94 protein-coding genes and 1 riboswitch are annotated in these 111,142 nt (G+C 68.1%); of the genes, 42 read left to right on the top strand and 52 right to left on the bottom strand.

The features are described from left to right. Window positions 1–47: 47 nt before the first annotated feature. Window positions 48–1,367 carry a D-amino acid dehydrogenase gene (locus tag AB7E83_RS06690; protein WP_428566839.1) on the bottom strand — a complete coding sequence of 440 codons (1,320 nt, stop codon included), beginning with the start codon at window positions 1,365–1,367 and terminating at the stop codon, window positions 48–50. A gap of 77 nt (window positions 1,368–1,444) precedes the next feature. Here AB7E83_RS06690 and AB7E83_RS06695 point away from each other — a divergent pair, with 77 nt between their 5' ends. Beyond that, window positions 1,445–2,353 (top strand): LysR family transcriptional regulator ArgP, encoded by a 909-nt coding sequence (locus AB7E83_RS06695; RefSeq protein ID WP_428566842.1) that lies wholly within the window; start codon window positions 1,445–1,447, stop codon window positions 2,351–2,353. Window positions 2,354–2,365: 12 nt separating this feature from the next. Here the strand turns inward: AB7E83_RS06695 and AB7E83_RS06700 are convergent, their stop codons facing one another. From AB7E83_RS06700 to AB7E83_RS06710, 3 genes are read right to left on the bottom strand one after another with little or no spacing between them, the layout of a single operon-like run. Beyond that, window positions 2,366–2,515 carry a hypothetical protein gene (locus tag AB7E83_RS06700; RefSeq protein WP_428566845.1) on the bottom strand — a complete coding sequence of 50 codons (150 nt, stop codon included), beginning with the start codon at window positions 2,513–2,515 and terminating at the stop codon, window positions 2,366–2,368. A 52-nt stretch (window positions 2,516–2,567) separates the two neighbouring features. Continuing rightward, window positions 2,568–3,401, bottom strand: coding sequence for a metallophosphoesterase (locus AB7E83_RS06705; protein ID WP_428566848.1), 834 nt, complete (start codon window positions 3,399–3,401; stop codon window positions 2,568–2,570). 21 nt (window positions 3,402–3,422) lie between these two features. Then, entirely contained in the window at window positions 3,423–4,379 is a 957-nt protein-coding gene (locus tag AB7E83_RS06710; protein ID WP_428566851.1) for a LysR family transcriptional regulator, read from the bottom strand. Window positions 4,380–4,488: 109 nt separating this feature from the next. On the opposite strand from AB7E83_RS06710, the gene AB7E83_RS06715 reads away from it, so the two are divergent. Continuing rightward, window positions 4,489–4,923 (top strand): hypothetical protein, encoded by a 435-nt coding sequence (locus tag AB7E83_RS06715; RefSeq protein ID WP_428566853.1) that lies wholly within the window; start codon window positions 4,489–4,491, stop codon window positions 4,921–4,923. 66 nt (window positions 4,924–4,989) lie between these two features. On the opposite strand, the gene AB7E83_RS06720 is transcribed toward AB7E83_RS06715, so the two are convergent. Beyond that, a complete protein-coding gene (locus AB7E83_RS06720) occupies window positions 4,990–6,840 on the bottom strand; it encodes a phosphoenolpyruvate carboxykinase (GTP) (protein WP_428566856.1) in 1,851 nt (616 codons plus the stop codon). A gap of 225 nt (window positions 6,841–7,065) precedes the next feature. Between AB7E83_RS06720 and AB7E83_RS06725 the strand changes: the two genes are divergently transcribed. Further along, complete coding sequence (locus AB7E83_RS06725; RefSeq protein ID WP_428566859.1) at window positions 7,066–8,016, top strand: IS1595 family transposase; 951 nt, start codon at window positions 7,066–7,068, stop codon at window positions 8,014–8,016. Between the two features lie 612 nt (window positions 8,017–8,628). On the opposite strand, the gene AB7E83_RS06730 is transcribed toward AB7E83_RS06725, so the two are convergent. From AB7E83_RS06730 to AB7E83_RS06740, 3 genes are read right to left on the bottom strand one after another with little or no spacing between them, the layout of a single operon-like run. Beyond that, entirely contained in the window at window positions 8,629–8,760 is a 132-nt protein-coding gene (locus tag AB7E83_RS06730) for a hypothetical protein (protein ID WP_428566861.1), read from the bottom strand. Then, window positions 8,757–9,194 carry a hypothetical protein gene (locus AB7E83_RS06735; RefSeq protein ID WP_428566864.1) on the bottom strand — a complete coding sequence of 146 codons (438 nt, stop codon included), beginning with the start codon at window positions 9,192–9,194 and terminating at the stop codon, window positions 8,757–8,759. The genes AB7E83_RS06730 and AB7E83_RS06735 overlap by 4 nt, the downstream gene beginning before the upstream one ends. Further along, complete coding sequence (locus tag AB7E83_RS06740) at window positions 9,185–9,889, bottom strand: DUF433 domain-containing protein (protein WP_428566867.1); 705 nt, start codon at window positions 9,887–9,889, stop codon at window positions 9,185–9,187. Before AB7E83_RS06740 ends, AB7E83_RS06735 begins: the two co-directional genes overlap by 10 nt. Before the next feature lie 291 nt (window positions 9,890–10,180). On the opposite strand from AB7E83_RS06740, the gene AB7E83_RS06745 reads away from it, so the two are divergent. Genes AB7E83_RS06745 through AB7E83_RS06770 form a run of 6 tightly spaced genes read left to right on the top strand, consistent with a single transcriptional unit; the run spans window position 10,181 to window position 15,783 of the window. Next, window positions 10,181–11,074: a branched-chain amino acid ABC transporter permease gene (locus AB7E83_RS06745; protein ID WP_428566870.1), complete on the top strand. Its 894-nt coding sequence runs from the start codon at window positions 10,181–10,183 to the stop codon at window positions 11,072–11,074. Next, entirely contained in the window at window positions 11,071–11,967 is an 897-nt protein-coding gene (locus tag AB7E83_RS06750; protein WP_428566873.1) for a branched-chain amino acid ABC transporter permease, read from the top strand. Before AB7E83_RS06745 ends, AB7E83_RS06750 begins: the two co-directional genes overlap by 4 nt. After that, window positions 11,964–12,701: an ABC transporter ATP-binding protein gene (locus AB7E83_RS06755; RefSeq protein ID WP_428566876.1), complete on the top strand. Its 738-nt coding sequence runs from the start codon at window positions 11,964–11,966 to the stop codon at window positions 12,699–12,701. The genes AB7E83_RS06750 and AB7E83_RS06755 overlap by 4 nt, the downstream gene beginning before the upstream one ends. Beyond that, on the top strand, window positions 12,685–13,413 hold the full coding sequence (locus AB7E83_RS06760) for an ABC transporter ATP-binding protein (protein WP_428566878.1): 729 nt from the start codon (window positions 12,685–12,687) through the stop codon (window positions 13,411–13,413). The genes AB7E83_RS06755 and AB7E83_RS06760 overlap by 17 nt, the downstream gene beginning before the upstream one ends. A 46-nt stretch (window positions 13,414–13,459) precedes the next feature. Further along, entirely contained in the window at window positions 13,460–14,584 is a 1,125-nt protein-coding gene (locus AB7E83_RS06765) for an ABC transporter substrate-binding protein (protein WP_428566881.1), read from the top strand. Between the two features lie 35 nt (window positions 14,585–14,619). Beyond that, window positions 14,620–15,783 (top strand): acyl-CoA dehydrogenase family protein, encoded by a 1,164-nt coding sequence (locus AB7E83_RS06770; protein WP_428566884.1) that lies wholly within the window; start codon window positions 14,620–14,622, stop codon window positions 15,781–15,783. Between the two features lie 41 nt (window positions 15,784–15,824). Here the strand turns inward: AB7E83_RS06770 and AB7E83_RS06775 are convergent, their stop codons facing one another. From AB7E83_RS06775 to AB7E83_RS06825, 11 genes are read right to left on the bottom strand one after another with little or no spacing between them, the layout of a single operon-like run. After that, window positions 15,825–17,399, bottom strand: coding sequence for a class I adenylate-forming enzyme family protein (locus AB7E83_RS06775; protein WP_428566887.1), 1,575 nt, complete (start codon window positions 17,397–17,399; stop codon window positions 15,825–15,827). Window positions 17,400–17,413: 14 nt separating this feature from the next. Next, the gene (locus tag AB7E83_RS06780) at window positions 17,414–18,166 is read right to left on the bottom strand and encodes an SDR family NAD(P)-dependent oxidoreductase (protein WP_428566890.1); all 753 of its coding nucleotides are present in this window, start codon (window positions 18,164–18,166) and stop codon (window positions 17,414–17,416) included. Window position 18,167: 1 nt separating this feature from the next. Next, window positions 18,168–18,974 (bottom strand): enoyl-CoA hydratase/isomerase family protein, encoded by an 807-nt coding sequence (locus AB7E83_RS06785; RefSeq protein ID WP_428566893.1) that lies wholly within the window; start codon window positions 18,972–18,974, stop codon window positions 18,168–18,170. Between the two features lie 11 nt (window positions 18,975–18,985). Next, on the bottom strand, window positions 18,986–19,966 hold the full coding sequence (locus tag AB7E83_RS06790; RefSeq protein ID WP_428566896.1) for a DUF7064 domain-containing protein: 981 nt from the start codon (window positions 19,964–19,966) through the stop codon (window positions 18,986–18,988). An 18-nt stretch (window positions 19,967–19,984) separates the two neighbouring features. Further along, a complete protein-coding gene (locus AB7E83_RS06795; RefSeq protein ID WP_428566899.1) occupies window positions 19,985–21,037 on the bottom strand; it encodes a phosphotransferase family protein in 1,053 nt (350 codons plus the stop codon). Then, the gene (locus AB7E83_RS06800; protein ID WP_428566902.1) at window positions 21,034–21,426 is read right to left on the bottom strand and encodes a hypothetical protein; all 393 of its coding nucleotides are present in this window, start codon (window positions 21,424–21,426) and stop codon (window positions 21,034–21,036) included. Before AB7E83_RS06800 ends, AB7E83_RS06795 begins: the two co-directional genes overlap by 4 nt. After that, entirely contained in the window at window positions 21,423–22,415 is a 993-nt protein-coding gene (locus AB7E83_RS06805) for an NADPH:quinone oxidoreductase family protein (RefSeq protein WP_428566905.1), read from the bottom strand. Before AB7E83_RS06805 ends, AB7E83_RS06800 begins: the two co-directional genes overlap by 4 nt. A gap of 4 nt (window positions 22,416–22,419) precedes the next feature. Then, window positions 22,420–23,205, bottom strand: coding sequence for an NAD(P)H-dependent oxidoreductase (locus AB7E83_RS06810; RefSeq protein ID WP_428566907.1), 786 nt, complete (start codon window positions 23,203–23,205; stop codon window positions 22,420–22,422). A gap of 22 nt (window positions 23,206–23,227) precedes the next feature. Further along, window positions 23,228–24,829, bottom strand: coding sequence for an acyl-CoA carboxylase subunit beta (locus AB7E83_RS06815; RefSeq protein ID WP_428566910.1), 1,602 nt, complete (start codon window positions 24,827–24,829; stop codon window positions 23,228–23,230). A 1-nt stretch (window position 24,830) separates the two neighbouring features. Next, the gene (locus AB7E83_RS06820) at window positions 24,831–25,331 is read right to left on the bottom strand and encodes a biotin/lipoyl-containing protein (RefSeq protein ID WP_428566913.1); all 501 of its coding nucleotides are present in this window, start codon (window positions 25,329–25,331) and stop codon (window positions 24,831–24,833) included. Window positions 25,332–25,333: 2 nt separating this feature from the next. Next, on the bottom strand, window positions 25,334–26,827 hold the full coding sequence (locus tag AB7E83_RS06825; RefSeq protein WP_428566916.1) for an acetyl-CoA carboxylase biotin carboxylase subunit: 1,494 nt from the start codon (window positions 26,825–26,827) through the stop codon (window positions 25,334–25,336). Window positions 26,828–26,950: 123 nt separating this feature from the next. Here AB7E83_RS06825 and AB7E83_RS06830 point away from each other — a divergent pair, with 123 nt between their 5' ends. From AB7E83_RS06830 to AB7E83_RS06845, 4 genes are read left to right on the top strand one after another with little or no spacing between them, the layout of a single operon-like run. Next, entirely contained in the window at window positions 26,951–27,733 is a 783-nt protein-coding gene (locus AB7E83_RS06830; RefSeq protein ID WP_428566919.1) for an enoyl-CoA hydratase/isomerase family protein, read from the top strand. A 17-nt stretch (window positions 27,734–27,750) separates the two neighbouring features. Next, entirely contained in the window at window positions 27,751–29,112 is a 1,362-nt protein-coding gene (locus AB7E83_RS06835) for an acyclic terpene utilization AtuA family protein (RefSeq protein WP_428566921.1), read from the top strand. A 17-nt stretch (window positions 29,113–29,129) separates the two neighbouring features. Beyond that, window positions 29,130–29,507: an AtuA-related protein gene (locus AB7E83_RS06840; RefSeq protein ID WP_428566924.1), complete on the top strand. Its 378-nt coding sequence runs from the start codon at window positions 29,130–29,132 to the stop codon at window positions 29,505–29,507. A gap of 5 nt (window positions 29,508–29,512) precedes the next feature. Continuing rightward, on the top strand, window positions 29,513–30,442 hold the full coding sequence (locus AB7E83_RS06845) for a phosphate acyltransferase (protein ID WP_428566927.1): 930 nt from the start codon (window positions 29,513–29,515) through the stop codon (window positions 30,440–30,442). Here the strand turns inward: AB7E83_RS06845 and AB7E83_RS06850 are convergent. The 9 genes from AB7E83_RS06850 to AB7E83_RS06890 form a co-directional block, all read right to left on the bottom strand. Further along, complete coding sequence (locus tag AB7E83_RS06850) at window positions 30,379–31,110, bottom strand: FadR/GntR family transcriptional regulator (protein WP_428566929.1); 732 nt, start codon at window positions 31,108–31,110, stop codon at window positions 30,379–30,381. The genes AB7E83_RS06845 and AB7E83_RS06850 overlap by 64 nt on opposite strands. An 87-nt stretch (window positions 31,111–31,197) precedes the next feature. Next, the gene (locus tag AB7E83_RS06855) at window positions 31,198–31,830 is read right to left on the bottom strand and encodes a TetR/AcrR family transcriptional regulator (RefSeq protein WP_428566932.1); all 633 of its coding nucleotides are present in this window, start codon (window positions 31,828–31,830) and stop codon (window positions 31,198–31,200) included. Window positions 31,831–31,833: 3 nt separating this feature from the next. After that, window positions 31,834–33,018 (bottom strand): dihydrolipoamide acetyltransferase family protein, encoded by a 1,185-nt coding sequence (locus tag AB7E83_RS06860; protein WP_428566934.1) that lies wholly within the window; start codon window positions 33,016–33,018, stop codon window positions 31,834–31,836. Window positions 33,019–33,021: 3 nt separating this feature from the next. Next, window positions 33,022–33,807 carry an enoyl-CoA hydratase/isomerase family protein gene (locus tag AB7E83_RS06865; protein WP_428566937.1) on the bottom strand — a complete coding sequence of 262 codons (786 nt, stop codon included), beginning with the start codon at window positions 33,805–33,807 and terminating at the stop codon, window positions 33,022–33,024. After that, entirely contained in the window at window positions 33,800–34,804 is a 1,005-nt protein-coding gene (locus AB7E83_RS06870; protein WP_428566940.1) for an alpha-ketoacid dehydrogenase subunit beta, read from the bottom strand. Before AB7E83_RS06870 ends, AB7E83_RS06865 begins: the two co-directional genes overlap by 8 nt. Beyond that, window positions 34,801–35,730: a thiamine pyrophosphate-dependent dehydrogenase E1 component subunit alpha gene (locus AB7E83_RS06875; RefSeq protein ID WP_428566943.1), complete on the bottom strand. Its 930-nt coding sequence runs from the start codon at window positions 35,728–35,730 to the stop codon at window positions 34,801–34,803. The genes AB7E83_RS06870 and AB7E83_RS06875 overlap by 4 nt, the downstream gene beginning before the upstream one ends. Window positions 35,731–35,832: 102 nt before the next feature. Further along, window positions 35,833–35,973, bottom strand: coding sequence for a hypothetical protein (locus AB7E83_RS06880; protein WP_428566945.1), 141 nt, complete (start codon window positions 35,971–35,973; stop codon window positions 35,833–35,835). 31 nt (window positions 35,974–36,004) lie between these two features. Continuing rightward, a complete protein-coding gene (locus tag AB7E83_RS06885; RefSeq protein ID WP_428566948.1) occupies window positions 36,005–36,409 on the bottom strand; it encodes a PaaI family thioesterase in 405 nt (134 codons plus the stop codon). Then, window positions 36,409–37,608: a threonine ammonia-lyase gene (locus AB7E83_RS06890; protein ID WP_428566950.1), complete on the bottom strand. Its 1,200-nt coding sequence runs from the start codon at window positions 37,606–37,608 to the stop codon at window positions 36,409–36,411. Before AB7E83_RS06890 ends, AB7E83_RS06885 begins: the two co-directional genes overlap by 1 nt. 92 nt (window positions 37,609–37,700) lie before the next feature. Here AB7E83_RS06890 and AB7E83_RS06895 point away from each other — a divergent pair, with 92 nt between their 5' ends. Next, window positions 37,701–39,998 (top strand): ATP-binding protein, encoded by a 2,298-nt coding sequence (locus AB7E83_RS06895; RefSeq protein ID WP_428566953.1) that lies wholly within the window; start codon window positions 37,701–37,703, stop codon window positions 39,996–39,998. Between the two features lie 36 nt (window positions 39,999–40,034). Here AB7E83_RS06895 and recQ read toward each other — a convergent pair whose 3' ends face one another. Next, window positions 40,035–41,882, bottom strand: coding sequence for a DNA helicase RecQ (gene recQ, locus AB7E83_RS06900; RefSeq protein WP_428566956.1), 1,848 nt, complete (start codon window positions 41,880–41,882; stop codon window positions 40,035–40,037). 70 nt (window positions 41,883–41,952) lie between these two features. On the opposite strand from recQ, the gene AB7E83_RS06905 reads away from it, so the two are divergent. From AB7E83_RS06905 to AB7E83_RS06915, 3 genes are all read left to right on the top strand, one after another. Then, window positions 41,953–42,999: a homocysteine S-methyltransferase family protein gene (locus tag AB7E83_RS06905; RefSeq protein WP_428566958.1), complete on the top strand. Its 1,047-nt coding sequence runs from the start codon at window positions 41,953–41,955 to the stop codon at window positions 42,997–42,999. 27 nt (window positions 43,000–43,026) lie between these two features. After that, a riboswitch (S-adenosyl-L-homocysteine riboswitch) is annotated at window positions 43,027–43,097 on the top strand. A 27-nt stretch (window positions 43,098–43,124) separates the two neighbouring features. After that, window positions 43,125–45,848, top strand: coding sequence for a methionine synthase (metH, locus tag AB7E83_RS06910; RefSeq protein WP_428566961.1), 2,724 nt, complete (start codon window positions 43,125–43,127; stop codon window positions 45,846–45,848). Window positions 45,849–45,993: 145 nt separating this feature from the next. Continuing rightward, window positions 45,994–46,896 carry a YihY/virulence factor BrkB family protein gene (locus AB7E83_RS06915; RefSeq protein WP_428566964.1) on the top strand — a complete coding sequence of 301 codons (903 nt, stop codon included), beginning with the start codon at window positions 45,994–45,996 and terminating at the stop codon, window positions 46,894–46,896. Here AB7E83_RS06915 and AB7E83_RS06920 read toward each other — a convergent pair. From AB7E83_RS06920 to AB7E83_RS06970, 11 genes are all read right to left on the bottom strand, one after another. Further along, entirely contained in the window at window positions 46,889–48,091 is a 1,203-nt protein-coding gene (locus tag AB7E83_RS06920) for an MFS transporter (RefSeq protein ID WP_428566967.1), read from the bottom strand. The two genes, AB7E83_RS06915 and AB7E83_RS06920, sit on opposite strands and share 8 nt — an antisense overlap. Then, entirely contained in the window at window positions 48,088–48,711 is a 624-nt protein-coding gene (locus tag AB7E83_RS06925; protein WP_428566969.1) for a YfiR family protein, read from the bottom strand. Before AB7E83_RS06925 ends, AB7E83_RS06920 begins: the two co-directional genes overlap by 4 nt. Window positions 48,712–48,715: 4 nt before the next feature. Beyond that, entirely contained in the window at window positions 48,716–50,596 is a 1,881-nt protein-coding gene (locus tag AB7E83_RS06930; protein ID WP_428566972.1) for a TonB-dependent receptor plug domain-containing protein, read from the bottom strand. A 118-nt stretch (window positions 50,597–50,714) separates the two neighbouring features. Further along, window positions 50,715–51,704 carry a Bug family tripartite tricarboxylate transporter substrate binding protein gene (locus AB7E83_RS06935; RefSeq protein WP_428566975.1) on the bottom strand — a complete coding sequence of 330 codons (990 nt, stop codon included), beginning with the start codon at window positions 51,702–51,704 and terminating at the stop codon, window positions 50,715–50,717. Window positions 51,705–51,822: 118 nt separating this feature from the next. After that, the gene (locus AB7E83_RS06940; protein WP_428566977.1) at window positions 51,823–53,577 is read right to left on the bottom strand and encodes a UGSC family (seleno)protein; all 1,755 of its coding nucleotides are present in this window, start codon (window positions 53,575–53,577) and stop codon (window positions 51,823–51,825) included. Between the two features lie 30 nt (window positions 53,578–53,607). Then, window positions 53,608–54,549 (bottom strand): tripartite tricarboxylate transporter substrate binding protein, encoded by a 942-nt coding sequence (locus AB7E83_RS06945; protein ID WP_428566980.1) that lies wholly within the window; start codon window positions 54,547–54,549, stop codon window positions 53,608–53,610. Window positions 54,550–54,665: 116 nt separating this feature from the next. Continuing rightward, on the bottom strand, window positions 54,666–55,541 hold the full coding sequence (locus tag AB7E83_RS06950; protein ID WP_428566983.1) for an alpha/beta fold hydrolase: 876 nt from the start codon (window positions 55,539–55,541) through the stop codon (window positions 54,666–54,668). Window positions 55,542–55,545: 4 nt separating this feature from the next. Beyond that, entirely contained in the window at window positions 55,546–56,343 is a 798-nt protein-coding gene (locus AB7E83_RS06955) for a citryl-CoA lyase (protein WP_428566985.1), read from the bottom strand. 73 nt (window positions 56,344–56,416) lie between these two features. Beyond that, window positions 56,417–58,576, bottom strand: a complete 2,160-nt coding sequence (locus AB7E83_RS06960) for an acetate--CoA ligase family protein (protein WP_428566988.1) — start codon at window positions 58,574–58,576, stop codon at window positions 56,417–56,419. Next, window positions 58,573–59,451 (bottom strand): IclR family transcriptional regulator, encoded by an 879-nt coding sequence (locus tag AB7E83_RS06965; protein WP_428566991.1) that lies wholly within the window; start codon window positions 59,449–59,451, stop codon window positions 58,573–58,575. Before AB7E83_RS06965 ends, AB7E83_RS06960 begins: the two co-directional genes overlap by 4 nt. A gap of 37 nt (window positions 59,452–59,488) precedes the next feature. Further along, window positions 59,489–60,463: a Bug family tripartite tricarboxylate transporter substrate binding protein gene (locus tag AB7E83_RS06970; protein WP_428566994.1), complete on the bottom strand. Its 975-nt coding sequence runs from the start codon at window positions 60,461–60,463 to the stop codon at window positions 59,489–59,491. A gap of 168 nt (window positions 60,464–60,631) precedes the next feature. On the opposite strand from AB7E83_RS06970, the gene AB7E83_RS06975 reads away from it, so the two are divergent. Next, complete coding sequence (locus AB7E83_RS06975) at window positions 60,632–61,561, top strand: NAD(P)/FAD-dependent oxidoreductase (RefSeq protein WP_428566996.1); 930 nt, start codon at window positions 60,632–60,634, stop codon at window positions 61,559–61,561. 42 nt (window positions 61,562–61,603) lie between these two features. Here the strand turns inward: AB7E83_RS06975 and AB7E83_RS06980 are convergent, their stop codons facing one another. Beyond that, a complete protein-coding gene (locus AB7E83_RS06980) occupies window positions 61,604–63,127 on the bottom strand; it encodes a YifB family Mg chelatase-like AAA ATPase (RefSeq protein WP_428566999.1) in 1,524 nt (507 codons plus the stop codon). Window positions 63,128–63,349: 222 nt separating this feature from the next. Here AB7E83_RS06980 and AB7E83_RS06985 point away from each other — a divergent pair, with 222 nt between their 5' ends. From AB7E83_RS06985 to AB7E83_RS07015, 7 genes are all read left to right on the top strand, one after another. Further along, window positions 63,350–64,081: a TorF family putative porin gene (locus AB7E83_RS06985; protein ID WP_428567001.1), complete on the top strand. Its 732-nt coding sequence runs from the start codon at window positions 63,350–63,352 to the stop codon at window positions 64,079–64,081. A gap of 28 nt (window positions 64,082–64,109) precedes the next feature. Then, window positions 64,110–64,448 (top strand): P-II family nitrogen regulator, encoded by a 339-nt coding sequence (gene glnK, locus AB7E83_RS06990; protein WP_428567004.1) that lies wholly within the window; start codon window positions 64,110–64,112, stop codon window positions 64,446–64,448. A 35-nt stretch (window positions 64,449–64,483) separates the two neighbouring features. Next, window positions 64,484–66,019, top strand: coding sequence for an ammonium transporter (locus tag AB7E83_RS06995; protein WP_428567006.1), 1,536 nt, complete (start codon window positions 64,484–64,486; stop codon window positions 66,017–66,019). Window positions 66,020–66,131: 112 nt separating this feature from the next. Then, entirely contained in the window at window positions 66,132–66,986 is an 855-nt protein-coding gene (locus AB7E83_RS07000) for an aldose 1-epimerase (RefSeq protein ID WP_428567008.1), read from the top strand. Beyond that, window positions 66,983–68,098: a glycolate oxidase subunit GlcE gene (gene glcE, locus AB7E83_RS07005; protein WP_428567011.1), complete on the top strand. Its 1,116-nt coding sequence runs from the start codon at window positions 66,983–66,985 to the stop codon at window positions 68,096–68,098. Before AB7E83_RS07000 ends, glcE begins: the two co-directional genes overlap by 4 nt. A gap of 11 nt (window positions 68,099–68,109) precedes the next feature. After that, window positions 68,110–69,333, top strand: a complete 1,224-nt coding sequence (gene glcF / locus AB7E83_RS07010; RefSeq protein ID WP_428567014.1) for a glycolate oxidase subunit GlcF — start codon at window positions 68,110–68,112, stop codon at window positions 69,331–69,333. 62 nt (window positions 69,334–69,395) lie between these two features. Beyond that, window positions 69,396–70,100, top strand: a complete 705-nt coding sequence (locus AB7E83_RS07015) for a helix-turn-helix transcriptional regulator (RefSeq protein WP_428567016.1) — start codon at window positions 69,396–69,398, stop codon at window positions 70,098–70,100. A 13-nt stretch (window positions 70,101–70,113) separates the two neighbouring features. Here the strand turns inward: AB7E83_RS07015 and AB7E83_RS07020 are convergent, their stop codons facing one another. Next, window positions 70,114–70,503: a hypothetical protein gene (locus AB7E83_RS07020; RefSeq protein WP_428567019.1), complete on the bottom strand. Its 390-nt coding sequence runs from the start codon at window positions 70,501–70,503 to the stop codon at window positions 70,114–70,116. Between the two features lie 256 nt (window positions 70,504–70,759). Here AB7E83_RS07020 and AB7E83_RS07025 point away from each other — a divergent pair, with 256 nt between their 5' ends. Then, window positions 70,760–70,927, top strand: a complete 168-nt coding sequence (locus AB7E83_RS07025; protein WP_428567021.1) for a hypothetical protein — start codon at window positions 70,760–70,762, stop codon at window positions 70,925–70,927. 75 nt (window positions 70,928–71,002) lie between these two features. Here the strand turns inward: AB7E83_RS07025 and AB7E83_RS07030 are convergent, their stop codons facing one another. The 5 genes from AB7E83_RS07030 to AB7E83_RS07050 form a co-directional block, all read right to left on the bottom strand. Continuing rightward, the gene (locus AB7E83_RS07030) at window positions 71,003–71,575 is read right to left on the bottom strand and encodes a hypothetical protein (RefSeq protein WP_428567024.1); all 573 of its coding nucleotides are present in this window, start codon (window positions 71,573–71,575) and stop codon (window positions 71,003–71,005) included. Next, entirely contained in the window at window positions 71,572–72,177 is a 606-nt protein-coding gene (locus AB7E83_RS07035) for a hypothetical protein (RefSeq protein WP_428567026.1), read from the bottom strand. The genes AB7E83_RS07030 and AB7E83_RS07035 overlap by 4 nt, the downstream gene beginning before the upstream one ends. Window positions 72,178–72,685: 508 nt before the next feature. Beyond that, window positions 72,686–73,942: a hypothetical protein gene (locus AB7E83_RS07040; protein WP_428567029.1), complete on the bottom strand. Its 1,257-nt coding sequence runs from the start codon at window positions 73,940–73,942 to the stop codon at window positions 72,686–72,688. A gap of 78 nt (window positions 73,943–74,020) precedes the next feature. Then, window positions 74,021–74,308, bottom strand: a complete 288-nt coding sequence (locus tag AB7E83_RS07045; protein ID WP_428567031.1) for a hypothetical protein — start codon at window positions 74,306–74,308, stop codon at window positions 74,021–74,023. Between the two features lie 51 nt (window positions 74,309–74,359). After that, entirely contained in the window at window positions 74,360–76,726 is a 2,367-nt protein-coding gene (locus tag AB7E83_RS07050; protein ID WP_428567033.1) for a LysM peptidoglycan-binding domain-containing protein, read from the bottom strand. Between the two features lie 299 nt (window positions 76,727–77,025). Between AB7E83_RS07050 and AB7E83_RS07055 the strand changes: the two genes are divergently transcribed. Continuing rightward, window positions 77,026–77,181, top strand: coding sequence for a hypothetical protein (locus tag AB7E83_RS07055; RefSeq protein ID WP_428567036.1), 156 nt, complete (start codon window positions 77,026–77,028; stop codon window positions 77,179–77,181). 17 nt (window positions 77,182–77,198) lie between these two features. Here AB7E83_RS07055 and AB7E83_RS07060 read toward each other — a convergent pair whose 3' ends face one another. From AB7E83_RS07060 to AB7E83_RS07080, 5 genes are all read right to left on the bottom strand, one after another. Beyond that, window positions 77,199–77,987 carry a hypothetical protein gene (locus AB7E83_RS07060; RefSeq protein ID WP_428567038.1) on the bottom strand — a complete coding sequence of 263 codons (789 nt, stop codon included), beginning with the start codon at window positions 77,985–77,987 and terminating at the stop codon, window positions 77,199–77,201. Window positions 77,988–78,005: 18 nt separating this feature from the next. Continuing rightward, window positions 78,006–78,554, bottom strand: a complete 549-nt coding sequence (locus AB7E83_RS07065; protein WP_428567041.1) for a hypothetical protein — start codon at window positions 78,552–78,554, stop codon at window positions 78,006–78,008. A gap of 265 nt (window positions 78,555–78,819) precedes the next feature. Then, window positions 78,820–79,218 carry a hypothetical protein gene (locus AB7E83_RS07070; protein WP_428567044.1) on the bottom strand — a complete coding sequence of 133 codons (399 nt, stop codon included), beginning with the start codon at window positions 79,216–79,218 and terminating at the stop codon, window positions 78,820–78,822. A gap of 4 nt (window positions 79,219–79,222) precedes the next feature. Further along, window positions 79,223–96,997, bottom strand: coding sequence for a LysM peptidoglycan-binding domain-containing protein (locus tag AB7E83_RS07075; RefSeq protein WP_428567047.1), 17,775 nt, complete (start codon window positions 96,995–96,997; stop codon window positions 79,223–79,225). Window positions 96,998–97,133: 136 nt separating this feature from the next. Beyond that, the gene (locus AB7E83_RS07080; protein WP_428567049.1) at window positions 97,134–97,622 is read right to left on the bottom strand and encodes a glutathione peroxidase; all 489 of its coding nucleotides are present in this window, start codon (window positions 97,620–97,622) and stop codon (window positions 97,134–97,136) included. 75 nt (window positions 97,623–97,697) lie between these two features. On the opposite strand from AB7E83_RS07080, the gene AB7E83_RS07085 reads away from it, so the two are divergent. The 15 genes from AB7E83_RS07085 to AB7E83_RS07155 all read left to right on the top strand — a co-directional run bounded on the left by AB7E83_RS07085 (window position 97,698) and on the right by AB7E83_RS07155 (window position 110,989). After that, window positions 97,698–98,888, top strand: a complete 1,191-nt coding sequence (locus AB7E83_RS07085; protein ID WP_428567051.1) for a tetratricopeptide repeat protein — start codon at window positions 97,698–97,700, stop codon at window positions 98,886–98,888. Window positions 98,889–99,094: 206 nt separating this feature from the next. Then, on the top strand, window positions 99,095–99,361 hold the full coding sequence (locus AB7E83_RS07090; RefSeq protein WP_428567054.1) for a flagellar biosynthetic protein FliQ: 267 nt from the start codon (window positions 99,095–99,097) through the stop codon (window positions 99,359–99,361). A 12-nt stretch (window positions 99,362–99,373) separates the two neighbouring features. Then, the gene (gene fliR, locus AB7E83_RS07095; RefSeq protein ID WP_428567057.1) at window positions 99,374–100,195 is read left to right on the top strand and encodes a flagellar biosynthetic protein FliR; all 822 of its coding nucleotides are present in this window, start codon (window positions 99,374–99,376) and stop codon (window positions 100,193–100,195) included. Then, window positions 100,192–101,277: an EscU/YscU/HrcU family type III secretion system export apparatus switch protein gene (locus AB7E83_RS07100; protein WP_428567060.1), complete on the top strand. Its 1,086-nt coding sequence runs from the start codon at window positions 100,192–100,194 to the stop codon at window positions 101,275–101,277. Before fliR ends, AB7E83_RS07100 begins: the two co-directional genes overlap by 4 nt. Further along, window positions 101,274–103,355 (top strand): flagellar biosynthesis protein FlhA, encoded by a 2,082-nt coding sequence (locus AB7E83_RS07105; protein WP_428567063.1) that lies wholly within the window; start codon window positions 101,274–101,276, stop codon window positions 103,353–103,355. Before AB7E83_RS07100 ends, AB7E83_RS07105 begins: the two co-directional genes overlap by 4 nt. 31 nt (window positions 103,356–103,386) lie before the next feature. Continuing rightward, on the top strand, window positions 103,387–104,115 hold the full coding sequence (locus AB7E83_RS07110) for a flagellar hook-basal body protein (RefSeq protein ID WP_428567065.1): 729 nt from the start codon (window positions 103,387–103,389) through the stop codon (window positions 104,113–104,115). 38 nt (window positions 104,116–104,153) lie between these two features. Further along, a complete protein-coding gene (locus tag AB7E83_RS07115) occupies window positions 104,154–104,945 on the top strand; it encodes a flagellar hook-basal body protein (RefSeq protein WP_428567067.1) in 792 nt (263 codons plus the stop codon). 3 nt (window positions 104,946–104,948) lie between these two features. Beyond that, window positions 104,949–105,929 (top strand): flagella basal body P-ring formation protein FlgA, encoded by a 981-nt coding sequence (locus tag AB7E83_RS07120; protein ID WP_428567070.1) that lies wholly within the window; start codon window positions 104,949–104,951, stop codon window positions 105,927–105,929. After that, window positions 105,926–106,507 (top strand): flagellar basal body L-ring protein FlgH, encoded by a 582-nt coding sequence (locus tag AB7E83_RS07125; protein ID WP_428567073.1) that lies wholly within the window; start codon window positions 105,926–105,928, stop codon window positions 106,505–106,507. Before AB7E83_RS07120 ends, AB7E83_RS07125 begins: the two co-directional genes overlap by 4 nt. Further along, window positions 106,507–107,619 carry a flagellar basal body P-ring protein FlgI gene (locus AB7E83_RS07130; protein ID WP_428567076.1) on the top strand — a complete coding sequence of 371 codons (1,113 nt, stop codon included), beginning with the start codon at window positions 106,507–106,509 and terminating at the stop codon, window positions 107,617–107,619. The genes AB7E83_RS07125 and AB7E83_RS07130 overlap by 1 nt, the downstream gene beginning before the upstream one ends. A 10-nt stretch (window positions 107,620–107,629) precedes the next feature. After that, window positions 107,630–108,013 carry a flagellar basal body rod protein FlgB gene (gene flgB / locus AB7E83_RS07135; protein WP_428567079.1) on the top strand — a complete coding sequence of 128 codons (384 nt, stop codon included), beginning with the start codon at window positions 107,630–107,632 and terminating at the stop codon, window positions 108,011–108,013. 13 nt (window positions 108,014–108,026) lie between these two features. Then, window positions 108,027–108,482: a flagellar basal body rod protein FlgC gene (gene flgC / locus AB7E83_RS07140; protein WP_428567082.1), complete on the top strand. Its 456-nt coding sequence runs from the start codon at window positions 108,027–108,029 to the stop codon at window positions 108,480–108,482. Then, on the top strand, window positions 108,479–108,832 hold the full coding sequence (gene fliE, locus AB7E83_RS07145; protein WP_428567085.1) for a flagellar hook-basal body complex protein FliE: 354 nt from the start codon (window positions 108,479–108,481) through the stop codon (window positions 108,830–108,832). The genes flgC and fliE overlap by 4 nt, the downstream gene beginning before the upstream one ends. A gap of 16 nt (window positions 108,833–108,848) precedes the next feature. Then, on the top strand, window positions 108,849–110,327 hold the full coding sequence (fliF, locus tag AB7E83_RS07150; RefSeq protein ID WP_428567088.1) for a flagellar basal-body MS-ring/collar protein FliF: 1,479 nt from the start codon (window positions 108,849–108,851) through the stop codon (window positions 110,325–110,327). Window positions 110,328–110,386: 59 nt separating this feature from the next. Further along, window positions 110,387–110,989, top strand: a complete 603-nt coding sequence (locus tag AB7E83_RS07155) for a hypothetical protein (protein ID WP_428567090.1) — start codon at window positions 110,387–110,389, stop codon at window positions 110,987–110,989. Window positions 110,990–111,142 lie beyond the last annotated feature (153 nt).

Here is a 111,142-nt window from a genome sequence, read left to right on the forward strand (position 1 = left end):
CAACGCCTTGAAAGTCTTGGTCCCCGCCTTCGCGGGATGATGGCTATTCACGCCGTCCGCAGTTCGAGCGAAGGCTGCGCGATGCCGTGGAACCTGAAATTCATCGCCGGCATCCGGCCTCCGATGAGTTCGGCCATTGCCTTGCCCGAGCCCGCGCCGTGCGTCCAGCCCAGCGTGCCGTGGCCCGCGTTCACCCAGAGCTTGCCGACTTTCGTGCGGCCGATGTAGGGCACGTTCGTCGGTGTCGACGGCCGCAGGCCGGTCCAGAAGCGCGGGTTGCCGCCTTCTTCGGGGAGGCGGGTGTCGCATACGCCGGGCAGCACCGCTTCGATGCGCTGGGCCAGCATGCGGCAACGCGCCTTCGCCAGGTCCGTGTCGAGCGAGAGGTTCCAGCCCGACAGCTCGATGGTGCCCGCGACGCGCAGCTCGTCGCCGAGCCGGCTCATCGCGATCTTCAGCTCGTCGTCGATGGTGCTCACGAAGGGCGCGAGCCCGGGCTTCTTCAGCTTGAAGGTCGCGCTGTAGCCCTTGCCGGGATAGATCGGCAGATCGACGCCGACGGTGCGCAGCAGCGGCGCGGAGAACGACCCGCAGGCCACGACCACTTCATCGGCCGATAAGCGCTGTACCGCGCCGGTTTCGCGCTCGCGGATATGCACGGCGGTGACTTCGCCGCCGGCCGTCTCGAGTCGCTCGATGTCGCGGCCGTAGAGGAACTGCACGCCGCGCGCCGCGCAGCGCGCCGCGAGTTCCTGCGTGAAGACGCGAGCGTCGCCGCTCTCGTCGCTCGGCGTGTACGTGCCGCCCACGATGCGGTGCGCGAACGAGCGGAACGCGGGCTCGATGCGAAAGAGTTCTTCCTTGTCCACCACGCGGCGGTTCACGCCGTGCCGCTGCATGATCCCCGCTGCTTCGCCGGCCGCGGCGAACGAAGCCTCGTCGGTGTAGTAGTGCGCGATGCCGCGCGTGAGCCGCTGGTATTCGATGCCGGTCGAGCGCACCACGTCCTTCAATGCCGCGTGGCTGTAGTTGCCGAGCGCCACGAGCTGCGCGACGTTGCGTTCGAACGCGGCGTCGTTGCACTGGGTCAGGAACTGGAGGCCCCAGCGCCATTGCTGCCAGTCGAGCTGCGGACGGAACAGCAGCGGCGCGTCGTTGCGGAACATCCACTTCGCGAGCTTGGCGGGCGCGTGCTTGTTGGCCCAGGGCTCGCAGTAGCTCACCGAGATCTGGGCCGCGTTGGCGAAACTCGTCTCCAGCGCCGCATCCTTCTGCCGGTCGACGACGACGACGTCGTGGCCGCGCTCGGCGAGGTGCCACGCGGTGCTGATGCCGATGATGCCGGCGCCGAGAACGAGTACTTTCATGGATGGAAAGTGTGGGGCCCGGCGGCGATTTCGAGAAGCGTCATTAAACTATCAGAGAAAAGATCAGGAACGCTAATATGAGCACCTATGACCCGGCAGCCCTCGAATGCCTCGCCGCGATCGTGGAGGAGGGCGGCTTCGAGCGCGCGGCGCAGCGCCTGTCGATCACCCAGTCCGCCGTGTCCCAGCGACTGCGAGCCCTGGAAGCGCAGGTGGGCACGGTGCTGATCGTGCGCAGCCGGCCGCTGCGCATCACGCCGGCCGGCCACCTGCTGCTGAAGCACGCGAAACAGCTGAGGCTGCTGCGCGCCGACCTCGAGCGGGACATGCGCGAGCTGGCGCCCGCGTCGAGCGGTGGCACGAGGGAAGAGGAGCGGATCTCGGTGGCCGTCAATGCCGACAGCATCGCCACCTGGGCGCTGCCCGCTCTCACCGACCTCGCGCGGCAGGGGCTGCCGCTGGAGATCATCGCCGACGACCAGGACTTCACGCACGAATGGCTGCGCGAAGGCCAGGTGCTGGGTTGCGTCACCACGGTCAAGCAGGCGCTGCGCGGCTGCAAGGTGTTGCCGCTGGGGGCGATGCGCTACGTCGCCATCGCGCATCCGGACTACGCGCGCATGCATTGTCCGGGCGGCCTCACCGCGCACAACTTCCGCGACATGCCCTTCGTCGCCTTCAACCGCAAGGACGACATGCAGTCCGAGTTCGTGGGCCGGGCGTTCGGACTCAAGCGCGTCGCGCTCAAGCATCTGCTCGTGCCGAGTTCGGAGGGCCAGGTGCGCGCCGTGCTTGCTTCATGGGGCGCGAGCGTGGTGCCGCGGCTGCTCGCGCACGGCTTGCTGGAGCAGGGGCAGCTTGTCGACATCGCGCCGGGCCACTCGGTCGACGTGCAGCTCTACTGGCACTGCTGGAACCTCGAGTCCGAGGTGCTGGACCAACTCACCGCCGCGCTGACGCGCGCGGCCGAAGCGGCCTTGGAATGAACCGTGCGCGCCTCAGCGCGGGCCGTTCAGGATGATCGAATCGTGCGTGAAGAAATTGTGCAGGCCCGAGGCGTCCGGCCCGAGCGCCGCGAACAGCACGGACACGGCGACGGCCACGATCCATGCCAGCATTTCGAACCGATGGTGCTTGTTGCGCCTCATGCGATGAGTGTGGCGACACGCCCGGAATTCTCAAGCGCCGGCTTGTAAAGACTCAGGCCGGTTGTAACGCGGACAGATCGAGGACGAAATCTTCGCGAAATCCTGCCTGTTCGCCCTTGACCGCATAGCCGAGCGTGTTGGCGACCACGCGACAGCGGCCGGCGGTGTAATCCTGCTGGCAGTGCAGGTGGCCGTGAATCCAGAAATCGGCCAGGGGCAGAAGGTCGTCGAGCGAATTGCAGAACCCGGCCGTGCCCGGGACGATGCCGTAGCGCGGGTCGGCGCTGCGAAGGCTCGGGGCGAAGTGGGTCACGGCCACCGTCGTCCCTTCGAAGGGCCGGGCGAGCGCGGCCCGCAGCCAGGGCTGGCACTCGAGCGCCAGTTCGCGCCATCCCTCGGCCAGGAGCGGGCGTCCACCGCGCATGGCGGACATCTTCTGGAGATAGTAGTTGGCCGCACGGAACGCTTTGTGCCGCTGTTCGAGTCGTTTCTCGTCCGTGAGCGGCGCCGCGCCCGGCGCGTCGGCGAGCGCGTCGAAGTCCGTCCAGAGCGTGGTGCCGACGAAGCGGACATCGCCGATGACGACGACTTCGCGTTCGAGCCAGCCGATGCCCAGCCGTTCGCAGGTTTCGCGCAGCCGCGCGTGCGTCTGGTCGAAGTCGAGCCCGTCGTATTCGTGATTGCCGGGCAGGAAGAGCACCGGAACGGGCCAGCCCCGCAGCGGCGAGAAACGAGCGAGCCCGAAGTCGTCCTCCGCCAGACGCGAGCCGCGCTGGTACGAGCCGATGTCCCCGGCGAGCACGAGCAGTTCGGCCTCCGGGGCGGGCAGTGGATGCAGGGCGGAATGCGACTCGAGGTGCAGGTCGGAAAACAGCTGGATCTTCACAGGCGTATTGTGCGGCCCGCGCTACGTGTCGAAGGCCTTGCGCGCGGCGGCGGCAACGGCGAGCCGCAACCATGCGTGATCGCTGCGTTGCGCCTGCCGGCGGTGCCAGAGCGCGTCGACGTGGACGGGCGACAGCTTGAACGGCAGCTCGCGCACGCGCAGCGCGCTCGCCATGCCGGTGACGCTGACGAAATGACGCGGCAAGACGGTGAGCAGGTCCGACGTCGCCACCACACGCCCTGCGGTGTAGAACTGGTTGACGGTGAGCACGACGCGGCGCTTCTGGCCGAGCGAGGCCAGGGCTTCGTCGACGAAGCCGAAGGGACGTCCCGAGAAGCTGACGAGCAGATGGTGGGCGTTGCAGTAGCGCTTGAGCGTCAGCGGGCCGCTCGACAGCGGATGGCCTTCGCGCATGACGCACACGTATTCGCCCTCGTAGAGCCGTAGATGGTCGAACGGCGCGATGCCGCCCGTCTGCGCCTGCGCGCTCAGGGCGGCCAGCACGGCCGGGAAGTAGCCGACGGCGAGGTCGATCGTGCCTTCGTCGAGCAGGCGCCGCGGGTCGCGCGTCGCGAGCGGCAGGGTCTTCATCGACACGCCCGGTGCGTCGCGTTCGATGATCTCCACGAGCCCGGGCATGATCTCGGCCGCGGTGGCATCGGCCATGGACAGGATGAACGAGGTGTTGGCCTCCGACGCGACGAATTCGCCCGGGCTCAGCGACGACTCGAGCTGGCGCAGCGCCTCGGCGACCGCCGGCCAGAGCCCGAGCGCCCGGGGCGTCGGCTCCACCCCATAGCCGCTGCGCACCACCAGCCGGTCGCCCAGCGAATCGCGCAGGCGGTTGAGTGCATTGCTCACGGCGGGCTGCGTCATGTTCAGGTTGCGCGCCGCGCGGGTCAGATTGCGCTCCGCCATGACCTGATCGAACACGCGCAGCAGGTTCAGATCCAGGGTCCGGAAGTTGGTGGACTTCATGCCGTGAATGATAGTCATCACTAATCTAAATTGGAAACATATCAGGGTTCACCCTAGTATTCGCCTACGCAATCGGCATTTCGCCGCAGCGCTAGGAGAGGGAAACACCATGAAATTCGTCCACGTCGATTACCCCACGCAACACGGCGCCGTCCTGCGCCTGGAGCGCACGGCGGACGTGATCCGCAACACCACCCGTCGATTCGACGGCGCCCGGGGCGCCGCGACGATGCTGCTCGCGGCCATCGCTTCCGCGTTGCTGGTGGTTGCGAACGAGCTCGTCCAGACCTGGACCGATGGCCACCTGATGGCCGCCTGGGTGGCCCTGTGGGCCATCGGCTTCGCCGGCCTGGCCTTGTTCGCGACGCCCGTGCGTGCCGCGACGATGCGCGTGCGCAACAGCCTGCGCGCCGCCGCGGTCGTTCGCAGGGAAGCCGCCGAAGACGCCAAGCTGTGGAAGGTCGCGCAGAACGATGCGCGCGTCATGGCGGATCTGAGCCGCGCCATGGAGCGCGCCGGCCGCGACCTGCGCAAGATGTACTGAGCGCGAGCGCAGGTGCAAGAAAGCCACCGCATGCGGTGGCTTTTTTCTTGGGCGGCGCGAACCCGATCAGGCTGCCAGGCGCTTCTCGATCCGAGCCTTGGTCTCCGTGAGTTCCTTGGGCAGGTGGTAAGCCAGCTGCTTGAAGAGTTCCGCGTGCAACTCGAGCTCCTTCACCCATGCGGCCTTCTCGAGGCTGATCACCTGGCCGAACTGCGCGCGGCTGAAATCCAGGCCGGTCCAGTTGATTTCCTCGTAGGTCGGGCTCACGCCGAAGACGTGCTTCTCGCCCTGCGCGCGGCCCTCGATGCGGTCGATCATCCACTTCAACACGCGCATGTTCTCGCCGTAGCCGGGCCAGACGAACTTGCCGTCCTCGCCCTTGCGGAACCAGTTGGTCGTGTAGATGCGCGGCATCTTCGCGCCGGCGGCCTTCAGCTTCTGGCCGAGCGACAGCCAGTGCTGGAAATAGTCGCTCATGTTGTAGCCGGTGAAGGGCAGCATGGCGAACGGATCGCGGCGCACGACACCCTGCGCACCGCCGGCCGCAGCCGTCGTTTCGGAACCCATGGTCGCGGCCATGTACACGCCTTCGACCCAGTCGTTCGCCTCGGTCACGAGCGGCACGGTCGTCGAGCGGCGGCCGCCGAAGATGAACGCGTCGATGGGCACGCCCTTCGGGTCGTCCCACGCCGCGTCGAGCGCGGGGTTGTTCACGGCGGGCACGGTGAAGCGCGCGTTCGGGTGCGCGGCCTTCGCGCCGGTTTCCTTCGCGATCTGGGGCGTCCAGTCCTTGCCCTGCCAGTCGATGCAGTGCGCGGGCGCTTCGCTCATGCCTTCCCACCACACGTCGCCGTCGTCGGTCAGCGCGACGTTCGTGAAGATCACGTCGCGTTCCAGGCTGGCCATGCAGTTCGGATTCGTCAGCGTGTTCGTGCCGGGCGCCACGCCGAAATAGCCCGCCTCGGGGTTGATCGCGTACAGGCGTCCATCGGCATTGGGCTTGACCCAGGCGATGTCGTCGCCGACGGTCGTGACCTTCCAGCCCTCGAAGCCGGCCGGCGGAATGAGCATCGCGAAATTGGTCTTGCCGCAGGCCGAGGGGAACGCGGCGGCCACATGGTGCTTCTTGCCTTCGGGGCTCGTCACGCCCAGGATCAGCATGTGCTCGGCGAGCCAGCCCTCGTCGCGTCCCATGGTGGAGGCGATTCGCAGCGCGAAGCACTTCTTGCCCAGCAGCGCGTTGCCGCCGTAGCCGGAGCCATACGACCAGATCTCGCGCGTCTCGGGGTAATGGACGATGTACTTGGTGGCGTTGCACGGCCAGGTCACGTCCTTCTGGCCGGGCTCCAGCGGCGCGCCGACGGTGTGGACGCAAGGGACGAACTCGCCGTCGACGCCGAGCACGTCGAACACGGCCTTGCCCATGCGGGTCATGATCTTCATGTTGACGGCCACGTAAGGGCTGTCGGAGAGCTCGATGCCGATGTGCGCGATGGGCGAGCCGAGCGGACCCATGGAGAACGGCACCACGTACATCGTGCGGCCGCGCATGCAGCCGTCGAACAGCGGCTGTAGCGTCGCGCGCATCTCCGCGGGCGCCATCCAGTTGTTGGTCGGGCCGGCGTCTTCCTCGTTCCGCGAGCAGATGTAGGTGCGGTCCTCGACGCGCGCGACGTCGCTCGGGTCGGACAGCGCAAGGTAGGAGTTGGGGCGCTTCTGCGCGTCGAGCCGGCGGAAGGTGCCGGCGTCGACCAGTTGCTGGCAGAGGCGGTCGTACTCTTCCTTGCTGCCGTCGCACCAGTAGACCTGGTCGGGCTTGCACAGCGCCACCATGTCGGCGACCCAGGCAATGAGCCGGGCATTCTTCACGTACGACGGCGTATCGAGGCGCAGTCCCTGCATCACGGGGGAATTCATCGAAGCTCCTAAGTTCAAAAACCGATTTCAGGAAGGGAGCTGCGACGGGGAGAGAACCAGCGGCGGCGCCTTTTTGAAATCGGGCTTCGGGGTCGATTTTAAGGAGCCCGTCCGCAAGGCCAACATGGAACGCACGCATTCCTATGCAAAAGATGCATGAGGTTATGCGCTGAGCCGTCGGAAGTATGTACTTGACAAACCCGCCTGAAGTTCTATAGTTCAGGCATGGCAAACGCAATCCAGAACCAGCCCCACTTCCAAGACGCGGACAAGGCCCGCGAATACTTGGAAGCTCTGCGCTGGCCGCATGGCCCCGTTTGCCCTCATTGCGGCGTTATCGGCACCGCCTACAAGCTCGAAGGCACGAAGCACCGTCCTGGCCTCTACAAGTGCAAGGACTGCCGCGATCAGTTCACCGTCACGGTCGGAACCTTGTTCGAGCGCTCCAAGATCGCCCTCAACGTCTGGCTTCAGGCCGTGCATCTCATGTGCGCGAGCAAGAAGGGCATTTCGGCCAAGCAGCTTGAGCGCATGCTCGGCGTCACCTACAAAACCGCTTGGTTCATGTCGCATCGCATCCGCGAAGCCATGACCACCAATCCGACCAATCTTCTCGGCGGTCCCGGCTCGTCCGGCATCGTTGAAGCCGACGAAACGTATTGGGGCACCGCCAAGGATTCCGAAGGCATCAAGTACCCCGCGAAGACTGGCGGCGGCTACTCGCCCAAGATGAAAATCTTCTCGCTGGTCGAGCGCCAAGGTGCCAAGCGCACGATCCACGTTCCCAACGTCACAGGCGCAACCCTTGGCCCGATCCTCAAGGGCAACGTCTCGAAGTCCGCTCGTCTCATGACGGACGAGGCCGGCCACTACAAGAAGATCGGCCGTCACTTCGCCAGTCACGAGGCAGTCAACCACTCGAAAGAGGAATACGTCCGTGGCGACGTTTCCAGCAACACCGCCGAATCGTCCTTCGCCATCCTCAAGCGCGGGCTGGTCGGCACGTTCCACAGCGTCTCGGAGCAGCACCTTCAACGCTACGCCAACGAATTCGACTTCCGCTGGAACAACCGCCAATCTCTCGGCGTCAATGACATCGAGCGCACCGACGCAGCCCTGAAGGGCATCACCGGCAAGCGCCTGACCTATCGGCGGCTTAACTTCCAAGCGCCGTGAGCCTGTCCCCTCTCCGCTCGCGAACAAGCTAGCGGAGATTGCGGACTCGATTCGCTTTCGATCCGGCTACAAGACGGTCAACGGCGCGGAGCATTGCCCTGCGTGCTGGGCGCGTCTTCGGAGTCGTTCGTCGCCTGCGATTCGACCCGCATCACAACGCAGACTTGTCCATGCTTGTCTGCGACCGCTGCGGCCTGTATCTTCCGAGTGTCTAGGTTTCGCTCCGTGGTGACGGGGCGAATGCGGCCTCACCAGCCGCTAAAGGTGCGGACACCTAGGAGCCAACCTACCCTGTACCGGCCGCTCCGGGGGCTTGAACTACTTCAAGCTAATCAGCGTAAGCGGGGCGCGAGGCCAACCAAAAGTGTCTAAGCCGATGCTCGAAGCCATCCTAGGTAGGTCGAGAGCTAGCGCCTTCTCGAAGGGCGCGAATAGAAATACGCCGACTCATAAACGTTGGCGAGGCCTCGCCAGTTTTGACAAGGTGAAAACCATGTTCAAGCTGACGCTGCAATGGGGTAAGTCGTTCAAGGTGTCGTTCTCAGCTCCCCTGATTACCACCGTGATTGCCATTACCCTTGCACTCCAGTATTGGCTGTAAGGCCGATACTCTCAAGCCCGCTTCGGCGGGCTTTTCTTTTCCGGCTTCTTCTCGTCCTTGTGCTGCTTCGGCGGGGATGAGAGCATGCGCTTCAGTACGTCATCGAACTGAGGCGGCTTTGGGGCGGGCTTCGATTCGCTCATGGGATCTTCACCTTCTTCAACCGACCGCTCCGCTGAACGTCGTAAATGAACGGGCGCGGCGTAGTCGCAATCGCCCTCAAAATTCGATCATAGGCGCGAAAGAAGCACTGCGCCTTTTCGTACTTCTTAGCGCTGCCGCCCCACAGATAGAAGCATCCAACATTGTGCTGCTTGATAGCGGAAAGCTCGGACTCGAAGCCGATCTTATGAAATTTGCGGTCGTGGCTAAAAACTACCCAGCCACGCGCACCGACGTCTGCAAGCCAAACGTCATCCGCTTCTTCGTCATGAAAGAGTTGGTCATTGCAACTCGGACCCGTAACCCCAAGCTTGGCCTGCTTCATCTGATGCCAAGCCACAGAGAGGTCAAGCTGCTCCAGCACCGCTGGCAGCTTGGTCCCTACGTTCTTGTCGAAGTAAAGCCTTAGTGCCACGCCCTGAGTTGAGACAAGTCGATGCCCTCAAACCTCAAGGCCTCGGTCACTTGATCCGACTGCAACAAAAAATCTTCAGCGATGTCTTTCAAGGACTCTCCCGCAGTCCAGCGGCCTTTGATTGCCCAAGTGGCAATGCCTCTGACCATAGGCGCCCCGAAGGACACACGGGGATCAATGACGACGGGAGAATGCGGCCCTGCAACATGCCAGCGGACCGCGAGGTCTTCCTCATACTCGAACTCGGTGAACTTGGTCTCAACAATCTCAGCCCATGCAATTTGGCCGCCTTTGTTGACCTTCACCAACTTAGACTTTGACTCGCCCGCAACCAAGTTGTCGAGCGACATCCAAATGTCCTTACCGTCCGTTTTGAAGCTCTTCTCAGCAAACGGATATTCAGACTGCAGTTGCAAGGCAACGTACTCGCGCGCGTTCTTGATTTCCTGCAACTTCACGCCAGCACGGCGCATTGCGGCGACAAAAGCCACCTCCACAAGCTGCAGGTAGTTGAGCGCGGTTCCGCTTTCACGCTCCGCGATGGCTGGGCGGTGGAAATCGGTGGATACCTGCCAGTTGCGGATGGTCTGACCAGATATGCCGGCATAACGCGCTGCGTCCGCTACCTTGTAAGCGGGCAAGAACAGGCGTCGCCTCCAAGGGGCGATCCCGCGCTCAGCAATCAAGGTTGTCACGTCCCATCCTTACGATACTAAAGCAACTGAGGGCGCTTTCCGCTAGGGAAAAGCGCCCTCAACAACTTTACACCGGCCTGTCAAGCAACACTGTAAGCATGTACATAGGTTTGTCAAGTACATACTTCCGTGAGCCGTGTCAGGCCCTCTCCTGACAAACCCTAGGAACGGGTTCTTTAAAAGGACAAACCATTTGACAAAAAAGAGCAGCCGCCTAGGATCGATGCCATGCCCACGCCCGCAGCGTCGTCTTCCCTTTTCCTGGCGTCGCCGGCCGTGCGGAGCTAGCCGATGTTCGCCAGCTTCCTCTTCGACGTCCTGGTCCTCGGCACGATCTACATGCTGTTCTCGCTGGGCCTCAGCCTGTCCTGGGGCGTGATGAACACGCTGAACATCGCGCATGCCGAAGTCTTCATGGCCGGCGCGCTGGGCTCCTGGCTGGCCGCGCAGCATCTCGGCCTGCCCTTCCTTCCGCTGCTGGGCGTCGCGATGGTCACCGGGATCGTACTGAACGTGGTCCTCGAAGTCGCGGTGTTCGCGCCCATCCGCAAACGCACGGCGGATCCGCACCAGGCCGAGCTTTCCATCGTCATCGCGAGCATCGGCGCGGGGACGGCGCTGGTCGTGCTCGCCATCAACATCACGCAGGGCCTGGCGGTGTCGATCCCGACGGCCGTCTTCGAGCGCACCCTCGTCCCGCTCGCGGGTCTCGACGCGACGAACATCGACATCATCATCATCGGCGTGGCGCTCGTCATCGGCGTCGGCCTGATGCTGTTCATGAAGTACAGCCGTCACGCGCCCGCCTTGCGCGCGCTCGCGCACGACCCGTACACCTGCGGCTTGCTCGGCATTTCGGCGTCGAAGCTCTCCATCGTCACCATGGCCGTCAGCGGCGCGCTGGCCGCGCTCGCCGGCCTGCTGCTGTGCCTTCGCATCGGCGCCATCGATCCGCACATGGGCGAGCCGCTCATCATCATGGCGTTCACGGCCATCATCCTCGGCGGCGTGGGCAGCGTGGGCGGCACGATCCTCGGCTCCTACCTTCTCGCCGCCATCGTCTCGGCCACGGTCAACTACGGCGACCCGAGCCTCGCGTACACGGTTCCGTTCGTGGTGGCGCTGGTCATCCTCATCCTGCGTCCCGGCGGCATCTTCGCGCAGGGCCAGTGGGAGCGTCCATGACGGACCTGTCCCTCTTCGCGCGCTACGAGTCGCTCGTCCAGGCGTGGCTCGTCATGGCGATGATCGGCTTCAGCTTCTACACGTCGCTGCGCTCCGGCGCGTTCTCCGTCGCGGGCGTGGGCACCTGGCTGATCAGCGCGTACGTCGCCGGCAAGATGTCGATCGCGGGCGTCTCCCCTGTCTTCTCGCTGCTGGCGGCAGCCGGCGTCAGCGCGGTGATCGGGCTGGGCCTCGCGCTGGTGCTCGCGCGCCTGCGCTCGCTCTACCTCGCGATGGCCACGCTCTCGTTCGTGCTGCTCGTGCAGGCGATCGCGAGAAGCTGGAAGACGGTCACGGGCGGCTCGACCGGCCTCTACGGGATTCCGCCGGTCATGTCGACCGCGTCGCTCTTCGCCGTGGCCGCGCTCGTCACCTTGCTGGTGTATCTCACGGAACGCGGCCGCGCGGGCCGGACGCTGGCCTACATGCGGACCGACGAGGTGCTTGCGCGCACGCTGGGCATCCACACCGGCCGCGCGCGTGCTTCCGCATTCGTGCTCAGCTCGGTGCTGGGCGGGCTCGCCGGCGCATGCAGCGCAATGCTGTTCAACCTCATCGCCCCCGACCAGGGGGGATTCAAGCTCGTCGTCGATGGCCTGACCGTCATCGTTCTCGGCGGCGTGGGCGGCTTCATGGGGCCGCTGCTCGGCGCGGCGCTGGTCACGGCCTTCCCGTACCTCCTGGGCTTCGTCAGCAACGACTGGCGGCTCATGGTGCAGGGGATCATCATCGTCGTGATGATCATCTACGTGCCGGGCGGACTCGTGGGCCTGTGGCACGACGCCCGCGCCTCGTGGTCGAGCCGTCGCGACGCCAAGGCGGACGAGCCCGTTCAGGCGAAGGTCGAAGCATGACGGTCGCAGCCCTCAGCGCCGAGGACATCTCGGTCCGCTTCGGCGGCGTCAAGGCCTTGAGCGGCGTTTCGCTCACGTTCGAGCCCGGCAAGGTTTACGGAATGATCGGGCCCAACGGGTCGGGCAAGACGACATTGCTCAACGTGCTGTCGGGCGTCGTGAAGCCGACCGAGGGGCGCATCCGGATCGCCGGCGAGCCGCCGCGCGCGACCACGCCGGAGGCCTTCTTCCACGGCGGCATCTCGCGCACGTTCCAGCTGATCCGGCTCGTCGAGACGCTGACGGTGTGGGAGAACGTGGCTGCGGGCGTCGACCACGCGGGAGCCGCGAAGGCGAAGTCGCACGCCGAACAGGTCGACGGCGCGATCGACCGCCTCGGCCTGCGCAAGTACGCGGCGACGAAAGTCGGCCTGCTGCCCTACGGCCTGCGTCGCCGCGTGGAGATCGCCCGCGCCATCGCACGCACCCCGCACGTGCTGCTGCTCGACGAGCCCATGGCCGGCATGAACAACGAAGAACGCCGGGACGTCGCGCAGTCCGTGCGTTCCGTCGTCAGCAAGGACATGGCGATGGTGATCGTCGAGCATGACGTGCCCCTGCTCGTGGGCCTGTGCGACGAACTGATCGTGCTGAATTTCGGCCAGGTCATCGCGCGCGGCGCGCCCGGCGAGACGGCGGCGCTCGACGTGGTCCGTACGGCTTACCTCGGAGAAGGCCATGGCAGCGCTGCTTGAGATCGAGAGCCTCGACGTGCGCTATGGCCACCACCTCGCCGTGGAAAACCTGAACCTGTCCGTCGACAGCGGGCAGGTCGCGGTGCTGTTCGGCCCCAACGGCGCGGGCAAGTCGTCGACGCTCAATGCGATCTGCGGCGCGGTTCGCCCCAAGCGTGGCCGGATCCGCTTCGCCGGGCAGGACATCACCGGCCTGCCGATGCACCGGATCGTGCAGCTCGGCCTCGTCCAGGTGCCCGAAGGCCGGCGCATCATCGGCCGGCTGACGGTGCGCGAGAACCTGCTGCTGGGCGCCTATTCGGAGCCGTCGCGTGCAAAGCGCATGTCGCTTCTGGGCATGGTCGAGGCGATGTTCCCGATCCTGGTGGAGCGCAGCGACGCGCCCGCGGGCGTGCTGAGCGGCGGCGAGCAGCAGATGCTCGCCTTCGGCCGCGCGCTGATGGCGTCGCCCAGGATGCTGCTGCTCGACGAACCGTCGATGGGGCTCGCGCCGATCATCACCGACCAGATCGTCGCGAAGGTCAAGGCCATCGCCGAGTCCGGCATTCCCATCCTCATGGTGGAGCAGAACGCGAAGGCCGTGGCCGCGCTCGCGACGCACACCTACTTCATCGAGCACGGCGTGATCGTCGGCGCCGAGACCCGAGCCAACGCCCGCTCCGCACTCGCGATGGAGTCGGTGCTGCTCGGGCTCCCGCAGGCGGCCGCGTAGAACGCGCGCGAGCGGCAAGCACTTCAACCCCAGCAAGGAGACATCCGTGAAACTGCAACTCAGACTTCGGCATGCGGCAACGCTGCTCGGCATGGCCGCGGCGGTGTTCGCCACCGGCGCGATCGCCCAGACGACGTTCCGCTTCCCGGTGATCGCCACCAATTCGCCCGGCCCGGCCAAGCCCTTCGGCGACGACATGCTCAAGGGCATCCAGCTTGCCGTCGACCAGGCGAACGCGGCGCGCGAGGTGCCCAACACGACGCTGGCGATCGACGTGTTCTCCACGCCCGCGACGGCCGACCCGCAAGCCGTGCAGGCCATGAACACCGTGGCGCAGAGCAACGCGCCGGTGGTGCTGTTCGGCACGTCGTCGGCCACGGCCCTCGCCGTCGCGCCCATCGCGCAGCGTGCGGGGCTCCCCTTCGTGGCCACGCAGTCCGGGGCCGACGGTCTCATGGGCCTGGGCGACCGCATCTTCCGCACGACCGCGCCGCAGTTCACCTACCAGGGCATGCTGAGCCAGTACTTCAAGTCCAAGGGCGTGAAGAAGCTCGCGATCATCTACAACGCGGACAACCCCACGCTGACGGCGGTGTCGACGCAGACCTTCCCCGCGGCCGCGAAGACCGACGGCTACGAGATCGTGCGCACCATCAGCTTCTCGGGCACCGAGACCAACTTCCAGCCGATCGTGCGCCAGGCGCTGGCGTCGAATCCGGACGCGATCCTGTACCTCTCGTTCGGCCCGCAGAACGCCTCGATGGTCAACGAGATCCGGCTCGCCAATTTCAAGGGCATCGTGGCCTCGCAGCCCGCCGGCGGCGTCGACATCCTCATCGGCCTGGGCGCCAAGGCGGACGGCATCGTCTACGCGGCCGATTTCAGCCCGGCCGCGCCCGCGTCGCAGGCCTTCGTGAACGCCTACCAGGCGAAATACAACGCCGTTCCCAACAGCTTCGCCGCCACGGGTTACGACGGTGCACGCCTCATCATCGAGGCGCTCAAGGTCGCCAAGACCCGCGACCGCGCCGGCATGACCGAGGCGCTGAACGCGACGGCGAACGCCGGCTACAACGGCGCCGGCTCGCCGATCAAGTTCGACAAGCGCGACGCGCGCGTCTCCGCCACCGTCGTCGAATGGCGCGGCGGCAAAGAGAACCTCGCGAAGTAAACGCGCATCCGCAACGCGCAGGAGGAAGAAGGCCCATGGAGTTTTCCCTGACCCCGGAGCAGCAGGCATTCTCCGCGGACCTTCGCCGCTGGGTGGACGCCGAGATCCCCAAGGACTACATGCGCGCCGTGGAGGCGCGCGAGGACGAGTACCCGTACGAGCTGTTCGACAAGCTCGGCGCCGCCGGCTTCCACGGCATGGCGGTGCCGAAGGAGTACGGCGGCCAGGGCGGCAACCTCGCCACGCAGCTGCTGCTGGCGCGCGGGCTCTCGCGGTCGATGGCCGGGATGATCTGGATCTGGGGCTCGACGTCCTTCGCCGGCGCGAACTCGGTGGGTCTCTACGGAACCAAGAAGCAGAAGGAAGACATCCTGCCGCGCATCGCGGCAGGCAAGCTGCGCGTGACCATCGGGTTCACCGAGCCGGACGGCGGCACCGACGTCCTCGGCGCGCTGAAGACGAAGGCGCGCAAGGTCGACGGCGGCTGGATCATCAACGGCAAGAAGGCGTGGTGCTCCTCGGTCCACGCGTCGCACTACGTGCTGCTGCTCGTGCGCACCGACGAGAACGCGGGCAAGAAGAGCAAGGGCGTGACGCTCTTCCTCATGCCGACCGATGCGACGGGCATCACGATCGAGCCGCTGGAGGCGCTGGGCATGCGCGGCCTCGGCACCTTCGACATGACGCTGAAGGACGTCTTCGTGCCCGACGACCTCGTGCTCGGCACCCCGGGCGATGCCTGGAAGATGCTGCTGCCCACGCTCGCCAACGAACGCACGATGCTCATGGGGACCTGCCTCGGCATCATGGACGGCGTGATGGAGGATGCGCTGGCGTACATGAAGGAACGCACCGCCTTCGGCAAGAAGATCGGCGAGTTCCAGGCGCTGCAGCACTACATCTCGGACATCGCGATGTCGCGCTACCAGACCGAGCTCGTCGCGCACCACTGCGCGTGGCTGGGCGACACCGGGCAGGACGTGTTCATGCCGGTGACGATGGGCAAGGTGATCGCCTCCGAACATGCGGTGCGCGCGGCCGACCTGGGCATCCAGATCCTGGGCGGCCAGGGCTACTCCGCGCGGCGCGACATGCAGCGCTACTGGCGCGACGCGCGTCTCATGCGCTTCAGCCCGATCTCCAACGAGATGGCGCGCAACCTGATCGCGGAGAACCACGGGCTGCCGCGCTCGTTCTGACGCGGCGCGTCATCCCCGCCCTCGCGGGGATGCGTGGCCAACTATGCCCCCAGCGTGGCGCGTGCCTGCTCGATGAGCGGCTGCTTCTGGATCTTCGCGCTGCCCGTCATCTGGAACTCGGGCACGAAGACCACGTGGCGCGGCACCTTGAAGCTCGCGAGTTTTTCCGCGCACCAGGCGATGAGGTCCTTCTCCGTCACCGACATCTCCGGGCGCAGTTGCACGAACGCCACGGGCACCTCCTTGAGCCGGGGATGCGCGAGCGGCACCAGGGCGCTGCGCAGCACGGCGGGATGCTTGTTGATCAGCGCTTCGACTTCCACCGCGGCGACGTTCTCGCCCCCGACCCGCAGCACGTCCTTGAGCCGTCCCTGGTAGATCAGCTCACCCGTCGCCGTGCGCCTGCCGTAGTCTCCGGTGTTGAACCATCCGCCCGGCAGCATCGCCTTCGCGGTCTGCTCGGGCTGGTTGAAATAGCCGCTCGTGACGCACCAGCCCTTCACGAGGATGAGGCCCGACGCGCCGGGCGCGAGGTCCTCGTGCGTCTCCGAATCCACGACGCGCACCTCGACGCCTTCGATCGCCTGGCCGCAGGTGTCGCGGCGCTTGTCGAACGGATCGCTCCAGTGCGAAATGCACACGACCGAGGAGCACTCGCTCATCGCGTACACGTTCATCATGCCGGGGAAGGCGGCGAACACCGCTTCGTTGTAGATCGTCCAGCCGGTGCGCAGCGCGCTCAGGTCGCGGCGCGCATACGACTCGTGCGCGAGCATGTCGACGAACATCGTGTCGACCCCGCACATGTGCGTGCACTTCTCGCGCTCCAGGATGTCGAGCGCGTCTTCCGCGCGGAAGTAGTCGATGAAGCACAGCGTCGCGCCGCACGCCAGCGCCGTGAGCAGCGACGCCACGCTGCCGCCGATGTGAAAAAAGGGCATCGGGCTGAAGAAGCGGCCCTCGCCGTCGAGCCCGAGCCGTGCGCTCATGGCCGTGCCGCTGCGCAGCATCTGGTCGTGGCGCAGCTCCACGCCCTTCGGGAAGGCCGTGGTGCCCGAGGTGTACTGGATCATCAGCAGGTCGTTCGGCTCCACCCTCGCGCGCGCCGCGTCGAGGTCCGCCTTCGCCACGCCCGACGCGGATTCGACGAACGCCTCCCACGCGATCTGCCTGGCCGCCGCGCCCAGCGCGGGCGTGCCGCCGAGCGTGACCACGAGCGGCGTCTTCGCCTCGGCCAGCGCTTCGCTCAGGATGGGCGCCTGGTCACGGCCGTCGTGCCGCACCGTGGCGAGCAGCATCGACGACCCGGATTGCGTGAGGACGTACGCAAGCTCCTGCGCCTTGTAGCGGAAGTTCACGGGCACGATCACCGCGCCGATCTTGCCGAGGCCGAGGAAGATCGCGGCCCACTCGACGCTGTTGACCATGAAGGTCGCGACGCGGTCGCCGCGCTTCACGCCGTTGGCGAGAAATGCGGCGGCAAGGCGCGAACTCCATTCGTCCAGCGCCGCCCAGGTGATGCGTTCTCCCTTGTAGACGAGCGCTTCGGCCGTCGGGCGCTCGGACACGTTGCGGGCGAGCGCCCGGTCGAGGGTGAGGGGTTGCCACTGCTGCATGCTTGTCTCCTGGTTCAGGCGGCCTGCCATCCGCCGTCGACGGCGAGTACATGGCCGGAAATATAGGACGAGGCGTCGGAGGCGAGAAATACCGCGCTGGCCGCGACGTCCTGCGGCTGTCCGAGGCGGCCGAGCGGCGCGCGCTGCACGATGCGCCTGACGAGTCGTTCGTCCGAGAGTTCGGCGGCCGTGAGTTCGGTCTTGACGAAGCCGGCGGCGATCGCATTCACGCGGATTCCGTTCGCGCCCCATTCGGCGGCAAGACCGCGCGTGAGGCCGGCAAGCCCCGCCTTGCTGGCGGAATAGGGCGCGAGCCACGGCATGCCGACCTGGCCGGTGACGGAAGAGAGGAAGACGATGCGCCCGGTCCTCCGGGTCACCATGTGCCGGGCGGCCGCTTGCGACCAGAAGAACGCGGCCTTGAGGTTGATGCCGACGACGTGGTCCCAGTCTTCGGGAGTGACTTCGAGTGCGGCGCGCGTGACGGAGACGCCCGCGCCGAACACGAGCGCGTCGAGCCTTCCGAAGTGCTTCAGCGAGGCGTTGACGGCCCCCGAGGCCGCGTCCGGTGCGGCAACGTCCGAAGCGAGTGCGAGCGCTTCGCTGCCCGCATCGCGAACGAGCGCGGCCGTCTCCTCCAGTTGCGACCGCGTCCGCGCGACGAGCACGAGCCTCGCACCCTCGGCTGCGAGCGCGACCGCGATGGACCGGCCGAGCCCGCGTCCCGCGCCCGTGACGATGACGACCTGGTCGGCGAGTTGCGGCATGTCAGGACGCACGCCGCGCGCGCTTCGCGAAGAAGCCCGCGATCTTTTCGGCGAAGACGGGATCGAGGAAGCGGTCGGCCTGGCAGGCCACTTCCTGCGCGACGGTCTCCGACAAGGAAGAATGACGCGCGTTTCGCAGCAGGCGCTTGCTGTGCGCCACGACGTCGGGCGGCACCGCGGCGATGACGCTCGCGCGCTTCGTCGCCGCGGCCAGCGCTTCCTCGCGCGTCGGCAGCACCTTCGTGAAAAGGCCGAGCCGCAGTCCTTCCGCCGCATCGATCGGCTCGCCCGCGAGCATCAGCTCGTACGCGCGACCGACACCGACCAGCGACGGGACGATGAAGTGGCTGCCCATGTCCGGCACCAGACCGATGTGCATGAAGTTGAAATGAACGACGGTGTTCTCGGCCGCGTAGCGCAGGTCGCAGATGAGCCCCTGCGGCACGCCGCCGCCCACGACCGGGCCGTGCATCACGGCGAGTGTCGGCATCGGCAGCGCGTCCCACGCGAGCGCCCACTGGTGAAAACGCGCGATGAAGGCGTGGACCGCGTGGCGCGGCTGGCCCAGCATCTCGCGGAACATCTCGAGGTCGCCGCCGCAGCAGTAGTTGTCGCCTTCGCCGCACACGACGACCGCGCGCCACCGGGCCGGATAGCCGGCCGCGAGTTCGTCGACGATGGCGAGCGCCTCGTCCATCATCAGCCGATTGAAGGCGTTCTTCACCTCGGGACGCGCGAAGGTGACGAGCGCGACGCCGTCGGCGACGGTCTCGAACTTCATGTGCCGCAAGGCGGATGGCGCAGACATGGTGCTCTTCCTCAGGACCTGGAGGCGACGCGTTCCCCGAACTCGATGTTGCCGTAGGCTACGTCGCCGTTGGGCAGCGTATATCGTACGAGCGCGCGGTCGTTCCAGCACGTCACCGCCACGCCGTCCTTCTTCTTGTCGAAGAGCACCGGCATGATCTGCATCACCTCGCCCTCGACGCGATAGGTGCGGCCGTTCGCGGTCGCGACTTCGAAGGTCACGGACCGCGGCACCGGCTTGCCCGGCGCGGGTTCGGTCCGAACCGCTTCCTTGTAGCCGACGACCTCCATCCACGCGTCGCCGTCCTTCACGTAGCCGTCGACCATCGTGAGGTCGGGGTCGGCCTCCGTGTACCAGAGCATGAGGTCGAAGCCCTCGCGCACGAGCGAGACGAAGCGCCACATGCGCGGATACGTCCAGTCCCGCGTGCCCCACGACCGGTCCCGGCCGCCCACGGCATCGATCTCGTAGGTGGCGTCGCCGATCGTCATGCTGCCGGTCGTGCGACCGATCTGGTCGAGGTGACCCGAGAACAGGGGCTTCCAGTGCGGAAGGTCCTTGTACGTGTAGGCCGGCGAAATGCTGGTGACCATCAGGTCGAACTTGACGCGGACGCGCTGCATCTCCGCCTGCCCCTCGGGCAGCATGCAGCGGATGTCGAGGCGGGGCTGCAGTTTCGTCGGGATGCCGAGCTCGCCGTCGAATGTGGTGCGCCAGCGCTTCAGAGGCTCCACGCACTCGTAGCGCAGGCCGCCGACCACGCATTCTTCGGTGTGCTCGGTGAAGTGATCGAGCCCGATGCCCGCCAGCGTGTGCAGGCCCCAGGCGCCGAGCGCGTAGCCCGAATGGCCCTTGAACGGGCGCTTGCCCGCCGAATGCCACATGCCGAGGCCGAGCTTCGGATCGTAGAAGTCGAAGTAGTAGCTCTCGCGCCAGCCAGGATTCGGCTCCGGCACGTGGATCAAGTCGTCGCTGACCTGGGACAGGGGCATGATTCGGTGTCTCCTCGTTCAGGCGCCCGCGTGGCGCGCGGCCGGCATCGTCAGAAGGTTCAGGATGTCTTCGTGCAGCACGGGCTCCGAGAAGCGCGCCCACGCATTGCGGGCGCTGGTCAGCGTTCCCGCCTCGAAGTCGGACACGCCCTTGGACACCACGAGCAGCAGGCTCAGGGTCGCGAGGACGCGCCAGAAGTGGAAGTCCGCCTCGCCGATGCGACGACCCGTGCGGCCCTGATATTCGGCGAGCAGCCGATCCTGCGGCAGCACGCCGGCCACGAGTTCGGCGCCCGGGGTGAAGAACTTGCCGCCGAGGTAGGGAATGCTCATGTAGGCGAGGTCGAAGAGCGGCTCGCTGATGCGCGTTACCTCCCAATCGACGATGCCGGTCACGCGCTCGCCGTCGATCAGCAGGTTGCGCATGTGGAAGTCGCCATGCACGAGCGCGAGCGTTCCCGACGCCGGCCGATGCCGCTCGAGCCAGTGAAAGGCAAGGGCGACCACGGGCTCATGCTCGACGCGGGCGAGCTGCGCGAGGCGGCGGCACCGATCGATTTCGTACTGCGCCGTCGCGCGGCCCAATTCCGCGGAAGGAAGGAAGGGGAGGTGTTCGACAGGTGTCGAATGCACTGCCGCCAGCGCATCGACGATCGCGGCGCCCAGGCCGGAGTCGCGCTGCGCATGACTTCGCAAGGTCTCGCGCTGCGCCGCGTCAGACATGTCGAAACTGCGACCCGGCAGGAGTTGCGCGACCATGAACGGGCCGCCGAGGATGCTGGCGTCGTCGCTCGCCCACAGGGGCCGGGCCACGGGCAAGCCCGCCGCGGACAGCACGCGCAGAACCTGCACGTCGCGGGCCATGCTGGAGTCGGCGATCACGCCGCCTGCCTTCTCGACCTGCACGACGACGCGCTGAAGCGCGGCATCGGGCGCACGGCGAATCGCCGCGAGGTAGGTCTGGCGCGACCAGCCGGCGACGAGTTCGCGAAACTCCGTCACCGCGAGATCGGCGCGTTCGTCCTGCCGTGCCAGGAACGCTTCGAGCTTTCGGGCGAGGTCGTCGGTCATGGGGCCTTGCGCGACGCCTGCATCCCGCGCCGGTACATGTCGAGCTCCGACCGATTGCATGTCCGAAGGTAATCGACGAGTGCGCTGAAGACCGCATCCGCCTTGTCGGACGCGATGTCGGGCGACTCGATTGCCCTCAGGATCGCGGGAACGTCCGTGGGGAGGTCCAGGCCAAAGCCCTTCAGCTCCGCCTGCAGCACGCCGGCGGCTTCCGTGCACACCCTTGCATGCTCGGCGCCGAACTCGAGTTCGGCCGAGAGATGGCGCAGCGTGCTCGCGATGCTGAGCATCTCGTTGCGGACGGCCGAGGGCGCCTCCGGCAGCTCGGCCAGGGTCGCGCGGACCTGCCGCGCCATCGCGCGCGCGAGCTGCGGAGGTGGCACTCTCATGTCGATGACCTTCCCGCGGGAATCAGCACGGTCTTGCCCTTGCCTTGGCGCGCCACGAGATGCGCGAGCGCGCGACCTGCCTGCTCGAGCGGCAGTCGCGCCTCGATGTGCGGCGTGAGCTTGCGCTCGCGAAACCACGTCATCAGTTCTTCCACCAGGGCCGCGCCACGCGCGGGTTCCTTCTGCAGAAACGCGCCCCACGATACGCCGATGATGCTGAAGCCCTTGAGCAAAGGAAGATTCAGCGCGGCTTTCGTGATGTCGCCCGAGGCGAAACCGATCACCAGGAATCGGCCGTTCCACGCCATGCCGCGCATCGCGCGCTCGGCGAGCTCGCCGCCGACGGGGTCGAAGATCACGTCGACGCCACGTCCGTCGGTCAGGTCGGACATGCGTGCGCGCAAGTCGTCGTCGACGTAGTTGATAACCGCATCCGCGCCGTGCGCGATGCACAGGTCGAGCTTCTCGCGCGTCGATGCGGCGGCGATGACGCGCGCGCCCATCAGTTTTCCGAGCGCGATGGCCGCGAGTCCGCTGCCGCCCGCCGCGCCGAGCACGAGCAGCGTCTCGGCTTCGGCGAGGCGCGCGCGCTCGCGCAGTGCGTAGTGCGCCGTGCCGAAGGAGATCGCGAAGGCCGCGCCCTGCGCGAAGTCGATGCCATCGGGCAGCTTCAGCAAGCGGTCCTGCGGCACGAGCAGCTCTTCCGCATAGCCGCCGTAGAGCGGAAGCGCGATCACGCGCTCGCCGACGCGGAAGCGGTCCACGCGCGGCCCGGCCGCCGTGACGACACCGGCGACTTCCCCACCCGGCGAGAACGGCAGCGGCGGCTTCAACTGGTATTTGCCGGCGATCACGAGCGCGTCAGGCAGGTTGACGCCGCATGCATGCACGGCCACGACCACGTCCGAATCGCCCGGCACAGGCGAGGCGACATCTTCGACCGCCAGGGTGTCGGGCGACCCGAATGCCTTGCACAGCACCGCTTTCATCGGGTCATCCCTCGCCCGTGCGCACCAGATGCGCGGCGAAGCCGGTTTCGCCTTCGGCCACGCCCTCGCGTAGTTGGCCGGCCTCGTCGTAGTCGCCGCCGTTCTCGAAGCGATAGGGAATCGGCGCTTCGTCGCCCGCCGCGAGCAGGCGGGCGACGTAACGGTCGCGCAGCTGCACGAATTCCTGCGGCGTCGTGCGCACCGTGCGAAAGGCGACGAAGGGTGAGAGCGGCTGGATGCCCGTGTAGTGGAAGATGCCGTGGTTGATGGGAAACAGGATCTCGTCGATGGCCCCGTTGATCCCGCGCGGCGAGAACTGCGCTTCGCGGCCCCCGGTGGTGACGGCGACGATGCCCCGCCGTCCGGCGAGCGTGCCTTCGCCGTAACGCAACCACTGGCGCGTTCCCTCCTTCGGCACGCCGATGGCGAAGCCGTTGACGAGCACGCGGTCGAACCAGCCCTTCAGGATCGCGGGCGGCCCGAACCACCACAGCGGAAACTGGAGCACCACCACCTCGGACCACAGCAGGTTCTCGATCTCGCGCGCCACCTCGGGCTGCAACTGCCCGGCCTTGTACGCCTGCTCGCTCTCGCGGTGATACACGAGGCGCGATCCGGCGTCCCGCATCGGAAAGTCCCAGGCGTCGGCGACGGCCTTGAATGCCATCGCGTAAAGGTCGGACACGCGGACTTCATGCCCCGCCTGCTCCAGCGCCTGCACGGCCGCATCCTTCAGCGAACCGTTCAGCGACCGCGGCTCGGGGTGGGCGTAGACGATGAAGTAGCGCATGCGGCAGGTTCGCGACGCGTCGTCAGATCCGCAGGATGCCGCCCGGCGCACGCACGATCGGCGCGTTCAGGGACGCGGACAGGGCCATGCCCAGCGCATTGCGCGTGTCGAGCATGTCGATGAGCCCATCGTCGCGCAGTTCCGAGGTGAGGTGATACGGGCCGGACGTGCGTTCGAAGTATTCGCCGACGTTCGCGACGATCTCCTTGATTTCTTCCGGCGTCGGATCGCGGCCGCGCTCGCGCCGAATGCTCGCCACGCGCACTTCGGTGAGCGTCGTCACGGCCTGCTCGGGACCCATGATCGCCGAGCGCGAGTTGGGCCAGGTGAACAGGAAGCGCGGGCGCCACGCCCGCCCCGTCATCGCATAGTTGCCCGCGCCCTGCGATGCGTTCACGAACACCGAGAACTTCGGCACCGTCACGTTGGCCTGGACCATCAGCATCCGCGCGCCGGCCTTGGTGATGCCGCCGCGCTCGTACTCGATGCCGACCATGAAGCCGGTGACGTTGTGCAGGAACACGAGCGGAATGCCGTCGCGATCGCACAGTTGCATGAACTGCGTGGCCTTGTTCGCAGCTTCGGTGAACAGCACGCCGTTGTTGCCCAGGATGCCGACCTTCATGCCGAGGATGAACGCCCAGCCCGTGACCAGCGTCTCGCCGTAGCTCGGCTTGAACTCGGTGAAGCGGCTGCCGTCGACGATGCGCGCGATGACCTCGCGCATGTCGAACTGCCGTTTGGTGTCGCGCGGGACGATGCCGTAGAGCTCCTGCGGGTCGTAGTACGGCGCCTCGGGCGTGCGACGGTCGGTGTCCGTCTTGGGCGTGCGGCTCCAGGTGCCGACGAGTTCGCGCACGAGCGCGAGGCCTTCGGGTTCGTTCTCCACGGCGTAGTCGGCGACGCCCGACACGGCCGTCTGCATCTGCGCGCCGCCGAGCTCTTCGGCCGACACGTCCTGCCCCGTGGCGGCCTTCACCAGCGGCGGCCCCGCGAGGAAGATGAACCCGGTGTTGCGCACGATGATCGAGATGTCGCACAGCGTGGGCAGGTAGGCGCCGCCCGCCGTGCAGGGACCGAGCACCAGGGCGATCTGCTGGATGCCCAGCGCGCTCATGCGGCACTGGTAGTAGTAGACCGAGCCGCCCAGCGCATAGATCTCGTCCTGCAGCGGCAGGTAGGCGCCGCCGGAGTCGATGAGGTGGACCATCGGCAGATTGTTCTCGATGGCGATCTCGAAGGCGCGAATGAGCTTCTTGATCGTGAGCGGGTACCAGGAGCCGCCCTTGATCGTGCTGTCGCCGGCGGTGACGACGACCTCGCGGCCGTTGATGACGCCGATGCCGGTGACGATCACCGCGCCCGGCGTCGTGCCGTCGTAGGCCTCGCAGGCGGCGAGCGGCGAGAGTTCGAGGAAGGGCGTGCCCGGGTCGAGCAGCAGCTCGAGGCGCGCGCGCACGGTGAGCTTCTTGCGCTCGGCCAGCAGGTCGAAGGCGCGCTGCGGGCGCTTGAAACGCGCCTCGTTCAGGCGCTCGCGCAGCTGCGCGGCGAGCGTCTGGTTGTGCGCGCGGTTTTCGCGGAAGGCATCCGAAGTGGTGATGACGTGCGAGTGAAGGCGTTGCATGTCATTCCTCCGTGGCAAGGGGAACGAGGGTCACGAGCGGCGCCTTCTGCGCGAAGGTCTCGCCGACGCGCACGTTGACCTGGTCGACGATGCCGGCGCGGGTCGCGCAAATCTCCGTCTGCATCTTCATACTTTCGATGATGACCAGCGGCTGGCCGTCGGCGACCGAATCGCCGGGCTTGACCATCACGGCGATCGCAGAGCCCGGCATCGGCGCACGGGCCACGTCGGACTGTTCGCCCGCGCCGAGCGCCCGCTCGACGGGATCGACCACCTCCAGCCGCCAAGTGCGCCCGAAGGCGTGGATGAGCACTTCTTCCCTGCGCGTGACGAGCGTGATCCTGGCCGAGAGGCCGTCGACTTCCACGGTGGCGCCATCGCCCGAGGGCGTGAGCGAGGCGGCATGCGCCTTCGCGTCGCGCCAGACGCGCGACAAGCTCGCGCCGCGCGTCACGTTGACCTTCGCGGCCGTGCCGCCGTTGATCGAGACGTTTCTGTGCATGCTCAGTTGCTCCAGGCGCCCAGGCCGTCGAGCGGCACGGGCGTGGCGAAGTGGAAATCGAAATCGGGATGGGCGAGCGCGGCGGCGATCATGAGCAGCTTCTCCTGGTCGGGCGTCGGCGGCAGCGGTGCGAGCGACTCCTTGTGCAGCGCGAGGAAGCCCGTGTGGATGCGGCCCGCGCCGAACTCCGGATGGCCCACCACGCGGCGCAGGAAATCGATGTTGGTGATCGGCCCGAGGATCACCGTCTCTTCGAGGGCGCGGCACATGCGCGCGACGGCCTCGTCGCGCGTCGCGCCATGGGCGACGAGCTTGGCGATCATCGGATCGAAGGCGGCGCCGATCTCCAGCCCCTCGCGCACGCCGTGGTCGACGCGGATGCCGTCGCCGTGCGGAAAGCGGACCTTCAGAAGCCTGCCGGTGGCGGGAATGAAGCCGGCATCCGCATCCTCGGCGTAGATGCGCACTTCGATCGCGTGGCCTTTGAAAGCGACGTCCTTCTGCGTGAACGGCAGCTTGCCGCCGGCCGCCACGGCGAGCTGCTGCTCGACGATGTCGATGCCCGTGGTCATCTCCGTCACCGGGTGCTCGACCTGCAGCCGCGTGTTCATTTCCAGGAAGTAGAAGTTGCGGTGCCTGTCGACGACCATCTCGACCGTGCCTGCCGAGGTGTAGCCCACCGCACGCGCAAGCGCGCAGGCCTGCTCGCCCATCACGGCGCGCGTCTCCGCGTCGATGAACGGGGAGGGCGCTTCCTCGACCACCTTCTGGTAGCGGCGCTGGATCGAACATTCGCGCTCGCCGAGATGCACGACATTGCCGAAGCCGTCGGCGAGCACCTGCACTTCGATGTGACGGGGCTCCTCCACGTATTTCTCGACGAAGACGCGGCCGTCGCCGAAGGCGGCCTTCGCCTCGGCGCTCGCGCGGGCGAGCCCGTCGCGGCACTCCTGCGCGTTGTGCGCGATGCGCATGCCCTTGCCGCCGCCGCCCGCGCTCGCCTTCAGCAGCACGGGGTAGCCGATCCTGTCGGCGATGGCCACGGCCTCATCGCCGGATTCGAGCGCGTCCGCGGAACCGGGCACGGTGGGCACGCCGGCCTTCACGGCCAGCACCTTGGATTCGATCTTGTCGCCCATGGCGCGGATGGCCGACGGAGGCGGACCCACGAACACCAGGCCTGCTTCGATCACGGCTTCGGCGAAGTGCGCCTTCTCGGAGAGGAAACCGAAGCCGGGGTGGACCGCCTGCGCTCCGGTCTTCCTGGCGGCCTCGACGATCTGCGCCGCGTCGAGGTAGGCGGCCACCGGCGGCTCGCCGTGGATCTGCACCGCTTCGTCCGCATCGCGCACGGCGGGCGTGTCCCGGTCCGCCTCATGGAAGACGACGACGCTGGCGATGCCCAGCCGCCGCAGGGTCCGGACGATGCGCGACGCGATCTCTCCGCGGTTGGCGATCAGGACCTTCGAGAAGTGCTTCGCGGGTGGACTCGACATGGGGTCTCCAGGACTGTGGACGAATGGTACGTTCAAAATCGAATTCGTCAAATGGTTTGACGTTTAATTTCGCTTGGCCTAGACTGCGCCGCAACGAAACACCGAGTCGGGAAGAGGCAGACGATGAATGAAAGCGTGATCTACGAAGTCGCCGACGGCGTGGCGCACATCCGGCTGAACCAGGCCGAGAAGCGCAATCCGCTCGACGAAACCGCGACCCGCGAGCTCACGCAGTGCCTGCTGAAGGCGCAGGCCGATCCGAAGGTCCACGTGATGCTGCTCACGGCCGCCGGCAGTGCCTTCAGCGCGGGCGGCGACCTGCGCGAGTTCCAGCAGAAGCTGACCCAGCCGTCGCTGCAGGTGTACGACGAAGGCAAGTCGTCGGCCGAGCTCTTCAAGGTGCTGGGCGTTCTCAACAAGCCGCTGATCGGCGCGGTGAATGGCGCGGCCTTCGGCGGCGGCTGCGGCCTTGCCTGCGCCTGCCACATCGTCGTCGCGTCGGACAAGGCGAAGTTCGGCTGCACCGAGGTGAAGCTGGGCCTGTTCCCGATGGTCATCCTCCCCATGGTGCGCCGCGTGGTCGGCGACCGCATGGCGATGCACATGAGCGTGACGGCGACCGTGCTGTCGGCCGAGGAGGCGCAGCGCGCGGGCATCGTGAGCCGCATGGTCGCGCACGACCGCCTGGAAGACGAGGCGAAAGCGCTCGCGAAGCAGATCGCTTCGTACAGCCCGGTGGCGCTGCGCGTCGGGCTCGAGGGCTTCGCGCAGACGACCGACATGGAATACGGCAAGGCGGTGGATTACCTCAACACCCTGCGCGTCGTCGCATTCCAGACGGAAGACCTGCAGGAGGGCGCAAGCGCGTTTCTCGCGCGGCGCGAGCCGGCCTGGAAGGGCCGCTGAACACGGAAGGAACACACATGAAATCGATCCGGATCGGCGCCGCGCAGGCGTTCTACGGCGACAAGCTCAAACCCGCCGTCGACATGGCCCGCAACGGCAAGGTCGACTACCTCTGCTTCGACTGCCTCGCGGAACTCACGCTCGCGATCCTGCAGAAGGACCGGCAGAAGAACCCCGCGCTGGGGTACACCCGCGACGTCATCCCGGTGATGAAGGCGCTGCTGCCCATCTGCCTGCCGCAGGGCATCAAGATGATCACCAACGCGGGCGGCATCCATCCCGAAGCGGCGGCCGAGGCCATCGCGAAGGTGGCGCAGGAGCTCGGGCTGAAGCTGAAGATCGCGACGGTGGTCGGCGACGACGTGTTGCCGAGGATCGATGCGTTCAAGACGCAGGGTCACGTGACGACGATGGATGGTTCGGCCGGCGATCCGCTCGCCGGCCTGCCGGCGATGACCTTCGCCAATGTGTATCTCGGCGCGCGTCCGATCTTCGAGGCGCTGCAGCAGGGCGCGGACCTCGTGCTGACCGGCCGCACGACGGACACGGCGCAGTACCTCGCCGCGGCGGCGCACGGCCTCGGCTGGAGCCTCGACGATCTCGACAAGGCGGCGCAGGGCGTGATCGCGGGGCACCTGCTCGAATGCACCGCGCAGGCCACCGGCGGCAACTTCAGCGGCGCGTGGTGGGACGTCGAGGGGCTGGAGAACCTCGGCTATCCCGTCGCGGACGTGTACGAGGACGGCAGCTTCGTCGTCGGCAAGACGCCGGGGTCCGGCGGGCTGGTGTCGGTGGACACGCTCAAGGAGCAGCTCCTCTACGAGATCCACGATCCGTCGAACTTCATTTCCCCCGACGTCATCATCGACATGACCAGCATTCGCCTCGAAGCGGCGGGGCCGAACCAGGTCAGGGTGACCGGCGCGAAAGGTCGCGCGGGTCCGCCGACGCTGAAGGTCGTGGGCGGCTACCCTGCCGGCTTCGTCGGCGAAGGGCGCGTGGTCTACACCTGGCCCGACGCCTTGCCGAAGGCGAAGAAGGCCGAGACGCTGCTGCGCAAGGCGCTCGAGGACGACGGTATCAAGATTCAGGAATTCCGCGCCGAATACTTCGGGGTGAACGCGATCCACGAAGGCAATGCGAAGACCGCCAGCGGCGAGTTGCCCGAGGTCGTGCTGCGCGTCGCGGTGCGTACGGCGACGGAGCGCGAGGCGCAGCGCGTGGGGCGCGTGTTTCCGCCGCTCGGCATCGCGGGGCCGCCGCACCTGACGGGGCTCTCGGGCATCACCGGCGCGCGCGAGCTGATGGGCGTCGCGTCCTTCCTCGTGCCGCGCGAGCAGATCGAGCCGCATGTGCAGGTGCGCATGCAGGCGCTTTGAATTCGGGGGACACAGCGATGCCTACACAAACCGTGCAACTCCGCCGCTTCTGCATGGCCCGCTCGGGCGACAAGGGCGACGCCGTCGACATCAGCCTCTTCGCGCCCGACGAGGCGACCTTTCGCGTGCTGCGCGAGGCGGTGACCGCGGAGCGCGTCAACGCCTTCTTCGCCGACATGGCGAAGGGACCGACCCGGCGCTACGAACTGCCCAACCTGAACGCGCTGAAGTTCGTCGTCCAGGGCGCGCTGGGCGGTGGCGCCGCCGGGTCGCTGCGCAGCGACAACCTCGGCAAGGCCTATGGCGCGAACCTGCTGCACATGACGGTGGAGATGCCGGAGGAATTGCTCGCGCAGTGCCCCGACATGCGCCATCCCGACTCGCGCGGAGCCTGAAGGCCGTGGGTTCGATCCGGTCGCTGCCGGATTTGCTGGCGGCGATCGAACCCTCGGGGCCGCCGGTGAATGTCGCCTGCGCGGCTGCCGACGACGAGAACCTGCTGCTGAGCCTGCGCGAAGCGATGGCGCGCGGACTCGTCCATCCGGTGCTGATCGGTCCGCGCGAGCGCGTGCGCGAGATGGCGGTCGCGGCGGGCCTCGACATCGAGCGCGTGGACTTCGTCGATGCCGACGGCGAGTCGCCGGCCTGCGAGCAGGCCATCGCGCTGTGTCGCGACGGCGCGGCGCAGGCGATCATGAAGGGCGCGGTACCCACGTCGACGCTGCTCAAGGCCGCGTTGCGCGCGGACTCCGGCATGCGGGGCGATCGGTCGTTCACGCACGTGACCGCTTTCCGCCCCAAGGGAATGCGACGCCTCCTGCTCCTCGCGGATGCGGGCGTGCAGATCGCACCGGGCGCGGACGACCTCGAGCAGATCGTGCGCCACACCGTGCGCGTGGCCGGCCTGTTGGGCCATCGGCGCCCGCGTGTCGCGCTCCTGTCGGCCGCGGAGTTCGTCAACCCGAAGATGCCGTCGAGCGTGATGGCGGACGTGCTGGTGAAGCGGTTCGCGAACGATCCTTGCGCCATCGTCGGCGGGCCCTACGCGCTCGACGTCGCCGTCTCGCCCGAGTCGGCGCGCCGCAAGCGCGTGGGAGACGAGGTCGCCGGGCGTGCCGATATTCTCATCACGCCCGGCATCGACGCGGGCAACGTGCTCTACAAATCGCTGACCTGTTTCGGGGGCCTGGATCTCGCCTCCATCATCGTCGGTGCATCGGTGCCCCTGATCATTCCGTCGCGAGGCGACTCCGAGCGCACCAAGCTCTATTCGATCGCGCTGGCCTTGCTCGCGGCGCGGGCCGAGGCGGCCTCCACCGACGTGCGATAGGCCTCGACGAGCCGCGCCATGCGGCGTCGCGCAGCCTCGGTGTCGCCTTCGACGATCGCGAGTTCGATGCGCTCGACGGCATGCACGACCGAGGCGCGGATCTCCGGGGAAATGAAGCCGGCGATGCGCGGGTTCAACAGCTCGGGGCCGAACGAGTCATGGATGGCGATCAGCAGGGGGTTGTGGCTTGCCTTCGCCATCTCGCTGTGCCACTTGACGTTGGCATTGACGAAGCGCCCGGGGGTGCTCGTTTCGCGCAGCTTCTTGCTGGCGGCGCGCAGCCGTTCGATGTCGGCGTCGTCGCGGTTCTTGGCGGCGAGCTGCGCGAGGTTGGGCTCCAGCACTTCGACCGTCTCCATCATCACGGCGAGCGAAATGCGCTGGCCGCGAATGAAGAAGTCGATGGAGCGGCGAAACGTCTCGTCGGCCGCGGGCGAGGCCACGCGGCCGCCGTTGCGCCCGAGCTTGGTGGAAACGAGCCCTTGGGCTTCGAGTACGCGCAGCGCTTCGCGCACCGAACCCCGGCTCAGGCCCGACACCTCCCCGAGATCGCGTTCGTTGGGCAGGAGTTCGCCCGCCTTGATCTTGCCGGTCAGGATCTGCTCGGCCAATGCCTCGGCGAGCGACTCGAAGCCCTTTTGAATACGGATGGGGCCGAGCTGGGCCAATTGGAAGACTCCTGGAAAAATCGATTTCCGTGAGCTTATTCTAGTGCGCGCCGGCCCGTGGAATGGACAAATGGTTTGACGGCAAACTCAGCCGCGGAAGACTCCCTCGGAAAGGAGTTGCCGGTAGAGGCGCACGGCCTTTTCGACCTCCACCGGTCGTGGCGGATTCGCGTCGAGGTACAGCTGCGAGACGTAGTTGCGGATGCCGGTCAGGAAGTGCGCGGCCAGCTGGAGGTCGTCGTCCTCCAGCTTCAGGTGACCCTTGCGGCGATGCGCGCGCAACGACGCCTCGAAGTCGCGAAGCGTCGCGTCGAAGTTGCGCGCATAGGCCGACGGCGCGTACACCCGGGCTTCCGAGAACACGCGATAGAACTCGGGATTGCGCGAAAGGTATTCGAGGTAGGCGCGAAAGCTCGCCACTTCGCGCTCGAGGCCCCACGGCAGATGTTCGATGCAGCTCACCACGTAGGCCACCATCTGCTCGCCGAGGGTTGGCAGCAGCTCGTCGAGCAGCGCGCGGCGATTGTCGAAGTGGTAGTAGAGGCCGCCCGCGGCGATGCCCGCTTCGTCGGCGATGCGCGACGACGAAGCCTTCTCGTAGCCAACCCGGCCGACGACCTTCGCGGCCGCGAGGATCAGGCGCTCGCGCGTGACCTCGGACTTCCTGCGCGGCGCGCCTTCTTCGACAGACGGCGACTTTCTTCCCGCTGCACGAGGCATGGCCTACCCGCCTGCCCGCACGAGCGACGCCGGCTGCTGCAGGACCGCTTTCAGCGCGTTCAGGAAGCGAAGCGCCGACACGCCGGTATGCACGCGATGATCGGCCGACAGCATGATGCTGAACTCGCGTCGCAATTCGGGGCGGCCCTGTGCGTCCGGGCGGAAGCACGACTGCATGCTGCCCACGCCGAGGATGGCGCTCTGGCCCGGCACGATGATCGAGATCATGTGGCGGACGTCGTGCATGCCGGCGTTGGACAGGGCGATCGCTGCGCCTCCATGATCCGAGGGGCGAAGCGCTGCGTCCTGCGCGCGCGCGATCGCGGCGTCGACCGTTTCCGCAATCGCGGCGAGGGACTTCGCGCCGAGATCGCGGACCACCGGACTCACGAGGCCGTGCGGCGTGTCGATGGCGAGGCCCACGTCGAGCGTCGGCAACCGGACCAGCGCATCGTCGAGCCACACGCGATTCATCGACGGTTCGCGGCGCAGCGCCTCGGCGACTGCAGCCATGAGCAGATGGGTCACCGAAATGCGTGCCTGGCCGGGCCGTTCGTTGAGCGACCGGCGCAGCGTCGTCAGCGCACCGGCATCGACGTCGATGCCGAGATAGAAGTGCGGGATCTCGCGCTTGGAGGCGCTGACGCGGCTCGCCATCGTGCGGTGGCTGATCGTGGGAGTCTCGCGCGTCCCCGTCGAGGAATCCGCCAGCGAGGCGCCCATCCCGGCCTGCGCGGTCGATGCGTCGCGCGCCTTCACGGCCGCCTCCACGTCCGCGGCGACGACGCGGCCGCGCGGACCCGTTGCCGTCACTTCCGCGAGCGCGATGCCCTTGGCATTCGCATGCCGGCGCGCCAGCGGGGTGGCGACGATTCGACCCGCATCGGGCGCGGGCGCGTCGGCCTCCTGCTCCCTGCGCTCCGCATCGCTCACCGCGACGTGGCCTTCGAGCGTCCACTTCCCGATTTCCGTCCCGACCGGAACGACCTCGTCCAGCGGCACCAGGACCTCGTGCAGCACGCCGTCGGCCGGCGCCTCGATCTCCACGGCGGTCTTCTCGCTTTCGACGACGAACAGGGTCTGCCCCGCCGCGAAGCGCGCACCGGGCGCCACGCTCCATTCGACGACGGCTCCCTCGGTCATGGTGAGACCGAGCTTCGGCATGACGAGCCTGCGTTCGCTGGACATCGCTCAGCGGCCCTTGAACTGCGCGGGGCGCTTCTCGAGAAACGCCCGGCATCCCTCGTGCATGTCCTCGCTCTCGAACACGAGGCCGATCAGGCTGTGCTCGTAGGCCAGCCCGGCGCTCAGCGACATGTCGCCGCCGTTCAGCACCGCGCGCTTCATCAGCTTCAACGCGAGCGGCGACTTGGTCGCCATCTTCTCGGCGAAGGCCAGCGCCTCGTCCATGACGCTTGCCTTGGGGACCACGCGGTTTGCGATGCCGAGCGTCACGGCTTCCTGCGCGTTGATCCATTCGCCGGTGAACATCAGCTCCTTCGCCTTGCACAGCGGGATCTGTCGCAAGAGCCGTTGCGTGCCGCCCGCGCCCGGCATCATGCCGAGATTGATCTCCGGCAAGCCCAGGCGCACATGGTCTCCGAGGATGCGGATGTCCATGCACAGCATGATCTCCACGCCGCCGCCGAGCGCGAGTCCGTTGACCGCGGCGATGGTCACCTTGTCGTAGGTCTCGAACCGGCGGAACACGCGCTGGATGATCTCCGCCATGTCGTTGTAGTGGTCGATGCCGCGTCTGGACTCCAGGTCGCCGATGTCGCCGCCTGCGATGAACGCTTTTTCGCCCGCGCCGGTCAGGATCACGGCGCGGACTTCGGGATCGACCGCGAATTCGTCGAGTGCCTTCTCGACGCGCAGCAACTGCTCGCGCCCCCACGCGTTGTGGACGTCGGGCCGGTTGATGGTGATGACGCCGGCGGCGCCTCGGCGCTCGACGAGCACCCATTCGTCATTCATTGGTGGCTTCTCCTTGTCCCATGAGTTCGCGAACGGCGCGGACCACGTCCTTCGCACCGGGCATGAATGCGCCCTCCAGCCCGGTGCCGAAAGGCGAGGGCATGAAAGGCGCGCCGACGCGCAGCACGGGCGCATCGAGTTCGTCGAAGCCTTCGTGCGCGATGGTCGCGGCGATTTCCGCGCCGATGCCGAAAGACATCACGGCCTCGTGCGCGATCGCCACGCGATGCGTGCGCGCGACCGACGCGAGCACCGTCTGCTTGTCCCACGGCTGCAGGCTGCGGAGGTCCACGACTTCGATGTCGATGCCTTGGGCGGCCAGCGTCTGCGCGGCTTCCATCGCGCGATGCACCATGGCGCCATAGGTGATGACACTCGCATCGCGGCCTTCGCGCGCGATCCTCGCCTTGCCGATCGGCACGGGCGCGATGGGCGCGGCGAACGGTCCCTTCACCGCATAGAGCGCCTTGTTCTCGACGACGACCACCGGATTCGGATCGTCGATGGCCGCGCGCAGCAAGCCGTAGGCGTCGGCCGGGGTCGCGGGGCACACCACCTTCAGGCCGGGGACGTGCGCGAGCCATGCTTCGAGACATTGCGAATGCTGCGGCCCCGCACTTTGTCCGCCGCCGTGCGGCGTGCGCAGCACCATCGGCACCCGCGCCTGCCCGCCGAACATGAAGTGCGCCTTCGCCGCCTGGTTCACGAGCTGGTCCATGGCCAGCGTGACGAAGTCCATGAACATGATTTCGACGACCGGCTTGAGCCCGCTCAGCGCGGCGCCGACGGCGGCGCCCGTGATGGCCGCCTCCGAGATCGGCGTGTCGATCACGCGCTCGCCGAAGCGCTCCTGCAGGCCGCGCGTCACGTTGAAGGGCCCGCCCGCGAGGCCGATGTCCTCGCCCATGAGGACCACCGTGGGATCGGCCTCCATCGCGTCGGCCAGTGCCTGGTTCAACGCGCGCACCATGCGCAATTCCGTGGGGTTCCCGCTCATGCGTAGACCCCCTTCACGGCTTCGTCGAACGCCGGTGCGGTGCCGGCTTCGGCGGCCGCGGCCGCTGCGTCGACCTGCGCTTTCACGCGCGCCTCCACGCTCGCGATGTCGACGTCCATCGCATGCAGCCGCGTTCGCGCCGCCACGAGCGGATCGATCGCGCCTTCGCGGTCCGCGACGCCCTTGCGGTAGGCCTGCGGATCACCCTCGTAATGCCCCTTCACGCGCAGCGTCACGCATTCGAGCGCGGCGGGTCCCTGCCCCCCACGCAGCCGGTCGACCAGATCGACCGCCGCGGCATGAACCGCCTCGACATCGTTTCCATCGACCCGGCGGAATTCGATGCCGAAGGTCGCGGCAAGCTTCTCGAACGTCCCGACGTACTGCGAACTCGTGGGCGAGAACTCGGACCAGCCGTTGTTCTCGCAGACGAACAGCACGGGGAGGCGCTTCAGGGCCGCGAGGTTCAGCGATTCATGCAGCACGCCTTCGGCAAGCGCGCCGTCGCCGAAGAAGACGCCTGCCACGTTGCCATTGCCCAGCCTCGCATGCGCCAGCGCGCTGCCGACCGCGATGGGGATGCCGCCGCCCACGATGCCGTTGGCCCCCAGCATGCCCACCGAGAAATCAGCGACGTGCAGCGAGCCGCCGCGTCCCCGACACGGCCCTTCGACATTCCCGCCGATTTCGTGGAACAGCCCCTCCGGCGTCATCCCCTTGGCGATGCCGTGCCCGTGCCCGCGATGGGTCGAGGCGATGGTGTCCGTCGGGCGCAACGCGGCCGCGACGCCCACGGCGACCGCCTCCTGCCCGATGCTCAGGTGGATGAAGCCGGGAATTTTCCCGTCATTGAACCGCTGCGCGAGACGCATCTCGCATTCGCGGACCCGGAGCATGCGCTCGTACAAGTCGATCAGGGGGACCATGACCGGGAATGTAGGCCGTCCTGATTTTTGAGTCAAGATTCAAATTTGGACGACAAAAAAAGCCACGCGTCATCGGCGTGGCCTTTCCCGGCGGAACGAAGTTCAGGCCATGTAGATCGCAATGAACGCCAGCAAGAACATCAGCACGCCGCCCGCCACGGGCAGGACGATGGGGACCGCGTGGATGATCGACTCCATCGGGTCTTGCGGGTGTTCGGTGGGGGAAGGGTGCTGCTCGGCCATGATGTCCTCGTATCCTGCGACTCCCGCCATTCTATAAGAGCGCGTAGGTGGTGCTCGCCCGGCAACAGCTCTTGCCGTCGTCGGCGCCCCGGATGTCGATCTCGCCGAAGGCCAGCGACTTGCCTGCGCGCAGCACGCGCGCCTCGACCAGCGCGTCCTGATTCGACAGGGGCTTGAGGAAGCTCGTGTTCATCTGCACCGTCGTGCAGGGACGAAACTCCCCGAACTGGCTCATCAATGCGAGGACCATCGCGGTATCGGCCGCCGCCATCATCGCCTGGCCGCACAGCATGCCGCCCGCGCGCGAGAGCTGGTCGCTCTGCGGCAGGCGCAGGACGACCATGCCCTCGCCGAAACTCTCCACCTGCAAATCGAGCGCCTGCACCCACGGCGCGAAATACGCCGCGAACGCACCCTGCAACACCGTCTTGTCCATCATTGCTCCTGTGCTTCGAAGCCGCCCGCATGCAAGGCATCGACGACGGCCCGGATATGGTCGCGGCCGCGCGTCTGCACGACCAGCTCGATCTCGACGTTCTGCGCCGCCAGCAGCGTGAACGCCCGCTGGTGATGCACCTCGTCGATGTTTGCGCCCGCTTCGCTCACGATGGCCGTGATCCGTGCCAACGAGCCCGGCACGTCGCGCGCGCTCACGCGCAGGCGCGCGAGCCGCCCGGCGCGCACCATGCCGCGGTGGATGATGGAGGCGAGCAGCATCGGGTCGATGTTGCCGCCGCCCAGCACCAGGCCGACCTTGCGCCCGGCAAAGCGCGGCCCGTGCTTGAGCAGCGCGGCGAGGCCGGCCGCTCCCGCGCCTTCCACCAGCGTCTTCTCGATCTCCAGCAGCATCACGATCGCCTGCTCGATGTCGCCCTCGTCGACCAGCAGCAGGTCGTCGACGTACTTCTCGATCAGCGCCTGCGTGATCTTCCCCGGCGTGGGAACGGCGATCCCCTCGGCGATGGTCGAGCTGCCGCGCGGCAGGGCCTCATGCTTCACCGCGTTGTACATCGACGGAAAACGCATCGTCTGCACGCCCACGACCTCGATGCCGGGCTTCAAGGCCTTCGCCGCCGTCGCGATTCCCGCGATCAGGCCGCCGCCGCCCACGGCCACGACCAGCGTGTCCAGCTCCGGAAGCGCCTCCAGCATCTCGATGCCCACGGTGCCCTGCCCGGCGACGATGGCCTCGTCGTCGTAAGGGTGGACGAACGTCAAGCCTTCACGCCGTGACAATTCGAGGGCATGCTCGCGCGATTCGTCCAGCGTGTCGCCGTGCAGCACCACCTCGGCGCCGAAGCCGCGCGTGCGCTCCACTTTCACGCCCGGCGTGAAGCGCGGCATGACGATCACCGCGCGCAGCCCGAGCCGGCTCGCGTGGTAGGCCACGCCCTGCGCGTGGTTGCCGGCGCTCATCGCCACCACGCCGCGCGCGCGTTCCTGCTCGCTCAATTGCGCGAGCTTGTTGCAGGCGCCGCGCTCCTTGAACGACGCCGTGAACTGCAGGTTCTCGAACTTGAGGAATACCTGACAGCCGGCGACCTCCGACAGCGTGCGGGATTCCACGCAGGGCGTCGCGAGCACCTGGCCCCGGAGGCGAATCGCCGCCTCGCGGATATCCGAAAGGGTGAGCATCCCGGGATTGTGCGCGAGGCGCCCCAAACGGCAATGTCTTCCATGTAGCATCGAGTCGCGTTATCGTAGGGCGACGGCTTCAAGGAGGTTGCTTGGCCAGACGTGGTCTCGATCTGCAGGTGCTGCCTTCACCGGGTCTCAAGGACGCGCCGGTGCTGGACCTGATGTGCTCGCATTTCGTCCTCACCCTCGCGGCCAAGCAGGGTGCGAAGTTCAACGTCCGCCGCGACCTGAACGGACTGCTTTCGCTCGCAGGCCGCCACCTGGTCTGGCCGGTGCCCGCGCTCGAACGCCTGCGCGAATTCCTCGGGCGTCGCTGCAAGGACAACGAATTCTGGCGCGGCCACGAAGCGCTGGCCACGCGCGAATTCCTCGACCGGCATGGCGTCTGGCGCGGCCCCTACGAAGAGGGCACGCTCTTCTTCTATCTGGACGAGTACGCGAAGGACCAGCCGAAGGACCTGCTGTCGGTCCTCGCCGTCACGGGCGACTGGCTCACGCACGCGCTCAAGAAGCATTCGACCCTCGTCGAGAAGAACATCGACGCCCTCGCCAGCTTGCTGCAGCTCAACAAGGCGGAGCGCGCGCTGCTCCTGTACGGCACGCTCGCGCGCTACCAGCGCGACCTGCGCAGCCTGCTCGTCGAGTTCAAGGTGAACAACGCGCCCGAGGCCTACGCGGCCATCGCGGAAGTGGCGGGCGTGAACGCCACCGAGGTGGGCGAGGCGCTGCGTGCGGGCTCGCGGCTCGAACGCATCGGCCTGGTCGAGAACCTCATTTCCGAGCACAACATCACCGACCTCGCGGACCTCATGAAGGTGAGCGAGAAGCTGCCGCCGGTGCTGATGCGCGAGTACCGCGACCAGAGCGAGCTGATGGCGGTGTTCACGCGGCCTTCGGCCAAGACCGCCCTCGCGCTCGCCGACTTCCAGTTCGTGAGCGAAGACGCGGGCGTGCTGTGCAACCTGCTGCGCAACGCGGTGACGCGCAAGGAGGCCGGCGTCAACGTGCTCCTGTACGGCCCGCCCGGCACCGGCAAGACCGAGCTGGCGAAGGTGGTCGCGCAGGCCGCGGGGCTCGAGCTTTTCGAAGTCGAGTACGCCGACCGCGACGGCAATTCGCTCTCCGGCCGCGACCGTTACCGCTCGCTGCAGATCGCGCAGGTGTTCCTGAAGGGCAGCGCGCAGGCCGCCTTGCTGTTCGACGAGGTCGAGGACGTCTTCCCGCCGATCTCGAGCGAAGCCGCACAGATGATGGCGCGTGCCGAGCAGATCGTCGCGCCTTCGAGCGGCAGCGTCAGCGGCAAGGCCTGGGTCAACCAGATCCTCGAGTCGAACGCCGTGCCGACGATCTGGGTGACCAACCGCATCGAGCAGATCGATCCCGCGTTCCGGCGCCGCTTCGCCTATCACCTCGAACTGAAGTCGCCGCCGCCGGGTGCGCGCGAACAGATCGTGCGCAAGACGCTCGAAGGCGTGCAAGTCAGCGACGCTTTCGTGGCCAAGCTCACGGAGCGCAAGGGGCTCACCCCGGCGCAGATCCGCACGGCGGTGCGCTTCGCCGATCTCGCGCAGGGCGAGGGCATCGCGATGGAGTCGCTGATCGAGCGGCAGTTGCGCAATGCCGACCAGGCGCTGGGCACGCGCGCTTACGAAGCCGGCGCGCGCCGTAGCGTGACGACCTACGACCTTGGCATGCTGAACGTCGAGACACGGTTCGAAGTGCCGCGCATCGTGGCCGCGCTGAAGGCGCGCGGGCACGGCACGCTGTGCTTCTACGGTGCGCCGGGCACGGGCAAGACGGCGCTGGCAGAACACATCGCGCGCGAGCTCGACAAGCCCTTGCTGGTGAAGCAGGCGAGCGATCTCATGAGCAAGTACGTCGGCGAGACCGAGCAGAACATGGCGGCGATGTTCCAGGAAGCGGAGGCCGAGAAGGCCGTGCTCCTGCTCGACGAGGCCGACAGTTTCCTGCAGGACCGCCGCGGCGCCCAGCGCACCTACGAGGTCACCGAAGTCAACGAGATGCTGCAGGGCATGGAGCGTTACGCGGGCATCTTCGTCTGCACGACGAACCTCATGGACCGTGTAGACCAGGCGGCGCTGCGCCGCTTCACCTTCAAGATCCGCTTCATGCCGCTCACGGCGGCGCAGCGCGAGACGATGTTCGTGAACGAGGCGCTGGGCGGCGACGCATCGAAGCTGACCGCCGACGTGGCCGCGCGGCTCGCGAAGCTCGACCAGCTGTGCCCCGGCGATTTCGCGGCGGTGAAGCGGCAGGTGGACATCCTGGCGACGGCGTTCGAGGCCGAGGAGTTCCTGGATCAGCTCGAAGCCGAGCACCGCATCAAGCCGGAAGTGCGCGAGTCGCGCAGCATCGGCTTCACCTGACCCACCGTCGTTCCCGCGAAGGCGGGAATGACGAAATCAACCGTTCACGACCCGCAGCACGTCCGCGCCATAAGCGTCGAGCTTCTTCGCGCCGATGCCGCTCACGCCTTCGAGGTCGCCGAGCGACTGCGGTGCGAGGGCGGCGATCGCGGCCAGCGTCGCGTCGTGGAAGATCACGTAGGCCGGCAGGTTGTGCGCCTTCGCGACCTCGGCACGCCACGTCTTGAGCGCGGCGAATCGCTGCTGCGCTTCCGCGTTCAGGCCCGCGGCGACCACGGGTACGCCCCGCTCCGCCTTCGACTTGCGCCGCGAGCCGCCGCCGGACTGCGACACCGACTCGCGCAGCATCACCCGCCGCTCGCCCTTGAGCACCTCGCGCGAGCCCTCGGTGAGCTGCAAGGTGTTGAACGCGCTCGCATCGACCGCGAGCGCGCCCGTGGCGATCAACTGCCGCAGCACGCCGCGCAACTGCGCTTCGCTGAACTCCGCGCCGATGCCGAAGGTCGACAGGCGCTCGTGGCCGAACTGCGCCATCTTGTCCGTGGCCTTGCCGCGCAGGATGTCCATGATGTGGCCGGCGCCGAAGCTGATGCCGCTTTGCTGCTGCACGCGGTAGATGGTGGACAGCAGCTTGCGGGCCGCATCCGTCCCATCCCACACATCGGGTGGCTGCAGGCAGTTGTCGCAGTTGCCGCAAGGCGTCGACGACTCGCCGAAATATTCGAGCAATCGCACCCGTCGGCAGTCGGTTGCTTCCGCCAGCGCCAGCAAGGCATCGAGCTTGCCGCGCAGCACCTGCTTGAAGGCTTCGGCCGCCGGGCTCTCGTCGATCATGCGGCGCTGGTTCACGACGTCCTGCAGCCCGTAGGCCATCCAGGCATCGGTGGGCAAGCCATCGCGGCCGCCGCGCCCCGTCTCCTGGTAATAGCCTTCGATGTTCTTCGGCAGGTCGAGGTGCGCCACGAAGCGCACGTCGGGCTTGTCGATGCCCATGCCGAAGGCGATGGTGGCAACCATCACCACGCCTTCGTCGCGCAGGAAGCGGTCCTGGTGGCGCTGGCGCATGCCGGCGTCGAGCCCCGCGTGATACGGCAGCGCGTCGACGCCCTCCTGGCACAGCGTCTGCGCGACTTCTTCCACGCGCTTGCGCGACTGGCAGTACACGATGCCGGCGTCGCCGTCGTGCTCGCGCTGGATGAAGCGCAGCAACTGCGAGGTCGCGTCCTTCTTCTCGACGATGGCGTAGCGGATGTTCGGCCGGTCGAAGCTGCTGACGAATTGCCGCGCCTCCTGCAGTTGCAGGTGTTCGACGATGTCCGCGCGCGTCAGGTCGTCGGCCGTCGCGGTCAGCGCGATGCGGGGCACGCCGGCATAGCGCTCGTGCAGCACGGCGAGCGCGCGGTATTCGGGCCGGAAGTCGTGGCCCCACTGGCTCACGCAATGCGCCTCGTCGATGGCGAACAGGCTCAGCTTCCCGCGCTCGTGCAAGGCGTCCAGCTGCGCGAGGAAACGCGGGGTCGTGATGCGCTCCGGCGCGGCATAGAGCAGCGTGATCTCGCCGCGCACCAGCCGCTTCTCGACCGCGTTGGCCTCCTCGCCGGACAAGGTGGAGTTGAGGAAGGCGGCATCGACGCCGGCCTCGTGCAGCGCACCGACCTGATCGTGCATCAGCGCGATCAGCGGCGACACGACGATGGCGACGCCCTTGCCCGCGCGGTGCCGCGCGATGGCGGGGATCTGGTAGCACAGCGATTTGCCGCCGCCCGTGGGCATGAGCACGAGCGCGTCGCCGCCGCCGACCACGTGGTCGACGATCTCGGCCTGCGGGCCGCGGAAGCTTTCGTAGCCGAAGACTTCGGAGAGGATGGATTGGGGCGGGAGCATGCGGAGAGCCAGAGGCCCGATTGTCCCTGACGCAGCCCGTTCAACGCTTTGTTCCTAAAATGCGATGACCATGAAGCCCATCGCCTACACCCGCGGCCAGGCCCTGCCGGCCCTCCTCGAGAAACGCATCGCCATCCTCGACGGCGCCATGGGCACCATGATCCAGCGCTTCAAGCTCACCGAGGCCGATTACCGCGGCGAGCGCTTCAAGGACCATCACAAGGACCTCAAGAACAACGGCGATCTGCTGGTGCTCACGCGCCCCGACGTGATCCGCGACATCCACGAAGGCTATCTCGCCGCCGGCGCCGACATCCTCGAGACCAACACCTTCGGCGCGACCGCCATCGCGCAGGGCGACTACGACCTCGCGCCGCTCGCGCGCGAGATGAACGTGGCCGCGGCGAAGCTCGCGCGCGAGGCCGCCGACAAGTTCTCCACGCCCGACCGGCCGCGCTTCGTGGCCGGCGCCCTCGGCCCGACGCCGCGCACCGCGAGCATCAGCCCCGACGTCAACGACCCCGGCGCGCGCAATGTCGACTTCGAGGAACTGCGCGCCTCGTACTACGAACAGGTCGAGGGCCTGGTCGAGGGCGGCAGCGACCTGCTGCTGGTCGAGACGATCTTCGACACGCTCAACGCCAAGGCCGCGCTCTTCGCCATCGACGAATTCTTCGAGAAGAGCGGCGAGCGCCTGCCCCTCATCATCAGCGGCACGGTGACCGACGCCTCGGGCCGCATCCTGAGCGGCCAGACCGTCACCGCGTTCTGGTACAGCGTGCGCCATGCGCGGCCGCTGGCCGTCGGCCTCAACTGCGCGCTCGGCGCGGCGCTGATGCGGCCGTACATCCAGGAGCTGCATCGCGCGGCGCCCGAGACCTTCATCAGCTGCTATCCCAATGCGGGCCTGCCCAACCCGATGAGCGACACCGGCTTCGACGAGACGCCCGACGTGACGTCACGCCTGCTGCGCGAGTTCGCCGAAGAGGGGCTGGTGAACATCGTGGGGGGATGCTGCGGCACGACGCCCGATCACATCGGCGCCATCGCGCAGGCTGTCGCGCCGCTCGCGGCGCGCTCGACGCAGAGGCAGTTCTTCTACAAGGAAGCCGCCTGACGCCGGCGCAGGCACTGTAAAATCGGCCCGTTCAAGGAGCGCTGCAGCGACCGTCCCCGCGTCGTCAGGCTTGAGTTTTCCAACCGCGCTCACCCTGGTTCAAATCCACAGGTGAGATCGAGCGAATGCAGCCCCGAAACGACGTCCCCCCCATGAAGCTCTCCGGCCTGCAGCCGGTGGAGATCGGCCCCGGCAGCTTGTTCGTGAACGTCGGCGAACGCACCAACGTCACCGGCTCCAAGGCCTTCGCGCGGCTCATTCTTGCCGGCCACTACGAACAGGCGCTCGCCGTCGCGCGGCAGCAGGTCGAGAACGGCGCGCAGGTCATCGACATCAACATGGACGAAGCCATGCTCGACAGCAAGGCGGCCATGGTGAAGTTCCTCAACCTCATCGCGAGCGAGCCCGACATCGCGCGAGTGCCGATCATGATCGACTCGTCGAAGTGGGAGGTGATCGAGGCGGGGCTGCGCTGCATCCAGGGCAAGGGCATCGTCAACTCGATCTCGCTGAAGGAAGGCGAGGCCGAGTTCCGCCGGCAGGCGAACCTCGTGCGCCGCTACGGCGCCGCCGCCGTGGTCATGGCGTTCGACGAAAAGGGACAGGCGGACACCTACGAACGCAAGACCGAGATCTGCGAGCGCGCCTATCGCCTGCTGGTCGACGAGCTCGACTTCCCGCCGGAAGACATCATCTTCGACCCCAACATCTTCGCCATCGCCACCGGCATCGAGGAGCACAACAATTACGCGGTCGACTTCCTGAACGCGACGCGCTGGATCAAGCAGAACCTGCCCGGCGCCAAGGTGTCGGGCGGCGTGTCGAACGTGAGCTTCTCCTTCCGCGGCAACGACCCGGTGCGCGAGGCGATCCACACCGTCTTCCTCTATCACGCGATCCAGGCGGGCATGGACATGGGGATCGTCAACGCCGGCATGGTGGGCGTGTACGACGACCTCGACCCCGCCCTGCGCGAGCGCGTCGAGGACGTCGTGCTCAACCGGCGCCCGGACGCGGGCGAGCGCCTCGTCGACGTCGCGGAAACCGCCAAGGGCGCGGCGCGCGACGACTCGAAGAAGAACGAATGGCGGCAGCTGCCCGTGCGCGAGCGGCTTTCGCACGCGCTCGTCCACGGCATCACCGACCACATCGTCGAGGACACCGAAGAGGTCTACCGGCTGCTGCTGAAGGACGGCGGGCGGCCGCTGCACGTGATCGAGGGGCCGCTCATGGACGGCATGAACGTCGTGGGCGACCTGTTCGGCGCGGGCAAGATGTTCCTGCCGCAGGTGGTGAAGTCGGCGCGCGTCATGAAGCAGGCCGTGGCCCACCTCATCCCCTACATCGAGGAAGAGAAGCGCCAGCAGGAGGCCGCGGGCCAGGACGTGCGCGCCAAGGGCAAGATCGTCATCGCCACGGTCAAGGGCGACGTCCACGACATCGGCAAGAACATCGTCACCGTCGTCCTCCAGTGCAACAACTTCGAGGTGGTGAACATGGGCGTGATGGTGCCGTGCCACGAGATCCTCGCGAAGGCGAAGGTCGAGGGCGCGGACATCGTGGGCCTGTCGGGCCTCATCACGCCCTCGCTCGAGGAAATGCAGTACGTCGCGCGCGAGATGCAGAAGGACGAGCATTTCCGCCTGAAGAAGATTCCGCTCTTGATCGGCGGCGCGACGACGAGCCGCGTCCACACCGCCGTGAAGATCGCGCCTCATTACGAAGGGCCGGTGGTGTACGTGCCCGACGCTTCGCGCAGCGTGAGCGTGGCCTCGGGACTGCTGTCGGAGCAGGCGGCGAAATACATCGCCGAGGTGGAGGCCGACTACGTGAAGGTGCGCGAGCTGCATGCCAGCCGCAAGCAGGTGCCGATCTGGCCCCTGGCGAAGGCGCGCGCGAACAAGACGCCCATCGACTGGTCGAACTACGTGCCGCCCGCGCCGAAGTTCATCGGCCGCCGCGTGTTCCGCAATTTCGACCTGAGCGAGCTCGCGACCTACATCGACTGGGGCCCGTTCTTCCAGACCTGGGATCTCGCGGGCGCCTTCCCCGGCATCCTCAAGGACGAGGTCGTGGGCGCCGAGGCGGTGCGCGTGCTCTCGGACGGCCAGCGCATGCTCAAGCGCATGATCGAGGGTCGCTGGATCACGGCCAACGGGGTCATGGGCCTGTGGCCGGCCAACAGCGTGAACGACGACGACATCCAGCTCTATGCCGACGAGTCGCGCACGCAGCCCGTGCTCACCTGGTACGGCCTGCGCCAGCAGACCGAGAAGCACGCGATCGACGGCGTGATGCGTCCGAGCCGCTGCCTCGCGGACTTCGTCGCGCCGCGCGGCGTGCGCGCCGATTACGTCGGCGCGTTCGCGGTCACCGCCGGCATCGGCGTCGACAAGAAGGAACAGTATTTCCTGGCCGACCACGACGACTATTCGTCGATCATGCTGAAGGCACTGGCCGACCGCCTGGCCGAGGCTTTCGCCGAATGCCTGCACGAGCGCGTGCGCAAGGACTTCTGGGGCTATGCGGCCGACGAGCAACTCGACCATGACGCCCTCGTGGCCGAAAAGTACCGCGGCATCCGCCCGGCGCCCGGCTACCCGGCGTGCCCGGACCACAGCGTCAAGCGCGACATGTTCGCCTTGCTGCAACCCGAGGAGATCGGAATGCAGCTCACCGACAGCATGGCGATGTGGCCGGCCGCGAGCGTGAGCGGCTTCTATCTGAGCCACCCCGACAGCACCTACTTCAATGTGGGCAGGATCGGCGACGACCAGCTGCGCGACCAGGCCGCGCGGCGCGGCGCGGACGTCGAGGAACTGCAGCGGGTTCTCGCGCCCAACTTGTAGCCCGCCGACTTCGGCACGCCGCTCGCGTGGCGATGAGCTTCGCTCCTACGCGCCGAACGGCGGCGGGATGCTACCGTTGCGGTCCATGACCCGCACGTATCGCTTCCATGACTTCGCCGCCTCGAGGCGGCATTGCGGAGGCTGAATGACGCTGCGCCGTACCGTCGCGCCCATCACGCGGGCGGTCAAGTTGTGGAGCGAGGCCGACGGACTGCGCATGAGCGCGGCGATGTCGTTCTACGGGATCCTGAGCCTTGCGCCCCTGCTGCTCGTGCTCGTGGCCGTCCTGGGCTGGTGGCTCGACCGGGAGATGCTCGAGACCGGCCTCGTCTCGCAGATCGGCGCCGTCGTCGGCGAACAGGGTGGCAAGCTGATCGAGGAGGCGCTGAAGAGCGCGAAGGAGCCGGTCGAGAGCATCACCGCCACGATCGTCGGCCTCGTCGTCCTGGCGTTCGGCGCCACCGGCGTGTTCGGCGAACTGCAAGACTCTTTCCAGGCCGTCTGGTCGCATGGCCGCGAGACGCCAGCCAGGCGCTCCTGGTGGCGCACCGCCACGCTGCGCCTGCGCGGCGTCGCCTACATCCTCGTGTTCGGCTTCCTGCTGCTCGTGTCGCTCGCGCTTTCCACGCTGCTCACGATGTTCTCGGGCTGGGCCAGCCAGGGCTTCGCGATGGAAGTGTTGCTGCGGGCCATCAACGAGGGCATCGGCTTCGCATTCGGCGGTGCACTGTTCTACGGGCTGATGCGCCTGTCGGGCGGACCCAAGCCGCGACACCGCTATCTGCTCGTGGGCGCCTTCGTCGCGGCGATCCTTTTCACCATCGGTCGGCAGGTGCTCACGATCTATCTGTCGTCGGCGGCGGTGGTGTCGGCCTATGGGGCGGCGGGCTCGCTCATCGTGCTGCTGATGTGGATCTACTTCTCCTCGGCGGTGCTGCTTTTCGGCGCGGGTTGCGCGCGGGCGCTGGAGGATGCGCGCAACGATGCGCCCGCATCGGAACCGGCACCCGACGCGAAGCCCGCCGGCGCGAAGGCCGGCCTCACGTGAGCGCCTTTCGCTGCGCCTGCCACAGCGCGACCGTCGCCACGATGCCGGCCACGAACAGCACCGCGACACCCCAGCGGTAACCCGCGTCGCGCGTCCACAGGAGGCCGAGCAGCAGCGGCGCGATGCCGCGCGCGATCGCGATCGGCAAGCCCAGCGCGCCGTTGAGCGACGCGACGTGCTCGCGACTCACGTACTGCGCGATGGCCGTGCCCTTCACGATCGTCAGCATGCCGTTGCCCAGGCCGTAGAGCAGCACGAAGACGATGGCCGCCGCGGGATGCGATGCGCCGACGAGCAGCGCGAACAGGCCGAGCGGGATGAGGACGGGGATCACGCGGTTGGCCAGATGCACGTCGAAGCGATGTTCGAAGAAGAACATCAGCACGCGGCCGAGGACCTGCACGAGACCGATGGAGGCCGGGATGGCGATGGCCCAGGCTTCGCCGAGCCCCGCCTCACGCAACAGGCTCACCATGTGCGGCGGCAGCGCCGCGGTGAGGCCCATCATGCCGACCGCGAACACGCCGATCAGCAGGAACGCCGGGCTGCGCAGGAAGCTCGCGGGCGTCGTGCCCGTGGCCGCCTCCGTCGCGTGAACCACCGCGCGCGCGGGCGCGTTGCGAAGCCAGTGCCAGTGCAGCGGAACGCAGACCAGGAGGTGGATCGCCGCGTGGACCCCGAGCGCGCCGCGCCAGCCCAGCGCCGCGATCAGCCAGGCCGACAGCGGAATGAACACCGTGCTTGCCAGCCCGCCGAGGAAGGTGATGGTGATGATCGCGCGGCGGAAATCGCCCGGATAGCGCCGGGTCACGACGGCGAACACGGGCTGGTAAAGCGTCGCCGACAAGGCCGCGCCGAGCAGGATCCACACCGCATAGAAGCCGGCGACGCCGCTCACCAGCGTGTGCGCGGCGAAAGCCGCCGCGATCAGCAGCGAGCCGCCCGCCATGACCGCGCGCTCGTGGCCGCGGTCGATCCACCGTCCGACCGGATAGGCGAACACGCCTTCGGCGAACAGCGCGAGGCTGAAGGCCAGCGCACTCTGCGCGCGTGTCATGCCGAGCTCGCGCTCGAGCGGCTCCAGCAGCAGCGCGAACGTGTAGAACACGCTGCCCCAGGTGATGAGCTGCGCGAGCGAGAGCCAGCCGACGAGCCGGCGGTCGTAGCCGCCTCCAGCGGCGGTGGACGCCGTCATCCGAGCGCGGGCCAGCGCCGCGCGGGCGCCGCGCCCTGCACGGTCCGCGCGATGGAAAGCAGCCGGCGGTCGAGCCGCAGCTTCTGGCGCGCGGCCGCCTCGGGCGACACGCCGAAGCGCACCCGGCCATCGTCGAGGAAGAAACTGAGCACGCTGCCGCGCGGATGCGCGCCGTCGGAGTCGGCGATGGTGAGCACGCCCTCGGGCGCATGCGAGATCAGTTCGGTGATGCGGGCCGGTGTCGACGCCTTGAGATAGGCGATGTGGAAGCCGGAGAGCGACTCGCCCGGGCTCAGGCGCTCGACATCGACCGGGCGGCCGTCGCGGTCGCGGTCGCGCGCCAGCTCGCGCAGGTCGCGCCAGACCTGGTCGTCGCCGATGATGGCGATGCGCAGGTGCGTGGAAAGTTGCGGGAACGTGCCCGCCGGCCATTCGACGAAGCTCGCGAACTTGTGCAGGAAGGCGGCCTTCACCAGGCTCTCCCGCGGCTTCTCGACGGCTGCCGGCTGCGCACCGGTGCGGCCCGCAGCCGCGAGCGAGACCGCCGACACGAGCAGCAGCAGGCCGCGCCGCGACCGCCGCGCGGACGCCATCGCCCCGAACAGGTTCGCTTCGCTCATGCTGCTAGAGCCGCCACGTCGCCTTGAGGATGATGGCGCGTCGCATCTCGGCGCGGTTGATCGCGTTGCCCCATTCCGCATGCGCCGAGTCGGTGAGGTTGCGCGCGGTCACCGACAGCTCGAACGCCGGGTTCAACCGCCAGCCGAAGCGCGCATCGACCGCGGTGTAGGCCGGCACGTTGGGGTTGGGCAGCGCGCCGACGCGGCGCAATTGCATGTCGAGCTCCATGTTGGAGCGGATGTCCCATGAAAGACCGAGACCGGCGCGGTACCGCGGGTCATTGCCAAGCTGCGCCGTGCCGCCGAAGGGTGCCGTGCCGGCAGCGGGCGCGATGCGCTGGCGCTCGTGGACGTAGCTCGCCGTGGCGCGCCAGCCTTCGGCCAGCCGCCATCGGCCCCAGGTTTCGATGCCCGTGAGGTGGCCCTCGAAATTGTTGTTGATCGACGTGCCGCCCGGCACGATGTCGGTCGAGCGCAGGCGGTCGAAACGGTGGTGGTAGAGCGTGAGGGAATACGACAGCGATTCGCGCGGCTGCGCCCGGTAGCCGACCTCGAAGACCTTCGCGACTTCCGAGCGGAAGTCCGGCCCGGCGAGGCTCGCGGCGCCGGTGACGAACAGCTCGCGGTCGACGCGCGACGGTGCGCGGATCGTGCGCGAGAGCGCGGTCCACAGCAAGTGGCGCGGCGCGACGTCCCATGCCAGGCGGGCGTTGGGCAGCCACTCCAGTCCGGTGTAGTCGTTGTGCTCCGCCTTGAGCCCGAGTGTGAGTTTGAACTTGGGACCCAGCGCGATCTCGTCCTGCGCGAACACGTTCCACAGGCGCAGGCGGCGGTCGGCGGGCCGGAACGCCAGCACCGCGGGCGTCAGGTTCGTCACGCGGTCGTCGAGCCAGCGCAAGCCGGTTCCCCACAGCAATTCGTGCCCGTCGCGCGGTCGCAGCACGTGCTGGAAATCGACGTCGAACGTATCCAGGGTGTTGTCGATGACGCCCGGCTGGCGGCGTTCGCTGCGGTCGTAGAAGCCCTGCAGCTGCGCCCGGCCGCCATCGCCCAGATCGAAGCCGTAGCGGGCGAGCAGATTGGCGCCCGCGATGCGCCGCGCCGACGGCGCCTGGTCGATGCTGCCCTCGTAGGCATCGCCCTGCACGGTGAGTTCGCTGCCCTTGCCCGGCCGGTCCATGCGGAAGCCGACCGTCTTGCGCGAACTCGCATCGCGCACCGCCGTGCCGCTGCCGAGCTCGCTCGCATCGCGCCCGGCGTGGCGCGCATACAGGCGCCAGCTCAATCCCGCATCGGTGGTGTGGCCGTAGCGCAGGCTGGCCACGCGGTCCTCGGACCCCGCGGCCAGGGTCGCAAGCCAGCCGGGCGTTTCGCCGGCGTGGCGCGTGATGACGTTGATCACCCCGTTGAAGGCGTTGGAGCCATAGAGCGTGCCGCTCGCGCCGCTCAGGACCTCGATGCGCTCGATGTCCTGCAGCGGCAAGTCCTGCGCCTCCCAGAACACGCCCGAGAACAGCGGCGAATACACCGTGCGGCCATCGATCAGCACGAGCATCTTGTTGGCGAGCACGCTGTTGAAGCCGCGCGCCGCGATGGCGTACTGGTTGGCGTCGGCGCGCGCGACGTGCAGGTTCGGCGCGAGGCGCAGCACCTCGGGCAGGCTGGTCGCGCCCGAGCGGCGGATGTCCTCCTGCCCGATCACGTACACGGAGCCGGGCACCTCGGCGAGTCGTTGCACGCGCTTGCCCATCGAGGTGACCTGGATGTTGGACAACTGCTCCAGGGACAGGTCCGCGAGCGTGCCTTGCGCGGAGGCCGCGGCGGCGCCGCAGGTGGCGACGGCGGCCAGCAGCCGCGCGGCGGCCGCGAATCGGTTCGATCGCATCATGAGTGTGGCGTGACGAGGCTGGGGGGTCGCATCATTATTGACGAGCCCATGCCGGCGCAGGGGTCGCAGCCCCCGGTTTTCGCGTGCGGGCGTTGCGGCCCGCGAACAAAAAATCTCAGTCGAGCAGCGGAATGCCGAGCTCCCTGATGATCTTCCTGTAGGCATCGATGTCGCGGCGCAGCATCGCGCTCAGCTGTTCGGGCGATGCATATACCGGCTCGAAGCCGATGGTGCGGAACCGTTCGGCGATGTCGGGCTGCGCGAGGATCTTCTGCACTTCGGTCGAGATCCTGCGCTGGATCGCGGCAGGCAGGCCCCCCGGCCCGTTGATGGCGACCCACGAGGCGTATTCGTAGCCGGGGATCTCGGTTTCGGCCACGGTCGGGGTGTTCGGATACTGCGGCAGGCGCTGCAGGCTGGTGACGGCCAGCGCCTTCACCTTGCCCGACTGCACGTGCGGCATGGCGGTGGCGGGCGTGTCGAAGATCATGTCGACGCGGCCGCCCGCGATGTCGAGCAGCGCCTGCGAGCTCGACTTGTACGGCACGTGCGTCATCTTGATCTTTGCCGCGGCCGAGAAGATCTCGATGTTGGCCTGCGCGCCCGTGCTGCCCGCGCCGTAGGTGAGCTGGCCCGGCTTGCTGCGCGCGAGCGCGATGAGCTCCTTCAGCGAGTTGGCCGGCGACGAGGCCGGCACGAGCACCGTGTAGTAGGTCTTGGCGACGTTCGCCACCGAGCTGATGTCGGTGAGCGGGTCGTAGGGCAGCTGCTTGTAGAGCGCGGCGTTGATCGCGAGGTTGGGGGTGGTGCCGATGACGAAGGTGTAGCCGTCCGGCGCCGCCTTCGCGACCGACTGCACGCCGATGATGCCGTTGGCGCCCGCGCGGTTCTCGACGACGACGGCCTGGCCGAGGACATCGGCCAGGCGCGTTCCGATGAGGCGGGCGAGCGCGTCGCCCGCGGAGCCCGCGGCCTGCGCGACGACGAACTTGATGGGGCGGTTGGGATAGTCGGCCTGCGCGAACGCCGCGGGGGCCGCGCCGGCGGCGAGCATGGCGATGAGCGTCGCGCGGCGGCCACGGTCGACGGACGGGAAAGTCTTCACTGCGTGTCTCCTGGAACTGCATGGGGCCCGCACCATGCGCCGCCCGGCCACCGGAGTCTGGCCGGGTGCGCCGGGCGTGTCCATCGGGAATGGTGCGGAGCTTCGATACTTGCGTACGCTAGCTTCGGGTCGCGCGCAATTGCGCCGTCCACTGCGGCGGCAGGTCGATGGGCTTCGACGTCGGAAAGCCGAGCATGCCGTTTTGCGGCATCACCAGGCAGTTGGTGCGCGCCGGATCGCCGCTCACCGCAAGCACGATGTGCTCGGGCGCCGTGACGATCGGCACGAGCCGCTCCGGGTCCTTCGACTGGCCGAAACTCTTCGGCGCCTTCCCGAGGCGCGCCATGTCGTACAGGGTGCGCCGGCCCGGCACGATGTTCGTCCAGCCCGCCAGGTATTTCTCGAACAGCCATGCCGGCACCCGGGCCTGCTCGAACAGGGCCTGCTGCACCTGCGCCTTGGTCCAGCCGTTCTTGTGCAGGGTCTTCGCGATGATGGGGGACAGCACCAGCACGGGCCGGTAGCTGGCGGTGGCCACGCCCACGGTAAAGACCAGTTCCCACCGCGACGACTTGATCAGCGCATCCGCCAGGTACGGAATGAGTTGCTCCGACTGGTCGCCGAAGACGGACACCACCATCTGGTAGCCGGTGATGCGCGTGGCCGTCACCGCGTTGCCCGGCGGCGCGCCGTTGGACTGCGCGACACCGGGCCAGCCGAGTTGCTGCAGCACGTCTTCGTTCTCGGCGATCACCACGCGCCACGTCCCGCCGAACGTTCCCTTGTCCGTCTGGTGCGGAAGAAAGCCCGCGACGTTGCGCAGGTACAGGCGCCAGAAGCGGCCGATGCTGGTGTTGGCCTGGAAGCCATCGCGCGCAGCGCCCTGCTCGTAGTTGAACCCCAGCTCCTTGATGATGGGTCCGTTGATGAAGATCTGCGTTTCGCCCCCCGGCGTATTGCCGCTGTGCTCGACGCCGTAGGCCGGGTCGGCCATGGCTTCGGCCAGCGCGACCAGCACCGGCATGTATTCGGGGCGGCAGCCCGCCATCACGCCGTTCACCGCGACGTTCCTCACGGTGGCCGCACGGTTGTCGGGCAGCATCACGCCGAGCACCTGCTCGGGCGGGCGCGGGGTAAACGAAAGAAAGGCCGCGATGCGCTCACGCGTCGGCGGAACGACGGGCAGTCCATCGCTCCACAGCCGGTCGAGGAAGTGCTGCTGCACCTCGTCGAAGGTGCCTTCGAACACCACCTCGTCGTCCAGCGGCTCTTTCGTCTCCTCGGCCGAAACGGAGACGCCGCTGAGGCCCTGCAGGATCTCCGGCAGGGCGCCTTCGACGATGCGCTCCTCGAGTTCCTCGCGCGTCATGACGTCCGGGTGCCCGGCCACGATCGCCAGCGGCAAGGCCAGCCCCAGGCCCAGGGCAGTATTGCGCGCCTGGCCCACGAAGCCGTCGCACACGAGGGTCACGCTCGGGCATCCGGCCCGTTCGGCTACCGCACTCACCCGCAACACGGCGGGTGTGCAGCTCCCTCAACAGCCTATGCCGGAAATGAGCGCATCGACCTTGAGCTCCTTCAGGCGTGCGGGCAGGTTGTCGAGGATGGCGCGTTCGTCATCGCCGTGCGTGGAGCCGAACTCCTGGTAGGACACGATGCGCACATCCTTGTAGCGCTTGTGGAGTTCCGCCTCGATCATGGGAAAGAACTCGTCGCCGCGGAACAGGTAGTCCCACAGGAACGCCACGGTCTTGCCGTCCAGCGAGTCGAGGCGCGGCGCCAGCGGCTGCTGCGAGACGGTGCGCTGGCCGCGCGGCCAGCAGACGGCATGGCGGTCGGGGAGTTGGGTCGCTGAGGTCATGGAAAGCTCCATTGAGATGGTCGAATACGGGCCGCCGAAGCGTCAGTCGGCCGTGGTGCCGGTGTCCTTGATCACCTTGGCCCACTTCACGATTTCCGTGCGCACGAATGTGGAGAATTGCTCGGGCGTCTGCGGCGCCGGATCGAGCGCCGCGCGCTGCAGCCGTTCCCTGACTTCCGGAAGGAGCAGGGCGCGGTTGACCTCGGCATTGAGGCGCTGCACGATCGCGGGCGGCATGTTGGCCGGACCCATGAGCCCATACCAGTTGGTGACGTCGAAGCCGGGCAGCCCCGACTCCGCCATGGTCGGAAGGTCGGGCGACACGCCTGCGCGCGCCGAGGTGCTGACCGCCAGCGCCTTCATGCGTCCGCTCTTGACCTGCGGCAGCGTGGAGGGCGCCGCGCCGAACATCATCGTCACCACGCCGCCGATCAGATCCGTTTCGGCCTGCGGCCCACCCTTGTAGGGCACGTTGACGATGTCGAGCCCCGCCATGCTCTTGAACATCTCGGTCGCCAGGTGGTTGGAGCTGCCGCGGGACGGATTGCCGTAGTTCAGCTTGCCGGGCTGCGCCTTGGCCAGGGCGATCAGGCCCGCGACGTCGTTGACCGGGAGTTTGGGGTTCACGACGAGCACCAGCGGCGTCGTCGCCACCATGGCGATCTGCGTGATGTCGCGCACGGTGTCGAAGGGCAGCTTCAGCAGCGTGGCCTGGATCGGGATGGTGCTCGCGGCCATCAGCAGGGTGTAGCCATCGGGCGCGGACTTCGCCACGTAGTCCGTGCCGATCACGCCGCTCGCACCGGGCTTGCTCTCGATGACGATGGGCTGCTTCAGCGAGTCGCTCAGCTTGTCGGCAATGGCGCGCGCGGCAATGTCCACCGCCCCTCCGGGCGGATAACCGACGATGATGCGGATGGGCTTGTTCGGCCAGCCCGCCGTCTGCGCCGTCTGCGCCGGGGACGCCACGGGCCAGCCCGCCATCGCGACGGCTGCGAAGAGACCGGCAACATGCCGCGCCACCTGTCGTCGTGAACTCGGCGCGTGGATTCTCGGACTCGCAGATCGGAGGGTGGGGTCGGCGGGCATCGTCAGCGTCCTCAGGTTGTGCGGCGTGTCGCGCCGTCGATATGGGCCATCACTGCCTCGACGCAAGGCTGCGGATCGCTCACGGCGGGGTGGTAGCCGTCGCCCGGGAGCACCACGAGCTTCGCGCCCGGGATCGCGTTCGCCCAGTCGGCGTAGGTCTGCCGGGGCACCATGCGGTTGCGGTCGGTCGTGACGATCAGGGTCGGCGCCGCAATATCGTCCAGGTGCTTGAAAAGCTGCAGGTTCACGGTGCCGGTCGCGCATCCGCTGGCCGCTCGGGCATCGGAGGGTGTCATCAGGGTCGTCAGCCACTCGCGCAGCGCGGGCGACGACGCCGTGCCGAGGCGCGCCACCATGGTCTCGTTCACCCAGTCGGCGTGGCTCGACTCGATGCGCGACGCGAACTTGCCGACCTCGACTTCGGCAGGCTTCTTGTCGATCCCCATGGGGCCCGTGATGGCGGTCAGGCTGCGCACGCGTTGCGGCGCCTGCAGCGCGATCGTCGTGCTGATGCTGCCGCCGTATTTCGCGCCCACGAAATGAGCGCTCGCCACGCCCAGGTGGTCCAGCCACTGCAGCAGGTCGCCGGCGATGCGTTGCGCCGACCAGTCGTAGGGGACATCGGCGCCGATGCGGGACTGGCCGAAGCCCGGCAGGTCGGGGCGGAGGACGCGGTAACGTGCGGTCAGCGGAGGGACCCACGCATACCAGACCTGGCTGCTCTCGGACGTGCCATGAAGAAGCACCACCGTCTCGGCTTCGGCCGCCAGCCAGGGCGGGCCGAAGTAGTCGTCCTCGTACGCGATGGGAATACCCTCGCGAGTCGTGAAGCGCCGCATGCGGGTTCCTTTTTTCTCGTTGCCGTTGGCGATGTCGGCCGGGGACACAGGGTCATCCCTGTGTGCCGGACGGATAGGCGCGAGGCGCCGGTCCATCGTAGTGCGTGTCCGTTTCGTCGGCGACCACGCGCCAGCCGCGCTCCCGCATCTGCTCTTCGACCACGTGCGCCGACACACCGGCGGCGCGCGGCACGAAGACGAACATGCGCACGGCCCGCCAGTCGAAACCCAGGTCCATCAGCACGCTGGCCATGGCGCCGTCGACGTTGACGGGAATGGAGCGGCCCGTCTGCTTTTCGATTTCGGCGGCGATCAGTTCGACGAGTTGCACGTGCGGGCCGGCGACACCCAGCTCATGCGCCATGGCCAGCGTGGTGTCGGTGCGCTCGTCGATCCGGGGATGCAGGGGGTGGCCGAAGCCTTCGACGTATTTCTTGCGCTCCCGCGCGGCGGCGACGATGCGGCGCGCCTGCTCGGGCAGCTCGATCCCCTCCTGCTTCGCTTCCTTCACCCAGTCGATCAGGCGCCGCGCGAGCTCCTGGCCGGCGCCGCCATGGACGTCGCCGATGGTCATGATCCCCGCGGCCACGCAGGCCTGGATCGGCACGCCGGAGGCCGCGACCACGCGGGCCGCGACGGAGGGGGCGACGATCCCGTGGTCCAGCACGGACACCAGGATCGCGTTGACTATCTTCGCTTCGGCGGCGCTCGGGATGCGCTGCTGCATCAGCACGAACAGCGAGCCGCCGAAGTCCAGGTTGCGCATCAGGTCTCCGATCGCGTAGCCGGCGATGCGGATGTGGTCCTTGTCGAAGTCGGCGATGGCGGTGCGCCAGGGGGTCTTGCTCATTGCGATTTTCCAGGTTGGCCGGCGGTGGGGCCGGGAATCGGCCGCGCCAGGAATGTCGCGTCGCGAAACAGGCTCATGCCGGGCTCCGCACGATCAGCGCATCGAGTGCATGTCCGCCCTGCGGCGCGGGCAGCACCCGAAACGGATTGATCTCGATGGTCTCGAGGTGGCCCGCCTGCTGCGCGCCGAACCGCGACAGCGCGACCAGGGCACGCACCACGCTGTCGACGTCCGCCGGGGCGCCGCCCCGCCATCCCTTGAGCAGCGTGCCGGCCTTCGTCTGCTCGATCATGCGCAGGGCTTCCCGTTCGTCCACGGGCGCGGCGCGCAAGGCGGTGTCCTGGAAGCATTCGGCCGTCACGCCGCCCAGTCCGAACATCACGACGGGGCCGAAGGTCGGGTCCCGCGCCACGCCCAGAATCACTTCGATGCCCGGTGGCGACATCGGCGAGACCAGGACGGCCAGCCGGTCCTGCCCGCATCGTTCGAGCAGCGTCGCGAAGCCGCGCCGCACCGCCGCGGCATCCGCGAGATCGAGCAGCACGCCGCCGACCTCGGTCTTGTGGAGCACGCCGGGCAGATGCATCTTCAGCGCCACGGGATAGCCGAACGCGTCCGACGCGGCGACGGCGGCTTCGGCCGAGGTGGCCTCGGCCTCGGGCACGGCCGCGATGCCGATGGCGCGCAGGAGGCGCCGGGCATCGCGCTCGCTCACCGGCCCGGCGGGCAGTTCCCGCAGGGCCTCGCAGGCCGCGCCATCCTTCGGCGCATCCGTGCGGTTCGATGCCCGGCGAGCCCGCTCGAATCCGTCGCGAAACCACGACAACGCGCCCAGGGCGCGTATCGCGCGGTTCGCGTCCTCGAACACGAGCACCCCCGCGGCTTCATAGGCGGCGACCGCGTCGTGCTCGCAGATCGCGAGCACGACGACCGGGCGGCTGGCGCGGAACGCTGCCGTGCTCTCGATGACGGCCCGTCGCACCGGCGCTTCGAGTTCCCGGGCGAGCGGCACGGTGGTGAGGCACACGACGATGGCTTCGCAAGTGTCCTGCTGCGCCGCAATGGCCAACGCCCTGGAGAGCAGTCCCACGTCGTTGACCGCCTGGCCCGTGACGTCGATGGGATTGAGCGCATTGCTTCCGGGCAGCAGCTCGCGCAGGGACGCCGCCGCCGCCTCCGTGAGCGCGGGCAGGGCCAGCCCGGCCGCGTCCGCCGCGTCGGCCGCCTGCACGCCGAAGCCGCCCGAGACGCTCACGACCGTGAGATTGCGTCCCGCGAGCGCCGGCGACTGGCAGCACGCATAGGCGATGTCGATCTGTTCTTCCGTGCTCGCGGCGCGCCAGGCGCCGAACTGCGCCAGCACCGCGCTGTAGCTGCGGTCGCTGCCCGCCATGACGGCCGTGTGCGAACTCGCCGCATGCGCGCCGGCGTCCGAGGCGCCGACCTTCAGGAAGACCACGGGCTTGGCCGCACGTTGCGCGGCCTGCAGCGCGCGCATCAGCGCCGCGCCGTTCCGGGCACCTTCCGCGTACGCGAGAATCGCGCCGATCTCCGGCTGCTGCGCGAGCCACTCGATGCACTCGGCCAGATCGATGTCGATCTCGTTGCCGGTGGTGATGAGGTACTTGATGCCGAGCCCGCGGCGTTGCGCGAGATACGCCAGGTGCTGGCCATAGGCGCCGCTCTGGCTCACCACGGCAAGCGGTCCCGACCGCGGCAGCCCGCGCTCCAGCGAACTGGCGAAGGTGCCGCAAAAGCGTGTCTCGGCATTGAAGGCGCCCAGGCAGTTCGGCCCCAGCAGGCGCATGCCCGCCTCGCGCGCCATCGCGCCGATACGCTCCTGCAGGGCCGCACCCTCCGCACCCCCTTCGGCAAATCCGCCGGACAGCAGGTAGGCGGCGCGTACGCCGCGCGCGATGCAGGCGCCGATGGCATCGAGCGCCTGCGGCGCCGAGACGACGATGAGTGCGAGGTCCGGCGCCTCCGGCAGGCTGGCCAGGTCCACGAAGGCCGGCAGGCCCTGCACGGTCGTGCGCCGGGGGTTGATGGGGTAGATGCGTCCGCGGTAGCCGGCGTCGATCAGATAGCGCAGAGGCCGGCCCGACAGGCGCTCGCGATCGTCGGACGCCCCGACGATGGCCACGGACTGCGGCGCGAACATCGCGGACAGGCCGACCCGCTCGGGGGACACTCCAGGCGGCACCACGGGCGGCATCACAGGCGGACGACTCATCGCTTGATCAGCACGGTGGGATCCACTCTCGCCTTGCGGCGCTGCAGGGTGTCCCCGGCCATGGCGATGTCGATGTCGCGCGCCGTGCGCACGAGCGCCGGTCCGATGTCGAGCTCCAGTCCGCCGCGCCGAAGCTGCGCCGCGGTGACGCTGCAGTTGATGACCATCACCTCGCCATCCACGCGCGTCTTCAGGGGCAGGCCGCAGGCATGGACTTCGCTGCGCACGTCCCCCATGGAGCGGGTGAAGCCCAGGCGCACGTAGTCCTCCCGCGCCTGGGCCAGCTTGGCCCCGTGCGCGGCCCAGTCGAGGGGGTCCTCCTGCCGCAGGCGGCGCACCAGCGCCTGCTGCGCGATGGAGGCATGCGCCACGATGTACGCGCGGCCCATCGCGCTGCCCAGCATGGGGATCGTCGCGCCCACTTCGGGCAGCGTGAAGTCGTGCCGCGCGCTGCGCGCCGACTCCACGAACACCATCGCGTTGCCGCCTGCAGCCATGCCGATGGAGACCTGCCCCTGCACCTGGTCGGCCAGTGCCTTCATCAGGGGACGGGCCACCTGGCGAATCGGCAGGCCGGCCAGCATCGGGTACACCAGCGCGAGGACGGCGGTGCCGAGCGCGTACTTGCCGCTCGCCCGGCTGTACCGGAGGTAGCTCAGTTGCATCAGCGTCGCCGCGAGCCGCGAGACGGTCGAGGGCGCGAGGCCGGTGCGTTCCGCGAGTTCCTTGTTGCCCAGCTCGTACTCGTGCGGTCGGAACGCGCGCAGCAGCGCGAGCCCCTTGGCGAGGGTCTGCGCCGCCGCGGACTCGACGACCGGCTCGGCGGCGGAGTTGACGCTCGCCAGCCTGACGTGGGTGGGGCGGCGGCCGCTCATGAACGCCACGACCTGCGCATGCGCATCGCTCGGCTTCTCAGTTGTCGAGCTTGATGTTGGCGGTCTTCACGACCTGCCCGAACCTCACCGAGTCGGCCTGCATCAGGCGCGCCAGCTGGTCCGGGTTCGACACGAAAGGCGCCAGGCCGAGGCTGCTCAGCCGTTCGCGCATGTCCGGCAGGTTCGAGATGCGGCCCAGCTCCGACGACAGCCGCTCCGCGATGGCGCGCGGCGTATTCGCCGGCGCCAGCACCCAGTAACTTGCGCGCGCGTCGAAGCCCGCCAGGCCCGCCTCGGCGAAAGTCGGGACGTTCGGCAGCGCGGGGAAGCGCTTGTCGCCCGTAATGGCGATCGGCTTGAGGCGGCCGCTTTCGATGTGGGGGATCAGGGACAGGGGCACGGCCATGTACATCTGCACCCGTCCGGCGATGAGGTCGATGATGGCCGGGCCGCCGCCCTTGTAGGGGACATGCGCCATCCGGATGCCGGTCGCCAGCTTGAACGACTCCCCCGACACGTGGTTGATCGTCCCGGCGCCCGCCGATGCGTAATTCAGCTCGCCCGGCTTCGCCTTGGCCATGGCGATCAGCTCCTGCAGCGAGTTCACCGGGAGGGCCGACGGCACCACCATCAGCTGCTCGCCCGCGGCAATCGATGCGATGGGCGTGAAGTCCTTCAACGCGTCGTACGGCGTCTGCTGCAGGAACGGCAGGAGCGCATGGGTGTTGAGCGTCAGGAGCAGCGTGTGGCCATCGGGCGGCGCCTTGGCGACGGCGTCGGTGCCGATCGCGGTGTTGCCGCCGGGACGGTTGTCGACGATCACGGCCTGTCCCAGCGCCTCGGTGATCTTCTCGCCGTAGAGGCGCGCGAGCGGGGTGATGCCGCCGCCCGGCGGATACGGCACCACGAGCCGCATGGGCCGGTTGGGGAAGTCCTGCGCGCGGACCGCGGAGGCCAGCGGAGCCAGCATCCCGGCGAAAGTGAGCCTGATCAGGCTGCGCCGTCTGTTCATGAACGCGTCCCCTCGTTGTGTGGTCGGTCCGGATTGCGTTTTCACTATAGCCCCCGGGCGCGCCGGGAAACACCAAATTCCGGAGATCGGAATTTGCCACCCGGGCGGCGGCAGGCCGCTAAGCTTGCCCTCCATGAAGCGGACTCTTTGCCTGCCGGGCTGCGCGGCATGACGGCGACGACGGAATGCGACCTCGCGGTCATCGGCGCGGGCATGACCGGCCTCTCGGCGACGCTGCACGGCGCGCAACGCGGCCTGGCAGTGACGTGCTTCGAGTCGCAGCAGCCCTGCGGTGGACTGGTCGCCAACGTGGGCGCCCTGGACGGCTGGCCCTCCCCTGCCCCACTGGCCGGCCAGGCGCTGGCCGCGGCCTACGTGGAAGAAGCCACGAAGAGCGGCGCGCGCTGGGTGGACGGCGCGGTGCGCAGCCTGCGGCGCGACCGCGACGGATGGCTGCTCGATGCCGGCAATGGCGCGGTGCGCGCGCGCCGTGTGATTCTTGCGACCGGTGCCCGACTGCGCCGTCTCGGCATTCCGGGCGAGGCGGAACTGGAGGGCCGGGGCGTCTCGCAATGCGTGTGGTGCGACGGCGGGCTCTATCGCCAGCGACGCGTGCTCGTGGTCGGCGGCGGAGACGCTGCGCTGCAGGGTGCGCGCTACCTCGCGCGGCTGGGCGCTGAGGTCAGCGTCGCGGTGCGGGGGCCCGACCTGCGCGCTCGGTCCAGCCAGGTCGGTGCGGCGGCCGACATGGACAACATCGCGTTCCTCTGGGAGACCCGCGTGAATGCCATCCACGGCAAGGACGGCTTGGTCGACAGCGTGACTCTGTGGAGTTCCGACGACGGGGACACGACGCTTCCGATCGAGGGCGTCTTCATCCTCGCGGGGCTTGTACCGAGCAGCGATCTCGTGGCCGGGTTGGCGACGCTCGATGCGACCGGCCACGTGATCGTCGATTCGGATTTTCAAACGAACCAGGCGGGGCTCTTCGCCGCGGGCGCCGTGCGTTCCGGCTTTCTCGGGGACCTGGCCTGCGCCGTCGGCGAGGGTGCCGCGGCCGCGTCTCGCGTTGCGCGGGCCACGCTTGGAGGCGAATAGTCGCAGGGCGAAGACCGTGTACCTGCCTGCTTCCCGAGCGCGCTACTTCGCGCCGATCAGCGTCCGCCGGTACTGCACCGCTTCCGCCACGTGCGAGACGCCAATCGCGCCAGACGATGACAGATCCGCGATCGTCCGCGCGACCTTCAGGGCTCGATGCGTCGACCGCGCGCTCCACCCGAGGCGCGATGCCGCCGTGCGCAGGAATTTCGCCGCTCCTTCGTCGAGCGCCGCATGCATGTCGATCTCCTCGCCCTGCAAGGCGTTGTTCGGTTTGCCTTGCCGGCCGATCGCGACTTCACGCGCCACGGCGCAGCGCTGGCGAACGACCGCGGTGGCCTCTCCTGCCGGCGCGTGCAGCAGATCGTCGACCGGCATCGCAGGGACTTCGATGTGCAGGTCGATGCGGTCGAGCAACGGGCCGCTCAACTTGCCTTGATATCGTGCGATCTGCTCCGGCGTACACCGGCAGGCCTGCCCCGAGCCGAGATTGCCGCAGGGGCAGCCATTGCACGCGCCGATGAATTGAAACCTCGCCGGAAAGCTCGCGCGCCTTGCCGCGCGCGCGATGGTGATGTGCCCGGTCTCCAGCGGCTCCCGCAGCGCCTCGAGCGCCGCGCGCGGAAACTCCGGTAGTTCGTCGAGAAACAGGACGCCGTGATGCGCCAATGAAATCTCGCCCGGCCGCGGTGGCGAGCCACCGCCGACCAATGCGACCGCGCTCGCGGAATGATGCGGGGACAAGGTAGGTCGTGCGGACCACTGCGCGATGGAGAACTGCCCCGCCAGGCTCGCGATGGCGGCGCTCTCCAGCGCTTCGGTCACCGTCATCGGCGGCAACAATCCGGCGAAGCGATGCGCGAGCATCGACTTGCCCGACCCGGGCGGGCCCATGAGAAGCACGCTGTGCCCGCCGGCGGCGGCGATTTCCAGCGCGCGCCGCGCGCTGGCCTGTCCCTTCACGTCCGCGAGATCCGCATAAGTCGGCTGCGCAGCCGGCGGCGCCGAAGCGAGCCGCGTCCAGCCTTCGCTCGCCACGGCCGCATCGCCGGGCAGGAACTGCGCGACCACGTCGAGCAGATGCTTCACGCGATAGACCTCGGCGCCGGGGACGAGCGCGGCTTCCTCCGCGCTCTGCGTGGGCAGCACGAGGCGCGTCGACTCGCCGCTCGCCTGCAGCGCCAGGCTGATCGCGAGCGCGCCGCGCACCGGCCGCAGCTCGCCCGAAAGGGACAGTTCGCCCGCGAACTCGAAGCCCGCGAGCCGCGCCGCATCGACCTGCCCGCTCGCGGCCAGGATGCCCATGGCGATGGGCAGGTCGAAGCGGCCCGAGTCCTTGGGCAGGTCGGCCGGCGCGAGGTTCACCGTGATCCGCTTGTTGTGCGGAAACTCGAGGCCGCAGGTGAGCAGCGCCGAACGCACGCGCTCGCGCGACTCCTTCACCTCGGTATCCGCCAGTCCCACGAGCGTGAAGCTCGGAAGGCCGTTGGCCAGATGGACTTCGACCGTCACCGCGGCCGCTTGCAGCCCCAGCAACGCACGGCTTTGGACCAGACACAGACTCATCGCGAACTCGCTCCCCATTGTTGTGCAGCCCGCCGCCGCCTTGCCACCAAGCCAGTGCGTCGCCGAACAAGATCGCACTGCGCAAGTGCGCACGACGTTCGGCATCGACTCTTTTGTCTTAACGTGAAATGATGAGTTTTCGCCTACCGAGGCGGTGGCGGCTTGCAGTGGCACGCCTCTTGCTCGACACGCCGAGTCAATTCATCAAGAAGGAGAAGGTCCATGACGTTCAAGAAATCCGCAGTCCTGTTGTCCACCCTCGTCCTGTCGGGCGCCGCAATGGCGCAGGCGGCCAAGCCCGAGCCCGAGTACACCCTCGGCTTCAACGTCGGCGCCGTCACCGACTACAAGTACCGCGGCATCTCGCAGACGCGCCTGAAGCCGGCCCTGCAAGGCGGCATCGACTTCGCGCACAAGAGCGGCTTCTACCTGGGCGCCTGGGGGTCCTCGATCAAGTGGATCAAGGACGGGGGCGGCGGCGCCGACGTCGAGATCGACGTGTACGGCGGCTACAAGTTCAACGCGGGCCCGGTCGGCATGGACCTCGGCGTGCTCACGTACAACTACCCCGACCACAACCTCGCCATCAGCCCCTCCACGCAGGAGCTCTATGCGGCCGGCACCTGGGGCCCCGCGACGCTGAAGTACTCGCACTCGGTCAGCAACCTGTTCGGCTTCGCCAACAGCAAGGGCAGCTACTACCTCGACCTGTCGGCCACGTTCGACCTCGGCAGCGGCTGGGGCATCACGCCGCACATCGGCTACCAGCACGTGCGCCGCAACAGCGCCTTCAGCTACACCGACTACTCGGTCACCCTCACCAAGGACTTCGGCAACGGCTTCTCGGCATCCGCCGCGCTCGTCGACACCGACAGCAACGGCGTCTACCTCTCGCCCGGCGGCAAGAACCTCGGCAAGGCGAGCGTGATCGTCGGCGTGAAGTACGCGTTCTGACGTCCTGACCCACAAGGAGAGACTCCTCATGAAACTCGTCACCGCCATCATCAAACCCTTCAAGCTCGACGAGGTGCGCGAGGCGCTCTCCGCGATCGGGGTGCAGGGCATCACCGTCACCGAGGTCAAGGGATTCGGCCGCCAGAAGGGCCACACCGAGCTCTATCGCGGCGCCGAATACGTCGTCGACTTCCTGCCCAAGGTCAAGATCGAAGCGGCCATCAGCGACGACCTGGTCGAGCGCGTGATCGAAGCCATCGAAGGCGCCGCCCGCACCGGCAAGATCGGCGACGGCAAGGTCTTCGTGTACGACCTCGAGCAGGTCGTGCGCATCCGCACCGGCGAGACCGGCAAGGAAGCGCTCTAAGCCACCACCCCACACCACAGAGACAGAGACCCGACATGAAAAAGCTTCTTGCATCCCTGGCCCTGGGCCTGGGCCTGCTGGCCGCGAGCGTGGCCGTGACGGCGCAGACGCCTGCCGCGCCGGCCGCGTCCGCCGCCCCGGCCGCCGCCGAGACGACGGCGCCCGCTGCCGCGTCCGCCGCTGCGCCCGCAGCCGCCACGGCAGCGGCTGCCCCGGCCGCAGCCGCCTCCGCGCCCGCGGCACCCGCCCCGGTGCCCAACAAGGGCGACACCGCCTGGATCACCGTCGCCACGCTGCTCGTCATCCTCATGACGATCCCCGGCCTGGCCCTGTTCTACGGCGGCCTCGTGCGCAGCAAGAACATGCTGTCCGTGCTCATGCAGGTCTTCGTGGTCAGCTCGCTGATCTACGTCCTGTGGACGCTCTACGGCTACAGCGTCGCCTTCACCGCGGGCAATCCGTTCTTCGGCAGCCTCGACAAGCTGTTCCTGAAGGGCGTGACCCCCGAGACCCTCGCGGCCACCTTCAGCAAGGGCGTCGTGCTGCCCGAACTGTCGTTCGTCGCCTTCCAGGCCACGTTCGCCGCCATCACCTGCTCGCTGATCGTCGGCGCCTTCGCCGAACGCATGAAGTTCTCGGCGGTGCTGCTCTTCGTCGTGATCTGGTTCACCTTCGCCTACCTGCCCATCGCCCACATGGTGTGGTACTGGGACGGCCCGGACGCGATCACCAGCGACGAGACCCTGAAGACCGTGACGGCGAACGCCGGCTGGCTCTGGGCCAAGGGCGCGCTCGACTTCGCGGGCGGCACCGTGGTCCACATCAACGCGGGTGTGGCCGGCCTCGTCGGCGCCTACCTGGTGGGCAAGCGACTCGGCTACGGCAAGGAAGCCCTGGCGCCGCACAACCTCACGCTCACGATGGTCGGCGCCTCGCTGCTGTGGGTGGGCTGGTTCGGCTTCAATGCCGGCTCCAACCTCGAAGCCAACGGCGTCGCGGCCCTCGCGTTCATGAACACGCTCGTCGCCACCGCAGCCGCCACGCTGGCCTGGATCGCGGGTGAAGCGCTGTCGAAGGGCAAGGCCTCCATGCTGGGCGCCGCCTCCGGCGCCGTCGCCGGCCTCGTGGCCATCACGCCGGCCTGCGGCTTTGTCGGCCCGATGGGCGCCATCGTCATCGGCCTCGTGTCCGGCTTCGTCTGCCTCTGGGGCGTCAATGGCCTCAAGCGCATGCTCGGCGCGGACGACTCGCTCGACGTGTTCGGTGTCCACGGCGTGGGCGGCATCGTCGGCGCGCTGCTGACCGGCGTCTTCGCGGCCCCCAGCCTGGGCGGCACGGGCATCTGCAACTACGTCACCAACAAGTGCGGCGACGCGGCCGACTGGCCCGGCATCGGCTCGCAGGTGCTGACGCAGGCCACCGGTGTCGTCACCACCATCGTGTGGTCCGCCATCGTCGCCTTCATTGCCTACAAGATCGTCGACCTCGTCATCGGCCTGCGCGTCACCGAAGAGGAAGAGCGCGAAGGCCTCGACATCAGCAGCCACGGCGAAACCGCCTACAACCGGTAAGCGGTTTCCACCGAAAAAAGCAAGGTCTCCTTTGGATGTTCGGCCCGCTTCGGCGGGCCGTTTTTTTGCCCGGTCGCGACCGCATGCACAATGCACCGGAGGAGGCCTTGCCATGCTGGAACTGAAGTCGGATGTTCTGCGCTGCGAAATCGTGCCGGAGCTCGGCGGCTGCATCGCCGGGCTCTGGATGGGGGAACACCCCGTGTTGCGGTCGACGCCGGCCGCCGAACTCGAATCCGCGCGAAAGGCCGGCAGCTATCCGCTGGTGCCGTTTTCCAACCGCATCGGCCAGGCCACGCTCGAATGGCAGGGCACGCAACACCCGCTGTTGCGCAACAACGGCGACGAGCCGCATGCGATCCACGGCGTGGGCTGGCAGCGCGAATGGGAGCTGCTCGACAGCGACGGCAGCTACGCGCTGCTCGCGTACGAGCACCACCCCGACAGCAGCTGGCCGTTCGCATTCGACTGCTCGCAGACGATCCGCCTGAACGGCGGCGCGCTCGAACTCACGCTCGCGGTCACGAGCCACGCGAAGGAGCCCGCGCCCGCCGGCCTCGGCTGGCATCCCTACTTCACCAAGCGCACGCGCAGCCGCATCTCGTTCTCGGCGGCGGGCCGCTGGGAGATGGGCAGCGACAAGCTGCCCACGCAACGCAAGCCGGCGCGCGGCCTCGATGCCGACTGCGCCTTTCTCGACGTGGACCACTGCTACGACGGCTGGGACGGCGTGGCGCACCTGCGCGACGAGGTGATGCACGTGCGCCTCGCGTCGTCGCTTTCGCGGCTCGTGGTGTTCACCAACGACACGCGCGACTACGTGGCCATCGAACCCGTGAGCCACGTCAACAACGCGGTCAATCTGCACGCGGCCGGCGCGGACGCGGGTCAGCTCGGCCTGGACATCCTGAAGACCGGCGACTCGATCATGGGCCAGATGACCATCTCGGTGGAGCCCGTGCGGTGAGCCTCGCACAGGCGCAGGACACGGCGCTCGAGGAGATCGTCGACCGCATCCGCGAAGCGAGCGCGCGCGGCACGCTGCTGCGCATTCGCGGGGGCGGCAGCAAGGACTTCTACGGCGAGTGGCTGCAGGGCGAATTGCTCGAGACCCACGGACTCGACGGCATCGTGAGCTACGAGCCGAGCGAGCTCGTCGTCACGGCGCGCGCGGGCATGCCCCTGGTGGAACTGGAAGCCGTGCTTGCCGAGCGCGGGCAATGCCTTCCTTTCGACGCGCCGCACTTCGGCGGCGGCGCGACGGTCGGCGGCATGGTCGCGAGCGGCCTGTCGGGCCCGGCGCGCGCGAGCGTGGGCTCGGTGCGCGACTACGTGCTGGGGCTCACGCTCGTGAACGGCCGCGCGGAGACGATGATCTTCGGCGGGCAGGTGATGAAGAACGTGGCGGGCTACGACGTGTCGCGGCTCATGGCCGGCGCGCTCGGCACGCTTGGCCTGATCGTCGAGGTGAGCCTGAAGGTGCTGCCGATTGCGCCGGCCGAAGCGACGCTCAAGTTCGAGATGACGGCGGCCGAGGCGATCCGGCAGCTCAATTCGTGGGGCGGGAAGCCCTTGCCGCTCAACGCGAGCTGCTGGGTGAACGAGGACGGCGTGCCGGCGCTCTACCTGCGGCTGCGTGGCGCGGTCGCGGCGGTCGAAGCCGCCTGCAGGACGCTGGGCGGCGAGCGGCTCGACAACGCCACGATGGCGCGCGAGTGGCTGCGCTGCCGCGACCAGCAGCTGCCCTGGTTCGCGGAACGGGGCGAGCGCGATCTGTGGCGCGTGTCGGTTGCACAGACCACGCCGCCGATGGACCTGCCCGAAGATCCGATGATCGAATGGCATGGCGCGCTGCGCTGGGTGCGCGCGCCGCGCAGCGAAGCCGCCGCGGTGCGCGAGGCGGCGCGCGCGGCGGGCGGGCATGCGACGCTGTTCCGCGCCGGCGGCGCCGAGGACGACGCGCCGCTGCCGCAGCGTTTCGAGCGGCTCGCGCCGCCGCTGGAGCACATCCACCGCGAGCTGAAGCGGCAGTTCGACCCGGCGGGCATCTTCAACAACGGCCGCCTTTACGACTTCTGAGGCGAGAGACGATGCAGACGAACCTCTCCGAAGAATTCCGCGGCACGCCCGAGGGCGCCGAGGCGGAAGCCATCCTGCGCAAGTGCGTGCACTGCGGTTTCTGCACCGCGACCTGCCCCACCTACCAGGTGCTTGGCAATGAGCTCGACGGCCCGCGAGGGCGCATCTACCTGATCAAGCAGATGCTCGAAGGCGAGGCGCCGACGCGGGCCACGCAGCTGCACCTGGACCGCTGCCTCACCTGCCGCAACTGCGAGAGCACCTGTCCGAGCGGCGTGGAGTACGGCAAGCTCGCGGACATCGGCCGCGCGGTGGTCGAGCGCAAGGTGAAGCGCGGCCCGGGCTCGACGGCCTTGCGGTGGGCATTGAAGGAAGGCCTGACCTCGCCCGCATTCGCGCCTGCGATGAAGCTCGGCCAGGCCGTGCGAGGACTGCTGCCGCAGCGCCTGAAGGAAAAGGTGCCGCCCCGGCAGGACGCCGGACGCCTGCCCACGCGCGAGCATGCTCGCAAGGTGCTGATGCTCGCCGGCTGCGTGCAGCCCGCGATGATGCCCAACATCGGCGCCGCCACGGCCCGCGTGCTCGACGCGGCGGGCATCCAGGCCGTGTTCGCGCGCGGCGCGGGCTGCTGCGGCGCGGTGAAGTTCCACCTGAACGACCAGGACGGCGGTCGTGCGCAGATGCGCGCGAACATCGACGCCTGGTGGCCCTTGGTCGAACGCGGCGAGGTCGAAGCCATCGTGATGAATGCGTCGGGCTGCGGCGTGACGGTGAAGGAGTACGGGCACTTCCTCCAGCACGACGCCGCGTACGCGGAAAAGGCGCGGCGCATCGGCGAACTCACCCGCGACCTGAGCGAACTGCTGCCCGAACTTGTGAACGCGCTGCAAGGCAAGGTGCGCGCCGGTGGGGGCATGCTCGCCTATCACCCGCCCTGCACCCTGCAGCACGGCCAGAAGCTGCGCGGCGGCGTCGAGCAGCACCTGCAGGCGCTTGGCTTCAAGGTGCGCGCGGCGCTCGACGAACCGCACCTGTGCTGTGGCTCCGCCGGAACCTATTCCGTCCTGCACCCCGACATCGCGCATACCCTGCGCGACCGCAAGCTGGGGCATCTCGGGGCGCTCGAGCCCCAGGCAATCATCTCCGCCAACATCGGCTGCATCACGCACCTGCAGGGCGGAACGGCGACGCCGGTGAAGCACTGGATCGAAGTGCTGGACGCCGCGATGGCATGACGCATGGAAATCACTCCTGACATGCACATGTCAGGAGGGTGAGCGCAAAGTAACGACCCTCCATGCGCCGCGCCGACCGCCTCTTCCACATCATCCAGCTGATACGCGGGCGGCGGCTCACCACGGCCACGTACCTCGCGGAGCGCCTGGAGGTGTCCGAACGCACGATCTATCGCGACGTGTCCGACCTGTCGGCGCAGGGCGTGCCCATCGAGGGCGCGGCGGGCGTGGGCTACAGGCTCGGCGCGGGCTTCGACCTCCCGCCCATGATGTTCACGCACGACGAAGCGAAGGCGCTCGTCGCTTCGGTGCGGCTGGCGCAGGCCTGGCTCGACCCCGCGCTCGCCACCGGCGCGCAGGACGCGCTGGGCAAGATCATGTCGGTGCTGCCGGCCGAGGCCCGGGTCGCGGCCGAGGCGCTCGCCGTCTATGCGCCGCAGGGTGGCCTGCCCCCGCCCGCGCAACGAACGCTGCAGACGTTGCGCGAAGCCGTGCAGGAGCGCCGCAAGGTCTTCCTCAATTACCGCGACTTGTCGGAGCAGCGCAGCGAGCGCACCGTGCGACCGCTCGGCTGCTTCTATTGGGGCAAGGTCTGGACGCTGGCCGCGTGGTGCGAGCGCCGCAACGACTTCCGTAGCTTCCGCGTCGACCGCGTCACCTATGCGCGCCGGCTCGACGAGCAATTCCGCGACGAGCCGGGGCGTACGTTGGCCGACCTCGAACGGCTGGATCGCGAGTGGGCGAAGGGCCAGGGTTGGACGAGCTGAGCGCTGCCGCGCGCTATCGCTCGAAGATGGAATGGGCCAGGTCGGCCAGTTTTTTGTCGAGGGCGTCTTGCGCGTCCGATCGGATGAAGCTCTGCATGGTGTCCTGGATCAACCTGCTTTGGCAGCGAGCCAACCGGTCCGCGAGCGGACGGTTTCCCACGCTGTCCTGGTAGAGGATGCCCTGCGCATAGGCCGCCGCGGCAAGGAGGGCGGGGTCGCGCAGCTTCTCCCCTTGGGAGATTTCGGGGATCTCGGCCCATGTGGAGAGGACCAGCATTTCCGCGTACTCCTCCGGCCCCGCATTCGCCGGGCCGCGGATGCCTTCGATCTCGAGATACTTCTGAACGTACGCCTGGGCCGACACCAACAACGAAGCGGTCCGCGGATTGCCGGGTTGTCCCATCTGCTGCCTCCAGTGGCCGCAATGTAGTCGAGGATGCGCGAGTGTGGCAAGCCGTGCGTCGGCGGGTTGCACCAGGATTCGCGGCCCGACTACAGATCTAAACTTTCAGCATTTTCTGACGGGCATCGATCAGCCGCTGATGCGAGCGGGCCGCGTTGCGACCGTCGTAGGTCTCGGGTGGAGGGGCATCCATGCTGTCTTTCCCTGCTTGTCGTCACGTTGCACGGTTGCGCGTGTGTCGCGACCACCGTTGCGGATGACGATCGCGCTTTGGTATGTACAGCTCGTGGTGCGCTTGCAGGATGCCGTGGCGGCCGCGGTGGATGTCGCTGACGAGAAGTTCCGCGACGGGCCGGGGTGTACGCTGGCCGACCTCGAAAGGACGGATCGCGAGTGGGCGAAGAAGCAGGGGTGGATGGGCTGAGGAGAAGCGGGGGCGAGTGGCCGCCGAGCGGGTCGCCCCGAAGTTTGACGTGGAATCGGTCGCGTCGCTGGCTCGCTAGCGGCCAGTAGCCTTCCTGAACTCCGGGTCACTCAGCAGCTGTGCGACGAGCGTGCGATGGAGCAGTCCATACCGATTCAGTGCGCTTGGCACGGCTTCGATGGCGGCAAAGGACGCGTGCCATGCCGCCGTCGTGCCCAACTCCTTGTCGAACACCTTGACGCCGTCTCGCACCACGGTGAACCGCGCAGCGAGTGAGCCGCTCGCGGCTCCGGCCGGCACGTCGAGCTCGTTGCGCGTCAGCACGCCATCGATCACGATCGATGAACTCGGATCAAGAAGACCCGCCGCCTCGAGCTCGACCGCCAGCGACGAACGCAGGTAGCTGGCGAACGATTTTCCTGCGGGAACGAGGATTCCGTTCGTACGCACCGACAAGCGTTCGATCGCCGAGGGCGCCCGCCCATCGGCCGACGCAAACTCCCCGAGCGACACGCGCGCCATCCCGCCAGCCTTGGCCTTCTGAACGTTGTCGATGGAGGCGACCGGCGCCGCAAGCTCGATCTGGGCGCAGCCGGCGAATGCAATGGCTGTTGCCAGAAGGCAAGCGAAAAGGATTCGAGGCATCATTGAAAGGCGCTGTCTCGCGACACCTCGCGCAGGGCATGATCGACAATCTGCCTGACCATCGTCTTCACTGCGTCGCCGACGCTGCTTTGCTTGACGCCACCGGGCGGTGCGTCGGAAGCGCCCATCGAAGTGTGAATCGCGTGTTTGGACATTTTGACGATAGGTCCTGCGCTGGATGGCGAGGAGTAGGTGACCGTGCATACATACGCGTCGGTCACGAGGGAGCCGGCGAGCCCGAGGGTGAGGCCGGTCATGAAGCCCTTCTTGAGTGCCTCATCGAGTAAGGCCACGTTATTGATCTGCACGCTCAGCAACGCGCCGCCCTCCACTGGCTTGTCCTGGATGTCGGTGAACAAGCCGGAGGATTTCAGGTTCTCCATCACCATCGGCTTGACATGCTCCGTCGCCCGAGCATTCGTGACGCCATTGGTCTGGAATTCGACGATCACCTGGACCGGCCGCGCCTGCACGCGAGACTTGAACTCGCCGGGGGCGACATCTTTGACCGCGCCGTCGAGGTAGTGCGTCGCGCAGCCGGTCAGGGCCAGCAACGACGCAAGTGCGAGGACGCGCGCGGCGGCACGAAGCAAGTGATGGAGCATGATCGAAATCTCAAAGGAAAACTGAAGTGGGTACGGGCAGAGCGCACCACAATTCACGCGCGGCGGAAATGTTGGTTCTTCTGCGTTTCTGGCGACGCTCAGTTTGCCAGCGCTTTTTCCGTATTCATGCCCTTGCCCCCTATACCAAGGTATTGGAGAACAGTGCGTAGAGTTCGGTGCGCCGACGCGCGCCGCACGCGCCTATCGGAGACCACACAACGACCGCGCCGCAATGACGGATGACGACGTCTCGAGGCGACGTTGCGGCCACGCGCAGCCCCCGGTCCCTTTGGGAAAGTCTGAACAAGTCCACCGATGCTGGCTAATGGAAGTCGATTCAGTTGCGTCCGCCGTACCCATGGCCAACGACGGAAGCTGGCGGAAGCCGGAATCTGACCCTAATTTCCCCTCAAGTCGCAGATGACTACTATCGCGGCCGTTCGTCGTATCGGCTGGCGTGAGGCCGCTACATGCTTGGCGAGCTAAAGCGTGCCTCGCTACTCTGAACTTATGGCAGCGGATCGTTTTCGACGGTGAGCCAGAACTCGGAATCGGACTGCTCCGAAACCTGGGCAAAGCCCAGATGACTTCGTCGGACGAGCGGTGGCACGGTCGGGTCGGGATGATGCTTGCGACCTTTGGCGGCACACACCAACGCTGTGGCTCCTCGCAAGCCGCTCAAAAGGCGCTCATGCACGCTCGCTTTGCTGCCGTGATGGGTAAGCACGAAAACCGCAACTTGTGGCAGCAACGGTTCGAATCGCCGACGCCAGGGCGCGTACATCGTCTCACGGCCGAGTTCCGCATCACCCGTCGTCAGCCATCCCGCCTTTCCATTCAGACTCCATCCGTTCGGCCATCTGCTAGTACAGATCCAGAAGTGCTGGTTCCGTGCCGGCCCAGAGTACAGACTGAGTGATGGGGCGTTGCGCCGCGATGAGAGATGGTCATAGCAGGAACGCAGCCTTTCCCGACTTTCGCTGTTCCGCAACACTTTCACCAACTTGTCGCGGAACCTGACGGAAGCGATACTGCAGTCATCGGGAACGTTCAGCACGTCCTTGACCGCCTTGCGAAAGGCATCAACGCGAACCTGTTCGAATGGGTTGTAGTACGGTAGCAACAGCCATTGCATCCACTGGTGCCCTCCCCATCCTAGGTCCAGGTAGAGCAGGCCAGCAGGATCGAGCTGCTGTACTTCTATCCCGCTCTCGCCGATCCGCGACTTTTCCTGCAAGCGACCGTTACCGCGCATCCGCAATTCGAAGGGTTGATCGTCACGTTTTTGGTTTCCATCATCGCCGCCAGGAAGCAAGTCAGGGACCCATGGCCCGGGGCTATCACCGCCCGGCGGACGGCTGACTGTGATCACCCTTTTCACGCCGCGCGAGCCAAGCCAACCAAAAGGATCCTGCAGTAGTTGAATTAGATTCCCGCTCAATGCCTCGCAGTCGGCCGCCAGTGCGGCCGTGGCCGTAATGGACAAGGCATCGAGGCCTGGCAGCACCACGGTATCCACTGGGGCACGCGTCAGCAACGCGTCGACGCCGTTAACGTGATCCTGGTCCAGATGCGAGATAAACAGCACCTCGAGACCGGCGAGCTCAACCGATTCCATCCCCTGCTGAAGATGCTCGCGATTGAGCGAGCCGCAATCGAACACGAAACGAAAAGCAGCGCCGTCTTGCCGTTCGATCACAGTGAGCATCATGCCGCCCTGCCCCACCGGCAACTGCCGGGTCGTCGTCTTGAATCTCAAAGTCATGTTCGCCCCCTGGTTGAAAGATGCTAGTGCGTGCGCATCAAATGGCGTTGGAGCGCTTCAAGCCGGATGACGTCCGCTTTACGACGCTCGCTCCCGCAATCGAGCTATCCATTCCCCTGCGGAGTTTTCAAGCAAGTCTTGGATTGGCCAACTCGCCGCAGACTCGATCAGATGCAGCATTGTCCAAGCTAGGCCGAAGCAGTCATCTGGACCGAATAGGCTTACCAGCGCCCGCGCTTCCTCATCGGAAATCGGCGTCTGAACTTGCGCGAGCTGTTGCTCGAAGGCCTGAATCGAAGCTAGCTTGGCACTCTGTGCATCAGGCAATGGTCCAAGCTCAACGAGTCGTTGAATTGCAGCTTGCATGTCACGCTCACTTGCTCATGAGGTTAGGGAAGTTATTGCGGTAGTAATCTGTCAAGTTCCGAAGTCCCTCGTTGTATTTGGACCCTGCGATCCTACGAATATCCGCAACATCGCGGGCAAGGACATCTCGGAACGATAGTTTGGCATCCACCTCCAGTGTTCCGATCCCCTTGGACCCATAGGTTCGGGTGGCGATGTGTTCGGCATGCGGCAGCACCAGTGCCCCACCTTCGTTATAGCCTGTTCGCTGCGCTGCGCTGCAGCCTGTGGCATGTGATGTGCTGTCAGTCCATCTCCCTTTACACCTTTCATTCCGCCGAACGCTCCAGATTCGCCAGCTTGAACGCCTTTGCCGCCAACGCGAGTTGACAATGCCATTCCCACTTCGTCGGCATGGTCAGCCCAAAGCGTTGCAACGCCTTGCGGAATCGCATACAGGACGTTGCCCGTTGCGTCCATGCGGCCCGCCCAGTACTGCGCAGAAGATGCCGCCTGCGAGCGCGACAGCCAGCCGACACCTGGGAGGTCCTGGGGGAGGTCCAGGTTCCTGATCCAATCGCCAACACGATCCTGAGACTTGCTGGCCGCGCTCAGCGTTGCAGATGACGTGTCTGCGCTCGCGCGTGCCGGCCGGCCGATCATTGGGTTGATCTCCTCTGCGTTCGGCGAGAACAGCTTGTTAGGACGCGCCGGAGTCACCCCCGCAATCACTTCCGGCGACATCGCGCGTAACATCGCATCCCCGCGCGCCACGTCAGCCGCATTTGCCGAAGTGTTCGGGAACACGTAGTTGGCCGGTAGGTCCAGTCCGCCCACTTGTCCCGGGAATTGGCGCTCAACCTCTAGCTCCAGCCTGTATGCCCGCTCCGTGGCGCGGAAGCCTTCTTGGGCATTGGCCGCTGCGACCTCGTACAGCCTGCGTTGTTGAATCGTGTCGCTCTGCGAAATCGACTCGTGCATACGCCGCGCTTCGTATGCTTGGTCGGTTTGCAAGTCCAATCCGTTGACGTGTTCCCAATCAGACCATGGCGCGATGCCCGGGGTCTGCGGTGCCGCGCGGGTGCTCTCCGCAATGCTCTCGCCAAGCGCATTCCCAAACGCATCAATCGCCACTTGCTGCGAACTCACACGCCCGCCCCGCGCCGCCGCCGCCGCGGCTCCTGCGACCAACCCCGTCGTGAAGCGAGCGCCGAACTGACCGAACGTCGAGTCTCCGTAGACTTTTCCCAACACCGGTGCCACGGCGGCTCCGATACCGGCGCCGATGGCCGACGCCGATACCGACCGCCAGCTGAAGTGATCCTGCATTCCCGTTGCCACGGCAATGCCTTGCGTGACGGTGCTCGTCACCGCTGCACGTGCGGCGAAGTTGCCGATATCGCCGAGTCCGAAGTTCGCGCCGACCAAGCCGCCCGACACGCCGCCCGAGATGGCAGACATGGCAATTTGCTCGAGGCTGAACTTCTCCTGCACCCCGGTAGCCACCCCGACCACCTGGCTCGCAATCGAGCCCACGGCGGAGGACACCGCAAGCGTTCCTGCCGTCCCTAAAGTGGCCGCGACCGATGTGGTGCCGGCGGCCACGCCGCTCGTCATCACGCTCAACCCCGCTTGCATCGTCTGCAGGAAGCCACTCGCTCCAGTCAGCGCGCCTGCCGTGTAGACCGTCACGATCACCGCAACGATCACCATCACGATCTGCCCCATGCCCCCGCAAGCCGGGCCATCCGCGGGCATCGGCAGGTTCGGCGTGTTCTCGCCGAGGGCCTGCATGATGTCGTAGGGCTGGACGGTGTTCGCGCCGTTGAGCGTGCCGCCGCCGAAACTCGCGGTGCTCGGGACGATCAGCGCCTGGCCCGCCTCGACGTCGTCGGGGTCGGAGAGGCCGTTGGCTTCGGCGAGGACGAACCAGAACGATGCGTCGCCGTAGACAGTGCGTGCGATGGTCTGCAGGGTGTCGCCTGCCTGCACGACGTAGGAGCCAGCGCTGGAGCCCTGCGCCGTGGGTCGCAGCACGTTCGCGAACTGCGTCGTCACGCCGGCTACATCGCGATAGGTCGCTTCACGGCCGGTCTTCGCGAGCTGCTGGCCTTCGGCGATCAGGAACCGCTCGGTGATGCCCGTGTTCAGCTCACGGTTCTCCAGCACGTGGCCCATCGCGTCCGTCGAGATTCGACGCGTCGGGCTCGCACCGTGAATCTGCTGCGTAACGCCGGTGATGAAACCATTCGCGTCGTAGCTGCGCAGTGCGACGCCGCCCAGCTTCTCCTGCTTCACCTCGCGGTAGGCGTCGCCGATGGCCTGGTAGGTGAGGATCGCGTCGCCGGATCGCTCTTCGGAGCGGTAGGCGTCGGTGGTGATCTTCGTCGCGTTGCCGATGGCGTCGTACTCGAACCGGGTTCGTGCCGAAGTCGCCAACTGCCGCTGAGGACTTTCACCATCGTCGATGACGTGGAAGTCCTCGACATACTGCGTCTTGATACGGTCTGATGCGATTCATCGCGTCGTAGGCCATCGCGATGTCTGACTCCTGCAGCGGGTGCATTGTGGCCACCGCCGACGGCGCGGTGCGCAGGCTGCCGTGAAACTGACCGAAGGAGATGCCGCTGGCCGGCGGAAGTCGATTCAGTTGTGCCCGCCGTAGCCACTGCCAATGACGGAAACTGGAATCTGACCCCAATTTCCCCCGAATGCTCTGCAAGCCAATCCGCATCGGAATGACCAAGACTCAGGTCGTCAACGACACCGCCTGGGGGGAGCCGGGGAGCGTGAATCGCACGAGGACGGCGGCTGGCGTTCGCGAACAGTGGGTCTACGGACTCAAGCGATTCATGTATTTCGACAATGGCAGGCTGGTCGCGATCCAGGACTGACGCGCCGCCCAGCCCCATTATTGCTGCTGCTCTTGCTGCAGCAGCTGCTCGTATTCCTCGTCGACCTTCTTCGCGACCCCTGCCCATACCTTGCGGCAATCGAGATCGAGAGACGCCAGCCGCTCGCTCCAGGCCTTGAAGTCGAAGCCCTTCGCGTGCTCCTGTACGAAGGGTGCAAACACCTTCGCCATGTTCAGAAAATTGAGGAAGGTATCGACGTAGAACAGGTTGGCGTCGGCCTCGCTCTGCGGCTCCTCGAAGTAGAGAAAGAAGACGTTGTGCTTGTTCTCGACGACTTGCATCTTCACGTGCTTCATGCGCATCTGCATCGACTTCATGTCGGCGTGCGCACCGTAGGCCGAGCAGTGGTCGTGGGTCTTTAAGAGCTCCTTGGCCAGCGGATACAGGTTTTCGTCCTTGTTGCGCGCCTTCTGAATGCGGTTCTTGATGAAAAGGAACCTCGCCTCCCCCTTCTCGTACTCTTCCACCGATTCAGGGTCCAGGATCATCTCGTAGGCCGCGAACGTGGCGTCGATGGCGCGCCGTTCGCAACCCATGGCTTCCGACACGTGCAAGCGCAGCAGATTTGCTGCGACCGCGTAGAGGCTGTAGTTGACGAACATGTAGAGCTGCGCAATCGCGTGCTTCTTGGCCGGGAGCTCGAGGTGCGGGACCGGGGCCCGCAAGAACCCGTCGATATGAGCGAGCATCTGCAGGTGGCGTCCGTACCTGTGAACGCCGACCAGTTCGTTGGTGTGCTCTGCACCCAGATAGTCGAGCAGCGAGTTTGGTTTTGCCCAGGACATGAGGTCTCCTTGGATGCGTCAGGGCGCTTTCTGCTTCTTCGACGAGCGCGCGGCGAGCTGTTCGGCCGCTTTGATAAGGCGCATCGTGAGTCCGCGCGTCGTGTCGCATCGGAACGGCGTGAACTTGTCCAGCGACGACTTCGCCGAGTTCGGGCGGATCACCAGCTTTTCGTCGGTGACGCGCGCGACGGTCGGGAGAACTTGCATGGGGATCAGCCATGAACACCGGATGTCGTTCATGTCACCATTCATGAGGACCGCGACCAGGTGCGCGTCGTCGAACTCGCGAAGCGCCGCCGTTCGGACCTCGAAATGCACGCCGTTGCCCGGCTCTGTCGTGCCGGGCTTGTTGAGCGTTGCCGTTCGGGACTTGACCTGGATCGGGATGGCCACGCCAGTCTCCTTGTCGTAGACCAGCAAGTCGATGCCGTCGTCGTCCGCGATCGAATAGAAGGGCGAGAGCCGGCCACCGGACTCGCGCAGCAGCATGCTGACCACCACGCTCTCGCCGATTGCTCCCTTTTGCGTTGCGGTGAGGGTGTACTTGTTGCCTTGCGGTTCTGCCATGTGGCCTCCTTCATGCGTCTGCCGCGGCGGTTCTGACCGCGAGCGGGTTCTCCATCCTAGACCGCGGAGGGCAGTGGAACCTTGCGGCTCCAGGGAATGCAGTTCGCAATCCCGCCGCATGGCGCCTGGGTACGAGTGCGACACGCTGCGCGTGACGCACTGGGGAGGAAATTGGGATCTGACCCCAGTTTCTCCCGCACTGCGCATCGAGGCCTTCGCGCCTTGAAGCTGCGAGGGGGGCGCAATCTGCGACCCCCTCGCGCAGCTACTTCTTCTGTTGCCAGTCTTCTTCCTCCCGCGCATCGGGATCGGGCTTGAAATCGTCCAGCGTAGCATCCGGCTTCTCGCGCAGCTTCTTGCTCATCTCCGCGTAGCTGCCCGAGACCTGGGTCAAAGCTCGATTGGCGTTGAGGATCAACATACCCGCCTCTTCGTCGTGCGCTGGCCCGAGCTCCACCAGCTCTTCGGCTCGCGTCAGCGCATCGCGGCACTGCTCGTACAAGCCAAGAATTTCCAGATCGTGTCGGACACCTTCGAGTTTCGCCCGGTACCACGCAAACCCGTCTATCAAGAAGGTCTCATCAACACCCTGCCGACACAGGCCGATTTGAGCCTGCAAGGCATCCAGAGAGTTTTCGAACTCGCGAATCTGTTTCTTACCCATTGACTCACCGTCCTTTGCGAGGAATCCACGGCAGCAGGCCTTGCGGCGTCGCGGCCTTGACAGATGCGCCGCCAAGCCAATTGCTCGTGCGGCCGAATTGTGCGCCCGAGTACATCGCCTCGTTCATCGATGACTTGCCATCGACCACGAAACGCAACACCTGATTGGCGCGATTCGGACCAAGATCCAGAAGCATGTCCGGACGCACTGTCATGCCGCTTCCATTGGGGTCATAGGCCCAGCGATTCATGACCAACAATTGGCCCGGACCTTCGGGAACGCCCAGTCGCTCGTTGTATCGCACGATCACATCACGGGAGAAGGAGTCAGCGAACAAGCCCACCTGCAATTGCTGCGGCATCTCTACTGGATAGCGAAGCTGCCCGCTGCCGACCCTTCGCTGACCTTCTTCAACACCCGCGGCAAACGCCTTCTGATACCGCTGCGTGTTCTCGTCCACCCACTGCATCGGACTCATCCGCTGGTTGCCGATAGAGGTGATGAGCATGCTGCGCGTATCCAACTCGACGATGCCTTGCTTCCACATCTGCACCTTGCGCAGCGCATCCGAGTAACGGTCGATGAGGTCGGCGTTGTTGTAGCGCACTACGCCATCCAGCCCGATCCCCATCGTCGCGCCCAACGCATCCGGCGTGGGCACCACGCGCATCATGCCCATCTTGTCTTGCAGAGCTCCCTTGAGCTTGTCCAGCACGGTCGTCTGCTGCAAGTCGCTCATGACACCACCCAACAGCTTGTAGTCGCGGTAGAGGCTCGTCATTCCCGCCAAGTCGTCGGCAAGTTGGAACGCCGCTTCGGCGCGCCGATTAACGCTAATCCCGTTGACCATGCCGGGGGTAACGCGAACGCTGCCGCCTCCGGCGGGCACCATGTCCCCTTCGTACCCAAGCTCGCTCATGTACAGCGCCGCAATCGCGGCATTGGAAGAGGAATCGCTCAGCAGGTTTGTCGATGGTGCAACGGGGTTTGTCCCCCACAGCAGACCCGCACGCTGCGTCACACTGACCGAATCCCTGTACGCAGTCATCACCCCCAAAGGGTCTCTCGCCCGATTCCGCGCTCCCACGTCCTCAGAGAAGGACAGCCCATTCATCAATGTCGGGACCGGTCCAACATCGACGTTCGCCCAGTTGTTATTTTTGGCGATGAGGTCGCCCAGCACATCCCCTGACTCGCCCTGGGCTTGTTGCGTCGCGCCCGCGCCGCCCATGCTGTCCGCCAGAGACGACCCCAACGCATTCCCAAACGCATCAATCGCCACTTGCTGCGAACTCACACGCCCGCCCCGCGCCGCCGCCGCCGCGGCTCCTGCGACCAACCCCGTCGTGAAGCGAGCGCCGAACTGACCGAACGTCGAGTCTCCGTAGACTTTTCCCAACACCGGTGCCACGGCGGCTCCGATACCGGCGCCGATGGCCGACGCCGATACCGACCGCCAGCTGAAGTGATCCTGCATTCCCGTTGCCACGGCAATGCCTTGCGTGACGGTGCTCGTCACCGCTGCACGTGCGGCGAAGTTGCCGATATCGCCGAGTCCGAAGTTCGCGCCGACCAAGCCGCCCGACACGCCGCCCGAGATGGCAGACATGGCAATTTGCTCGAGGCTGAACTTCTCCTGCACCCCGGTAGCCACCCCGACCACCTGGCTCGCAATCGAGCCCACGGCGGAGGACACCGCAAGCGTTCCTGCCGTCCCTAAAGTGGCCGCGACCGATGTGGTGCCGGCGGCCACGCCGCTCGTCATCACGCTCAACCCCGCTTGCATCGTCTGCAGGAAGCCACTCGCTCCAGTCAGCGCGCCTGCCGTGTAGACCGTCACGATCACCGCAACGATCACCATCACGATCTGCCCCATGCCCCCGCAAGCCGGGCCATCCGCGGGCATCGGCAGGTTCGGCGTGTTCTCGCCGAGGGCCTGCATGATGTCGTAGGGCTGGACGGTGTTCGCGCCGTTGAGCGTGCCGCCGCCGAAACTCGCGGTGCTCGGGACGATCAGCGCCTGGCCCGCCTCGACGTCGTCGGGGTCGGAGAGGCCGTTGGCTTCGGCGAGGACGAACCAGAACGATGCGTCGCCGTAGACAGTGCGTGCGATGGTCTGCAGGGTGTCGCCTGCCTGCACGACGTAGGAGCCAGCGCTGGAGCCCTGCGCCGTGGGTCGCAGCACGTTCGCGAACTGCGTCGTCACGCCGGCTACATCGCGATAGGTCGCTTCACGGCCGGTCTTCGCGAGCTGCTGGCCTTCCGCGATCAGGAACCGCTCGGTGATGCCCGTGTTCAGCTCACGGTTTTCCAGCACGTGGCCCATCGCGTCCGTCGAGATTCGACGAGTAGGACTCGCGCCGTGAATCTGCTGCGTAACGCCGGTGATGAAGCCGTTCGCGTCGTAGCTGCGCATCGCGACGCCGCCCAGCTTCTCCTGTTTCACCTCGCGGTAGGCGTCGCCGATGGCCTGGTAGGTGAGGATCGCGTCGCCGGACCGCTCTTCGGAGCGGTACGCGTCGGTCGTGATCTTCGTCGCGTTGCCGACGGCGTCGTACTCGAACCTCGTGCGCGCCGAGGTTGCCAACTCGCGCTGCGGGCTTTCGCCATCACCGATGACGTGGAAGTCTTCGACGTACTGCGCCTTGATGCGGTCGGAGCCGCCGTCGTAGACATTGTTCTGCCGCGAGACGTCGAGGCCGAGTTCGGCGATGCCTTGCTCGCCGACCTGCGTCGCCAAGTCGCCCGCGACCGTGCCGTCGCGCGTGACCATGCGGCCAGCCGCGTCGTACCTGCGTGACTCGACGACGCGGTTGTCTCGGTAGATCGCGCCCAGGTGGCCTGCGGCATCGTAGACGTAGCGCTCCGTCGTCTCGCCTTCGACGATGCGCAGGCCCGACGTTCCACCTGTGCCGGTTTCGGGATCGAATGGCGTGGAGTAGGTTTCCAGCTTCGCACCGAGCCAGCTTTGCGTCGCTTGTCGGCTCATCACGTCATAGGTGATCGACTTGCCGCGAACCGCTGCCGCCGTGCCGCCCTTCAAGTCTCGCTGCAGCGTGACGCGATTCATCGCGTCGTAGGCCATCGCGATGTCCGACTCCTGCAGCGTGTCCGCCTCGTCGTAGTAGCGCGACTGCGTGCGAACGCGATTGCCTGCGGCGTCGTACGCGTAGGCCAACGACATGCGGCTATCTTGAACCGAAGTCAGGCGGCCTTGCGCATCGTGCGTGAGCACGTTGTCTTGAAGGGTGCGGGTGCCCTGCTCGGTCACCTCCTTCGTCACCTCCCGCGTGCGGTTGCCGGCTTCGTCGTAGGTCCACTCCGTGCGCTTCTCGACGCCGGGCTGGCTGCGGTCGACGATTCCCGTTACTCGGCCTTGCACGTCGTAGGTGTAGACGCGGTCGACGCTCGCCGTGTTGCCGGCCGCATCGATCACCCGCGGTCCCGAGCTCTCGTGAACCAGTTGACCCGCGTCGTCGTAGGCGTAGTGCGCCACGGTCCCGTCGAGCCCGACGTGATCGGCCACCACATGGCTCGCGCCCTGATACGTCCACGTCATCTCGCCGCCCCGAGCGTCCTGCTCGTACACCTTGCGGCCGAACGCGTCGTAGCGGTACTTCGTCACCTGCGCGTCGAAGCCGCTTTGCTCGATGACGTGGCCGGCCAAGTCGTACTTCGTGGTCGCGATTCGGGCGTTGATGCCGGTCGCGTCGAGCAGCTGTCCGTCTTGGGTCGTCAGCAGCGCGCTCGTGCGTCGGCCAAGCGAGTCGTAGGCGTAGCGCTCCAGGGTTCGGCCGGTGCCGCTTGCGGTGCCGGCCGTGACTTCGTGCGTCACTTCGTCGAAGCCGGCTGTCTGCCAATTCGTGACCCGTGTCTGGGCCACTTCCTCCGACTTGCCGAGGCCCGTGACGCGAGTCTCCGCATTCGGGCGAACCACCTCCGTGAGTTGCCCCTTCAAGTCGTAGCCGTAGTTCGTGACCCTGTAGCGTATGTCGCCCGTTGCTGCAGAACCGCTGCTATGCACCCACATCTGCGTGCGGTTGCCCAGCACGTCGTACTTGTGCAGGGTGACGGCCCCGTCCGCCCGGCGCTCGCCCACCAGGTTCCCCGCCGCGTCGTACGCCATCTGCGTCGCGTTGCCGTTCGCGTCGGTCACGCTCAGGGTGCGGCCTGCGTTGTCGTAGGAAGCGCGGGTGATCGAGGCTGCCCCACCTTCGTTCGGACGCGCCGCCGACGTCATCTGGTTGGAGGCGTTGTACGTGTAGGTGGTCCGCCAGTCCGCATTGCGCGCGTCCGTGACCGAGACGGCGTTACCCCATCGGTCGAACTCGCTTCTCACGGTCGGCGTGGTCGCGATGACCGAGGGCGCGCTCGTGATCGCACTCTCCACCCAGCTCGGATCGAATGCGAGCGACACCGGAAGGCCGTCCGCCACGGTCTGGTCGACCGCGCTGTGGTTGCTCGCCCCGAACAGGCGGTCTTGCCTCACGAGGCCCGTGAGTTCGACGTTGCGCGAGAGGCTCGAGAGCGTGACCCCCGACCCCGACGAAGTGATGCCCTCGGTGACCGACTGATGCGACAGCGCAACCGCCTGCGTCACGCCGAGCCCGAGGCTCGTCCCGTGCGCTTGGGAGAGCGTCGCGGACCCACCACCGCCCGCACCGCTGCCACCGTCAGCCCCACCCGACACCAGCGCCGACCCGACAGCCGTGCTCGCCCCGTTCAGATACGAAGCTTCGACCCCGCGGAAGTAGTAGTAGCGTTGCGTGCTCGCGACCTCGTACCCGCGCAGGAGGCGCCCCTCTTCGAGCGGCGCCTCCGTGTAGTCTTCGATCCTCGGATCCTCCAGACTCCCCGGCGCCACGAACGAGTACGTCTGCAGCGGCGCATTCGTCTCGTAAGAAACGACCGTCACCAACTCCGACTCCACCCATTCCTCGTGCCCCTCCACCACGCGGTACGGCACATACGCAGGCGTCGTGTCCGTGATCGCCCCGGTGCTGCCTTCGTACGGCATGCCTTCCACCGCCCACTGCTCGTACAGCCCCGACTGCGCCGCAAACACCGTCCCGTCCGCCGCGAAGAACTTCAGCTCGTACGTGCTCGCGAACGTGCGCCCCGGAATGCTGTCGATCACGAAGGCCTGCACGCCGCTGAAGCCCAGGCCGAGCGTGTCCTCGATGTACGGCGTTCCGCTGTACGTCACGCCGTCGATCTTGAGCTCGCTCCGTGCCCACGCATGCTCCTGCCCGTTGAACTCCCGGGCAAACCCATCGGGGTAAGGCACCGTGATGACCACGTGCTGGCCCGTCCCATCCTCGTCCGTGTAAACAGGGTTGTGCAGCTGCACATCGGGAATCGGGTTGTGCCCCTCGGCCAGCACCTCGTGCGTCTCGATCCAGCGCAGCTCCGGCTCTTCGAGCAGAACGGTCTCTTCCCCCACGGTCACCACGCCGCGCGCGTTGTGCGTCATGACGGTGGCGCGGCTCGGATGGCGGTCCACGTAGTAGATGGAGACGTGATAGCTGCCCGGCTCCAGGTCGCCGAACTCGGCGTACAGCTCGCCTCGCTCGTACTGCGGATACTGCAGCGGGGTCCACGTGCCGCCGACGAGTACCTCGACGCGCTGGTTGTACCAGTCGGGCATGTCCACCGCCGGCCAGCGCAGCTGCGTGCCGACCACATGAACGCCTTCGATGGCCTTCACGGGCACCGTGAACGCCTGAGCCGCGTGGCTCACGAAGAACTCGCCTGTGGCATGCGCGTAGACGCCGTCCTTGACAGCGATCAGCTCGTACGAGTGGTTGCCACGGTTGACGTCGCTCACGTCGATGGTGGCGATGCCGTCCTCCACGACGACGTCGAGTTCTTCGCCCTCGTTCTCGCCGCCCCAGATGAAGCGATAGGTCGCTGCCTCATCCGCCTCGAAGGTGATGAAAGTGCGTGGATTGCCGTCGGTCCCCACCGACTCCGCGATCGACAACGCAACGCCCAGCACCCGCATGTTCTGTTCGCTGCCGGGGGGCCACAGGGTTTCGCTGACCTCCAGCGTCGTGTCCACGCGCGTGTACGCGCCCGCATCGTCGGAGTAGACGGCGCGGAAGCTGTAGATGCCGGGCGCGCGCGAAGCGAGGTCGACGTAGGTCGACTCGTCGGGCAGGGGCTCGTCGTTCTCGTACACCTGAGGCCATTCGCCGCCCGAGGCCCCTTCCCAGAACGCATAGCCCCAGTCGCTGTCGATGTACACCTCGGGCGCGACGGTGAATTCGCCCGTGCTGACGTTCGGTGCGCCGCCGGGTTCGGCGAGGGTGACGGCGTAGCGATACCGGCCCTGCGAAAGCCCGGCGATGTCCCAGCCCGACAGGCCGTTGCCAAGCGACGGAACCTGTGCCCCGGAGACTTCGATCGGCTCGAATTCCCAGTTGTCCAGGTTCTCGATGACGACGTGCTGCGTCCACCCTGCGGGCGGTGTGGACCAGGCGAGGTAGCGGCCCGTCGTGCCTTGCGTGATGCTCGGCGCGTCGAAGGCGACCGTCGGCGCGCCGGCGATGTGGAAGCTGCCGGTGGTTTCGCCGGCCGGCTCGATTCCGTTCGTGTAGCTGAGGCGCCAGGTGTAGGCGCCTGCGGGATACGCGGTGCGGTCTGCCAGCGAGATCCCGATGCGGCCGGGCTCGAGCTCGGACGGAGACGGCACGGAAACCGGGACGCCATTGCGCCAGATTTCCAACTGGCTCGTGACGCCCGCCAACGGCATGCCCCACGTGAACATCGAGGCCGATTCGACGTCAACACCGAAGCTCGGCTTGCCGACCGCATGCACGACGGCTTCGATCTCGCCCCACGGTTCGTCGTCGAGGGTGAATTCCACGCGGATGTCGTAGTCGCCGGTGCCCAGCGCGTCGAGGGTGAAGCCGCTGTGGACTTCATCGCCGACCGGGGGGATGTCCTCCGGGTCGAGCGGCTCGATCCACTCTGTCTCGCCGACGGCGCGCAGCAACAGGCGCTGCGAAACACCCTCCGGCGGCGTTGGCCACGACACGAGGTTCGCGCCGAAGACGCCTACGCCGAGGCTCGATGCGCCAGCGGCGGCGTAGTCGAACGCGCCGGTGGATTGCACCTGTTCGCCGTCGATGGTGAAGGTGAGCACGTAGCTGTACGAGCCGGTCGCGAGCGCATCGAGCTCGATGCCGGCGCGCGGGCCGTCGAAGGTGAAGGCCTTCACCGCGGGCGTGGCGACGATCGCGCCTTGCGCATCGCGCAGCTCGATCTGCACGGACACATCGGCGGCCGTGGGCCAGTGAAGAACGGCCGTCGGTTGCGCATACGTCGCGCCCGCCGGAACGTTGGTCACCACCGCCGGCGGCGCGGTGCGCAGGCTCCCGTGCAACCGGCCGAAGGAGACTCCGCTGGCCGTTTCGAAGTACTCGACGCGATACGCATAGTCGCCGGCGGCAAAGGCCGACAGCAGCACGCCTTCGCGGGCCCCCCAGTTGGCGAAGGGGCCCGTGTACGCGGGCAGCGCGTCGAAGTCGACGGGGACCGCGCCCGCACCTGTGCCCACGCGGGTGAGCTTGACCTCCGCACGCAAGCCCGCGGGCGGCGTCATCCACGACAGGGCCGCAGCGGGAAGGTCTTGGCCGGCCACCGGACCCACCCCCGGCGGCGGGAAGGAGACGAAGGTGCCGCTCGCGCGGCCGATCTCCTGCCCGGTGGCGCCGTCGGTGAAGATCAGGCGGTAGTCCCAGGCGGACGGATCGAGCGACGACAGATCGACCGCGTATTCGCTCGCCACCGCGTCGTGGACGGCGGCGCGCTCGCTCCATGCGTTGTGCGTGCGCGGGCTGACCTCGAATCGCTGCCGCACGTCGATGCCGGGCCACGCGATCTGCGGCGCGGACCAGACGGCTGTCGCGCCCGCGGCTGAGCGCAGCTCCGGCTCGGGCACCACGCGCACGACGCCGGTGACGCGACCCAGCTCTCCCCCGCCGGGCGCCGTGAAAACGAGCGTGTAGTCGTGGTCGCCCGGCGTGTAGCCGTTGAAGTCGATCCAGTTGCGGCCGCCGTAGCCGTAGCCGATGGCGGGCTGGCTCGCGGCGCCGGTGCGCCGCTCGACCAGCGTGACGCTCGCGCCCTGCGGCGCTTCGTTGTGCGCGGCGGGCCAGGAGAGCACCCGTTCGAGCTCGGCCTGCCGCAGTGGGTTCGCATCGGCGAAGACGCCGAAGCGCGGCTGCGGCAAGGCCGTTGCCACGCCGCCGTGGCTGCCCCAGGCGACCGGCGCGCCGCCCGCGACTTCCCGTCCCGCGTATTCGATGAGGTACTCGTTCGTGCCCGCGGGCAGCTCGAAGCGCGCCGCGCCATCCGGCTTCGACTCGAACGCCTGCGTCGTCCATTCGCTCGCGTCCGAAGCGCGCACCTTCAGCGTGGCCGCCATGCGCTCCCCGGTGAGGTCCAGCGGGATCGTCCACGCCAGATGCGCGTCCTGCGTCGCAATCGCCGCCACGAGCAGGGGCGGCGCGCCCGCGATGCGGAAGCGCCCGCTCGCGCTGCCGAGCACCGTGTCGGCGAGGCCCGGAATGCGCCATGTCAGCGTGTAGTCGTGCGCATGCGCGAGGCCGTCCTGCAGACCGAGCTGGGCGAAGTCGATGCCGGTCATGCCTTCGCCCAAGGAGGCGACGCCGTAGCTGAAGTCGGTCTCGATGCCCGTCGCGACGTCGCGCATGCGCAGCGTCTGCTGCACCTCGTACGTCACGCCGCCGAGCACCATCGATGCCGGCGCGGCCCACGCGAGCGCGAGGCCGCCCGCCACGGCTTGGACCGCGGGCGCGGGCACGATGTACACGGTGCCCGTCGACCGCGCATACGCGCTGCCGTCCGCGCGGATGTAGCTCACGCGGTATTGCACGGGGCCGCTGCCGCGCTCGTCCAGCGGCAGGCCGAGCGTCGCGCCGAACGTGCCGGCGTTCGCGCTGAAGTCCTGCCACGCGCCGACCACCGCGGGCTCCACCGAATGGTCCGCCGTGCGCATCTCCACTCGCGCCGTTTCGCCCTGGGGCGGCGCGGGCCACGAGAGCACGTTGACGTGTGCAGTGCCCGCCGCGTCCGTGCCGGTGCCGAAGGTGACGACGGGGCCGATGCTCACGCTGCCGTTCGCATGCGCGACGAGCGCCGCGTCCGCCGTGCCGCCGTAGCGCAGCAGCTCGTAGGCGTAGTCGCCCAGCGGCAGCAGCGCGATGTCGAGTCGTGCGTTCGCGCCGTCGCGCGCGATCCAGCCGGAGTTCAGGTCCACGCGCTGATCGACGACATCGATCCATTCGCCGCCTTGCGCGCGGAAGCGCAGCCGCTCGTACGTCCCTTCTTCTCCGGCCTTCCACACCAGCGCATCGCCCACGACGGCGGGCCGGTCGGACTCCGCCAGCGCGGCCGTGCGCGAGGCGAGGCTGAAGGTGCCCGCGTCGCGCACCTGCTCGCCCCAGCGCACCTGGTAGTCGTAGCGTGTGGCCTGGCCTTCCCCGGGGGTGTGCGCATGAAACACGCGGTCGCCGAAGCGCACCATGTCGCCTTGCAGGACGTAGTCGCTCGAACTGCCTTCCGGCCGCATCCACAGCTGTGCGCCCTGCGACCCTTCACGCGGCGCGTCGGCCGTGATCCACGCGCCCCATGCGCCGCTGGTGCCGCGGTCGATCAGGAGCCGCCAGTCGCCACCGGTTGTCTTTTTCCACACCTGGACGCGCGCGACTTCGGCGATGGCGGGAAATTCGGGGCCGACGAGCCATTCCACGCCGGCGCCCTCCGTGGCCTGCGAAGCTTCGAAGATCTGCGTGCGCGAGGCCGATTGCGGCTCGTCCGTGCCGGCGACGACGTAGTCGATGCGGACCTTCACGTCGCCCGCGCCCAGGTCCGCGAACGACGACCAGGAGAGTTCGACGGCGTTCACGCCGTCGACCGAAGACGCCGGCCCGATTTCCAGCCAGGCGACCTGCTGCGTCGTGGCGTCGAGCGATTCCGTCTCGCGCGCCGCGAGGGTCGCCACCGCGTGGCCGAGCGAGTCGAAGCGCGTTTCGGTCACGCGGGCGCCCGCCTGATCGGCCGCGGTCGCGATCGTCGCGAGCGTCACGTTCGCAAGGCTCGCCAGCGGGTTCGTGATTTCCTGCGTCACGCGCCCCTGCACATCGCGCACGAAGACGCGCACCACGCCGTCGGCGCCGCGCGTGCGCCACAGCCGCCCCGCCGCATCGAACTCGTTGGTTTCGACGTCCTGTCCATTGACCGTGGTGCGCGTGAGCTCGCCGAAGTTGTCGTAGTGGTATTGCGTGACGGTGTTCGTGCCCGCGTCGAGCGGCGTCACGGTTTCGCTGAGTCGGCCCAGCGCGTCGTAACGCTGCACGGTGAAGGCCGCCTGCAACGCGGCCTCCCCGGCGGTGGCCACGGGCGTCCACGTGCGCGCGAGTCGCCCGGTGCTGTCGTACGAGCGCTGCGTGACGACCCCCAGCGCATCGGTCTCGCGGATCGCGTGGCCGTGCGCGTCGTACTCGGTCAGGGTGCGGCGGTCGCGCGCGGCATCGAACGCGGGAGCGGTGTACGACCATGTCGCCGCGTCGCCGACCAGCACGGCGCTGCGCGACGACTCGGTGCGCGCCACCACATTGCCGTAGACATCGCGCGCGTACTGCGTGAGCGGCGTCGTTTCGTTCGTGCCGTCGACGTCGGTGCGCGTCGCGCCGAGCGTCGCGCGCTCGCGGCCCAGCGCGTCGAAGACCGTGCGCGTGATGGCGCCCGTCGCGTCCCGCGTCGCCGTGACGTTGCCCAGCGCATCGCGGTAGTAGAGCGTCTGCAACTGTTCGCCGTCGGCCGTGCCGCTGTAGCGGCCCACGCGCGTTTCGCTGCGCAGGCGGCCGGCGTCGTCGTAGGCGCTCCGGGTCGTCCGGTCGCCGCTGCCGGCCTGCAGCCGCGCGCGCACGGTCGCGAGGTCCGCGAGTTCCGCGTCGCTGCCGGCCACGAGACGGTCGTACGCCGTGGACTCGACGACGCGGCCTTCGGCGTCGTGGACCGTCGCCGTGAAGTAACCGCCTTCGACGGCGCCGTCGTGCCCATCGAGCGCGCGCAACTCGCCCACGAGCGCGCCGCGCCGGTCGTGCCAGTAGCGGGTGGCGCCGCTGGCGAACGCCGCACCGTCGGCGTCGACGCCGCCTTGCGTGACCTTCGTGGCCTCGCCGAATGCGTCGTAGGACGTCCAGGTGGCTTGCCGCATCGCGCCGTCGTCGTTCGCGGCGCGCGTATCGTGGGCGAAAGCGAGCGGCTGCAGGACTTCGACCGACCGGCCTCGCCGGTCGTAGCGCGTCTCGATGCTGCGGTCCTGCTCGCCCGCGAGGCGCGCGCGGCGCGTGAGCCGCTCGACCTCGCCGAACGCATTGAGCGTGTATTCGGTGACGCCGCCCAGCGCGTCGGTTTCCGCAACGAGCCGGCCCGCGCGGTCGTAGCGGCGCAGGCTGTCGTTGCCCGCGACGTCGCGCCCGGCAATGGCGTTGCCCAGTGCGTCGTAGACGACGCCCGTCGTCGGCGCGACGAGGATCTCGTGCCGCAACAGGTCGCCGGCCGTGGGCGTGGAGCCGTCATGCACCCAGACCTGCGGATGGATCGTCTTGATCTGCCGTCCAACCGCGTCGTAGACGTAGGTGGTGGTGCGAGACTGGCCCGCGATGTTGGCCGCTTCGGTGCGCGAGACGACGTTGCCGAGCGCGTCGTAGGCCAGCACGGTGTCGATGCGTCGCGCCTTCTCGGTGGCCGTACCGTTGGCCGCCACCGCGACTTCGGGCGTCGTTTCCTTCAGCAGGCGGCCGGCCGCGTCGTAGGTGTAGTTCCACGTCGCGCCGCGCTTGTTCGTGAAGCTGAGCTTGTTGCCCAGCGCGTCGTAGCTGAATCGCTCTTCGAAGCCCAGCGAGTCGGTGGACGCGAGCAGCAGCCCGCGTGCGTCGTAGTCGAAGACGTCGGTGCGGACGAGGTCGTCGCGCCCGGCGAGCGCCTCGGAGAGCGCGAACTCGAGAGTCTGCACGGACCAGACGTCCGGCGATGTGCTCGCGTTGCCGACCGCGAGGAAGACGCCGAAGCGCGTGATGGCGCGGACGTTCCCTGCCGCGTCGTAATCGTGGCCCCGGACCGCGCCCTCGGCGTCGATCGTGTAGACGATGCGGCCTGCGGCGTCGTAGACGTTCTGCTCGACGCGGTCGTGTGCGGCGTCGGGGCGCAGCGCGGCGGCGATCGTGGCTTCGCTCCACGCCTGCGCGGGCGCGGGCGCGGGCGCGAGTGCGACGATGTTCGCGTAGCGGATCGTCTTGAGGATGCGGCCTGCGCCGTCGCGAACGTAGCGCGTGGCCGCGCCTTCGGCATCGACTTCGAGTGCGAGGCGACCCGAGGCGTCGTAGGCGAAGCGGGTGAGGCGGCTGCCGGCGTCGAGGGCGCTGGCGAGCGTGGCCAGGGTCGCGGGCGTCGCCGGGGCGGTGCTCGCGCCCGTCGCCGAGCCCGCATAGGCGACCTGCGCGATCAGCCGTCCGGCGTCGTCATAGATGGAGTCGCGCACCGCGCCTTCGGCGTCGGTCTCGCGCACGAGGCGACCCGCCGCGTCGTACGCGAAGCGCTGCACGCTGTCGCGCGCGTCGTCGCGGGTGGCGGTGGAGAGCCACTGCGCGACGAATGCGGGCGCGCCGGCCGAGAACAGGAAGTTCGCGAGCCGCCGCTGCGCCGTCACACGGCCCGTCGCGTCGTAGGTGAACTGCTCCACGCTGTGGAGCGTCTCTCCGGCGCTTCCTGCGCGCTGCGCCGTCGCACGCGCCACGACACGCCCCGCGGCGTCGTAGGCCATGCGCTCGATGCGGTCGCTCGGCGTGGATGCCGGCGTGCTGTTCACGTTGGCCGTCAACGTCGCGTAGCTGACGCGCTCGATCACCTGGCCGGCCGCGTCGTAGCGCATGACCGTGAGCTGCCCCGCGTCGAGCTGGCGAACGAGGCGGTTGGCTGCGTCGTATGCGTTGTGCAGCACGCGGTTGCGCGCGTTCGCCGCCGGCAGCGCGGCGACGAGCGCGGCCCAGGTCCGCGGCACGAGCGCATTCACCGGATTCGCATAGCCGGTGCGCCGCACGAGGTTTCCGTTGCGGTCGTACTCGAAGCGCGTCAAGGCACCTGCGGCATCGATGGTGAAGCCGAGCCGGCCGTTCGCGTCGAAGATGCGTTCGGTGCGCGCGTCGCCCGCTGCGCTTGCGCCTTGCTGCGCGATCTGCAACTGCTGCTCGACCTCGGAGGCCTGCAGCACGCGCGAAGGCGCGAGCGTCGCCAGCCATGCCTTGGAGACGGCGAGCGTGTGCGTCTTTTCCTCGACGATGCGGCCCGCGTCGTCGTAGCGCGTGCCGCGCACGCCGCCGGCCGCGTCGACGACGTACACCTGCCGGTGATTCGCGTCGTACACCCAGCGCGTCACGCTGCCGTCCGCATCCTGCCGCGCCACGACGTTCGACGCGACGTCGTGGAACCAGCGCGTGACGAGGCCGCCCGTGCTTTCGCTGGTGCGGCGGCCGGCGCCGTCGTAGGCATACGTGGTCTCGCGTCCGCTGGCATCCGTCACCGCGAGCGTGCGGCCTTGCGCGTCGTAAGCCATGCGCGTGACCAGCGCCAGGCCCTCGGGATCGAGCGTGACGGTCAGCGCGTTGCCGCCGGCGTCGTAGGTGGTCGTGGTCTTCGTGCCTTGCGCGTCGATGGTTTCGATCGTGCGGCCCGCCGTGTCCCAGCCGTAGCGCGTGACCTGGTTCAGGCCGCCGCCGACCGTGCGCGTGACGATGCGGTCGGCCGCGTCGAAGCTGTAGGTGGTGATCACCCCGTTCGCGTCCTTGCTTTCGACGACGCGGCCCGCGCGGTCGCGCTTGTACGACTCGGTTCCGCCGGTGGCGTCGCGCACCGATGCGAGCCGGCCGTCGAGGTCGTACGTCCAGGCCGTGACCCCGCCCTTCGCGTCCGTCACGGAGATCGTCTCTCCATGCCGGTTCGCCGTGGCGCGGACCGTGGCGCCGTCCGGCGCGACGGTGGTGACGATGCGCGCGGCCGCGTCGTAGGTCGTGCGCGTCTGTCGCCCGGTCGCGTCGGTGGCGACGAGCACGCGGTCGAATGCGTCGTAGGTGACGCTGCTGCCGCCGATGGGCGCCTGCACCTGCACCTCGCGGCCCAGCCGGTCCCAGCTGCGCGTGGTGGTCGCGCCGCTCGCATCCGTCCAGGATTCGAGCCGGCCGAAGGCGTCGTAGCGCCCGGTCTGCGCGAGGTTCAGGCCGCCGGCGTCCGTGGTCGTTGCGATGCGCTGGCCGCGCGCATTGAAGTGGTCTTCCCGCACGGTGAAGCGGGTGGCGTCGATCTGCTCGCGCGTTCGAACCACGGCGTCGAAGGCGTCGTAGGTGAACTCGCTGATGTTGCCCAGCGCGTCGGTCTCGCGCAGGACACGGCCATCGCGGTCGCGTGCATAGGTGGTGATGCTGTCGCGGCCGGCATCCGCCAGGGCCGCGAGCGGCGCGCGCACGAGTTCGAAGCTGCCGCCTTGCGACGCGACGGGCGGCAGGCTGATGCGGTTCGCATGGAGGACCGTGCGCGCGAGGTTGCCGAACGTGTCGTATTCGTAGGCCTGCACTTCCCCCGCGGCATTCACCTGCGCGGCCAGGAGCCCCTGCGCGTCGTGGAAGTAGACCGTGCGCAGCCCATTGGCATCCGTCGTTGAAATGCGCCGACCATCGGCGTCGTAGGCATGGCGCAGCGCGTGCGAGGCCCAGACGGCTTCGACCGCGGCGGGAGTCGCCGCCAGCGCGAGCAGCGACGAGCCCGTGCCCGCGAGCTCGGCGACGAGCCGGCCCTGCAGGTCCCAGCGGCGCGTCGCGGTGCGCGAATCCTTGGTCTGCCAGGCCCGCGTGGTCTCCACGAGTTGGCCGACGCTGTCGTACATATGGCGCGTCACCGTGCCGTCGGGCGCGGTTTCGGTGGCGAGCTCGCCGCGCGCGGTGTAGGTGAAGCGCCAGCGCTGGTCGCCCGCCTGCGCGGAAGGCCGGCTTGCCGCGAGCGTCGCGCCGGCATTCGCGCGCGTGGCGTAGCGGATTTTCTCGGAGAGATTGCCGGCGAGGTCGTAGACGTGTTCGGTCAGATAGCCTTCGGCATCGACCACGCCGACCATCCGGTCCTTGCGGTCGTAGAGCCACGTCGTGACGAGATCCTGCAGCGCATTGGCCTCGGGCGTGAGCTGCGCGAGCGTGCCCTGCGCACGGGCGGCTGGAGGCGTAGCCGTGACATAGGCGCGCGACGCGGTCCGCCGGCCCGCGAAGTCGTAGGTGTACCGCGTGAGGTAGCCTGCCGCGTCGAGCGTGCCGAGCAGCAGGCCCGCCCCGTCGTGGAAGTGGCGCGTGGCGCGGTCCGCGCTCGTCGATGCGATGGCGTTGCCCGCCGTCGTGTCGGTGATCGTCGCGGGGTCCATCCGCGTGGCGTACGCGGTCACGCGTACGATGCGCGAGGCGCCGTCGTACTGCGTGTCGACGACCTGGCCCTCGCCGTCGATCTGCCGCACCGCGCGGCCCGCGCTGTCGTAGACGGTCCAGCTCGTGCGGTCGGCGCTGTGCGATGCGGGGACCAGATCCCCGAGGCGGGCCGTCTTCGGCGAGGCGAAGGCCGCCGCCAGCGCCTGCGGGTTCACGGCGGTGGCATGCGCGATCGTGCGCGTCGGGCGGTCGGCGGCGTCGTAGCGGTAGGCGACGAATGCGCCGGCCTCGTCGACGCTGGCCGTCCTGCGCCCGGCGGCGTCGTACAGATGGAGCGTGCGCCGCCCGCCCGGCTGGGTCTGCAGCACGAGACGGCCGAGCGCGTCGTAGACGTTCCGCGTCGTGCCGAGCACGGCGCCGGCTGCCGCGGTGTCGCTCACGCTCACGGCTTCGCCCGCGGCGTTGTACTGCGTGGTGGTCCACAGGCCGCTCGCGAGCTTGACCGTCGTGCGCCTGCCCGCGTCGTCGTAGCTGGTCGCGGTGGTGACGCCTTGCCCGTCGGTGCTGCCGATGACTCGGCCGAGGCCGTCGTACACGTGGATCGTCGCCTTGCCGTTGGCGTCGATCGTCTTGAGCAGTTCGCCGCGCGCGCTCCAGATGAAGCTGACGACGCTCTTCGCGCTGTCGGCGAGGCCGAGGCCGTTGCTTCCGACGTTCGCGTAGGTGGTGGCGGTGCGCAGTTGGCCGAGCGCGTCGTAGGCGTAGTCGGTGCGCGTGAGGGCGGTGAGATCGCTTGCGGCGTACCAGGCGGCGAGTTGGGGTTCGCTCAGCGGCGCATTGGCCGCCAGGCCCGCGATCGGGTAGAGCCGGCCTGTGAAGCGCAGTGTGGCGGAGACCTGGCCGGCGGCCGTGTATTCGTGGCGCGTCACGCGGCCTTCGGGGTCGACGCTGTAGACGAGCCGCTGGCTGCCGTCGTAGACGTTGCGGGTGACGAGCGCACCGCCGGGCAGCGCGGGGCCCGCGCCGTCGGGATCGGCCACCGCGTAGAGCGCTTCCACCGTCATGCGGTGTGCCGCGTTGAAGACGCGGCGCACCGTGTTGCCGAGCGCGTCGCGCTCCTCGGTGCGGTTGCCGTTGGCGTCGTAGGCCATGGTGACCGTGCGGCCCATCGGGTCGGTGCGGCCGACGAGATCGCCCGTGGCGTTGTAGGCGTAGCGGGTGACCTGCGGCGGGGCGGCGCCGACCGCGGGCGCCGTCACGCGCAGCAGCTGGCCCGCGGCGTCGTAGGCATAGGTCGTGACGTTGCCCAGGGGGTCGGTAGCGGCGGTGGTGCGCGCCGTCGCGTCGTACGCATAGCGCGTGACGCGGCCTTCGGCGTCGGTGACGCTCGCGACTTTATGAAGCGAGCCGCTCTGAACATAGGTGAAGGCGAGGGCGCTTCCGTCCTTCTGCGCGAGGGTGGCGATGCGCCGGCTCGACCCTTCGTACGTGTAGCGCGTCCAGTAGGTGTTCCCGTCGGTGATCGCACCGTCCGCCGGCGTGAGGTCGACCGTGACCTGCGACAGGCGTCCCGCCGTGTCGTAGGTGTAGCGCGTGCCGACGGCGGTCGTCGTCGCCGTGGCGCCCGAGCTGGCCGGCGCCCGCCAGCGCACCTGGGAAAGGCGGCCCGAGGCGTAGTCGAGCAGCAGGGTCTCGCCGCCGGGGCCGAGGATCGTGGTGAGCTGCCCGGTTGCGCTCGCGTACGTGAAGGTGGTGACGTTGCCGAAGGTGTCGATCGTGCGCAGCAGCCGTCCGCTCGCGCGGTCGTATTCCTGCACCGTGGTGCTCTCGCCCTCGGTGAGCCGCCAGACCCCGGACTGTTCGCGCAGCACGTCGACCGCCCCCGCGCCGTTCGTGCTGCGGTACTCGCCGCGCGCCCAGTCGTAGGTGAAGAGGCTGCGCGAGCCGTCGGCATCGGTGCGCGACACCGTGCTGCCCGTCCGGTTGAGCGTGCCCGTGAGGGAGTGCACGCGGCGTCCGGCTCCGGGCAGCCAGTTGTCCCCGTTGTCGTCGTCGAGCAGACCTTGCGAGTTGTACGTGCGGGCGAGACGAAGGTCTTCACCGCGCGTCGTCAACAGCTCGTCGGTTGCCTGGACGACAAGGTTGCCGGTCGCCGCGTTGACGTAGACGCGGTCCGCGCCCCGGCCGGCCCGCGCATCCGCGCCCGGGGCGCTCGGCGCGTCCGTGCCGAGAGTGAAGAGAGAGGTGTTGAGGAGACCGAGACCGTTGCCACTGACCGGAGAAAACATCGAGGGGAGTTCCGCGAGAGTTCGTTGCGACGTGGCGCGCGAAACAGCGCGCCGTACGTACAAGTAATCTGCACGGCAGGGGCTTTAATTTAGGGCTGCGCACGAAAATAGACGTGCGGCTAGCCTCCGCGCGCGGTCAGGCCGCCAGCGCTGCCTCGATGTCCCGGGCCAGGGAAGCGGGCGCATCCTGCGGCGCATACCGCTTGATGGTGCGCCCATCCCTGCCCACGAGGAACTTGGTGAAATTCCACTTGATGCCCTGGGTGCCCAGGATGCCCGGCGCTTCGGAGGTGAGCCATTTGTAGAGCGGATGCGCCTGCGGGCCGTTGACGTCGATCTTCGACATCATCGGAAACTCGACGCCGTAGTTGCGCTGGCAGAAGCCGCCGATCTCGTCGTTCGTGCCGGGGTCCTGCGCGCCGAACTGGTTGCACGGAAAGCCGAGCACCACCAGCCCCTTGTCGCCGTATCGCGCGTGCAGTTCCTGCAGGCCGGCGAACTGTGGCGTGAAGCCGCAGGCGCTCGCGGTGTTCACGATGAGGAGGGGCTTGCCCTCGAACTGTCGCAAGGCGATGGCGTTGCCGTCGATCGCGAGGGCTTCGAAGTCGTAGACGGAGGTCGGCATCCGCGCATTCTGCACCCGAGGGGCTGTCGGGCTGAATTACACTTTCGTTCTCTAAAATGCGCGTGAGGAATCAGGATGACGGACAGGCGGGTGCATGAGGCGCTGCGAAGGCTCGCGCGGCTCGAGTCCTTCCTGGAAGCCGATCCGGACAACCCGACGCTGCGCGCGGAGGCCTTCCGGCTCGCCGTGAGCTGCGGCGAATGGCAGCGTGCGCAAAGCCATCTGGCCGATGCGCAGCGGAAGTCGCCCGGCGATCCGGCCTGGGCGCTTCGCGAGGTGGACCTGCTCCTCGCCCGCAAGCACTTCGACGAAGCCCGCACGGTGCTGCGCCGTCTCGGCGCCCTGGCCGAACCGGGGAGCGCGCTCGAAGACGCCATCGAGCACGACCTCGCGGCCGCGGACTTCGGCGAGGGCGATTTCCTCGCCGCCTCGGCGAGGCTGAGGCCGATCGTGGCAGGCAATCCTCGCCGAGCCGCGGCCTCCCTGCGCACGCAACTGCTCTGGGTGCGCGCCCTGCATCGCGCGGGCATGGCGCAGCGGGCGTGCGAATGGGTGCGCGGCCTGGAGAACACGGACGCGCTGAACAACGACGTCGCGGGCGTCGCGGCGCTGGCGGCCATCGATTGCGGCGACCTGGACAGCGCCGAGCGATGGGCGGAGCTCGGTGTGTGTACCGAGGAGCCATGCATCGAGGCCTGGGTCGCGCAGTCCACGGTGGCGCTCGCGCGGCGCGACGCGGCCGCCGCCATCGCGTTCGCCGACCGCGCGCTCGCGCTGAATGGCCGCGAGGGCCGCGCCTGGTCGGCCCGCGGGTTCGCGGCGCTGCTCGCCGGCACGCCCGAGGCCGCGGCGGCGGACTTCGAGCGCGCCGTCGCACTCATGCCGATGCACGTCGGCACCTGGCACGGCCACGGCTGGAGCCGGCTGCTGCTGCAGTCGCCCGAGGCGGCGCAGGCGAGCTTCGAGCGGGCGCTCTCGCTCGATCGCGGGTTCGCCGAGACCCACGGCGCGCTGGCCGTCGTCTGTGCCGTGCGCGGCCTTGCCGTCGCCGCGGGCGAGCACATCGAACGCGCGGAACGCCTCGACCGCAACTGCCTGGCAAGCCGTTACGCGCGCGCGATCCTTGCCGGCGAAGCGAGCGACGCGGCGGTCCTGCAGGCGCTCGCGCAACGCCTGCTGTCGCAACGGCCCGCGCCGCTCGGCGGCCGCATGAGCGATTGGCTTCCGGGCGGGTCGGGGACCCCGGGCGCCGCGCCGCCTGCCTGAACGCGAACCGGCCACTCGCCGGTGCCCCATGCGTTGCGGGCCAGACGTTCGCATGGAAAAAAGTACAAATATTTTGCCAGGATGCGGCGAAACTGCTGAGCTAGCAATTAGACTACGCGCGTTCCGCAAATAAGTGCATTAAGTGCTCTTGTTTCGTGATCATTCGCGAATCAATAGTCCACCTTTGCACTAAATATAAATCGCCCTTGAACCCCGACCATGCCTTGCACATGCTGAGCACCCTGCTCTGGACGGGGCTGCTGCTGTGCGCGCCCATCCTCGGCCTCACGCTCCTCGTCGGCCTCGTCGTCAGCGTGCTGCAGGTGGTGACGCAGGTCCACGACGCGTCGCTCACCTTCATCCCCAAGCTCGTCACGGCCGCACTTGTCACCCTGGCCTTCGGCGGGTGGATGCTGCGCGAGCTGATGCAGTACGCCACGCGCCTGTGGACGTCGATCCCTTCCCTCTTTTGAGCCGGGCCGCGCGTGGAACTGTCCGATCTCGTCCCGTTCGCGCATGAAGGCTGGTGGGTCACCGTCTTCTTGGTGACGCTTCGCATCGGCGCGATCTTCGTGCTCACGCCCCCGTTCAGCCACGCGGCCATCCCGGCAACGGTGCGCGTGCTCTTCGTCTTCAGCCTCGCCGTGGCGCTGTCGCTCGCGCTGCCGCTGCCCGCGCCCTCCATGGGCGTGCGGGGGGATATCTCGCTGCTGTTCGCGGCGGCCTTCTCCGAGGTGGCGCTCGGGCTCGCGCTCGGCCTGGGCGTGCAGCTCGCGTTCGCGGCCTGCGGTTTCGCCGGCCGCCTGCTCGACGTGCAGATCGGGCTCGGCCTCGTGCAGGTGTTCGACCCCGCGACGCGCGGGCGCAGCTCGGCGTTCGCATCCCTCTTCGACCAGCTGGCCGTGCTTATGTTCTTCCTGCTGAGCGTCCACCATGTCGTGCTGCGCGGGCTGGCGTGGAGCTTCGAGCGCTTTCCGCCGGGCCAGTCGATGAATCTCGCGCAGGCGCTTGCGCCGCTGCTGAAGCAGGTGGCGGCCATGTACGCGCTGGGACTCGCGCTCGCCGCGCCGGTCGTCTGCTTCGTGCTGCTCACCGAACTTGCGCTGGGCATCGTCGCGCAGAGCCTGCCGCAGATGAACATGCTGCTGATCGGCATGCCGGTGAAGATCGTCGCCGGCCTGCTCGCGCTCGCGCTGTGGGCGCCGCAGATGGGCGGCGTGCTCGCGCGCATTTACGAGACGATCCACGCCACCTGGTCGCAGGTGCTGGCGAGCGCGCCGCCGCGCCATGCGGAGGCCCTGGGATGACGCAGCAGCAGGACGCCGATCGCAGCCACGAGGCCACGCCGTACAAACTGCAGAAGGCGCGCGAGCGGGGGCAGGTCGCGCGCAGCCGCGACATCGTCTCGGCCGCGGTGATCACGGTGGCCATGGCGTTCCTCGCGTGGCAGGGCTGGCCCGCGTGGCGCGAACAGTTCGCCTTCGACCATGCGCTGCTCGTCTCCGCCGGCCATATGCGCGCCGACATGCAAGGCCTCTGGGCCCTGGTCGAGCGCGGGATCGCGGCCTCGCTCGCGCTGGGCGCCCCGTTTCTCGCCTGCGTCGTCGTGGCGGCGGTCGCGGGCAACCTCGTGCAGACGGGTCCGGTCGTCTCGGCGCATCCGCTGAAGCCCGACTTCACGCGGCTCGATCCGGGCGCGGGCCTGAAGCGCCTGCTGAGCACGCAGTCGCTCTTCAACGGCCTGCGCACCGTGCTCAAGGTGACGCTGCTCTCCGCGGCCATCGCGTTCGTGCTCGGCGACATGCCTTCGCGCTTCGCGCATCTCGCCAGCCTCGGCGCGGCCGGCCTTCTGCGCACCTTGCTCGACGACTTCGCCTCGCTCGGCCTGAAGCTCGCGCTGGTCCTCTGGATCATCGCGGCGGTCGACTTCGCGTTCACCCGCCGTCAGTTCGCGCAGCAGATGCGCATGAGCCGCAAGGAACTCACCGACGAGCTCAAGCACCGCGAAGGCGACCCGCGCGTGCGCGCCCGACTGCGCGAGTTGCGGCGCGAGTTGCGCAAGCGCAGCGCGGCGCTGCGCAACACGTCGAAGTCCGATGTGGTCATCACCAACCCGACGCACCTGGCCGTGGCGCTGCGCTACGAGCACGGCGCGATGGCCGCGCCGGAGGTCGTCGCCAAGGGCGCGGGCCTGCTGGCCGCGGCCATGCGCCACATCGCCGCGCGGCATGGCATTCCGGTCGTGCAGAACCCGCCGCTCGCGCGTCGTCTGTACCGCGAACTGCGCATCGAGCAGGCGCTGCCGCCGCAGTACTTCGCAGAGGTCGCGCGCATCGTCGTGTGGCTGCTCGCGATGAAGCGCGCGCGCGAAGCGGGAGCCGCGGCATGAACGCCGTCGCGCGTGTCTTCGGGCGGCACAGCGACATCGCGCTCGTGGCGCTGGTGCTTGGCATCCTCGTCGTCCTGTTTGCGCCCATCCCCTCGGGCCTGCTCGACTTCCTGCTGCTCGCCAACTTCAGCTTCGCCTTCCTGATCCTGCTTCTCACGTTCTACATGGCGCGGCCGGTCGAGTTCTCGACATTTCCCTCGCTGCTGCTGATCGCCACACTGTTCCGGCTGTCGCTCAACGTCGCGGCGACGCGGCTGATCCTCTCGGATGCCGATGCCGGCAAGGTCATCTCGGCCATCGGCTCGTACGTGGTCGCGGGCAACTACGTCATCGGCCTCATCGTCTTCCTGATCCTCATCGTCGTGCAGTACGTGGTGGTGACCAATGGCGCGCAGCGCGTGTCCGAAGTCGCGGCGCGGTTCACCCTCGACAGCATGCCGGGGCAGCAGATGAGCATCGATGCAGACCTCAACATGGGGTTCATCGACCAGGCCGAGGCGCAGCGGCGGCGCAAGAACATCGAGAAGGAAGCCGCCTTCTATGGCGCGATGGATGGCGCGAGCAAGTTCGTCAAGGGCGATGCGATCGCCGGCATCGTCATCCTGCTCGTCAACAGCATCGGCGGACTCGTGATCGGCGTCATGCAGCACGGCCTCGGCTGGGGCCAGGCGTTGCAGACCTACACGCTGCTCACTGTGGGGGACGGCATCGTGACGCAGGTGCCGGCGCTGGTCATCGCGGTGGGCACCGGCATCATCGTCACGCGTTCGGCGTCCGACACCAACCTGAGCCAGGAGGTGCTGCGGCAGATCACGTCGTTCCCCAAGACGCTGCTGCTCGTGGCGGTGGCGCTCGGCTGCCTCATGCTCGTGCCGGGCATCCCGACGCTGCCCGCCCTCGCCCTCGCGGCCTTCGTGCTCGCAGCGGCATGGTTCGCGCGTCGCGCGGCCGGCGCGCAGGGCGACCTTGCCTCGCCGGACGCCGCGGCGGCGGGCGAGGCGCCCGCGGCCGACGACGCGCACGCATTGCTCGCCATCGACCCCATCGAGATTTGCGTGGGCTCCGCCTGGGGCGCGCACGCCGCCGATGCGCAGGGGCCGTTCATCGAGCGCATCGCCGCGTTCCGGCGACAGCATGCGCAGGAGCTCGGCTGGGTCGTGCCGGCGGTGCGCTTTCGCGAAGCGCCGCAGCTCGCGCCCGACCGCTACGAGGTCTATCTCGAAGGCGCGCTCGTTGCGCGCGGGGAGGCGAAGGCGGGGCGCACGCTCGCCATCCATCCGACAGGCGACACGCAGTCGATTCCAGGCGAGCCGACGCGCGACCCGACCTACGGGCTGCCGGCCGTCTGGATCGACGACGAGCGCCGCGAGCTGGCGGCGGCCGCGCGCTACACGCTGGTGGATGCGCCCACGGTGATCCTCACGCATCTGACCGAGCTGCTCAAGCGCGAGGCCGCGATGCTGCTCACCCGCACCGAAACCGACAAGCTCCTGGACCGCGTGCGCGAGCGCCAGCCCACGCTGGTCGAGGAGCTCGTGCCCATCGTCCTCTCCGTCACCGACGTGCAGCGTGTGCTGCAGAACCTGCTGCGCGAGAAAGTGTCCATCCGCAACCTCGAGGCCATCCTCGAGACGCTGGCGGACGCCGGCCGGCGCACGAAGGACACGAGCGAGCTGACCGAGCTCGTGCGGCTGCGCCTGGGCCATGCGATCTGCCACGGCCTGGTGGGCGAGCTGAACGCTCTGCAGGTGATGACGCTCGATCCCGCGATCGAGAGCCGCTTCCTGCAGGGCATCGAGTCCGCACGCGCGCCCGCCGCCGAAAGGGGCGCGCCGGCACCGGCCAACCCGATGCTGGTACTCGACCCGCGGCTGGTGGAGCAGTTCATCCCGCGCCTGGCGCAGCAGGCCGAACGCATGATGAAGAGCAACCTGCTGCCGGTGCTTCTGTGTTCGCCCGAGCTTCGCCGGCATGTGCGCGCGCTGTCCGAGCGCGTCGTGCCGCACCTGCGCGTGCTGTCGATGGCCGAGGTGCCGCACAGCGTCGAGCTCAAGTCCTGGGGCACGGTAGCCCTGTAGCGCGTTGCCGCGCATCCACATCCCTGCACTCATGACCGACACCGTCCTCGCCATCGCGCTCAAGAGCCTGCACCACGACATGGCGCGGCTCGAACAGGTTGCGCACAACCTCGGCAACGTCGCCACGCCCGGCTACAAGCGTCAGGCGCTTGCGAGCGGCAGCTTTTCCCGGGCCTTCGATTCGGCGGGTGGGCCGCCGCCGACGCCTCGCATCGCGTCCGACTTGCGCGCGGGCACCCTGCAGATCACGAACCAGCCCCTCGACCTCGCGCTCACCGGCGACGGCTTCTTCGAAGTGATGACGCCGCACGGACCGGCGTACACGCGCAGCGGGCGGTTCGCCGTCGATGCGCAAGGCCGGCTGGCGACCGCCGAGGGACATGCGGTGATGGGCCGCGACGGCGAAATCCGCCTTGAAGGGCGCGCACCGTCCATCGATGCCGCGGGTCATGTCACCGAGGTGCGCGTCGAAGGCGCCCCGCCGGTTTCGGTCGGCCGCATCAAGGTCGTCGGTTTCGAGCGACCGCAGGAGCTCACGCGCCTCGGTTCGACGCTGTTCGGCCCCGATCCGCGCGCGGGCACGGCGAGCGACGCCGAGGTCCGCATGCGGCAGGGCGCGCTGGAGAACGCGAACGTGAATTCCGCGCGCGAAATGGTCGAGCTCATGCAGACGATGCGCCACTTCGAGGGCATGCATCGCATCGTGCAGGGCTACGACGAGATGCTCGGCGGCGCGGTCCGCAAGCTGGCCGAGGCCTGAGCCGCTCGACGACGAGAACACGCAAGGCGAAGAAACCCATGATCGACGCACTCCACATCGCGGCCACCGGCATGCAGGCGCAGCAGCTGCACGTCGAGGTCATCGCGAACAACCTGAGCAACCTCGGCACGGTCGGCTTCAAGAAGAGCCGGGTCGCTTTCGTCGATCTCGTCGCGAGCGAAACCGCGCGCGCGGCGGCGACGGAATCCGCAGGCATGGCCATCGGATCGGGCGTCATGCGCGCCGGCCCGGGCGTCGGCATCGCGCAGGTGCTGCGTCTGTTCGACGCGGGCGAATTGCAGCAGACGGGCGGCGTGCTCGACGTCGCCTTGCAGGGCGGCGCATTCATCGAGGTCTCGGGTCCCGACGCCGCGCGCCTGTTCAGCCGCGGCGGCCACCTCAAGGTGAATACGGAGGGGATGTTGACCACGGCGACCGGCGAAGTGCTGCGGCCCGGCATCGCGATCCCCACGGACGCCTCGAACGTGAAGATCTCGCCTGAGGGTGCGGTCACGTTCTCGCAGCCCGGCCGCAGACTGCCGGTCGAAGCGGGCGTTCTGGACTTCGTGCGCTTTGCCGATCCGACCGCCCTGCAGCTGGCCGGCGATGGCCTGTACCGGGCGACGGCGGCCTCGGGCGACGCGGTGCCGGTGCGGCCCGGCGTCGACGATGCCACGCGCGTCGTGCAGGGCAAGGTCGAAGCGTCGAACGTGCGGCTCACGGAAGAGATGATCGGCCTCGTGGCCGCGCAGCGCGCGTACGCGGTCAACACCAAGGTGCTGCAGGCCGCCGACGAGATGCTCGGCATGATCAACACCCTGCGGAAGTAGCCGATGCGACGCAGCATGTGGACCGTGCGCAGATGCCTGGGGCCGGGCTCGGCCGCGGCGCTGGCCACGGGGATGTTGCTGGCCGCCGCCATGCCGGCGAGCGCACAGGCGTCCGGTCTGCGCGGCAACGCCGGCGCTCGCGCGAACCCAACCGTCGAAGTTCGGCTGCACGACAGCATCCGCACGAACCGTGTCGACGTGACGCTCGGCGACGTCGCTTCGCTCACGACGCAGGATCCGGCGCTGCTGAAACGGCTGCTGGCCTTGCCGCTGCGGCCGGCGACCTCCGGCGCGATGCGCTACGCGCGCGAAGAACTCGCCCGGCTCATGAGCGCGGGCGCGGGAGTCGACGCGGGCGCCATCGCATGGCAGGGGCCGCGGCAGGTTCGCGTGGCACGCGGCGCGGGCGAAATTCCGGCCGACGAGGTCTCGCGCGTGGCCCGCAACGCCTTGCAGGAGGCCCTGATGCACGGCGGGTTCGACGCGCAGTTGACGCTGGCGCGCGAAGCACCCGATCTCGCGCTGCCCGCCGGGCGCGGCGCGCTGAAGGTGCGCCCGCTCGCGCAGCCGCCGGCGCCGGGCCGCGTCGCCGTCTGGGTCGATGCGTGGGTGGACGGCGCGCACGTGCGCAGCGTGCCGCTTCACTTCGACGTGCAGGGGATGCGTGCGGTTGCGCCTGCCACGCCTCGCGGCGGCGACATGGCCGCGTCGAAGCCGGTGGCCGTTGCGATCCCGGGTTCAGCGCTCGCGGCCGCATCCGCGCCGGACGTCGCATCCTCATCGTTGCTCGCGCCCGCACCCGAGGTCGCGCGCGGCGATGGCGTCGCGGTGCAGCTGCGCGCCTCGGGCATGGAGCTCGAATTGCGCGGCGAGGCGCTGCAGGCCGGCCGGGCCGGCGAATGGATCGGCGTGAAGACGGGCGCCGCGCTCGCCCCCGTGCAGGCGCGCGTCATCGCGCGCGGGCGGGTCGAGGTGTCGCAGTGAAGGCGCTCGCCGTGCGCATCGTGTCGATGGCGCTGGCGCTGGCCTTCGCCACGCCCCTGCACGCCGAGAGCCTCTACCGCGAAGACACTTTCCGACCCCTCACCGCCGACCGCAAGGCCCACCAGCCCGGCGATGCGCTGACGGTGCAGGTCGTGGAAAGCGCGACGGCGACCAGCAGCACCGACGTCACCACGCAGCGGCGCAACACGCTCGGCGCGCGCCTGACGCAGCTGCCCTCGCGCGAGCGCGGGTTCGCCGCGAGCGTCAATGGCGAGTTCGAAGGCGGCGGCAGCACGCAGCGCAGCAACCGCCTGCTCGCGACGGTCACAGTGACGGTGCGCGAAGTGCTGGCCAACGGCGATTTGCGCATCGCGGGCGAGCAGGTGCTCGCGGTGAATGGCGAGGAGCACCGCGTGAGCCTGGAGGGCCGTGTCCGCCCGCAGGACGTGAACGATGGCAACGTCGTCGCGTCCACTCGCATCGCCGACGCGCGCATTACCTACGTCGGCGAAGGCGAACTCACCGAGCGGCAGAAGCGCAGCCTGTGGCGCCGCGCGATGGACTGGCTGGGGCTGTGATGGCAAGGTTTCGCGCCGTCCTGGCTTTCTGCCTGCTGGCTCTCGCCTGGCCCCTGCAGGCCGAACCGATGCGGGTGAAGGACCTCGGCAACCTCCTCGGCTGGCGCGACAACGCGCTGGTGGGCTATGGCATCGTCACCGGCCTCGCCGGCACGGGCGACTCGCCGACGAACCGCACGACGCGGCAGGCGCTCTCGAACGTGCTGTCGCAGTTCAACCTCGGCGTGCCGCCCGAACAGGTGCAGGCGCGCAACGTCGCCGTCGTGCTCGTCACGGCGTCACTGCCGGCATTCGCGCGCGAAGGCGACAAGCTCGACATCACGGTCGCCTCCGCGGGCGACGCGAAGAGTCTCGTGGGGGGAAGCCTCCTGCTCACGCCGCTCAAGGGGGCGGGCGGCCGCGTCCACGCGCTCGCGCAGGGGCCGCTCGCGGTGGGTGGCTATCGCTACGACGCCAATGGCAACGTCGTGCAGAAGAATCATCCGACGGTCGGCTCCGTGCCCGGCGGCGCGGTCGTCGAGCTCGGTGCCAAGGCGAACATGATCGCCGACGGCAAGGTCACGTTCGTGCTCGCCGAGGCCGACTACACCACGGCCGATCGCGTCGCGACGGCGATCAACCGCCAGCTCGGCGCCGGCCTCGCGCGCGCGCTCGACGCAGCGGGCATCGAGATCCAGGTGCCGCAGGAGCGCAACGACCGGCTGGTCGACTGGCTCGCGCGCATCGAGAACGTCACCGTCGAGCCCGACCGCCGTGCACGTGTCGTCGTCAACGAGCGCACCGGCACGGTGGTGGCGGGCGGCGACGTGCGAATCTCGCGCGTCGCGATCTCGCATGGCGACCTCAAGATCAACATCGCGACGCAGAACACCGCATCGCAGCCGTTCAACGTCATCGACGGCGGGCCCGGCGTGCGCACCGCCATCGTCACCAACTCGCGGGTCGACGTCGAGGAGTCGCACGGGCCGGGCTTCCTGCGCGCCACCAGCACCTCGGTCGCCGATCTCGTGCAGTCGCTGCACAAGCTCAAGACGCCGACGCGCGACGTGATCTCGATCCTGCGCGCCGTGAAGGCGGCCGGCGCGTTGCACGCCGAACTCGTCGTCCAGTGAGAAAGCATTCATGACCCCTTCCATCGAATCCATCACCACAAGCGTGCTCGGCCTTGCGCTCGACGCTGCGGCGATGCGGCAGCAGGCCATCGCCGCCAACATCGCGAACGCCAGCGTCCCCGGCTACGCGCCGTCCGCGGTGAGCTTCGACGACCAGCTCGAGGACGCGCGCCGCGCGCTGCAGGGCATCGGCCGGCTCGATGCGGCGTCGCTGCAGGGCGTGCAGCCGGCGCTGCGCACGCTCGCGTCGCCGAACGGCGAACCGCTTGCGGTCCAGCTCGACGGCGAGGCTGCGCAGCTCGCGCAGAACTCGGTGCACTTCCAGGCCCTGTTGAAGGGGCTGGCGAAGCACTATGCCCTCCTTTCGACCGCCGTCGGCGACGGCCGCAAGTAACCGAGGCGCCACCATGAATTACACGCAACTGCTGCGCATCAGCGAAGCCGGAATGAGCGCGGAGCGCGCACGCATCGAGGCCGTGGCGCAGAACATGGCCAATGCCAACACCGTCGCCAGCCCGGACGGCGCGACCTACCAGCCGCGCACCGTGCTGCTGCGGTCCGTGGCGCTGCCGACGCGCGACGAAAGTTTTGCGCAGGCGCTCGGCCGCAGCGAGCAGCAGCGCGCGACCGCGCACGTGCCGCAAGCGACCGTCGTGTCGCTCGACGCGCCGACGCGCAGCGTGTGGGACCCTGGGCATCCTGCGGCCGACGCGGCGGGATTCGTTCGGCAGCCGCGCGTGGATGCGGCGCGCGAGATGCTGACCTTCATGAACGCGATGCGTTCCTACGAGGCCAACGTGTACGTGGCGAGCGCCACGCGCGCACTCGCCCTGAAGACGCTCGAGATCGGAGGCGGCGCATGAACGGCGAGGCGTTTCAGGGGATCGCGGCGATCGGCGGGTTCGGCAGGGATGACGACCTCGTCGCGCCAGCCGCACCGACCGCACCGACCGCGGCAACCGTGCCGATGTCCACGGCATCCTCCGCCGTGCCCGGCGAGTTCGCCCGGCTCGTCGGCAGCGGCCTCGACACGCTCAACGATCGGTTGATCTCGTCGCAGGTGCAACTGCAGCGCCTCGCGGTTGGCGACGGCACGAACCTGCATCAGGTGATGATGAACCTGGAGGAGACGCGCCTCGATTTCCAGCTCTTCATGCAGGTGCGCAACCGCGCGCTCGAGGCCTATCAGGACCTCATGAAGATGCAGATCTAGCGCAGGGAGCGAGAACGTGAACCCGACCTCCTCCTGGAACGCGCTCGGCAGGCGCGCCCGCATCGGCCTCGTGGCCGGAGCGCTCCTCATCGCCGCCGCGACGGCCGCCGTCGGCTGGCGGCTGCTCGCGCCCGATTACCGCGTGCTCTTCGCCGATCTCGCGCCGCAGGACGCTGCGGCGATGATCGCCGAGCTCGACAAGCAGAAGACACCCTACCGCGTCGGCGACGACGGCACAACGATCCTCGTAGACCGGGACGCGGTGCACGGGACGCGCATCAAGCTGATGGGCAAGGACTTTCCGCTGCACGGCGCCGTCGGCTTCGAGCTCTTCAACAACAGCGATTTCGGCATGACCGAGTTCGCGCAGAAGATCAACTACCAGCGCGCGCTGCAGGGCGAACTCACCCGCACCATCCTGTCGCTGCAGCAGGTTCGCGATGCGCGGGTGCTGCTGGTGCTGCCCGAGCAGGGACTCTTCAAGCAGGCGGGCAGCAAGGCCAAGGCGTCGATCGCGCTTTCGCTCAAACCGGGCCAGGTGCTGCGCCCCGAGCAGGTCACGGGCATCCAGCGGCTCGTGTCCGCGTCGGTGGCCGGCATCGCCGCGGAAGACGTGACGCTGCTCGACCAGAACGGCGTGGCGCTCAGCCGCCATGCGGGCGGCGACGCGGGCGAGGGCGCGGGCTCCGGCCGCCTCGACCTCAAGAAGGAGACCGAGCACTACCTCGCACGCAAGGCCGACGAAATTCTCGAGCGCACCTTCGGCCCCGGCCAGTCGATGACGCGCGTCGATGTGGTGCTGAACGCCGAGCGCGCGCAGATCACCACTGAAGACGTCATCGCCCCGCCGGGCCGGCCCGGGTTCGCGCCGACCGGCGTGGTCGTGCGGGAGCGCGAGACGATGCGCGAGGGCGCGGCGGAGGGACGCACCGGGGAGGGCGCGGCGCCTCGCGCGGGGAGCTCGCAGCGCGACACCGAGTACGCGGTTGGACGCCGCGTCGAACAGGTCGTGAGCCAGCCCGGTTCGATCCGCCGCATCCAGGCGGTGGCCGTCATCCGCCGATCGCTCGAGCCCGCGCAGCAGGAGCAGATCCGCGTACTGCTCGCCGCGGCCGTGGGCGCGTCGTTCGAGCGGGGCGACACGGTGGTCGTGCATGCGGCGTCGACCCCGCCTCTTGCGGCACCCGCGGGCGCCGATGTTGCGACGAACATCGAGGCCTTGCCGCTCGCGCTTGCGCCGACGCAGGCGCCGTCCGCGGTGACGCCGGCCGTGGTGGAGCCGGTATTGCCGGTGAATACGCTGCATGCGGCGCTGGCCGCAGCGGGCGTGGCGCTCGCGGTGCTCGTGCTCGTTCTCGGCCGTCGCGGCAGCGCGCGGCAGCTCGCGCATTCGGCGCCGCCCGCATTGACGGACGCGCAGCGACAGGCGGCGCTGGGGCGCGTGCAGGCGTGGCTCGCGGTCGAGGCGCAGCGCGCGCCGGAGACGCGGCCATGAGAACACCCGGATCGGCAGCGGGTCGTTTCGACGATGCGGGACTGGAAGGCGAGATCGCGATGGCGGAATCCGCCGATGCCTCGCAGCCGCTTCGTCATGCCGCGCTCGCGCTGCACGCCCTTCAGCCGGTGGACCGCGAATGGCTGCTGGGGCAGCTGCCCCCGGGCCGCCGGGCCGAGCTGGCGCCCTTGCTCGACGAGTTGCGCGCACTTGGCATTCCCGCGGATCGCACCCTTCTCGACAGCGTCGTGCATGGCGGACCGCTGGCGTCGCGTGCCGCGACAGGGGGCGTATCCGACGCCCGCGCATCGCTGCGCGCCGCCGACCCGGAGCTTATCGTGGCGCTGCTCCAGCGTGAGCCGGCCATGCTCATCGCACGCCTTCTTCAGCTCGAACGCTGGCCCTGGCATTCGCAGCTGCTCGCGCTGCTCGAAGCGCCCAGGCGGCGCACGGTCGAGCAGATTCTGCTCGGGCTCGACGCGACGCGCCAACCCGTGGCCTTGCAGCGCCTGCTGATCGCGGAATTGAACGAGCGCGTCGCGAAGACCGTGCGGATCGAACCGCGGGAGGCTCCTCGCCACGGGCGAGTCGCGCGGGCTTGCGCCCGGTGGATGCAGACCCTTGTGCAGCGGTGGCGCGCTCCGAGAGGCTTCGTCCGATGACATCGAGCGCCACGGTCCTGCGCGGCATGACGATCGCTTCGACGCCCCGCGCGCTGGAGCGGCCGGGCCGAGGCGCCGCGGCGCCGAGTCGGACTGCCGATGCGCCGCCATCGACCAACGCGCGTGCCGTCGCCGATGCCGAAGGGGCGCGAG

This window comes from Ramlibacter sp., assembly GCF_050250995.1.
Lineage (GTDB): Bacteria > Pseudomonadota > Gammaproteobacteria > Burkholderiales > Burkholderiaceae_C > Ramlibacter.

Bases quoted from the DNA above. Each gene is read 5' to 3' on its own strand.
- AB7E83_RS06890 (WP_428566950.1), bottom strand. From the start codon at position 37,608: ATGCTCACCCTTTCGGATATCCGCGAGGCGGCGATTCGCCTCCGGGGC.
- AB7E83_RS07060 (WP_428567038.1), bottom strand. From the start codon at position 77,987: ATGTCCTGGGCAAAACCAAACTCGCTGCTCGACTATCTGGGTGCAGAG.
- AB7E83_RS06820 (WP_428566913.1), bottom strand. From the start codon at position 25,331: ATGCACAGAAACGTCTCGATCAACGGCGGCACGGCCGCGAAGGTCAAC.
- AB7E83_RS06915 (WP_428566964.1), top strand. From the start codon at position 45,994: ATGACGCTGCGCCGTACCGTCGCGCCCATCACGCGGGCGGTCAAGTTG.
- AB7E83_RS06960 (WP_428566988.1), bottom strand. From the start codon at position 58,576: ATGAGTCGTCCGCCTGTGATGCCGCCCGTGGTGCCGCCTGGAGTGTCC.
- AB7E83_RS06970 (WP_428566994.1), bottom strand. From the start codon at position 60,463: ATGAACAGACGGCGCAGCCTGATCAGGCTCACTTTCGCCGGGATGCTG.
- AB7E83_RS07045 (WP_428567031.1), bottom strand. From the start codon at position 74,308: ATGCAAGCTGCAATTCAACGACTCGTTGAGCTTGGACCATTGCCTGAT.
- AB7E83_RS06800 (WP_428566902.1), bottom strand. From the start codon at position 21,426: ATGAGAGTGCCACCTCCGCAGCTCGCGCGCGCGATGGCGCGGCAGGTC.
- AB7E83_RS06715 (WP_428566853.1), top strand. From the start codon at position 4,489: ATGAAATTCGTCCACGTCGATTACCCCACGCAACACGGCGCCGTCCTG.
- AB7E83_RS06830 (WP_428566919.1), top strand. From the start codon at position 26,951: ATGAATGAAAGCGTGATCTACGAAGTCGCCGACGGCGTGGCGCACATC.
- AB7E83_RS07025 (WP_428567021.1), top strand. From the start codon at position 70,760: ATGACGATCGCGCTTTGGTATGTACAGCTCGTGGTGCGCTTGCAGGAT.
- AB7E83_RS06770 (WP_428566884.1), top strand. From the start codon at position 14,620: ATGGAGTTTTCCCTGACCCCGGAGCAGCAGGCATTCTCCGCGGACCTT.
- flgB (WP_428567079.1), top strand. From the start codon at position 107,630: ATGACCCCTTCCATCGAATCCATCACCACAAGCGTGCTCGGCCTTGCG.
- AB7E83_RS06725 (WP_428566859.1), top strand. From the start codon at position 7,066: ATGGCAAACGCAATCCAGAACCAGCCCCACTTCCAAGACGCGGACAAG.
- AB7E83_RS06955 (WP_428566985.1), bottom strand. From the start codon at position 56,343: ATGAGCAAGACCCCCTGGCGCACCGCCATCGCCGACTTCGACAAGGAC.
- metH (WP_428566961.1), top strand. From the start codon at position 43,125: ATGCAGCCCCGAAACGACGTCCCCCCCATGAAGCTCTCCGGCCTGCAG.
- AB7E83_RS06795 (WP_428566899.1), bottom strand. From the start codon at position 21,037: ATGACCGACGACCTCGCCCGAAAGCTCGAAGCGTTCCTGGCACGGCAG.
- AB7E83_RS06780 (WP_428566890.1), bottom strand. From the start codon at position 18,166: ATGCCGCAACTCGCCGACCAGGTCGTCATCGTCACGGGCGCGGGACGC.
- AB7E83_RS07080 (WP_428567049.1), bottom strand. From the start codon at position 97,622: ATGCCGACCTCCGTCTACGACTTCGAAGCCCTCGCGATCGACGGCAAC.
- AB7E83_RS07110 (WP_428567065.1), top strand. From the start codon at position 103,387: ATGACCGACACCGTCCTCGCCATCGCGCTCAAGAGCCTGCACCACGAC.
- AB7E83_RS06945 (WP_428566980.1), bottom strand. From the start codon at position 54,549: ATGGCGGGCTGGCCCGTGGCGTCCCCGGCGCAGACGGCGCAGACGGCG.
- AB7E83_RS07130 (WP_428567076.1), top strand. From the start codon at position 106,507: ATGGCAAGGTTTCGCGCCGTCCTGGCTTTCTGCCTGCTGGCTCTCGCC.
- AB7E83_RS07065 (WP_428567041.1), bottom strand. From the start codon at position 78,554: ATGGCAGAACCGCAAGGCAACAAGTACACCCTCACCGCAACGCAAAAG.
- AB7E83_RS06810 (WP_428566907.1), bottom strand. From the start codon at position 23,205: ATGCGCTACTTCATCGTCTACGCCCACCCCGAGCCGCGGTCGCTGAAC.
- AB7E83_RS06690 (WP_428566839.1), bottom strand. From the start codon at position 1,367: ATGAAAGTACTCGTTCTCGGCGCCGGCATCATCGGCATCAGCACCGCG.
- AB7E83_RS06855 (WP_428566932.1), bottom strand. From the start codon at position 31,830: ATGCCTCGTGCAGCGGGAAGAAAGTCGCCGTCTGTCGAAGAAGGCGCG.
- AB7E83_RS07070 (WP_428567044.1), bottom strand. From the start codon at position 79,218: ATGGGTAAGAAACAGATTCGCGAGTTCGAAAACTCTCTGGATGCCTTG.
- AB7E83_RS07000 (WP_428567008.1), top strand. From the start codon at position 66,132: ATGCTGGAACTGAAGTCGGATGTTCTGCGCTGCGAAATCGTGCCGGAG.
- AB7E83_RS06785 (WP_428566893.1), bottom strand. From the start codon at position 18,974: ATGTCTGCGCCATCCGCCTTGCGGCACATGAAGTTCGAGACCGTCGCC.
- AB7E83_RS07035 (WP_428567026.1), bottom strand. From the start codon at position 72,177: ATGCTCCATCACTTGCTTCGTGCCGCCGCGCGCGTCCTCGCACTTGCG.
- AB7E83_RS07055 (WP_428567036.1), top strand. From the start codon at position 77,026: ATGACCAAGACTCAGGTCGTCAACGACACCGCCTGGGGGGAGCCGGGG.
- AB7E83_RS06865 (WP_428566937.1), bottom strand. From the start codon at position 33,807: ATGAATGACGAATGGGTGCTCGTCGAGCGCCGAGGCGCCGCCGGCGTC.
- recQ (WP_428566956.1), bottom strand. From the start codon at position 41,882: ATGCTCCCGCCCCAATCCATCCTCTCCGAAGTCTTCGGCTACGAAAGC.
- fliE (WP_428567085.1), top strand. From the start codon at position 108,479: ATGAACGGCGAGGCGTTTCAGGGGATCGCGGCGATCGGCGGGTTCGGC.
- AB7E83_RS07085 (WP_428567051.1), top strand. From the start codon at position 97,698: ATGACGGACAGGCGGGTGCATGAGGCGCTGCGAAGGCTCGCGCGGCTC.
- flgC (WP_428567082.1), top strand. From the start codon at position 108,027: ATGAATTACACGCAACTGCTGCGCATCAGCGAAGCCGGAATGAGCGCG.
- AB7E83_RS07100 (WP_428567060.1), top strand. From the start codon at position 100,192: ATGACGCAGCAGCAGGACGCCGATCGCAGCCACGAGGCCACGCCGTAC.
- AB7E83_RS06875 (WP_428566943.1), bottom strand. From the start codon at position 35,730: ATGGTCCCCCTGATCGACTTGTACGAGCGCATGCTCCGGGTCCGCGAA.
- AB7E83_RS07040 (WP_428567029.1), bottom strand. From the start codon at position 73,942: ATGACTTTGAGATTCAAGACGACGACCCGGCAGTTGCCGGTGGGGCAG.
- AB7E83_RS06700 (WP_428566845.1), bottom strand. From the start codon at position 2,515: ATGAGGCGCAACAAGCACCATCGGTTCGAAATGCTGGCATGGATCGTG.
- AB7E83_RS06860 (WP_428566934.1), bottom strand. From the start codon at position 33,018: ATGTCCAGCGAACGCAGGCTCGTCATGCCGAAGCTCGGTCTCACCATG.
- AB7E83_RS06840 (WP_428566924.1), top strand. From the start codon at position 29,130: ATGCCTACACAAACCGTGCAACTCCGCCGCTTCTGCATGGCCCGCTCG.
- AB7E83_RS06905 (WP_428566958.1), top strand. From the start codon at position 41,953: ATGAAGCCCATCGCCTACACCCGCGGCCAGGCCCTGCCGGCCCTCCTC.
- AB7E83_RS06745 (WP_428566870.1), top strand. From the start codon at position 10,181: ATGTTCGCCAGCTTCCTCTTCGACGTCCTGGTCCTCGGCACGATCTAC.
- AB7E83_RS06710 (WP_428566851.1), bottom strand. From the start codon at position 4,379: ATGAAGTCCACCAACTTCCGGACCCTGGATCTGAACCTGCTGCGCGTG.
- AB7E83_RS06980 (WP_428566999.1), bottom strand. From the start codon at position 63,127: ATGAGTCTGTGTCTGGTCCAAAGCCGTGCGTTGCTGGGGCTGCAAGCG.
- AB7E83_RS06825 (WP_428566916.1), bottom strand. From the start codon at position 26,827: ATGTCGAGTCCACCCGCGAAGCACTTCTCGAAGGTCCTGATCGCCAAC.
- AB7E83_RS06965 (WP_428566991.1), bottom strand. From the start codon at position 59,451: ATGAGCGGCCGCCGCCCCACCCACGTCAGGCTGGCGAGCGTCAACTCC.
- AB7E83_RS06815 (WP_428566910.1), bottom strand. From the start codon at position 24,829: ATGCAACGCCTTCACTCGCACGTCATCACCACTTCGGATGCCTTCCGC.
- glcF (WP_428567014.1), top strand. From the start codon at position 68,110: ATGCAGACGAACCTCTCCGAAGAATTCCGCGGCACGCCCGAGGGCGCC.
- AB7E83_RS06720 (WP_428566856.1), bottom strand. From the start codon at position 6,840: ATGAATTCCCCCGTGATGCAGGGACTGCGCCTCGATACGCCGTCGTAC.
- AB7E83_RS07155 (WP_428567090.1), top strand. From the start codon at position 110,387: ATGGCGGAATCCGCCGATGCCTCGCAGCCGCTTCGTCATGCCGCGCTC.
- AB7E83_RS07020 (WP_428567019.1), bottom strand. From the start codon at position 70,503: ATGGGACAACCCGGCAATCCGCGGACCGCTTCGTTGTTGGTGTCGGCC.
- AB7E83_RS06790 (WP_428566896.1), bottom strand. From the start codon at position 19,966: ATGCCCCTGTCCCAGGTCAGCGACGACTTGATCCACGTGCCGGAGCCG.
- AB7E83_RS06805 (WP_428566905.1), bottom strand. From the start codon at position 22,415: ATGAAAGCGGTGCTGTGCAAGGCATTCGGGTCGCCCGACACCCTGGCG.
- AB7E83_RS06885 (WP_428566948.1), bottom strand. From the start codon at position 36,409: ATGGACAAGACGGTGTTGCAGGGTGCGTTCGCGGCGTATTTCGCGCCG.
- AB7E83_RS07015 (WP_428567016.1), top strand. From the start codon at position 69,396: ATGCGCCGCGCCGACCGCCTCTTCCACATCATCCAGCTGATACGCGGG.
- AB7E83_RS06760 (WP_428566878.1), top strand. From the start codon at position 12,685: ATGGCAGCGCTGCTTGAGATCGAGAGCCTCGACGTGCGCTATGGCCAC.
- glnK (WP_428567004.1), top strand. From the start codon at position 64,110: ATGAAACTCGTCACCGCCATCATCAAACCCTTCAAGCTCGACGAGGTG.
- AB7E83_RS07105 (WP_428567063.1), top strand. From the start codon at position 101,274: ATGAACGCCGTCGCGCGTGTCTTCGGGCGGCACAGCGACATCGCGCTC.
- AB7E83_RS06985 (WP_428567001.1), top strand. From the start codon at position 63,350: ATGACGTTCAAGAAATCCGCAGTCCTGTTGTCCACCCTCGTCCTGTCG.
- AB7E83_RS06995 (WP_428567006.1), top strand. From the start codon at position 64,484: ATGAAAAAGCTTCTTGCATCCCTGGCCCTGGGCCTGGGCCTGCTGGCC.
- AB7E83_RS06925 (WP_428566969.1), bottom strand. From the start codon at position 48,711: ATGAGCGAAGCGAACCTGTTCGGGGCGATGGCGTCCGCGCGGCGGTCG.
- AB7E83_RS06695 (WP_428566842.1), top strand. From the start codon at position 1,445: ATGAGCACCTATGACCCGGCAGCCCTCGAATGCCTCGCCGCGATCGTG.
- AB7E83_RS06870 (WP_428566940.1), bottom strand. From the start codon at position 34,804: ATGAGCGGGAACCCCACGGAATTGCGCATGGTGCGCGCGTTGAACCAG.
- AB7E83_RS06750 (WP_428566873.1), top strand. From the start codon at position 11,071: ATGACGGACCTGTCCCTCTTCGCGCGCTACGAGTCGCTCGTCCAGGCG.
- AB7E83_RS06755 (WP_428566876.1), top strand. From the start codon at position 11,964: ATGACGGTCGCAGCCCTCAGCGCCGAGGACATCTCGGTCCGCTTCGGC.
- AB7E83_RS06975 (WP_428566996.1), top strand. From the start codon at position 60,632: ATGACGGCGACGACGGAATGCGACCTCGCGGTCATCGGCGCGGGCATG.
- AB7E83_RS07075 (WP_428567047.1), bottom strand. From the start codon at position 96,997: ATGTTTTCTCCGGTCAGTGGCAACGGTCTCGGTCTCCTCAACACCTCT.
- AB7E83_RS06775 (WP_428566887.1), bottom strand. From the start codon at position 17,399: ATGCAGCAGTGGCAACCCCTCACCCTCGACCGGGCGCTCGCCCGCAAC.
- AB7E83_RS06920 (WP_428566967.1), bottom strand. From the start codon at position 48,091: ATGACGGCGTCCACCGCCGCTGGAGGCGGCTACGACCGCCGGCTCGTC.
- AB7E83_RS07030 (WP_428567024.1), bottom strand. From the start codon at position 71,575: ATGATGCCTCGAATCCTTTTCGCTTGCCTTCTGGCAACAGCCATTGCA.
- AB7E83_RS06930 (WP_428566972.1), bottom strand. From the start codon at position 50,596: ATGCGATCGAACCGATTCGCGGCCGCCGCGCGGCTGCTGGCCGCCGTC.
- AB7E83_RS07115 (WP_428567067.1), top strand. From the start codon at position 104,154: ATGATCGACGCACTCCACATCGCGGCCACCGGCATGCAGGCGCAGCAG.
- AB7E83_RS07120 (WP_428567070.1), top strand. From the start codon at position 104,949: ATGCGACGCAGCATGTGGACCGTGCGCAGATGCCTGGGGCCGGGCTCG.
- AB7E83_RS06880 (WP_428566945.1), bottom strand. From the start codon at position 35,973: ATGGCCGAGCAGCACCCTTCCCCCACCGAACACCCGCAAGACCCGATG.
- AB7E83_RS06730 (WP_428566861.1), bottom strand. From the start codon at position 8,760: ATGAGCGAATCGAAGCCCGCCCCAAAGCCGCCTCAGTTCGATGACGTA.
- AB7E83_RS06835 (WP_428566921.1), top strand. From the start codon at position 27,751: ATGAAATCGATCCGGATCGGCGCCGCGCAGGCGTTCTACGGCGACAAG.